Source organism: Streptomyces sp. NPDC045846, from assembly GCF_056431605.1.
The window spans coordinates 282705-394424 of the sequence record NZ_JBWKKJ010000001.1; the positions used below are offsets into that span (position 1 = coordinate 282705).

Sequence of the window (111720 nt, forward strand, 5' to 3'; positions counted from 1 at the left end):
CGGTGGCGAGCCCCACCTCCGCGAACTCGCTGACCCCGCGCGGGAAGTCGGTCGCCGTGTCGTTGATCTCCGCGTGGAGTGGCTCGGGCGCGAAGTTGACCACGAACTGCCCGGTCGCCTCGACGTTGCGGAGCGAGTCCTTGCGCCCCACCGAGGTGAACTGGACGACGGGCGGCGACACAGAGGAGATCGTGAAGAAGGAGTGCGGCGCGAGATTGGGCGTCCCGTCCGCGGTCACCGTCGACACCCAGGCGATGGGCCGCGGCACCACGGTCGCGGTGAGCAGTCGGTAGAAGTCGGTGCGGGACACGGCGGCGGGGTCGAAGTCGATGCGCATCCCGCCAGTATCCATCGGCCCCTTCGCGCCCTCGGACGGCTCTTCCGCCCCCGATGCCGGTCGCGACCGTCCCGCATGCGCGAACGTGGTCCGCGCACAAACGGCGGCGTGGAGCGGAAGCCGCACGCCCTCCCTCAACTCTGTTGATCTCCAACGTAGTTGGGGGAAACGCACACCCTCGGCCGAGTCGCACAGGAGGGCCGCCCCGGGCCGGACCTGCGCCCGGTCCGCGCGGCGGCCCGACGCGGGCAACGGGCGTCACAGGTATGGACCTCTGGTGGCCGCCCGGTGCCTGGCCCGGGCCGGGGGCGGCGGGTACCGTGGGGCGCCATGAAGATCCTCATCAGTGCGGACATGGAAGGCGCCACCGGAGTCACCTGGCCGGCCGACGTGCTGCCGGGTACGCCGCAGTGGGAGCGCTGCCGGGCGATGTTCACGTCCGACGTGAACGCGGCCGTGCTCGGTTTCCTCGACGGGGGCGCCGACGAGGTGCTCATCAACGAGGCGCACTGGTCCATGCGCAATCTGCTGCTCGAACGGCTCGACGAGCGGGCCCAGATGCTCACCGGCAAGCACAAGTCGCTCTCCATGGTCGAGGGGATCCAGCACGGCGACGTGGACGGCATCGCCTTCGTCGGCTACCACACGGGCGCCGGCACGGCGGGCGTGCTCGCCCACACCTACCTCGCCAACTCCATCACCGGGGTGTGGCTCAACGGCGTCCGCGCGAGCGAGGGGCTGCTCAACGCGCACGTCGTCGCCGAGTACGGGGTGCCCGTGGTCCTGGTGACCGGCGACGACCTCACCTGTGCCGACGCCGAGGGGTACGCGCCGGACGCCCGCAAGGTGGCCGTCAAGGACCACGTCTCGCGGTACGCGGCGGTGTGCCGCACCCCGGCGCGTACCGCCGGTGACATCCGGGCGGCGGCGAAGGAGGCGGCCGCCCTCGCGCGCCGGACCGAGCCCGTGGACGGCGGGCCGTTCACCGTGGAGATCGAGTTCGACGCGGAGCACCTGGCCGACGCGGCCACGGTGGTGCCCGGCGTGGCGCGTACGGGTGAACGGCGCGTCTCTTACACCAGTTTGACGATGTATGAGGGCATTCGCTCCTTCAAGGCGGTCACGACGATCGTCTCGTCCGCGGTGGAGGAGCAGTATGGCTGAGGTGGAGACGGCCGATCAGGTGGCGCTCGACGAGGTGGTGGCCTTCACCTCCGAGCTGATCCGGATCGACACCAGCAACCGGGGCGGCGGCGACTGCCGGGAGCGACCGGCCGCCGAGTACGTGGCCGAGCGGCTCGCCGCCGCGGGCCTCGAACCCCACCTCCTCGAGCGCACCGAGGGACGCACCAACGTGGTCGCCCGGATCGCGGGCACCGACCCGGCGGCGGATGCCCTCCTGGTGCACGGGCACCTGGACGTGGTGCCCGCCGAGGCCGCCGACTGGAGCGTGCACCCCTTCTCCGGCGAAGTCGCCGACGGAGTGGTGTGGGGCCGGGGCGCGGTCGACATGAAGAACATGGACGCGATGGTCCTGGCGGTCGTACGGGCCTGGGCCCGGCACGGGGTGCGCCCCCGGCGGGACATCGTCCTCGCGTACACCGCCGACGAGGAGGCCAGCGCGATCGACGGCTCCGGCTTCCTCGCCGACCACCATCCCGAGCTGTTCGAGGGGTGCACCGAGGGGATCAGCGAGTCGGGCGGGGTCACCTTCCACGCCGGACCGGGCATGGAGATCTACCCGATCGGCGCGGGGGAGCGCGGCACCGCCTGGCTCCGGCTCACCGCGCACGGCCGCGCGGGCCACGGCTCCAAGGTGAACCGCGCCAACGCGGTCAGCCGGCTCGCCGCCGCCATCGTCCGCATCGGCGAGCACGAGTGGCCGGTCAGGATCACCCCCACCGTCCGCGCCTGCCTGAGGGAACTCGCGGCCCTGCACGGCATCGACGCCGACCCCGACGCCGAGGGGTTCGACGCCGACGAACTGCTCGGCAAGCTCGGCCCCGCCGCGGCACTGGTCGAGCCGGTGATCCGCAACAGCGCCAACCCGACGATGCTGGAGGCCGGTTACAAGGTCAACGTCATCCCGGGCCACGCGACCGCGTACGTGGACGGGCGGATCGTGCCCGGCGGCGAGGCCGAGTTCCGCACCACGATGGACCAGTTGACCGGGCCCGACGTCGACTGGGACTTCCACCACGGCGAGGTCGCGCTCCAGGCGCCGGTCGACTCACCCACGTACCTGCGGCTGAAGGCCGCCATCGAGCGGTTCGCGCCGGAGGGGCACGTGGTGCCGTACTGCATGTCGGGCGGCACCGACGCCAAGCAGTTCTCGCGGCTCGGCATCACCGGCTACGGCTTCGCGCCGCTGCGGATGCCGGCCGGTCTCGACTACCAGGCGCTGTTCCACGGCGTCGACGAACGGGTGCCCGTGGACGCGCTGCACTTCGGCGTCAGGGTCCTCGACCACTATCTGCGGTCCGCATAGGGAGAGTTGGAAGATGGTGCCCACGGGGCCTTACGGAAGCTGGCCGTCACCGATCGACGCGGCCCTGGCCGCCTCCCACGACGGCTACGCCGACCACGTCGCCGCCGTCGGCGACGACCTGTGGTGGACGGAGGCGCGCCCCACCGAGGGCGGCAGGCGGGTCCTGGTGTGCCGCCGGCCCGAGGGCGAGGCGCAGCCGGTCCTGCCCGAGCCGTGGAACGTGCGCAGCCGGGTGATGGAGTACGGCGGGCGCCCCTGGGACGGCGCCGACCGGGGCGCCGAGGGCCCCCTCGTCGTCTTCGTCCACTTCCCCGACCAGCGGCTCTACGCCTACGAGCCGAACGCGACCGCGGCGCCGCGGCCGCTCACCCCGCTGTCCGCCGTCGGCGGGGGACTGCGCTGGGTCGACCCCCGCATCGACCTGGAGCGGGGCGAAGTGTGGTGCGTCCTGGAGGAGTTCACCGGCGAGGGCCCCACCGACGTGCGCCGCGTCGTCGCGGCCGTGCCGCTGGACGGATCGGCCGCCGAAGACCGGGGCGCCGTCCGGGAGTTGAGCGACGGCCGGCACCGCTTCGTCACCGGCCCGCGGCTCTCGCCCGACGGCGGCCGAGCCGCCTGGATCGGCTGGGACCACCCGAGGATGCCGTGGGACGGCACCGAGCTGATCGTCGCCGACGTCGGCGAGGACGGCGACCTCAGCCGGGCCCGGACGGTGGCGGGCGGACCCGAGGAGTCCATCGCGCAGGCCGACTGGTCCGCCGACGGACAGCTCCTGTTCGCCTCCGACCGCAGCGGCTGGTGGAACCTGTACCGCGCGGACCCCGCCGGGGGCGAGGCCGTCGCGCTGTGCCCGCGCGAGGAGGAGTTCGCCGGGCCCCTCTGGCTGGTCGGGCGGCGGTGGTTCCAGCCGCTGGAGAGCGGCCTGGTCGCCGTCGTGCACGGCAAGGGCGCCACCACGCTCGGCATACTCGACCCCGAGAGCGGCGAACTCGTCGACACCGCCGGGCCCTGGACGCAGTGGAGCGCGACCCTCGCCGCGCACGGCAGCCGCGTCGTGGGCGTGGCCGCGAGCCCGCGCACCGCCTACGAACTCGTCGAGCTGGACACCGCCACCGGCCGCGCCCGCGTGATCGGCTGCGGACACGCCGACGCGGTGGACCCGGCGTACTACCCCGAGCCGCTGATCCGCACCTACACCGGCCCCGGCGGCCGGGACATCCACGCCCACGTCTACCCGCCGCACAACCCCGACCGGATCGCCCCCGCCGACGAGCTGCCGCCCTATGTGATCTGGGTGCACGGCGGCCCGACCAGTAACGTCTCCCTCGTACTCGACCTGGAGACCGCCTACTTCACCTCACGCGGCATCGGCGTCGTCAAGGTCGACTACGGCGGCTCCACCGGCTACGGCCGCGCCTACCGCAACCGGCTGCGCGAGCAGTGGGGCGTCGTCGACGTGGAGGACTGCGCGGCCGTCGCCCGCGCCCTGGCCGACGAGGGCACCGCCGATGCGCGCCGCCTCGCGATCCGCGGCGGCAGCGCCGGAGGCTGGACCACCGCCGCCTCCCTCGCCACCACCGACGTGTACGCCTGCGGCACCATCAGCTACCCCGTCCTCGACCTCACGAGCTGGCTCGACACCACCCACGACTTCGAGTCGCACTATCTGGAGAGCCTCGTCGGGCCGCACGCAGAATTGCCCGGCCGCTACCTCGAACGCTCCCCGGGCCGGCACGCCGACCGCATCACCGCGCCGTTCCTGCTGCTCCAGGGGCTCGACGACGCGATCTGCCCGCCCGCGCAGTGCGAGGACTTCCTGGAGAAGATGGCCGGGCGCGGCATCCCGCACGCCTACCTCACCTTCGAGGGCGAAGGGCACGGCTTCCGCCGCGCCGACACGATGGTCCGCGCGCTGGAGGCCGAACTCTCCCTGTACGCACAGGTGTTCGCGATCGACCGGACCGACATCCCGCTCCTGGAGCTCGGCAGGTGAGCGCCGTCGAACTGACCCGGCCGCCCCGGTTGCGGCCCGGCGCCAGGATCGCCGTGGTCGCCCCCAGCGGCCCCGTCGTGGAAGAGCGGCTCCAGGCCGGGCTCGACATCCTGCGTGGCTGGGACCTCGACGCGGTGGCCGCGCCACAAGTCACCGCCAGGCATGGGGAGTTCAGGTATCTGGCGGGCGAGGACGAGGCGCGGGCGCGCGCCTTCCAGCAGGCCTGGTGCGATCCCGTTGTGGACGCCGTGATGTGCGCCCGCGGCGGCTACGGTGTCCAGCGCATGGTCGACCTCCTCGACTGGAACGCGCTGCGTACGGCCGGACCCAAGGTGCTCGTCGGCTACAGCGATGTGACCGCCCTGCACGAGGCGTTCGCCGTCCGCTTGGGCCTCGTCACCCTGCACGGCCCGATGACCTCCGCGCTCGCCTTCCTCAAGGACACCACCACCCAGGAGTCCCTGCGCACCACGCTCTTCGAGCCCGAGGCCGCGATGACCCTCGGCCTGCCCGGTGCCCGCGCCATGGTGCCCGGCCGCGCCCGGGGCGTCACTCTCGGGGGCTGCCTGTCCCTGCTCGCGGCCGATCTCGCCACCCCGCACGCCCGGCCGGGCGCCGCGGGCGGGCTGCTCCTGCTCGAGGACCGGGGCGAGGAGGACTACCGCATCGACCGCGTTCTGACCCAACTCCTGCGCGCGGGCTGGCTGGAGGGTGTCACCGGCGTCGCCCTCGGCTCCTGGCAGGAGTGCGGCCCGTACGAGGAACGGGTGCGTCCCGTGCTGTACGAACGCCTGGGCCGGCTCGGCGTGCCCGTCGTGGAGAACCTCGGCTTCGGCCACTGCGACGCCGCGCTCACCATGCCGCTGGGGGTCCCCGCGGTCCTGGACGCCGAGCGCGGCACGCTCACCCTGGAGAAGCCCGCACTGGCGTGAAATCCCCTGCGGTGGAACGCACCTGACGGGGTGTGAAAAGAGGCAGACCCTCACGGGCGGCCCGCCATTCACACCTCGCGAGCCCGCCGAAAGCGCCGAACCATCCGTGTCACAGGCGTTGACGCGGAAGTTTCACGTGTCACAGCATGAGGTCGCACCCGGGCCTACCGACAGGTAGGCCCGCCTCGCCGTGGAGGACGCCGTGACCCGTCGCCGTACCGTGTCCAGGATCCGCAAGCCGCTGGCCGGCGCACTCGGCGCGGCGCTCGCCGTACCGCTGCTCGCGGCCGCACCGGCCGCCGCGTCACCGGGCCAGAGCGCGCCCGGCGGTCAAGTCGCCGTCACCGCACTGAAGTTCACGGTCAGAGCCGGCGGACGGACCTGCGCCATCGACGCCGATCTCTACCGCCCCGCCGGAGTCGACAAGGCCCACCCGGCGCCCGCGGTGCTCACCACCAACGGCTTCGGCGGCAGCAAGTCGGACGGCTCGACCAACGCCACCGCGAAGGCGTTCGCCACCCGGGGCTATGTCGCCCTCGCCTACTCGGGGCTCGGCTTCGGCAAGTCGGGCTGCCTCATCTCCCTCGACGACCCGGCGATCGACGCCCACGCGGCGTCCCGGCTCGTCGACTTCCTGGCCGGGACCCGGGCCGCGGACGACGGCACCCGCATCGACTACGTCACCCAGGACCGCCCGGGCGACCCCCGCGTCGGCATGATCGGCGGCTCCTACAGAGGCGCCATCCAGATGGCCACCGCCGCCGTCGACCACCGCGTCGACGCCCTCGTCCCGATGATCACCTGGAACGACCTGTCGTACGCGCTCGACCCGAACAACGCGGCCGACCGCAAGGTGCCCGGCGCCTTCAAGTGGCAGTGGACCAACGGGTTCTACCTCATAGGCGAGAGCCAGCCCATCACGCTGCCGAACCTGGACCCGTCCCGCTGGGGCACGCTCGGCTGCGCGCACTTCGTGCCGGACGCGTGCCGGACCATCGGGCTGCTCAACTCAGGCAGCTACCCGGCCGCCCCCACCGCCGCGATGCTGCGCTACGCCCGCGGCGTCTCCCCGGTCAGCTACCTGGACCGGGTCGAGGCGCCCACCCTGCTCATCCAGGGCCAGACCGACAGCCTCTTCAACCTCAACGAGGCGACGGCGACGTACCACGCGCTGAAGGAGAACGGCACCACCACCAGGATGATCTGGCAGTCCTGGGGCCACAGCGGAGGACAGGCGCCCGGTGAACTCAACCTGGCCCAGGGCAACCTGGAGACCAGCTACACCGGCAAGCGCATCCTGGCCTGGTTCGACCGCTACCTGCGCCAGCACAAGCACACCGACACCGGCCCGGCCTTCGCCTACTACCGCGACTGGCGGAGCGGCTACGGCGAGGCGTCCAAGGTCCCGCCGCTCTCGCGCCAGCTGTACCTCTCCGGCGACGGCAAGCTCGTCGACAACCGGGCGAAGGTGGCACGCGGCAGCCGCACGTACACCAACTGGGCGGTCCCGACGAGCCATTCGGAGAGCTCGCTCGCGGGCATGATCGGCCTGCCCGACCCGGCACCCTACGACACCCCGGGGACCTACCTCGGCTGGGACACCGACGCCCTGAAGGCGCCCGTCGACGTGGTCGGCTCGGCGAGGGCCACCCTCAAGGTGTCCTCGCCCGCCGCGCGCCGCACGCAGAACTCCGGCGACGCCGCCGACAAGCTGGTCCTCTTCGCCAAGCTGTACGACGTGGCGCCCGACGGCACCAAGACGCTGGTGCGCCGCCTGGTCGCGCCGGTGCGGGTGCCGGACGTGACCAAGCCGTTCACCGTCGCCCTGCCCGGCATCGCGCACCGCTACGAGGCCGGGCACCGCATCGAGTTCGCCATCGCCGCGAGCGACGACGCCTACCTCGGCAACAAGGGCGTCAAACCGGTGACGGTGGTCAGCGCCCCCGGTGAGACGGGGACGCTCCAACTCCCGGTCGTCAGCGGGACGTTGAACTGATCGCCGCGTAACCGGGGCGCACGATCTCGTCGATGATGCGACGGCGCTCCGGCAACGAGAGGAACGCCGCCTCGACCGCGGCGACGGTGAACTCCTCGAAGACCTCCGGGCCGTAGCCGAAGGCGTCCGCCATGTGCTGGAACTCCTCGCTCATCGTCGTACCGGACACCAGGCGGTTGTCGGTGTTGAGCGTGACGGTGAAGCCGAGCCTGCGCAGCTCGTCGATCGGGTGCTTCTCGTAGGAGAGGGCGGCGCCGGTCTGGAGGTTGGAGGTCGGGCAGACCTCCAGGGCGATCCGGTTGTCCCGGACGTACGCGGCCAGGTGGCCCAGGGTGCCGTCGGCGGCGATGTCGTCGGTGATCCGCACGCCGTGCCCGATCCGCTCGGCCCCGCACACCTGGACCGCCTCGTGCACCGACTCGGCGCCCACGGCCTCGCCCGCGTGGATGGTGAAGTGGCAGTTGGCGCGCTTGAGGTGCTGGAAGGCAGGCAGGTGCGCGGCCGGCGGGTTGCCGATCTCGCCGCCCGCGATGTCGAAGCCCGCCACCCCGCGGTCGCGGTGGGCGACGGTGAGCTCGGCTATCTCCAGCGAACGCCGGGTGTGCCGCATGCCGGTCAGCAGGGCGCGGACGGTGATCGCCCCGCCGGTGCGGCGCTCGCCCTCGCGCAGCCCCTCGTTGACGGCGTCCACGACCTCGTCGAGGGTCAGACCGCCCTCCAGGTGCTGCTCGGGGGCGTAGCGCACCTCCGCGTAGACGACCCCGTCGGCCGCCAGGTCCTCGGCGCACTCGGCCGCGACGCGGTGCAGCGCCTCGCGGGTCTGCATCACCGCGCAGGTGTGGGCGAAGGTCTCCAGGTAGCGCTCCAGGGAGCCGGAGTCCGCGGCGTCGCGGAACCAGAGCGCGAGCTCGGCCGGGTCCTCGGTCGGCAGCGCGGCGTATCCGCAGGCGCGGGCCAGCTCGACGATGGTGGCGGGGCGCAGGCCGCCGTCGAGGTGGTCGTGGAGGACGGCCTTGGGGGCGCGGCGGATCCACTCGGCGGGGCTGACCGAAGCGGCGGCGGAAGGGTTGTCTGACAAGTGCATGAGGCGGGAGTGTACAGCGTGCCGCATCCCGCTCCCTCCGGGCGCCGTCAGGACTGGAGGACCAACAGCGCCGGGGCTCCCGTCGGCAGCATGTGCTTGGCGGCCATCACCGGAGTGCCCCCGACCCGGACGACCTGGGTGATCAGCACCGCCGGGGTGTCCGCCGGGCGCTCCAGCTGCTCGCCCCTGCGCCGGCCGAGCAGGGTCGCGCTCACCGCGCTGTGCGCGCTCAGCGCGACGCCCCGCGAGGACTGGGCGAGGACGGTGAGCATCGAGACGGCGGGCTCGGCGGACAGGGCCGCGCCGAATGCGGGGTGCAGCCGGTCCAGGACGTCCTCGGGGGCCGCCCACTCGTGGCTGAGGGCGACCGCGAGCGCCTCCCCGACCAGGACGGACTCCCAGAACCGCAGCTCGGACCCGGCGGGCGCGAGCAGGTGCTGGGCGGTGAAGTCGGTGGGCTCCTCCCGGCTGCGCAGCAGGGCCCGCACCCGGACCGGGCCCAGCAGGTCGTCGAGGGGCTGGAGCTGTTCGAAGCCGCGCCGGGGCGGGCGGTCGTTGACGGTCCTGCCCACCCCGCGCCGGACCGAGAGCAGCCCGTCCTCCTGGAGCAGGAGCAGCGCCTCGCGCAGGGCGGGACGGCTCACCCCGAGCTCGCCCGCGAGCTTCGGCTCGGAGGGCAGCGTGGAGCCCGGGGGATAGGTGCCGTCGTGGATCGCGTCCGCGATCCGCTCGTACAGCGCGACGACCGGCCTGCGCTGCTGCCCGCTCACTGCCATGAACCTGCCCCTCCACGTACCGGAAGGCCAGCATGCCCCGCCCCCACTTGTCTGACAAGGAGGCGCCCGGGGCTGCCCGCTCACCCGTACGGCCCGCTCAGGTGCCCCGGGCCGGGCCGGATCGGTCACGCTGGGCGCAAGGGAGCGGCGGCACCACGAGCGGAAGGGCCGGGTCATGAGCCCCAGGGACGAGTCGAGCAGTACGGGCAGGGCGGGCGGCGGCTTCACCCCGGCCAGGATCGGGATCCTCGTCCTCGCCGTCCTGGCGCTCGTCTTCATCTTCGAGAACACCCGACAGGTCAAGATCCGGCTGCTGATCCCCGAGGTCTCCATGCCCCTCTACCTCGCGCTGCTCGCGGTGTTCGTGGTGGGGCTCTGCTGCGGCGGCTACTTCATGAAGAGGCGGAGCAGGTGACGCGCGTGCGGGCCCGCGCCGCGACGGCGACGGCCGCTCTGGCCCTGGTGACCGCTGCCTCGACGGGCATCGCCCTCGCGGAGGAGGCCGTGGCGCCCCCGTCCATGCCCGCGTTCGTGGGCAAGGGCCTGATCCAGGTCTTCCACCAGCTCGACGCCCGGACGAAGCTCGACGTGGAGGACGTCGGAGGCGAGCACCGCACCGTGCTGTGGCCGTTCAACTGGAAGGTGTGCACGCAGCGTCCGGCCGCGGGCGCCGCCCTCGCCGGGCACACCCGCGTCAGCATCGACGTGGTGAAGAAGACCGAGCGGTGCCCGGCGGACTGAACCGTCGAAGATCAGTAGCCTGTGGCGATGCGAACTGAGGCCACCTTCCTTGCCGAGGGCCCCCGCGTGGGCATACGGAACTTCACCCACCAGGACGCCGAGGAGTTCACCGCGCTCGCCGCGGCGAGCCGCCCGCTGCACGCGCCCTGGCTCTTCCCGCCCGCCGACCCCGAGGCGTACGCGACCTACGCGGACCGCCTCATCACCGACCCCACCCGGCACGGCTTCCTGGTGTGCGAGCGGGGCGACGGCCGCATCGCCGGGTTCATCAACATCAACAACGTGGTGGAGGGCGCCTTCCAGAGCGGGGCGATCGGCTACGGCGCCTTCGCCCCGGCCGCCGGGCGCGGTCTGATGAGCGAGGGACTCGGCCTCGTTTTGCGATACGCCTTCACCACGCTCGGCCTGCACCGCCTGGAGGCCAACATCCAGCCCGCCAACGAGGCCTCCATCAGACTGGTCCGCCGCGCGGGCTTCCGCCTGGAGGGCTACTCGCCGGACTTCCTCCACATCGACGGCGCGTGGCGCGACCACGAACGGTGGGCGATCACCCGGGAGATGACGGAGCGGGGCGCCACCGCCTAGCGCCGGCCACCCTTGTAGTTGATCTTCATGGTGTCGAGGTCCGTCACCGTCGAGCGCAGATCGCGGAAGCCGTGCCCCAGCGCCGAGAGCGCGATCTGCGCCCTGTCCTCGGCGATCGCCGCGGCCATCTCCTCGCCGTCGGCGGCGTCCGAGACGACGGTGAAGCGCCACGAGAAGTGCTTCAGCGCCCGGTCGTAGGTGAGCGAGCCCTCCTCGGTGAACGTCATCGCGGTCAGGCCGTGGTCCTCGACCTCGGCGAGCAGCCGTGTGCGCGACCGCTCGCTCAGCCCGTCCCACACACCGCGCACGATGACCCGGTAGGTGTGCCGCTCGCTCATGTCCCGCTGTCCTTCCGTACCGCACGTCCCTTGCGGGTCGATCGTCGCCCACGGATCGGGAGGTGTCGATCGATATACCGCGGACCGGCCGCGACAGCCCGCCTCGTCCTGGCACCGTGCGCCGCCTCGGCGCGCACGACGGCGGGTGCCCCGTGCCGCCCCGCCACGGCCGGGAGTGCGGCCGGACGGCCACGGGGCCTTCAACGCGCGGGCCATCGCCCCGTACCCGCGCGGGCTCGCCGACCTCGTCGCCGCCGCCTTTGCGCAATCCTGACCCGGGGGGCCCCTGGCCGTTGTCAGTGCCTCGGTGTTCCATGGTCATCGGGGGATCGGCCGAAAGGGCTGCCGGGGCCCCGTACGAGGGAGTGAGGTTGCCTTGGCCACGACCGTGCGACGTGCCGTACTGACCCTGCCCGGCGCCCCGTTGGGCGAACCGAACCCCCTGCCCGCGCTGCGCCCGCGCGACGAACTGCACCGGCTCGACGACCGGGCGCGCGAAGGCCTCCCGCGCGACATGGCCCGCCAGATCGGCTACGAGCCGCTGGAGACCCTGCTGCCGGTGCGGATCCTCGACGGCTACGGGCGCCGGCGCGGCCCGGTCGACCTCGACACGATCGTCATCGAGAACGACCGGCTGCGCGCCACCGTCCTGCCGGGCCTCGGCGGCCGCGTCCACTCCCTGTTCCACAAGCCCACCGGCCGCGAACTGCTCTACACCAACCCGGTGTTCCAGCCCGCCGACTTCGCCCTCAACGGCGCCTGGTTCTCCGGCGGCATCGAGTGGAACATAGGCGCCACCGGCCACACCACCCTGTCCTGCGCGCCCGTCCACGCGGCTCGCGTCCCGGCGCCCGACGGCGGCGAGATGGTCCGCCTGTGGGAGTGGGAGCGGCTGCGCGACCTGCCGTTCCAGGTGGACCTCTGGCTTCCCGACGGCTCCGAATTCCTGTATGTGGGCGTGCGCATCCGCAATCCGCACGAGAGGACGGCGCCCGTCTACTGGTGGTCCAACATCGCCGTCGAGGAGGGCCCGCGCACCCGCGTCCTCGCCCCGGCCGACGAGGCCTGGCACTTCGGATACGAACGCACCCTGCGCCGGGTCCCGGTGCCCGAGTGGGACGGCGTCGACCGCACCTACCCGCCGCGCAGCGAGTACCCCGCCGACTACTTCTACGAGGTGCCCGACGGCGAGCGCCGCTGGATCGCCTCCCTCGACGAGAGCGGCCAGGGGCTCGTCCAGACCTCCACGGACACGCTGCGCGGCCGCAAGCTGTTCCTGTGGGGCTCGGGGCGCGGCGGCCGTCGCTGGCAGGAGTGGCTGACCGAACCGGGCACCGCCCGGTACGCCGAGATCCAGGCGGGCCTGGCCCGCACCCAGCTGGAACACGTGCCGCTCGACGCGGGCGGCGAGTTCGCGTGGCTGGAGGCGTACGGGCCGCTGGCCGCCGACCACGCCCTCGTGCACGGCGCCGACTGGGCGGCGGCCCGCGCGGAGACCGCCGGCCGCCTGGAGCGGGCCCTGCCGCGCGCGACGGTGGACGAGGCGTACGCGGCCTGGCGCCCGTTCGCCGACGCCGAGCCGGGCGAGAGCCTCGCCACCGGCTCGGGCTGGGGCGCCCTCGAAGTCCTGCGTACGGGAGCCAAGCTGCCCGGCACCCCCTTCCCCGAGCTGACGCTCGGTCAGGAGCAGCGGCCCTGGCTGGAGTTGCTGCACACCGGCGTCTTTCCGGAGCCGCGCAAGGTGGCCCCGCCGGGCCCGACCCTGGTCGCCCCGCACTGGCGCGACATGCTGGAGACGGCGCCCGCCGACCCGCTCACCGAGTACCACCTCGGCGTCGCCCAGTGGCACGCGGGCGACCGGGCCCAGGCCGTCCGCAGCTGGGAGCGGGGCCTGCCGCTCGCCCCGTCCCGCTGGCCGCTGCTGCGCTGCCTCGCCGTCGCCGACCAGCTCTCCGGCCACCCCAGCCGCGCCGCCGACCGCTATCTGGAGGCGTACGACGACTTCTGCGAGGAGCGCAGGGACGGCGAGCAGTGGACCGCCGCCGACGCCGCGCTCGGCCGCGAGGCCATCGAGGCGCTGCTCGCCGCCGAGCGCCCGGCGGACGCCCGCGGGGTGTGGGAGCGCCTGCGCCCGGCGGTGCGTGAGCGCGGCCGCTTCCGGCTGGTCGAGGCCCAGCTCCTCCTCGCCGAGGGCGACCGGGAGGCGGCCCGCGCCCTCTTCGACACGGGCTTCGAGGTCGCCGACCTGCGCGAGGGCGCGGAGACGTTGAACGAGGTGTGGTCCCGCCTCACGGACGCCCCGCTCCCGGACGCCTACGACTACCGCATGCGCCCGGGGGACTAGCGGGGCGGTCCTTCGGCAGCAGGCGCGGCCGTCCGCCTTCCGCCCGCCAGGCCCTTGGGCCCCCGCACAAGGGCCCTCGGACCGCCGCGAGGACCGGACCGGCGGGGCTTCAATGACAGGGGGGCAACGAGGCCGGGCGTACGGAGGTCCTGTCATGGCGGTCGTCGAGAAGCACGGCTACTGCACGCTGTGCAAGTCCCGCTGCGGCGCGGTCTTCACCGTCGAGGACGGCCGACTGACCGACGTCCGGCCGGACCCGGCCCATCCGACCGGCGCGGCCATGTGCCCCAAGGGGCGGTCCGCGCCGGAGATCGCGCACAGCACCCGCCGCCTGACCACCCCGCTGCGGCGCACCAACCCCAAGACCGATCCCGACCCCGGCTGGGTGGAGATCTCCTGGGACGAGGCCCTGGCCGAGATCGCCGAGAAGCTCGCCGCCATCGCCGCCGAGAGCGGCCCGGAGGCGGTCGCGTTCGCCGTCGCCACACCGAGCGGCACCGCCGTGTCGGACGCGACCGAGTGGATCGAGCGTTTCATACGCCACTTCGGGAGCCCCAACACCGTCTACAGCGCCGAGATCTGCAACTGGCACAAGGACTTCGCCCACGCGTTCACGTTCGGCGCACCGATCCCGCCGCCGGACTACGCCCACGCCGACCTGGCCCTGCTGTGGGGCTTCAACCCGGCCAGGACATGGCTCGCCCAGTCCGCCGCCGTCTCCGCCGCACAGGCCCGCGGGATGAAGCTGGCGGTCGTCGACCCGCGCCGCTCCACCAGCGCGCTGCGCGCCGACCACTGGCTGCGGGTGCGCCCCGGCACGGATGCCGCGCTCGCCCTGGGCCTGGCCCACCTGCTGATCCAACAGGGCACGTACGACGAGGAGTTCGTCCGCTCCTGGACCAACGGGCCGCTCCTCGTACGCCGCGACACCGGCCGGTTCCTGCGCGCGGGGGAGCTGGCCGGGGCGGCCGACGCCGAGGGGTTCGCGGTGCACGACCTGGACACCGGGCGGGCCGAGCCGTACGACACCCGCGCGGCGGCCGTCCGCCCGGAGCGCTTCGCGCTGTTCGGCGAGTTCCCGGTGCGGATGGCGGACGGGCGCATGGTGACCTGCGTCCCGGCGTTCCAGGAGTACGCGGACGCCTGCGCGCGGTGGCCGGTGGAGAAGGTGGCCCGCACCACCTGGATCCCGGAGCGCGAGATCCGCGAACTGGCCGCCGGGATCGGCGCCGCGCGGTCGGTGACGTACTACGGCTGGACGGGCGTCGGGCAGAGCGCGAACGCCTCCCAGACCGAGCGGGCCATCGCCACGCTGTACGCGCTGACCGGATCCTTCGACGCGGAGGGCGGCAACCACGTCGTGCCCCCGCCGCCGTACAACGCCGCCACGCACCCCGGCCAGTGCGCGCCCGGGCAGCGGGCCAAGGCGCTCGGCCTGGACCGGCATCCGCTGGGCCCGCCCGCCTCCGGCTACATCAACGCCGGTGACCTGTGCCGTGCCATCGAGGACCAACAGCCGTACGCGGTGCGGGCATTGGTCGGGTTCGGCTCCAACCTCGTGGTCGCCCAGCCGGACTCCGACCGCGTCGCCCACGCCCTGCGGCAGCTCGAATTCCAGGTGCACCTCGACCTGTTCGCCAACCCGACCAGCGCCACCGCCGACATCGTCCTGCCGGTCAACAGCGCCTACGAACGCGAGGCCCTGCGCTTCGGCTTCGAGACCGGCCACCGGGCCCAGGAGCACGTGCAGCTGCGGCCCAGGATGATCGAGCCGCAGGGCGAGTCCCGGTCGGACACCGAGGTCGTCTGCGAACTGGCCCGCCGGCTCGGCATGGGCGATCTGTTCTTCGACGGGGACATCGAGGCCGCCTGGAACTGGCAGCTGGAACCGCTCGGCCTGACCGTCGACGAACTCCGCGCCCGGCCCGGCGGCGTACGGGTGCCGCGCCCCCTCGCCCACCGCAAGTACGCCGCCGGGGACGGAGCGGGCGTCGCGGGCTTCACCACCCCCACCCGGCGCGTCGAGCTCTACTCCCAGCGCCTGCGCGACCACGGCTACCCGCCGGTGCCCGAACACCGCGACCCCGCACCCACCACCTCGGCCTTCCCGCTCGTGCTGACCTGCGCCAAGCACGGCTCCTTCGTGCACAGCCAGCACCGCTCCCTCACCTCCCTGCGCCGCCGCGCCACCGATCCGGCGGTGGATCTGCACCCCGCGACGGCGTCCGCGTACGGCATCGCCGAGGGCCAGTGGGCCGAGGTGTCCACCCGGCTCGGCTCGATCCGGCTGCGGGCCCGCTTCGACGACTCGCTGCATCCCTCGGTGGTGGTCGGCGAGTACGGCTGGTGGCAGGGCGCACCGGACCTCGGGCTGCCCGGCGCCGACCCGCTGCACGAGCACGGCCACAACTTCAACCGCCTGATCGACCACACGGACACCGACCCCCTCAGCGGTTCGGTCCCGCTGCGCTCCGCCGCCTGCCGCATCGCCCCGGCAGCCGACGACGCCCACTGGACGGGCACCCGGCCCTTCGTGGTGACCGCGCTCGCCTCCGAGGGGCCGGGTGTGCGCACGGTGCTCCTGGAGGCGGCGGACGGCGGCCCGCTGCCCGACTTCCGCCCCGGTCAGCACGTGACGGTACGCGCCGAGACCACGGAGACCATGAGCGGCGCCATCAACCCCCTTGCGCAGGGCCGGAGTTACTCGCTCACCGGACCGGCCCTCGCCCCCGTCCGCACCGCCTACGAGCTCGCCGTGCGCCACCTCCCCGACGGCGCCTTCTCCGGGTACGTCCACCGGACGCTGCGCGTCGGCGACCGGCTGCACCTCACCCGGCCGGGCGGCACGTTCGTGATCCCCACGCACACCGACGCCCCCGTGGTCCTGATCGCGGGCGGCATCGGCATCACGCCCTTCCTCGGCTACCTGGAGACCCTCGCCGCGACCGGCGGCACCGTCCCCGAGGTCGTCCTGCACTACGGCAACGCCAATTCCGCGGACCACCCCTTCCGCAGCAGAATCCGCCAACTGGCTTCCCAGCTGCCCCAGTTGAGCGTCATCGACCACTACACCGCTCCCGGGCCGGACGACGTCCTCGGCCGTGACCACGACCGGGAGGGCATCATCACCGCCCGCTCCGTGAGCAGGGACCTGATCGAGAGGCGGGCCCGGTTCTACCTGTGCGGCCCCGCCCTGATGCTCGACTCCCTGACGGCCGGGCTCGGTGCCCGCGGCGTCCCCGCCTTCGAGATCTTCAGCGAACGCTTCCGCGCCACGCCGAGCGAGGTCGCCGTGCCGGACGACGCGGCCTTCACCGTCACCTTCGCCCGCTCCGGCCGCACGGTGCGCTGGACCAAACCGGCCGGCACCCTGCTCACCACCGCCGAAGCCGCGGGACTCGCCCTGCCCAGCGGCTGCCGCGTAGGACAGTGCGAGAGCTGCGCCTGTTCCGTGCTGTCCGGCACGGCGGCCCACCTGGTGACGCCCGACGCGTCCCTGCCGGACACCTCGGTGCTGACCTGCCAGTCCATACCGACGTCCGACCTCGTGCTCGACGCGTAGCGGCAGGCCCCATCGTCACCCGGCACGGGTGCGGCCGGGCCGGTCGCGCGGGTTACAGTGCGCCTTTGGGAGCGGCTCCTGGGGAGGGGCCGCAGGGGAGGGACACGGATTCGTGGGAGATCAACTCAAGGCTGCCGCGGGGCAGTTGACGGCACAGTCGTGCCCGCGGTGCGGAGCGGACATTCCGCACGACGAGCGCTTCGTCCTGTGGTGCGCCGCATGTGACTGGAACGTCGACCCGGGCGGCGCGGAACCGGCCCGCGGCCGCTTCGAGACGGTGCAGCGCCGCCTGGCGCACCGCTACGGCGAGCAACTGCACGCCGAACTGCGTTCCGATCCCGGCACGGTGGCGGGGGCGGACCGCTCCGGGGTGATCGCCCGGGCCGTCGCGCTGGCGGTCCACGCGGTCACGGCCGCTCTGCTGGTCGGCGCCATCCTGCTCGTCGTGCTCGGCTGGAACACCGTCGTCCAGCCCGTGGTCGGGGTGATCCTGCTGGTGGCCGCCGTCGCGCTGCGGCCGAGGTTCGGCAGGCTGCGCCCCGACGGACCGGTACTGAGCAGGGCCGACGCGCCCCGGCTCTACGCGCTGGTCGACGAGGTCGCCGCCGTGGTCGGCACCGAAGGCGTCGACACGATCGTCGTCGACGCGCGCTTCAACGCCGCCGTCGCCACCGTCGGCGTCCGGGGACAGCGGGTGCTGCGCATCGGCCTCGCGCTGTGGGAGGTCCTGGACCCGCAGGAGCGCGTCGCCCTCCTCGGCCACGAACTCGGCCACTACGCCAACGGCGACCCCCGCCGCGGCCGCCTCGTCGGCACCGCACTGACCTCGCTGTACACCTGGCTGTACTTCCTGACCCCGGTCCGCACCCCGCACCGGCGCCGGACCGTGCCGGAAATGCTGACCGACCTGGTGATGGACGTGCCGCGCTGGGCCGTGCACGGGGTCACCCTGCTCCTGGAACGGCTCACCCTGCGGGCCAAGCAGCGCGCCGAATACCTCGCCGACCGGGCCGCGGTCCGCGTCGGATCCGCCCCGGCGGCGACCGCCCTGATGGACCGGATGCTGATCGGCGACGCGATCGAGTCCGCGCTGCGCACCGAGTCCGTCCGCGCGCAGACCCGCATCGGCGGCGCCGAACCGCGGGCGGCGGCCGACGGCCTGTGGGAGCGGATCGCGCGGCGTGCCGCCACGGTGCCCGAGCGCGAGTACGAGCGGCTGCGCCGCGTCGCCGCGCTGCGGGGCCACAGCGTCGACTCCACGCATCCGCCGACCCATCTGCGCCGGGACCTCGTCGCGGCGGGGGAACCCGCGGCGGCGGCCGTCGTCATCGAGCCCTGCACGGACGCGGCGATCGCCGCCGAACTGGCCCCGGCCCGCGCGACCGTCGCCCGCACGGTCATCCGGGACCTGGCGGGCTGAACGCGGCCCTTCAGCGAGCCGGTTCAGTACGCCGGTTTGCGGTCGACGTACTCGAAGACCGAGCCGTCCGGGTGCACCGCGATCAGGTTGCGGCCCGCCGGTGTCGCGACGGGGCCTGCGATGACGCGGGCCCCGGCCTCGGTGAGCGTGGTGTGCGCGTCGTCGACGTCGTCGACCGCCACCGTCGCCGTCACCTTGCGCAGCACGTCGAGCTCCGCCTCGGGCCCGCTCATCAGCAGGAAGGCGCCGACGGCGGCGACGGACACACCGCCGCGGTCGAACCGGAGCGCACGACCACCGGTCACGCGCTCGTAGAAGACGATCGCGCTCTCCAGGTCGTCGACGCAGATGCGCAGCGTGGTGCCTAGAATCTCCATGGCCCGAAGCCTAGTTGGGGGAGATCGTCCACGGCAGCGGATCCGGGCGCCCGCCGGCCCCGGCCCCGCAGGAGGTGGGCGAGGGCGGCCGCCGGTCAGACGCGGCAGAGGATCTCGCCGTGCGGCACCATGAACCAGGCGTCGTCCCGCGCGCCCCACGTCCGCCACGCTTCACAGACGGCGGCCAGTTCGTCCGCCGTGGCGTGGCCGCCGTCGACCGCCAGGCCCGCGTACGAGGAGGCGACCGTACGGTCCGCCCACAGACCGCTCCACCAGGCGCGCTCGTCCTCGGTGGCGAAGCACCAGGTGCTCGCCGAGGCCCTGATGTCGTGGTAACCGGCTTGCAGGGCCCAGGACTTGAGGCGCCGACCGGCGTCCGGCTCGCCCCCGTTGGCGCGGGCCACGCGGTGGTACAGCTCCAGCCAGCCGTCCAGCGCGGGCACCTCGGGGAACCAGGTGAAGGCCCCGTAGTCGCTGTCGCGCACCGCGACGATCCCGCCGGGCCTGGTGACCCGGCGCATCTCACGCAGCGCCCGCACCGGGTCGCCGACGTGCTGGAGCACCTGGTGGGCGTGCACGACGCAGAACGTGTCGTCCGGGAAGTCCAGCGCGTGGACGTCCGCGACCGCGAAGGACATGTTGTCCAGACCGCGCTCCGCCGCGTGGGCGCGGGCCTGCTCGACGATGCCCGGCGCGCGGTCGACCGCCGTCACCTGCCCGTCCGGTACCAGCGCGGCGAGATCGGCGGAGATGGTGCCCGGCCCGCAGCCGATGTCCAGCACCCTCATGTGCGGCTTCAGCTCGCCGATGAGGTACGCGGCCGAGTTGGCGGCGGTCCGCCAGGTGTGCGAGCGCAGCACGGACTCGTGGTGGCCGTGCGTGTAGACGGCGGTCTCGCCCGGTGCGACCCGGGGCGTCTCCTGCGACATGAGCGGACTCCCTTTCCGAGAACTGACGGCTACCGCGCACCACGCGGTCGACCGGCCCGAGGCGCGGTGGCCGAGGCGCGGCGCGTCCGACAGAACGGTGAACTGCCCTGCTGGTGAGCCCACTTTAAAGCGGTCTCCCAGAGTATGAGATGGCCGTCTTGCGATATGGACAAGCGATGTCGGCTCCCGATGACTGCGGACGGACGGTCCGGGTACTCGGCCCGCATGGAAACGAACCTGCCGAACCTGCCGGAGCAGCTCTCCCAGGTCGTCCGGGACGCCATCAAGGACGAGCTGCGCGAACAGACCAGGAAACAGCGCCGAGCCGCGCGGATGTACGCGGGAGCCGGAGCGGCCGGGCTCTACGGAGGCGCCGCGCTCACCGCGTTCCTGCTGCTCGTCCTCGCGATGGCGCTGCCCTACTGGGCGGCCGCGCTGATCGTCGGCCTCCTGCTGGTGGGAGCCGCCGTCCTGCTGAGCCGCAGCGCCCGCGACAGCGGTGGCGGCGTGTCCGCGCACCCCGGATCCGAACCCCTGGAACCCGGCGTGCCGCCCGGCGCCCCCGTCATCCCGCCGATGGTGCCGCCGGGCGCCCCCGAACCGCCGCGCGGCCCGCTGGGCGCACCCCACGACCGCACGCGCTGACCCCGGGAAGTGAGTGACCGCGGCACCCGGGCAGCGGGGCCCGGGCGCCGACCGCGCCCGTCGAACGCCCCGCCCCCGCATCACCCCGCGCCCGCCGGACGGCACCGGAACGACCGTGCGGCCCGGCGGGCGCTGCCGTGCCCCGCGCCTGGCCGCATGTGACGCACTGTGCGCCCCCGCGGGTTTGATCCGCCGCGGGGCGGCTACCCGAAAGACCTACCACGCGAGGTGACATGGCCAGCAAACCGGAGAACCCACCCAAGACATCACCTGGGACGGTGGCGAAGAAGTCCGCCTCGGCATCCCGTGACGACGACGGCCTCCCGAGCGCGGTGGACGTCCTGCGGGGCGCCCGCGCCCAGCTGTCCGAACTCATCGGCATGCCCGCCGAGTCCGTCTCGTCCTTCGAACGCACCGACCAGGGATGGCAGTTGAAGATCGAGGTCCTCGAACTCTCCCGAGTCCCGGACACGATGAGTCTGCTCGCCTCCTACGAGGTCGAACTCGCCCCGGGCGGTGAACTCACCGGCTACCGGCGCCTGCGCAGGTACGAGCGCGGCCGGGCGGACCGCAACACCTGAGCCCGCCCGTCGGACCGGCGTGGCGCACCCACCCGACACAGCACCACAGCGAAACACCGACCAACCCATCAGAGGTCACGTGTCAGCCGACAGGTGCCAACCGTCCGCTGGCCGACGACCCAGGACCACAGACAAGGAGGGCCGGACGACATGACGGTTGTCCCGGCACAGCAAGGCGGCAGCGGCGGCACCAGCGGTTTGTACGACGTCCTGGAACTCGTTCTCGACCGCGGACTCGTGATCGACGCGTTCGTGCGTGTCTCCCTCGTCGGCATCGAGATCCTGAAGATCGACATACGCGTCGTGGTCGCCAGCGTCGACACCTATCTGCGCTTCGCCGAGGCGTGCAACCGCCTCGACCTGGAAGCGGGCCCGCACCGCAGCCCCGGACTGCCCGACCTGGTCGGCGAGATCACCGAGTCCGGCGCCCGCGGCAAGTCCAAGGGAGCGCTCTCAGGCGCCGCACAGACCATCTCCGACGCGTTCAAGGAAGCCCGTGAGGAGAGCGAACCGGAGCCGAGGCCGCGAGCCCGGCGCACCGCGTCGCGCCGGAAGGAGGAGCAGGAATGACCACGTACGTCTACGGCATCGCCCGCCGCACCCACGGACGGCTGCCGGAGCGGATGGGCGGGATCGGCGACCCGCCGTGCCCGGTCCGCACGGTCGCCCAGGGAGACCTGGTGGCGCTCGTCAGCGACGCCCCCGAGGAGCTCAGGCCCAAGCGCCGCGACCTGCTCGCGCACCAGAACGTACTCGCCGAGGCCGGGGCCGGCGGGCCGGTCCTGCCGATGCGGTTCGGCGGCGTCTCGCCCGACGACGACGCCGTACGGGCCGTGCTCGCCGAACACGAGAAGCGCTACCTGGAGCGCCTCGAAGCCCTCGACGGCAAGGTCGAGTACAACGTGAAGGCCACCCACGACGAGGAGGCCGTCCTCCACCAAGTCCTCGCCGAGAACGCCGAGTTGCGGGCCATGAGCGAGGCCAACCGCAAGGCCGGCGGCGGCACGTACGAACAGAAGCTGCGGCTCGGCGAGCGCATCGCGGCCGCCGTGCAGCAGCGCGAGGCGACCGACGCCGTCCTGGTGGAGCGCGCCCTGGAGGGCGCGGCCGAGGAACGGAGCCCCGGCCCCCAGTCCACCGGCTGGCTGGCCAACATCTCCTTCCTCGTCCCGCGCGATTCCACGGCCGAGTTCGTCGCCGCCGTGGACACCCTGCGCGAGCGCGCCCCCCACCTCGTCATCCAGGTCCACGGACCGCTGCCGCCCTACAGCTTCACGGAGTGAGACGTGGGTCTCCTCAAGGAGTTGCTGCTGCTTCCCGCGGCCCCCGTCCGTGGCACCTTCTGGGTGCTCGGGCAGGTGGCCGCGGAGGCGGAGCGGCAGTACTACGACCCCGCGACCGTGCGACGCGAACTCGCCCAGCTGGAACAGCGGTTGACCGACGGCGAGATCGACGAGGCCGAGTTCGACCGCCGAGAGGACGAACTCCTCGACCGCCTGGAACACCCGACCCGCGCCGCATCCGAACCACGGAGGAACTGATGGCGACCCCGGCACGATTCCCCGACGCCTACCCGCCCGACGGCAGTGGCGCCAACCTCGCCGACATTCTCGAACGTGTCCTCGACAAGGGAATCGTCATCGCCGGGGACATCCGCATCAACCTCCTCGACATCGAACTCCTCACCATCAAACTGCGGCTCATCGTCGCCTCCATCGACAAGGCGAAGGAAATGGGCATCGACTGGTGGGAGGACGACCCCGCCCTTTCCACCGGCGCCCGCCGCCGCGAAATGGCAAGGGAGAACGAGGAGTTGAAGGCCCGCATAGCCGCCCTCGAATCGGCGCGCGACGCCGGGACGCCAGGGACACAGAGCACCGAAAGGGAGCAAGGGGCGGTCCCCGATGCATGACATGAACGACGACGAGCTGCTGTACGTCTACGCCGTGACGCGCCCCTTCACGGGAGCGCTTCCCGACGGACCGCTCGGGCTCGACGGGCGGCCGCCCGGCCTCATCGAGCACCGCGGTCTGTGCGCCGCGGTGAGCCGCGTCCCCGCCGACGACTTCGGCGCCGTCCCGCTCAAGGCCCACCTGGAGGACCTGGACTGGCTCGGCCGCACCGCCCGCGGCCACCAGGCCGTGATCGCCGCGCTCGCCGAGATCACCTGCCCGCTGCCGCTCAGGCTCGCCACGGTGTGCCACGACGAGAACGGCGTGCGGCGCCTGCTCGACAACGGACGCGACCGCTTTATACCGGCCATCGAACGCCTCGACGGCCGCGTCGAATGGGGCGTCAAGGTCTACGCCCAGCCCGAACGCCAGGCGCCGGCACCGGAGGTGAAGGCGGCCACCGGGCGCGACTACCTGCGCCGGCGTCTGGGCCAGCGGCAGTCCCGCGACGAGACCTGGCGACGGGCCGGATCGCTGGCCCGCGCCCTGCACGCCGAGCTGTGCGACCGCGCCGAGGCCGCACGGCTCCACCGGCCCCAGAACGCCCAGCTGTCCGGCGAGCCCGGCGAGAACGTTCTCAACGCCGCCTACCTGGTCCCGCGCGAGCGGAGCGAGGAGTTCGTCGCGGCCGTGCGGGACTTCGCACCGCACATCACGGGCGTCCGCGTGGACCTCACCGGGCCGTGGGCGCCGTACTCCTTCGCCGGGGAAGCCGACGACGCCCAGGACCAGGAAGGCGCGAAGGCTCAGGAGGCCCAGGAAAGGGGGGAGAGGCTGTGAGCGGCGGCGCCGAAGCCCTCGCGCAGCGGGAGGTCGCCCTCGTCGACCTGCTCGACCGGCTGCTCGCCGGCGGCGTGGTCATCACGGGCGACCTGACGCTGCGCATCGCGGACGTGGATCTCGTACGCATCGACCTGAACGCGCTCGTGAGCTCGGTCAGCGCCCAAGTCCCCTCACCCTTCGCCGAGTTCGACGCGGACGAGAACACCGCGAACGGCGCCACCACGCACGAGTCCGACACGGACGATCGGGAGGAGCCGTCGCGATGAGCCAGCACACCACCCGGCACCACCAGGTGAACGGCACGCCCCCGCAGGCGGAGGAGCGCCCAAGCGAGGCGAAGGGAAGCGGAGCGCCGCGGCGGCGGGTGGAACTCGACCCCGACACGGTGGAGCGCGACCTCGCCCGGCTCGTCCTGACCGTCGTCGAGCTGCTGCGCCAGCTCATGGAGCGCCAGGCGCTGCGCCGCGTCGAGACCGGCGAACTCACCGAGGACCAGGAGGAGCGGATCGGGCTCACGCTGATGCTTCTGGAAAGCAGGATGAGCGAGCTGAGGTCGAAGTTCGGGCTGCGCCCGGAAGATCTCAACATCGACCTCGGCCCGCTCGGCCCCCTGCTTCCGAGGGAAGGTTCCTAGAATCCAGCAGCCCCCGGGTGTCCCAGAGAGGGGAACGCCGGTGGGGGCAACCAGTGGATCTCTAGCGGCCGACTACCACCGGTACCAGCGCGACCGGCCGGACGTCGTCGTGCTGCGCATCAGGAATCCGAGCAGCCACACGACGAGCACGACGATCGCGATCCACCACAGAACCTTGACCGCGAAGCCGAGACCGAACAGAAGAAGTGCGAGGAGCAGGACCAGCAGAATCGGGACCATGATGTGTACCTCCTGGCGTTCGAGTTCCCCTGAATTCCCGCCCTAAAGCCGGAAGTTGAAACGGGCCCGGCCGCCTCCGCCACCGGACCCGCCTCCCCGCGCAGGGGGCTCACGCGGCCCAGGGACGCACCGGCGGCCGGTAGACCGTCAGGGCCTCCGGAAGCTTGTCCAGGACCAACTCCTCGGGCGCCGCGGCCACTTCACCGTCGTACGCCAGCGACGTGCCCGGCGCGAGACCCGCCACCTTGAGGCGGGACATCCTGCGCGAGGCGTGGACGGGGGACCGGTTCAGGGGCCCGGCCAGAGCGGCCGCGAGGAGGCGGACGCCGGGCAGTCGGCCACCGCGCACCGCGCGCACGTCGAGCAGCCCGTCCGCGAGATCGAAGCGGCGCGCGGGAGCCGGTCCCAGACGCTGGTAGACGCAGTTCCCCGCGAACAGCAGCCACAGCTCGGGCCGGCTGCCGGCCGGATCCTTGGGCAACGGCCGCTCCCCGCGCAGCACCTCGTACGAGCCGAGAATGCCCGCCGCCCAGCTGCCGATCCGCGGCGACCAGCGTTCGCGCACCCGCACCAGCTCCGGATACACGCCGAGGCTGAACGTGTTGAGGAAGTACCCCGCCTTCGCACCCCCCGGGCCCGGCCGGAAGCGGCCGAGGTCCACCCGCACCGCGTCACCCGAGGCCAGCGCCCGGCAGGTGTCCTGGACCTCCTCGATGCCGAGGTCCAGGGCGAAGTGGTTCAGGGTGCCGCCGGGGAACACGGCGAGCGGCACACCGACGCGGGCCGCGACCGCCGCCGCCAGGTTCACGGTGCCGTCGCCGCCGCACACCCCGAGGACCCGGCCGCGGCCCGCCGCCTTCTCAAGGGCCTCCGGCAGGTCGTCCGGGTCGCACTCGACGACCTCGGCGAGCGGGAGCGCGGTGCGTATCAGCGCCGCCTTCGCGAGCGCGGTGCCGGAGCCGCGGTTGGCCACGACCACCAGGTCCTGGCCCGCGGGCAGCGCCGGAGCCTCGGCGTGCGGACGGCCGGGCGGCGGGAGCTGGGTGCGGGTCGGCACCAGCCCGCGGATCGCGAACGCGGCGCCCACCCCGAGCGCCGCGCCCGCCACCACGTCACCCGGATAGTGCACCCCGGTGTACACGCGCGACGCCGCCACCGAGAAGCCCACCGGCGCCAGGGCCGCGCCCCAGGCCCGCGACTCCAGGGCCACTCCGGCAACGAAGGCCGCGGCGGAGGCGGCGTGGCCCGAGGGGAACGACGTGGTGATCGGACTGCGCTTCAACTGCCGCACCAGCGGCACCGCGTCGAGCAGCGGGCGGGTCCGGCGCACCGTGCGCTTGGCCACGGTGTTCACGGTCAGCGAGGCCAGCGCCAGCGAGGCGACACCGCGCAGTGCCGCCCGGCGGGCCCGGGGCGAGCGGGTCGCGCCCATCGCGGTGGCCGTCGCGAACCACAGCGCACCGTGGTTGGCGGCCCGGCTCAGCCGGGGCAGCACGGCCTGAGCGGCCGGCCAGTGCTGGGTGGCGGCGAAGTGGAACAGCGCCTTGTCGCGGGCGCCGAGTCGCTTGTGCCAAGTCGAGTGCTTCATGGCGCGCGGGTACCCGGGCGCCCCGCGCCCAACCGGCCCCACCTGCGGCGCGGCTCGTCGCGATGCGCCCCTCCCGTCCCCCTTGTCGCGGAAAACGTGGGCGCCGGGACGCGGGCCGTAGTAATCCTGAGGAGTCCCACAGCCCTGCCCGCTGTCCTGTCCTTTCCTTCCTCTTCCCTGGAGTCGTCGATGGCCGTACGTCGTGTGGTGCCCAACATCCAGTCGGAGTCCGTGCGGGAGAACCGGGAGTTCTACGGACTGCTGGGGTTCGAGGAGGTCATGAACCACGGATGGATCATGACGCTCGCCTCACCGTCCAGCCCGGGAGCCCAGGTGAGCTTCATGGCCGCCGACAAGACCGCCCCGCTCACGCCCGACCTGAGCGTCGAGGTGGACGACGTGGACGCGGCCCACGCCCTCATGCGCGAGCGCGGGGCGGAGATCGTCCACCCGCTCCAGGACGAGGAGTGGGGAGTACGGCGCTTCTTCGTCCGCGACCCCAACGGCCGCGTGATCAACGTCCTCGGTCACCGCTGACGTTCCCGTCCTTAGGCGGCAGCCCCGTCCGCTTGAGGACCGCGCCGGGTACGGGGAGGGTGGGGGCATGGATGACAAGCGATCAGTACTGCGCCAGCATGCCGCCGCCCTCGACCTCTTCGGATCCCGTGTGCACGCCGTGCGGGAGGGGCAGTGGGACGCCCCGACCCCCTGCACGGACTGGAACGTACGGGAACTCGTCAACCACCTCGTCGCGGAACAGCTGTGGGTGGCGCCCCTGGTGGCCGAAGGCCGCACGATCGCCCAGGTCGGGTCGGCCTACGACGGCGACGTCCTCGGGGACGACCCCGTCGCGGCGTGGGACCGGGCCGCGAAGACGGCGCGCGAGGCCTTCGCCGCGGACGGAGCCCTGGACCGCACGGTGGACCTGTCCTACGGCCCGACCTCGGCGTCCGCGTACTGCTCGCAGATGATCACGGACGCGGTCGTGCACGCCTGGGACCTCTCGCGCGCGATCGGCGCGGACGAGCAACTCCCGGACCAGCTGGCCGAGTTCGCGACCCGCGAGGTCGCCCCGCACGCCGCCGCACTCTCCAGGAGCGGACTCTTCGCCGAGCCCGTGACGCCGCCACCCGGCGCCGACGTCCAGACCAAGCTGCTGGCCCTGCTGGGACGGCAGGCCTAGAGCGTCCCTCCAGGGACGGCGCGGCCCGGCGGGGCGCTCCCGTCCGGCCGGACCGCGCGACGCGGCCCCGCCCCTCAGACCGGGTGCCCCTCGGCACGGCGGGCCACATCACCGAGGCTCACCATGCCCAACGGGCGCCCCTGCGCCACCACCGGCAGCCGGCGCACCGCGTGCCGGCGCATCAGCGACACCGCCTCGGCCACCTCGTCGTCCGGGCCCACGCACACCGGCGCCCGGGTGCACACCGCCTGCGCGCTGACCGCCAGCGGATCGACGCCCTCGGCGACCGCCCGCAGCGCGATGTCCCGGTCCGTCAGCACCCCGATGACCCGCCCGGCCCGGGTCACCAGCACGTTCCCGATGCCCTGAGCCCGCATCAGCCGCGCCGCCTCCACCAGTGAGGCGTCGCCCTGCACCGCGCAGACGCCCACCGTCATCACATCCCGCACGAAACGTGCCATGACTTCACGCCCCGTCCTCCTCGATCCCGCCGTGGCGCGGCCCCGTCGGGCCCCACGCGCGGGACCGGGTACCGGGGTCCCGCCGGGGGAAACACGCCCCCGGCGCCTTTCGCACAACAGCACGTTTGGTCCTGCGGACTCAGGGCAGGCGAACCTCGTGCTTCGGACCGGAGGCACGTCCGTGGGAGCGGCTGTCCGCTCCGGGCGTGCCGCCACGCTGCCCGGCCGCAGGCTCCCCGGTGACAACCATCCGCCGCACCGTTTCAGGGAGCTGGATCGCATATGCGTACCAACACCACGGCGAAGCACAGGCATCCGCACGACGACGCACCGAGGACCGCCGCCGCCTTCGAACGGCTCGCGGCACTGCCCGAAGGCCCCGAACGGGACGCGCTGCGCCAGGAACTCGTCCGCGCCTGGCTGCCCATGTCCGAGCGGCTCGCCGGACGCTTCCGCAACCGCGGCGAGGCCCTTGAGGACCTCCGCCAGGTCGCGGCCCTCGGCCTGGTCAAGGCCGTCGACCGCTACGACCCCAGCCGCGGCGCCGCGTTCGAGAGCTACGCCGTGCCCACCATCACCGGCGAGATCAAACGGCACTTCCGCGACCACATGTGGACGCTCCATGTGCCGCGCCGCGTACAGGACTTGAGGGGACGGGTGCGCGCGGCGACGCAGGAGCTCGCCGCGAGCGCGGACGGACAGCGGCCGAGCGTGGCGGACCTCGTCGCGCACACCGGGATGACCGAAGAGGAGATCAGGGCCGGACTCGAGGCCATCGACAGCTTCAGCGCCCTGTCCCTCGACGCCGAACTCCCCGGCGGCGAGGACGGTTACAGCCTGAGCGACTCGCTCGGAAGCGCCGACCCGGCCCTCGACACCGTCGTCGACCGCGAGTCCGTCAAGCGCGGGCTGCGCTGCCTGCCCGAGCGCGAACGCAAGATCCTCTACATGCGGTTCTTCCGCGACATGACCCAGAGCCGGATAGCCGAGGACCTCGGCATCTCACAGATGCACGTGTCCCGGCTCCTCACGCGCTGCTGCACCCGTCTGCGGGACCAGGCCCTGCGGGACCCGCACGACGATCAGCGGCGGCCGGTCCGCCCGTCTCATCGCTCCGCGCGGGACGGGGCCGAGGCGGGCGAGCGTCCGGAGGGGAAGGCGAAGGCGAAGCTGAGGGCCGCGGCGCCCCCGGCGAAGGGGGCGTCACGGCCGCGCAGGACTCCTCGGGCGGATCAACTGACGTGCACGGACCGGAATTTGCCGTCCCGTCAGGAATATCGGGAGCCGGACGCCGCATAGCGAGTGCGATATGACGGGCCATCACGTCCATCGCCCGCCCCTCCGCCATGGAGAAGGGGCGGGACGACCCCGTGCGGAACAGGGTGAGCACCCCCGTCACCGGCCCCGGCGCCCCCAGCGGCACACACATCAGGGACGACACCTCCGCACGGGCGAGCACCGGGGTCCCCGAGGGATCGTGCCCGAAGCCGTCGGCGTCCTCGGGCTGGACCTGGAGAGCCCCGTTCCCGGCCCGCGCCGCCTCCACGACCAACGGACAGCTTGCCGGGTCCTGCCCGGCCACCGCGTGCAGCAGCGGAGCTGCCGCCGGACCCGAAGGGCCAAGCACCACCGCACGGCGCAGCCCGCCCTCGATCAGATCGCACACGATCCAGTCCGCGAACCGGCCGCACAGCACGCGCGCGGCCCCGCCAAGCACCAACCCCCGTTCTCCAGGCGCAAGTTGCAACAGTGTGGAGGCCATGAGGTCGATCACGTCCACGAGTTCGGCGTGCCGGGTCGACTCGGCCAGATCAGGGAGCTCCAGCGGCGGGGGAGCGGCCGCCGAGCCGCGCGCACTGCCCGCCTGGAACACCACGAGCACCGCCGACTGCGGCTCGTCCGGCGGCCGCAACGCCGTCAACGTCGCCAACAGGGGCTCCTCGGGCCGCTGTTGCAGCCGCACGGTGAGACCCCGGTCGCCCTCGCCGCGGGCCACCGCCGCGGCCTGCGAGCGGAACGCCGCCCGGTCGCCCGGGGTGAGCAGCGCGGCGAGCGGCCGCCCCGTGGCATACCCCGCACGGACGCCGGTCAGGCCGGTCGCCGCGAAGTTCAGACGGCGTACCACCGTCTCCCGGTCCACCAGCGCCACCGGCAACGGCAACCGCTGGAACAGAGCCTTCAACAGCTGCCGCTCCTGCCGCTCCACCGCTGAAGGGGTCCCGGCTGCGGCCATGATCCGCTCGTAGCGCGGCCACAACTGCTCGGCCACATGCTGGAGTTCGAAGAGCGCCGCGTCCAGCACCGTCGACCGTTCCCCGGCCGGGCGAGCGCGCGCGGTGCGCAGCTCGCCCACCCGTCTGACGAAATCCGCCAGTTCCTCGCCGAAGTCGTCCTCCGTCTGCGTCATGGGAGAAAGCTAACCCCCCGCGCCGGTGCCCGGGGCCCACCGTTTCGGGCCCCGCGGGCCGGGAAACCGCAGCATGAGGAGGTCTTCGCGATGCTGACCGAGCCGGAACACCAGGAACCCGAGACCATCAGCACCGCCCGACGGCTCTCCCTGCTCGCCGAACAGTCCATGCGCTGCGCGCCAGCCTGCTGCGGGGCCGTCGCCACCCTCTCTGACAGCGGGCCCGAACCCCGGGTCACCGCCACCCACCCCGACCTCGCGCCGCTCGCCTCCGTCCAGCTCGCCTGCGGCGACGGGCCGATACCGAGCGCGCTCAGCGCGGGCGAACCCGTGGACAGCGAGGACCTGTTGACGGAGGACCGCTGGCCCGGCTACCGCGCCCTGGCCCTCGAATCGGGCGTACGCTCCTGCGTCACCCTCCCCTTCTGCCGGTCCGGCATCGAGGTCACGGTCAGCCTGTACAGCTTCCGCCCCGGCTCACTGGCCCCCCTCGTCCGCGGCCCGGTGGGCGCCCTGGCCCAGGAGACCACCACCGCCCTGATCCGCGACCGCCGCTACCGCGCGGCCCTCGCCGAAGTCGAACAACTGGAGACGGCGCTGCGCTCGCGCCCGGTCATCGACCAGGCCAGCGGCATCGTCATGCACGTCCTGGCCTGCGAGGCCGACCAGGCCTTCGCCATCCTGCGCACCGTCTCCCAGCGCACCAACCGCAAACTCGCCGATGTCGCCGAAGCCGTCGTCCGCACCAAGGGCCGCGGCCTGGAAGCAGAACTCTCGGCGCTGGCGGCACCGGCCGACTGACCCCCGCCGGACGCCCGCCACCCGCACAAGCGGCGCCCCGCGCCAAACCTCCGTATAAAGGCATGAAAGGCATGGCTCGCGAAAGGCATGGCTCGCGCCGGACGGGGCCAAGGAGGGAACGGCATGCAGGGGACGGCCGCCGAAGGGCGCGGGCCGGTGCGCTACGGCCCACCCGCCCCGGGCCCGGGGCTGCCCGTACTCCCGGAACTCGCCGCCGCGCTCGCCGCCGGAGCCGAGCGCACCGAACCCGAGCCGCCCGGCGGCGGTCCCGAACTGCGCCGGGCGGCCCGCGACCACTGGCGCCGACGCGGACTGCCCACCACCCCGGACCGGATCGTCGCCGCCCCCGGCGCCCAGCCCCTCCTGACCGCCCTGCTCGGCGCGTACGGCGGTGACGTCCTCATGCCCCGACCGTGCCCGGCGTGGTGGACCCCGCAGGCCAGGCTGCTCGGCCGGGCCGCCTACCACGTGCCCACCCCGGCCGAGTGCGGCGGCGTACCCGATCCGTACGCCCTGCTCGAAACGGTTCGCCGGGTACGGGCCGAGGGCGGCGAACCCCGACTCCTGCTGCTCTGTGTCGCCGACGACCCGACCGCCACCGTGGCGCCGCCCGAGACGGTACGGGAGGCCTGCGAGGCGGCCGTGGACGAGGGGCTGCACATCATCAGCGACGAAACCTGGCGCGACACCGTCCACCGCCCGCACGACACGGTGCCGCTCAGCCCCGCCGAGATGTGCCCCGAGGACGTGACCGTCCTGTGCGACCTCGGCGGCGCGTTCACCCCGCCCGGCTGGCCCGCGGCCATCGCCCGCTTCCCCGACACCGAGGCCGCCGCCCCGCGCCGGGCCCGCACCCTTGACCTCCTCGCCGCGCTCGGCGCGGTCGTGGCCGCGCCCATCGCCACGGCCGCCACCCTCGCCCTCACCGAACCGGTCCCCGTCGTCGACCGCATGCGCCGGGCCGCGGCCCTGCACGCCCGCGTCGCGGCCGCGGCCCACCACGCCGTACTCGACGCGGGCGCCCTGGCCAGGCCTCCCGAGGCCGGACGCCATCTCTACGTCGACCTCGGCCCGTTCCGCACCGCTCTCGCCGCACGCGGCGTCACCGACTCGATGGAACTGGAGGACTACCTGACGGCCCGCCTCGCCGCCCCCGCCCCCGGCGGCCACCGCTTCGACGACGACCTCGGCGCCCTGCGTGCCCGCCTGTCCACCGCCCCCCTGCTCGGCTCGACCGAAGACCAGCGCAGAGAATCCCTGGCGGCCCCCGACCCCCTGCAACTCCCGCACGTACGCGAGGCGTTGAGCCGATTCGGGGAGGTGCTTGGGGGGTTGGGGTGAGGGGGGTGCTGGGCGCGGGGGCCCACTGGGCGGGAGGGCGCGTGAGAGAGCGCTCTCGCGCGTCGGGACTGGGGTTCGGGTGTGGCGTCGGCGGAGGTCGAGAGCGCTCTCCGGGCCGTGGTCCGGGAGTGGGGTTCTCGGGGCGGGGGAGGCCGAGGACGTGTGAGAGCGCTCTCGCACGCTGGCTCGGATCGCAGCCCCCGGAGCCCCCGAACGCCGAGAGCGCTCTCAGTCGCCCCGGAGCCCTCAGCCCACCCGCCCTCCGCGAGCCAACAGCGTCACCCGCCCCCGGCCCCGTCACCCGCGCCCGCGGCGGCCACCCGTCCGCGCCGTGCCCGTCGCATCCTTCGCCAGCCCGCGGGGGCGCCGCTGATCAGGAGGGTCAGGACGACGGCCGCCACCACGCCCTTCCACGGCTCGTCGAAGAGCGAGCCGCCGAGGATGCCGATCAGGCCGTACGCGCCCGCCCACGCGAGGCAGGCGGGGATGTCGCCGCGGACGAAGGTCCGCAGCGGCATCTCGCCGAGCAGGCAGGCCAGCATCACCGGGATCCGCCCGGCCGGCACCAGGCGGGACAGGACCAGGACGACCACCCCGTGGTCGTTCAGCTTGCGGCGGGCCTGGTCCAGGTGGTCCGGCGCGGCCCGGCCCCGCAGCGCCGCCAGCCAGCGGGAGCCGTTCCTGGAGCGCACCCCGCGCTGCCCGAGCCAGTACAGCGCGACGTCGCCGAGGAACGCGGCCAGCGCGCCCACCCCGAACACCAGCAGCAGCGAGAACCAGGCGGTCTGGTGGAAGGCCACCACCGCGGCCGTCGACACCAGCGCCCCCGTGGGCACCACCGGAACCAGCGCCCCGAGCACGACCAGAACGAACAGCGTCGGGTAGCCGACCGCCTGCTGGGTCGACTCCGGGGTCACCGTGGCGGCCAGGGCGAGCATCCCTCCCGCGCTCATGGCGTGGCCTCCAGACGTACGCTCTCGCCGTGGCCGAGCCGGTGCACCGTCGCCTTCGGCGCGAGCCTCGCCGCCTGGCGTACGAACTCGTCGCCGGGCGCGTGGAACTCGTGCGGCCGCACCGCGTCCATGCCGACCGGCCAGTACGTGCCGTAGTGCACGGGCACCGCCGAGAGCGCTCCCAAGGAGGCCAGCGCCTCGGCCGCGCGTCCCGCGTCGAGATGGCCCTGCCCCAGGCGGGGGCCCCAGCCGCCCACCGGGAGCAGCGCCACGTCCACCGGTCCGACGGCCTCCGCCATGCCCGCGAACAAGCCGGTGTCCCCGGCGAAGTAGGTGCGCGCCCCGCCCTCGACGACGTAGCCGAGCGCGGGGGAGCGGTGCGGTCCCACCGGCAGCCTGCGTCCGTCGTGCCGGGCGGGCACGGCCCGTACCCGCAGCGTGCCGATGCCGACGGAGTCGCCGGGCCGCACCTCGGTCACCGGCAGGCCGAGCCGAGCGAGCCCCGGCACCGAACGCGTCGCCCCGGCCGGAACGATCAGCCGAGTGCCGGGCGCGAGCCGCGCCAGCGAGGGCAGGTGCAGATGGTCGGCGTGCAGATGGGAGACGAGCGCCGCGTCGGCCACGGCGGCCTCCGGCGGCGGCACGTCGCCCTGGCGCCGCCGCAGATGCGCGAGGCGCCGCGCGAAGAGCGGATCGGTCACCAGACGCGTCCCGGACTCCTCGATCGTGCAGGTGGCATGACCCCACCAGGTGACCTCCACCGGCACGAAATCCTCTCCTCCGCTCGACGACGGTTGATGACGAGCCTAAATCTCCGCGCGCGCAAAGCACTGCAGTAGGGGTAGTCACCCCGGCACCAGAGGGGAGGCGTGCCGTGACCATGCACCGCGAGCAGTGTCCGCGCTGCGGAGGGGTCCTGGCGGTGAGCCAGGACGGCTGGAAGATCTGCCACTCCTGCGGCTGCTCCTCGCCGCCGTGATGGGGGAGTAGGGTCGGCCCCGACAGCTCACCCAGGGGGACGGCGATGGACGACGGCGTACGTGTGGCGGCGATCGCCAGTCTGACCCCGCTGGAAGAACTCGATCTCGATCCCTTTCTGGTGGACACCCGCAGCCAGCACGAGATGTGTGCGAAGTGGGCGGCGGGCCGGGGCTACGTAGTCACCAGGCAGTTGCTTTTCTACGGTCTGCGTCCGGACCACGTCGGCCTCTGGGCGGACGTCGACGCGGGCCTCGTCGACGTGTTCGTCGCCCCCAACGAGCGTGTGCTGGCACGGGCGTTGACGTCGGTGCCGGAGTTCTCCGCCGAGTGCGAACGGCGCGGGGTGCGCCTGGAGACGGCCGGGCTCGACGAGCCCGCCTACGACGCCACCAAGAAGGCCCACATCCACCGCCGCCTCTCGATGCCCACCGCCGGATACGACGGCTGCTGACCCCCGCCGCGTCGGAGCCCGCGAGCTCCCGCCGAACGGCACGCCGCGGCCGCTTTCCCCCCTTATGGCAGGGTGGGAAGGAACGGGCGAGGTGAGAGGCGGGCGGCGTGGGGCGATGGCGGACGACGGGCAGCGCCCTGCTGCGGGTGATCGTCGTGTGGGTCGTCTCGACGCTCACCATGATGGTGCTCGCCGGGATCCTGCCCGACTTCAAGCTCACCTCCGACAACGGCGACAGCATCACCCGGGTCGCGCTGACCGCGGCCTGGGGCGCGGGCGCGTTCGGCCTGCTCAGCGCGCTGGTCTGGCCGCTCGTGGTGCGGGCTTTCCTGCTGGTGCCCGCCCTCGTGCTCGGCCTGCTCGTGTTCTTCCTCAACGGCTCGCTGCTCCTGATCGCGCTCCGGCTGATCCCCACCGGCCGGGGCGCCGCCGAGCCCGAGACCGCGGTGATCGTCGCCGCCGTGATGTCGGCGGTGGCGTCGGCGACCTCGGCCGCGCTCGCGGTACGCGACGACGACGCCTACCGGCGCCGGCTGTCCCGCCTCGCCGACCGCCGCAGACGCAGACACGGCGACGGCCCGGTGCCGCGACCGCCCGGCATCGTCTTCATCCAGCTCGACGGCGTCGGCGAACAGGTCCTGCGCCGCGCCGTCGACGCGGGCCTCATGCCGACCGTCGCGACCTGGCTCAAGGGCACCCACCGGCTCACACCCTGGCGCACCGACTGGTCGAGCCAGACCGGCGCGAGCCAGCTCGGCATCCTGCACGGCTCCACCTTCGACGTGCCCGCCTTCCGCTGGTACGAGAAGGAACGCGGCGAGGTGATGGTCTCCAACCGGCCCGCCTCCGCCGTCGAACTCCAGCGCCGGGCCGTCGAGCGCACCGGCGACGGCGGACTGCTCACCGTCGACGGAGCCAGCCGGGGCAACCTGTTCTCCGGCGGCGCCGACCAGGTCGCGCTGGTCCTGACGGCGGCCGCCCGGCGCGGCCGCCGCAACCGCTCTCGCGCCGGATACTTCGCCTACTTCTCCGACCCCGCCAACGCCGTGCGCACCGCGGGCTCGTTCGTCGCCGAGGTCGCCCGGGAGATCGCCCAGTCGAGCAGGGCCAGATTCGCCGGCGCCTCGCCGCGCATCAAACGCGGCGGCCTCTACCCGCTCATCCGCGCCTTCGCGACGGTCGTCGAACGGGACGTGGTCGTCGCCGCCGTCATGGGCGACATGCTCGCCGGACGCACCGCCGTCTACGCCGACCTGGTCGCCTACGACGAGGTCGCCCACCACTCAGGGCCATGCGGCCGGGACACCGACCAGGTCCTCAGGCGCCTGGACCGCTCCCTCGCCCTGATCGCCGGCGCCGCCTCGCACGCCCCCCGCCCCTACCGCATCGTGCTCCTCTCCGACCACGGACAGAGCCCCGGCGAGACCTTTGAGAGCGCTTTCGGACTCACCCTCAAGGACCTCGTGCGGGCCGGCTGCGGATTGCCCGTGCCGCGCCGGGCCCGCCGCACCCGCAGCGGAGCGGAAGCCAGGTACGCGGTACGGGTCGCGCTGCACCGGCCGGTCGAGGAGGGGGAGGAACGCGCGCCCGTGCCGCAGTCGGACCCGGTCGTGCTGGCCTCGGGCAACCTCGGCCTGATCTCCTTCCCCGACACCGAGGGCCGCCTGACCCGCGAGCACATCGACCGCCGCCACCCGGCGCTGCTCGCCACCCTCGCCAACCATCCCGGCATCGGTTTCCTCCTCGTACGCAGCCAGGAGCACGGAGCGGTGGTCCTCGGCCGGGGCGGCAGCGAGGTCCCGCTGCACCAACTCGCCGACGGGCAGGGGCCGTTGGAAGGGTTCGGGCGCGGCGCGGCCGACTCCGTGCGGCGCACGGACAGCTTCCCGCACACCGCCGACATCATGGTCAACTCGATGTACGACCCCGCCACCGGGCAGGTGCACGCCTTCGAGGAGCAGATCGGCTCGCACGGCGGGCTCGGCGGCGAGCAGTCCCACCCCTTCCTGCTCTCCCCGCTCGACCTGAGCGAACCGGTGCCGGACGGCGGCGAACTGGTCGGCGCGGAGCAGGTGCACCACGTCCTGCGACGCTGGCTGCGCGAAGCCCGGGGACCGCAGGTCACAGTGGGTGCCGGGGCATCGGCCGGGGTGGAGAATTCGCCGTCAACACACCGACCGGAAGGACCTTTTCCGGTTGTCGGCCTCGCCTCGCAGGACAAAACCAACTGATTTGGTGCGGTGCCTCACGTACCCGACCATGGTCAGGTTTGTCCCGTACGAGAGGCGCCCCCACCCACCATGACCACGCACGAAACCCAGAGCAAGCACGCCCGGCAATTCGGCCTGCCGATCGCGACCGCTCTGGTCATGGGCAACATCATCGGCGGCGGGATCTTCCTGCTGCCCGCCTCCGTCGCGCCCTTCGGCACGATCAGCCTGGTCGCGTTCGCCGTCCTCACGGCCGGTGCGATCACGCTCGCCCTGGTCTTCGGCCGACTCGCCGAGAGGCACCCGCAGACCGGCGGCCCATACGTCTATGCCCGCGAGGCCTTCGGCGACTTCGCCGGGTTCCTCGCTGCCTGGTCCTACTGGATCACCACCTGGGTCTCGAACGCCGCCCTCGCGGTCGCCGCAGTCGGCTACCTCGACGTGCTCATACCCGTCCACCAGTCCAAGGCGGCGACGATCACGGCCGCCCTGCTGCTCCAGTGGCTCCCGGCGCTCGCCAACCTCGCGGGCACCCGGTACGTCGGAGCGGTCCAACTCCTCGCCACGGTCCTGAAGTTCGCCCCGCTGCTCCTGGTCGCCGTGGGCGGCCTCTTCTTCTTCGACCCCGCCAACCTCGGCCCCTTCCAGAGCGGCGGGCAGTCCGGGCTCGGCGCGATATCCGCCTCCGCGGCGATCCTGCTCTTCAGCTACCTCGGCGTCGAGTCCGCCGCCGTCAGCGCGGGCGAGGTCCGCGACCCGCGCCGCAATGTCGGCCGCGCCACCATCCTCGGCACCCTGGGCGCCGCCGTCATCTACCTCCTGGGCACGCTCTCCGTCTTCGGAACGGTCCCGCACGACAAGCTCGTCGGCTCCACCGCGCCCTTCACCGACGCCGTGAACTCCATGTTCGGCGGCTCCTGGGGCGGCACCGCGGTGGCCCTCGCCGCCCTCGTCTCCATGGTCGGCGCCCTCAACGGCTGGACCCTGCTGAGCGCCCAGACCCCGTACGCCGCCGCCAAGGACGGCCTCTTCCCGCAGGTGTTCGGGAAGAGGAAGCGCGGCGTCCCGACCGTGGGCGTGCTGGTCACCGCCGTCCTCGCCTCGCTCCTGACGGTCTACAACTACACGGCGGGCTCCAAGGGCGTCTTCGAGATCCTGGTCCTGGTGACCACCTTCACGGCCACCGTGCCCTACCTTTTGTCGACCGCCGCCCAGATCTACTTCCTCGCCTCCGGCCAGGGAGAGCGCGTTCACCGCTCGCGACTGGTCCGCGACAGCGTCCTGGCCGTGCTCGCCTTCGGCTTCTCGATGTGGCTGGTGGCGGGCTCCGGGTACGAAGCCGTCTACCAGGGCGTGCTGTTCCTGTTCGCGGGCGTCCTCGTGTACGCGTGGATGGCGGCCCGCAAGCAGCACGCCCAGGAGCGGACCGCCGCCTGACGTGTTGTTCGCCACGCCCGCGTGCCGTGCGAGCGGTGCGCGGGCGTCACGGGCCGGGCCATTTCGGACGTACCGCCAGGAGCGGGTTGCGTACGAGTGGATCATGTGTGGTGGGATGAGCCGATGCGAACCCCCACACGCATGCACCCCCGTTACCGCAACCCCTATGACGAACTCGCCGCTCTGGCCGACCCCGAGCCCGACCCCCACCCGGGCGACGAACCCTGGACCGGGCCCGCGCACGCCCCGGGGGCGATACCGGAAGGGACCGCGCCACACGATGCGGCGGACACCCTGACCGGCCCGCTCATCCCGCTCCGCGCCGTGGGCACCGAGCCCGAGGACGACTTCTTCTCGGCCCCGCCCGACCACCGCCGACCGGGCAACGGCCGCCGCGGCCGCAGGCGCCGCCGAAGCCCGTTCGCCGCCCTGCCCCGCGTGGCGAAGCTGCTGTCCGCCCTCGCGTTGTGCGCCGGATTCCTCGTCCTCGCGGACCGCTGCGCGGCCATGTACGCGGAGAAGAAGGCGCAGAAAGCGCTCCAGAACGACCTCCACCTCGCCGCCGCGCCCCAGGTCGACATCCACGGCTTCCCCTTCCTCACCCAGGTCCTGGACAAGCGCCTGGAGCGCGTGGACGTCACCGTGCCGCACGTGCCCGCCGACCGGGTGTCGCTCGCGCAGGTACGGGCCAGTGCCCGCGACATCCGGATGACGGGCGATCTGCCGAGCGACATCCGCGGCGCGGTCATCGGCGACCTCGACGGCGAGATCACGCTCTCCTTCGACGACATGAACCGCGAACTCGCCGCGTCCCAGGTCAAGTTCAGCCGTCGCGGCGACAACACGGTGGGCGCCGACGGCAAGTTGACCATCGCGGGTCAGGAACTGCGCGTCAGCGCGGAGGCCCAGCTGCGGCTCGTCGGCGACCAGGGCCTGTCCACCGACATCGACGGCATGAGCCTCGACATGCCCGGCATCGCCACCTACCGCCCGGGCCGGGACAGGGGCCTGACGCTGCACCGCGAGACCGCCGAACTCATCAGCCGGGACACGGCGCGGGTCAAGGCCCTCCTCGCGGTACCGGCCGTCGTGGAGCGGCTCGGCGTGCCGCAACAGGACGTCGACCTGGCGCTGCGCAACGAGGCGAAACTCCACGCGCTGGTGGGGACGCCCCAGTTCCTCGACCAGCTGATGCACGTCAACCTCGTCGACGTGGTGGTGGACCACCCCTGGCTTCTGTCGAAGGTCGGCATCGATCCGAAACTGATCACCGACCTGCTCGCGATGCGCCCCCCTGAGCTGTCCGACCGCCTCTCGTTCTCGTTCACCCTGCCCAAGGAGGCACAGGACCTGCGCCTGCGCGGCGTACGCGTCGAGAAGGACGGCATCGTGGCGACCGTCTCCGGCATGAAGCTCGCGGTGGGCAAGGACCACTAGCCCGACCGGGCCGCACGGGGACGAATGCCCCCGGGGCCCGGCCCTGAGCCGCTGGGAGGCGGGCCGGACCGGGCCCGGTCGCGTCTGGGGGTGCGAACCTCCGCGAATGCGCGGATGCTGGGTGTGCCAGCATCCGCAAGGAGGCAGATATGTCGATGCTCGACAAGCTCAAGGGCATGCTCAAGGGTCACGAGGACACCGCACGGCAGGGAGTCGAGAAGGCCGGCGACGCGTTCGACGCGAAGACCGGGAACAAGTACCAGAGCCAGGTCGACATGGCTCAGCAGCGGCTCAACGAGCAGCTGGGCTCCGACAAGCCGCAGGGCCCCCCGCCGCAGAGCTAGACCCCGCACGGGCGTGACCACGACTCCGCCCTCGCCGGTCCCAGCGACCGCCGTCGAGGGCGGGTCCGTGGTGTACGGGACGGACTCCGGGCCTCACACCACGACCCCGGATCCGACGGCGACTGAACCGTTGAGGCTCCGAGGGCCTGCGTCGTCGGGGCCAGTACCTCAGGCACCGGGGTTGGTGCCTCAGGGGTGGGACACAGCGTGAGCCCATCTTCCGCGCGGCGGAACCGTTGAGGCTCCGAGCGCCTGCGTTCCCCGGGGCTGGTACCTCGGGCACCGGGGCCAGTACCTCGGCATGCGGCACGGCGTGAGGCCATCCGCCGAGGGCCCGCCGCCGTCGTAGCCGGAATCGCGAGGCTCGACGCGTGGTGTGAGCCGATCAGCCAAAGAGACCGGCGAGTCGGGACGCACTGGGACTGCCAAGGCGCAGGGGGACTGCCAGGACGCACTGGGACTGCAATGACGCACCGGCACTGCCAAGAGGAGTCACCCGGTCGAGCGGATCTGCCGGAGATCGCGGCACGTCACGGGGCCGGAGGGGCAGAGCTGTCGTCGTGCCGTCCGCCTCCCTCGCCGCCCTGCGCCGCACCCTCATGGTGCTGCTGGTGCTCGGTGTGCTGTTCGGGGCGGCGCCCGAGACGCAGGCCTGCGAGGGGCGGACGGTGGACACGGCCGCGATGTCGGTCATGCCGGAGCCGTCGAGCGAGAGCCCGCCGGACGCGGCCGAAGCGGTGCTCCCCGTACAGTCGGACCGCTGCGCACGACCCCTGCGCCCGTCAATCTCCGGCGAGCCACGACCGGCATCGGCGCCCTCTCCTTCCGCTCCGTACGACCACGCCCGCCGGCCCACCCGGGCGACGGGGGTGCGCTGCGTGGTGCTGCGCTGCTGACCGTTCCGCGAGGAACCAGGTCGGTCAGCCAACTCCCTTACGCAGCAAGGTGGTTCAGTCATGCCCATCGATCCCTTCGCGGCGCTCAACGCGATGATCCGAGCCGACGCCGCCCGCGTCCGGCCCACCGGAACCGGCACTCCCGAACAAGCGACGAACCCGAGCGAGAGCAGCGAGGGCGAGGACGGGCGCCCGCCGCAGGAGCGTCGGCACCAAGACCGCAGGCGGGATCGCCGCTAGTCCCGGGGGCCGAGCGGGGCCGGCGCGTGAGAGCGCTCTCGCGAGGCTGAGGAATCGGTCTTGAGAGTGGCCCCATGGGCCGGTGAGGACGGGACCGGAGGGGGCGCTCGCGGAGCTGGTGCGAACGCACCCCAGGAGGGCGCGCAAGGAGGAAGCGGGATGGGTGCCTGAGAGCGCTCTCAGGCACCCATCCCGCCATGCGCCCACCTCGGGCACCCCCCCGGCCCTGCGGGGCGCCTCAACCCCGGCGGACCCGGGCAGCCACCTCAACTCCAACCCCATCCGTCCGACGGACCGTCTCACCCCGTACCCCGCGGCCGCCTCAACCCCACCCCGCGAGCCCCGCCTCACCCCGTCGCGGCGGCCTCACTCCGAACTCGCACCTGCTTCCCGCCGCACCTCATGCGCTCGCCCCGCGGGCGAGTTCGAGTGCGTACTCGGGCCACCAGCGTCCCGCTCCCGGACCGCCGCGGCAGGCGCCGTCCGACTCTCCAGGTCGCTTGATCCACAGGTAGGCGTCGATCAGCGGGTCCCCGGTGGTCGCCGTGGGCGGGATGCCGAGGGCCCGGCCGGGCGGGTTGCACCAGGAGTCGGTGCCGGAGTAGGGCCCGTTGCCGTTGCGGCTGGTGTCGACGACGAAGTGCTTGCCGCCGAGCGCGGCCGAGAGCCGGTGTCCGTACTCGGCGCTGGCCGCGTTCGTCTGGAACGCGGAGACGTTGAGCGAGAACCCGTCGGCCTGGTCCACCCGCGCCTCCCGCAGTGGGCCCGTCAGGGTCGACTGGTCGCTGATCCAGCCGGAGTGGCCGGCGTCGAGGTACACCTTCGTCGCGGGCCCGCGCTTCAACTGGCCCACGGCGTAGGCGAGAAGTGAGAGCCGCTCTTCTGTCGGAGCGCTCTCACACCCGCTCACCAGCTGGGCGACCGCGTCCGGCTCGACGATCACGACGGCCGGGTGCTCGCCGATGCCGCGTGCGAAGGCGTCGACCCACACGCGGTAGGCGTCCGCGTCCTCGGCGCCCCCCTGCGATTCGCCGTCGCAGTCGCGGTGGGGAATGTTGTACGCCACGAGGACCGGGACCCGCCCGGCGAGCGCGGCGGCGCCGGTCAGGCTCCGCACCGACTGCTCGACCCCCTCGGCCCGCGGCCACTCCGCCTGCGGCCGCAGCGAGATCCGCTCGATCAGCGCGGCGTCCGCGGTCCGGCCGGTGCGGCGCCACTCGGCGGCCTGCGTGGCGGCCGATGACACCGGGTTCACCCAGTAGGGGCCGGGATACGGATCGTCGGGCGTTGCCCGCGGGGCGGCGAATCCGAGCGAGAGCGTGGCGACGAGCGCCGCCAGGCCGCGGAGGACAAGGGAGCGTGACCTGCGGGACATGGGACTCCAGGGATGCCGAACCCACCACATGCGGAGATCTTGGCATCCCGACCCCGCTCCGCCCCTAGATCCTGGGCCGTACGGAGGAACGGCCGGGCACGTCGGCCGCCGCCTCCCGGAGCGGGTTGGCACCGCCCCACCCCGCGCGCCTGGACGTGACGTCGGCGGGCCCCGCCCGCTGGGCCACGCTCGGCCTGCCCGCTCTGCCCGCTCTGCCCGCTCTGCGTGTGGAAGCGGCGCCGGTGCGGGGCTCGCCCGCTGGGTCGGGCTCAGCCCGCCGCGCGTACATGGAGGTGGCCGTCCCTCGGGTAGGGCGGTTGGGCGGGAAGGATCCGGTCGAAGCGGTAGCCGGTCTTCTCCGCGACGCGGCATGAGGCGAGGTTGTCCACCTGGTGGATCAGTTCCAGGCGGCTCAGCCCGTCGGTCGCGAAGGCGTCGAAGGCCCACGCTGAGAGCGCTTCCAGGGCGCGGGGGGCCACGCCCCGGCCCCGGGCGCGGGGCATCGTCCAGTAGCCGACCTCGGCGACCTCCCGCCCGCCTCCGGCGTTCCGCTTCAACACGACGTTCCCCATCAGCTTTCCCTCCGCGAGGCCGGGTTGTTCCTCGCAGACCGCGAAGCCGATCCGCGTGCCGTTCTCCCGGCCCTGCCGTTCCACGTCGAGCCACCGTCGTGCCTCCTGCGGGCTGTCGATCGGCCTGCTCGTCCAGCGGGCTATCGCCGGGTCGGCGTACGCCTCGACGACCCACTCAACGTCGTCCGCCCGCCAGGGACGCAACACCAGCCCGCCGGACTCCGCCGTCGCCGCCACCCGCAGATTCACCGTCATCAATGCCCCCTCAACACACCTGGTCCCGCCGTTGCCTTGGCGCCGATCAAGAGTACGGAAGTGATGGTGAAGGTTCCCCGGCCGGTGCGGCGTCGCCCAAGGGAGGAGCAGCGATCGGTAGTTGGAAGACGTTCAGCCGCCCGCCAGCAGCTCCGTGATGGCCCGCTCGGTCCAGCGGTCTGTCGCGCCCGGACAGGCCGCCAGGTAGGCCGCCACCTCACGCAGGCCCCAATGGCGCGTCTCCAGCAGGCCCTTGGCCAGGTGGCCGAGGTAGGCGGCCGAGGGTGCCAGACCCGTGACCTCGTGGAGGCGCCAGGGTGCGGTGAAGGTGAGGACGGGCCGTCCCTCGCGCCGCCCCGCACAGACGAGGGTTTCGTACCGGCCTTCGCCCAGGACGGCCCTCCCCGTGCTCAGCACCTCGCCGAGGTCGAGGTCGGTGCCGGGCTCCCGGTACATCTCCTGCGCCGCGATGTCGGCGAACTGGCCCGCCGAGACCAGGTGCGCCCGGGCGAACACGCGCCCGTCCGCTCCGGGATCGTAGAAGGCCCGGCCGCCTCCCCACACCGAGGAGCGGGTCGCGAAGTAGAGCGCCCCGCGCAGTTCGACGGGCACGGACACGGCAGGCGGGCGCCGGTCCCGGCACCCCGGGTACGACCTCGCCGCGCCGGGCGGCCGCCCGCCTTCGATGTAGTGGGCGAGCCGGTCGAGATGCATGTTGGAGCCGTACGAGGCATACCAGATCATCCCGTCCCCGCCCTCGTCGCCGGGCCCCGCTGCCCCCACGCTCTCACCTCTCGCCTTCGCCCCCGCCCGCCCATTACCTCCGCGGTAATCGCCCCCTGCGCCCCCTCCCGGCAGAGTGGAGGACATCGGGACCCGGGCGGCGCACTCCGGTCGGGACCCGGGTTTCTGACCAGGCAGGACGTACTTCACGGAGGCTGATTCCCATGTCCGACAACCGCTACGAGACCGCCGTCGCCCGCTACTTCGCCGCCTGGAACGCCGACTCGGCCGAGGATATCGCCAAGGCCGTGGCGGCGGCCTGGACCGAGGGCGGGTCCTACACCGACCCGCTCGCCCAGGTCGCCGGACACGAAGGAGTGGCCGCCGTGATAGCCGGGGCGCACGCCCAGTTCCCGGGGTTCGAGTTCCGCCCGCTCGGCCCCGTCGACGGCAACCACGACATCGCCCGCTTCGGCTGGGAGCTGGTGTCGGTCGCCGACGGGTCCGCCCCCGTCGCCGGGTTCGATGTGATCACCCTCGCCGAGGACGGCCGGATCCGCTCCGTCGCCGGGTTCCTGGACCGCGTCCCGCCTACGGCATGAGCGACTGAAGGTACTTCGCCGTCTCCGGGTCGGCCGGCAGGAAGGTCTCGATGGCCAGCTCGGAGACGGTGACGTCCATCGGGGTGTTGAACGTGGCGATGGTCGATATGAAGGACAGGACCGTCCCCGCGTGCTCGATGCGCAGCGGCAGCGCGAAGGGGAAGGCCCGGTGGACTTTCGCGTCGCCCGGATCCTCCCGGCCGGACGGCACGGGGTGGGCGGCGACCTCGTCGTACAGCTCGCGCAGGGTGTCGCTGCGCAGCAGGGCGATCTGCCGTTCCATCTGTTCGAGGAGGTGACCGCGCCACTGGGGGAGGTTGCGGATGCGCGGGGCGAGGCCCTCGGGGTGGAGGGTGAGCCGCATCGCGTTGACCGGCGGCGTGAGCAGATGCCCCGCCACGCCTTCGAGCAGCATCTCGATCCCGCGGTTCGCGGCGAGCACCGTGTACGTCGCGTCCACCATCAGCGCCGGATAGGGGTCGTAGGCCTGGAGCAGCCGCTCCATGCCCTCGCGCAGCGAGCTCATCGACGGGTCGTCGAGCGGGGTCTGCGCGTAGTGCGGGGCGTAACCGGCCGCCAGCAGCAGGGCGTTGCGTTCGCGCACCGGCACGTCCAGGTGCTCGGCGAGGCGCAGGATCATCTCCTCGCTCGGCCGGGACCTGCCGGTCTCGATGAAGCTGATGTGCCGGGCCGACGAGTCGGCGCGCAGCGCGAGCTCCAGCTGGCTGATCCGGCGCTGCTCGCGCCAGCCGCGCAGCATCGGCCCTACTCCCGTGTCGAGTGCGGCAGTTGTCATAGCTCAGACATTAACCCGCTCCACTGACAACGCCTGCGGCTGTCCCGCCCCGCGCCCCGCCCGGCGCCGGAGCAGCGCGCCCGCGAGGACCGCGCCCGCCGCGACCGCGTACGCCGTCGTCGGTACGGGGAAGTCGGGCGCCGCCGGGGCCGTCACATAGGAGGCGGCGCCCGCGGCGGCCACGGTGAGCCATTCCCACCGCCCGTCCAGCGCCACCAGGGCGACCAGGAGCAGGGCGTACCAGGAGTAGCCGGGGGTGAGCAGCAGGAAGGACGTGCCGAGCAGCAACAGGGGGCCGGACCAGGGCCGTTCGGCCCTGCCGCGCCACAGGACGTGTCCGGTGACGGCGAGCAGGACGGCGGCGGTCACCGGCAGGGACCAGCTGTCGGGCAGCACCAGCCGAAGCAGCGCGAACCGGCCCCGCGTGGACGGGTCGTCGTACCCCTCCTCCTGGGTGTAGCCGCTGAGGTAGCCGAAGACCGAGGAGTGGGAGGTGAGGGCGTACGGCAGATAGGAGAGCGCGATCACCCCGGTCGTGGAGAGCAGGACGGTGACCGGGCGCCGTCGCAGTGCGGCGGGCAGGACGACGGCGGGCAGCAGTTTCACCGCGATGCCCGCGCCGATCAGCGCCCCGCCCGCCGCGGCGCGCAGCCGCCCGATCGCGTGACGGCCCGGGCCGTGCCCGAGGGTCAGCGCGCCGAGCCCCGCGACCGTCAACAGCACGGCCAGGACGTCGACATGGGCGTTGTTGACCGCCTCCAGGGGAACGGCCGGGCACCACGCCCAGTACGCGGCGCCCGACACGGAGCCCGGCGCCCCGTCCGGGCCGCGCCGCCGCAGCATCCGCAGCAGTGCGAGCGTGGTGCCCACCGCACAGAGCGCGCCCCCGATCTGCAGCGGCTCGAGTCGCGCGGAGCCGGGTGAGATCTCGTGCACCAGCAGGTAGGAGGCCTCGGCGACCGGCGGGTAGATGGTGTGCACGGTCGGCCGGTTGATGCGGGTGCAGCCGCCGTCGACGGGGGCGTGGTCGGGCAGCGCGCACTGGGCCGGGTCCGTCGGGAACAGCCAGCGGTCGCGCAGCCCCGCCAGCTCGCGGTCGGCCGGCGCATGGTCGTAGGGGGAGATCCCGGCCGCCTGCACCCGGCCGTCCCAGGCGTAGCGGTAGGCGTCCGTGCTGGTGCGCGGGGGAGCGAGGAGGCCGGTCGCGGCGACGGCGACCGAGCCCGCGACGATCAGGGCGGCCCGGTGGCGGGCCGGTACCGTGCGCAGCGACCAGGCGGCCGCCGCGAACAGCAGCCAGGCCGCCGCGTACCACCAGGAGAGCGCGCCCGGGGCGCCGGCGTAGTCGTCGCGGCGCACGGTCAGGGCGAGGACGGCGGTGAGCGCGGTGAGCAGAGCGGCGGTGCGTACGACAGGTCCATGGGTCACCCCGCGAGCCTCGCAGCCGCGGGCCGCTCCGGACGGCAGGACGCCCCCGCCGTCCGCGAACCGTAAGGTTCGGCCGGGCGTGCGGGGGCGCACCGGGCGCGGGGCTACCGCGTCACCGGATTACTGCCAGCCGCCGTAGGGTGGGTCAGCAGTTCCAGCCAGTGACCTGACGGATCGGGGAAATACACCCCACGGCCGCCGTCGTTGTGATTGATCTCGTTGGGCTGTTTCCGGTGCGGATCCGCGAAGTACGGAAGCTCCAGTTCCGTGATCTTCTGGAAAGCCGCGTCGAACTCTTCCTCGGACACCAGGAACGCGTAATGCTGCGGTGCGATATCGGTGCCCTCGGGGACCGTGGCGAAGTCGAGAGTGACTCCGTTGCTGGTCACCACAGGTACGAACGGTCCCCATTCCTTGCCGACCTCAAGGCCGAGCACATGACCCAGGAATTCGGCGGAGACCCGGTTGTCACGGGATCCAATGATCGTGTGATTCAACTGCACTGACACGGTGGAATGCCTCCAAAAGGCATCTCACAGCACCTCCATGTCTCACCCGGCCGGTGACCGACACGCGATGCTGCCCGAAGATCGTAACCATAGGCCCGCGTCCCTGTCACGGTATTGATTGCGTCATCGCATTCCCGCTCCGGGCCGGGGCGTTCGCGAACCGTAAGGTGTCGGACCGCCCGGAAACGGGTCCGGCCGGTGTGGGATGGAGCCATGAAGCCACGACTTCCCGCAGTGCGCCCGCCTGCCTTCCGGGGCAGGCTGCACGACGCGCGTACGGCGACCTCGATCGGCCGCTGGCTGGGTGTCGCGATCGCGGTCTGCTTCGGCACCGGACTGATCAGCCACTACCTCCAGCACCAGCCAGGATGGCTGGTGGACGTCTTGCCCAGCAGGCCCGTCTGGGGGTATCGGCTCACCCAAGGCCTGCACGTGGCCACCGGCATCGCCGCGATCCCGCTGCTGCTCGCCAAGTTGTGGGCGGTGTACCCGAAACTGTTCGCCTGGCCGCCGCTGCGTTCCGTACGCCACGCCCTGGAGAGGATCTCCGTCGCGGTCCTCGTCGCGGGCGCGATGTTCGAACTGCTCACCGGGCTCCTGAACACCGTGCAGTGGTATCCATGGCCGTTCTCCTTCGTGCCGGTCCACTTCGCGGTCGCCTGGCTGCTCGCAGGTGCCCTGCTGTTGCATCTGGCCGTCAAATACCCGGAGATCAAGGCCCATTGGGGCCGCCGATCGCCCGGCACGCTCGTGCTTCCCGCAGCCGACGGGCCCGACCGGCGCTCCCTGCTGACCGGCGTGACCGCCGCCGTCGGCGCGGTCACCCTGACCACCGTCGGCCAGGCCTTCACCCCCTTGAAGGCCTTCGACGTCCTCGCGCCCCGCCACCCCGACCACGGCCCGCAGGGACTCCCGGTCAACCGCACCGCCGCGACCGCGGGAGTCGGCCAAGTCGACTCCTCCGCCTACCGGTTGACGGTCGCGGGCCCCCGCCCCTACACGCTCACCCTCGACGAACTGGCCGCGCTCACCCAGCACGAGTCCGTGCTGCCCATCGCCTGCGTCGAAGGCTGGAGCAAGTCCGCGCACTGGACGGGGGTGCGCATGAGCGACCTGCTGCGCCGGGCCGGCGCCCCGCCGGACGCGCGGGTGCGGGTGATCTCCCTGGAGAAGTACGGCTCGTACCGCGTGATGGAGATGGGCCGCGCGTACGCCCACGACCCGCTGACCCTGCTCGCCCTCCGGCTCAACGGGCAGATCCTGACCCCCGACCACGGCTACCCCGCCCGCGTCATCGCGCCGAACCGCCCCGGCGTGCTCCAGACGAAGTGGGTCACCCGCCTGGAGGTGCTGTGATGCGCACCCTGCTCGGCGCCTCGGGGCTCGCCCTGATGGCCCTCGGCGCGCTGCTCGTCTGGGACCAGACCACCCACTGGGACGTCCTGATCTGGCTGGCCGGAGCCATCGTCCTGCACGACGCGGTGATCGCCCCGCTGGTCCTCGCCACCGGCCTGCTCCTCGGCGGCCTGAAGATGCGCGGCCTGCTCCGCGCCACCCTGATGACCATGGGCTGCCTGACCCTGATCGCGCTCCCGGTGCTCCTGCGCCCCCTCCCGACCGCCAACCCGTCCGTGCTGCCGCTGGACTACGTACGGGGCCTGCTCGTCTCCCTCGCGGTGGTGGCCGCGCTCTCGGGCCTGATCGGCGTGGGGCGATGGGCCCGGGGAAGGAGGCGCGGACCGGACGCCCCGGAGAGCTGACGGCTGAAGACGCGAGCGCGGAGGATTCCGCGTCCTGCGCCAGGCCGTTCTGGGCGCCGCGCGAGGGCGGGGTCAGTCCGTGCTCTCGGCCGCCCGCATCGGTTCCGCCATCTCCCACACGCTCTGGAACGCCAGCCGCAGGCAGGCCGCGAGCGCCGGGTGCTCGATGTACAGGGCGGTCGTCGAGCCGGTTCCGGCCACCGGATCCGGCATGTCGCACAGCACCAACGAGGCGTCCGCGATGACTAGTTTGAGCGGCAGCCGGTGCGTGAAGCGCGCCTCCTCGCCCGCCTCGGTGAAGCGCCGCACGTTCTCCAGGACCTCTGCGTCGGCCAGCGCGTCATGCGTGTACACCGCCCGCACCGTGCCCTTGGCCCGCCGCAGCCGCCGGGTCGCCTTGATCCCGCTCGTGTTGGCTGCCGGGGCCACGAACGGGGGCATGCAGAACGAGAGCAGCTCGGTGTCGGCCTGCTCCTGGATGTCCGCGAAGCGCTCGGCGATCTGCCGCTGGTCGCGCAGCACCTCGATGTAGTCGAGCGGATCGGTGTGCGCCCGCCCGTCCGTCCAGAGCGGCAGCAGCAGCGACGTCAGTCCCGTCGACACCTTCTCCAGCCGTTCGAGGGACTCTCTCTGACGGTTCATCAGCCGCGTGACGGCGAGTTCGGGGGCGACCGCCGTGAACGTGGCGACACGCCCCCGGTGGGCCACCGCGAGCTGCGCGCGGACCAGCCCGTCGAGGACGTCGTAGATGCGCTGCCGCGGTACCTCGGCCTCCCGCGCCACCTGCGCCGCCGTGTAGGAGTCGCGCCGGACGAGAGCGAGGTAGACCCGTGCCTCGTAGCGGGAGAGGCCGAGCTCGACGAGGTCGTTGACCGACCCCTCATCCGGCTCCATGCGTGTCCCCGTCCCGCTCCATGTGCGTCCTCCTCGGCTCTGCTGCACGCCACCGTATACACGTACACCCGGCTCTGAGCAGCCCTGTGATCCTTTGGGAATTCCGCAGGCGCCGCGATCGGAGATCCATCCCATTTCGAGGGCAAGGCTTTGCCTGGGGCTTGCCAAAGGCTGTTGTCGACCCCGGTGGCCGTCGCTACCTTCAACCGTGCCACCACCTGAGCGGGTGGCAGTTTTCGCGAGGTGTCACTGTCATGCACTGATCAGAAATAGCCGCACGCGCTGATCACCTGCATCCCCATACCGACAACACGGCGCACCCGAACCGCCGGGCGCCCAGCACCCGCACCGCCGATCACATCGCACACGGCACGCGTACCGCTGACCGCCCAGCACCCGTACCGCCGTTCGCACCGCATACGTACCGCTGAACGTGCCGCACCCGTACCGCCGCTCACCCCGCACGGGTACCGCCGATCGTCACACGTCATGCCGCACGCGCCGGATCCGCCCCGCCGCACACCCTGAACGCCCCCGACACCTCCGCTCGCCCCGGTCCGGCGAACCAACCCCCCATGGAGGGCAGTTCCTTGTACTCGAAGAGACCCTTCGGCCTCCCCAGGCCGACCGGCCGCGTCGCCACCGCCGTGCTGTCCGCGGCCGCCCTGGTCACCGGTGGACTCATCGCCGTCGCCCCGTCCGTCGCCGCCGCCACACAGGGCTCCAGTGCCCAGCCCGCCAACACCCAGCGGCTGTGCGCGCAGCCGACCAAGGCCGGCATGATGTCCTGCCTGGCGCTGGCCCGCACCGATGTGCGGCACCACCTCGGCATATCCCCGGCCGCCGCGCCCTCCGGGTACGGCCCGAGCGACCTGCAGAGCGCGTACGCCCTGCCGTCCGGCGCGGGCTCCGGTGCCACGGTGGCGATCGTGGACGCGCAGGACGACCCGAACGCCGAGTCCGACCTCGCGACCTACCGCTCGCAGTACGGACTGCCCGCCTGCACCACCGCCAACGGCTGCTTCAAGAAGGTCGACCAGAACGGCGGCACCAACTACCCGACCGCAGACTCGGGTTGGGCCGGTGAGATCTCGCTCGACGTCGACATGGTCAGCGCCGTCTGCCCCCAGTGCCACATCCTGCTCGTCGAGGCCAACACCGCCAGCATGGCCGACCTGGGCACCGCGGTGAACCGCGCGGTCACCATGGGCGCCAAGTACGTCTCCAACAGCTACGGCGGCAACGAGGACTCCACCGACCCCTCCTCCGACGCCTCCTACTTCAACCACCCGGGCGTCGCCATCACCGTCTCCTCCGGTGACAGCGGCTACGGCGTCGAGTACCCCGCCGCCTCCCAGTACGTGACCGCCGTCGGCGGCACCTCGCTCAGCCGCGCGAGCAACTCCCGCGGCTGGTCCGAATCGGTCTGGGGCACCAGCTCCGGCGGCCAGGGCGCGGGCTCGGGCTGCTCCGCCTACGACCCGAAGCCGTCCTGGCAGAAGGACACCGGCTGCTCCATGCGGACCGTCGCCGACGTCTCCGCGGTCGCCGACCCCGCCACCGGCCTCGCGGTGTACGACAGTTACCAGGCCACCGGCTGGAACGTGTACGGCGGCACCAGCGCCTCCTCGCCCATCATCGCCGGTGTGTACGCCCTCGCCGGCACCCCGACCGCGAACAGCTACCCGGCGTCCTACCCGTACGCCCACACCGGTTCGCTGAACGACGTCACCTCCGGCGCCAACGGCAGCTGCAGCCCCTCCTACCTGTGCACCGCGGGCTCCGGCTACGACGGCCCGACCGGCCTCGGCACCCCGAACGGCACCGCGGCCTTCTCCGGCGGCACCAGCACCGGCAACACGGTCTCGGTGACCAACCCCGGCAACCAGTCGTCCCAGGTCAACACCGCGGTCTCGCTCCAGATCCACGCCACCGACTCCGACAGCGGCCAGACGCTGACCTACAGCGCCACGGGCCTCCCGGCCGGGCTGTCCATCAACTCCTCGACCGGCCTGATCTCCGGCACCCCGACCGCCGCGGGCTCGTCCAACGTCACCGTCACCGCCAAGGACTCCACCAACGCGACCGGTTCGACGTCCTTCACCTGGACCGTCAGCACCTCCGGCGGCACCTGCACCCCGACCCAGCTGCTCGGCAACCCCGGCTTCGAGACCGGCAGCGCCGCACCCTGGTCGGCGACCGCGGGCGTCATCGACAACTCCAGCGGCGAGGCCGCGCACTCCGGCTCGTGGAAGGCCTGGCTCGACGGCTACGGCACCACCCACACCGACTCGCTCTCGCAGACCGTGTCGATCCCGGCCGGCTGCCACGCCACCCTCACCTACTACCTGCACATCGACACCCAGGAGACGACCACCTCCACCGCGTACGACAAGCTGACGGTGACCGCCGGTTCGACCACCCTGGCGACCTACTCCAACCTCAACAAGAACACCGGCTACTCGCAGAAGTCCTTCGACCTCTCCTCGTTCGCGGGGCAGACCGTGACCCTCAAGTTCAACGGCACGGAGGACAGCAGCCTGGCCACGTCGTTCGTCATCGACGACACGGCGCTCAACGTGAGCTGACCTGAACGTGTGCGGTACGTGAGGCGCGGAGGCACGCGACGCACGTACCGCACGTACCGCACGTACCGCACGTGAGGCAGTCGGAACACGCGAAGGGCGGGACGGGGTTCATCCCCCACCCCGCCCTTTGTGCCGCCCCGGGGGAGCGACCGCCCCGCCTGCGCTTGCGCCTGCGCCTGTGCCTGTCCGTTCGGCCGGCGTCCGGCGCTCCGGCGGGCCGCCGCCGCGCGGTTCGCGGCTCCTTGCCCACGGGCGCCGCGTGTTCCTTTCAGGGTGAGGCGGAGGCTGGTACGCCGCCGGGTGAGAGCGCTCTCGCTAGCGGCGTCGGAGGGTTACGGAGGGGCGGACTGCCGGGGTGCAGCGGTCCGCCGGATTACGGGAGCCGGTTTGCGAGAGCCGGTTTGCGGCCGGGTGAGAGCGCTCTCTCCCGTGGCGTCGAAGGGGTACGGAGGGGCGGCCTGCCGCGGTCCAGCGGTCCGCCGGATCGCGGATGCTGGTGCGCCGGCGGGTGAGCGCTCTTTAGCCGCGTCGAAGGGCCACGAAGGGGCGGCCCGCCGCAGTCCAGCGCCCCGCCGGACGCCAGCCGAGCGGGCGGGCGCAGGACAGCAGGGCGCTGGTGCCGAGCCGGGCCCAGGGGAAGTCGCCACCCGCCGCGCCGCTCGCATCGGCGACCCGCACCCGCATCCGCTCGTCGATCTCGTACGGCGCGGCCTCCGCGATCAACAGGCCTCCCGGAACGACGAGTTGGGCCACCCGCCCGAGCAGCACCGCCGGGTCACCTCCGATGCCCACGTTCCCGTCGACGAGCAGTGCGGTGTCCCAGCGTCCCTCGCCCGGAAGCCGGTCGAACACCGAGCGGCACAAGGCGCTGCCACCCCAGTCCCGCGTGCGGCGCACCGCCTCGGGGCTCAGGTCGACCCCGAGCGCGGCGACCCCCTCGGCGGCGAGCGCGGCCACCAGGCGGCCGGGCCCGCAGCCGATGTCCAAGACCGTGCCCCGGCAGCGGCGCAGCACCGTGCGGTCCGCCAAGTCCGGTTCCGCACACCAGCGTTCCACCTCAAGGGGCAGCAGCCAGCCGTCGGGTCTGCGCAGGAACAACGGCCCCCGCCCGGAGCGCAGCGCGTCCGTGTACGGGTCGGCGTGCCAGGCGGCCGGGGCGGCGGCCGAGAGCGCTCTCACCATGAGCCCGGCCCGGCTGTCGGGGACGCGGTGGGGGCGGGACTGGTGGCTGAGGAACGAGAGGCCGGTGGTTGGACGGCCGGGATGTCGGCATCAGCGTCCCGGGAGGTTGCGGGCTGAGAGGCTGGGGGCTGAGAGGTTGGGGGTTCGGAGGTCGGGGGCCGCCCCGCCGTCAGGGAGCGGGCGAAGCGGCCGTGGGGAGCCTCGGCCGCGACCAGCGCGGCGTCCCGAGCGGTGTCCACGTCGCGCAGCCGGGGAAGCTCACGCACCCTCAGCCCGGCGTCGTACAAGCGCTGCCGCTGGACGCGTCCGGTCTCCGGCACCGACATCGGCACCCCGAGCAGGAGCGCCGGGTCCGGCTCCGTCAGCCCGAGGGCCCAGAACCCGCCGTCCTCGGCCGGGCCGAACCACGCCTCGTCCGGCCCCTTTGAGCCCGCCAGCGCGGGTGCGAGCAGGGCCGGGTTCACCTGCGGGGTGTCCATGCCGATCAGCAGCGTGGGCCCGGTGCACGCCGCGAACGCCGCCGCGATCCGCTCGTCCAGGCCCCCCGCACACTGCGCCAGGACCTCGATCCCCGGCGGCAGCCACGGCCCGGGCTCGCCGTCGAGCACCAGAACCCTTCTGCGCGCGGGGGTCGCGAGCACCGCGTCGAGAGTGTCGGCGAGCGACGCCTCGGCGATGCGGGCCGCCTCCTCGGGCGTGTAGGGCGGGGTGAGCCGCGTCTTGACCCGGCCGGGCACGGGCGCCTTCGCGAGGACGATCAGCGTCGTACCGGCCGCTGACCCGCCTGCGGCCCCGGTCATCGGGCGGCCACCGACGTGTGCGCCACCACCGGCGGCTCCGCGAGCACCTTGCGCATGTCGTGCACGGCCTGCCAGGTGCCCCGCCACGTTCCGGTGACCTTCGACTTCCCCGTGCGCGGCCGGTACGGCACGTCGTGCTCGGCCACCCGCCACCCCGCGTCCGCCGCCCGCACCACCATCTGGAGCGGGTAGCCGCTGCGCCGGTCGGTGAGCCTCAGATCGAGCAGCGCCTCCCGTCGCGCGGCGCGCAGCGGTCCCAGATCGTGCAGGCGCAGCCCGGTGCGACGGCGCAGCATCCGCGCCAGCGCGAGGTTCCCGGCTCGCGCGTGCAGAGGCCAGGCGCCGGACCCCTGCGGGCGCCGTCGGCCCAGCACCAGGTCGGCGGCGCCGGACGCCACCTCCCGTACGTAGGGGACCAGCTCGGCCGGGTCGAGGGAGGCGTCGCAGTCGCAGAAGCACACGTACTCGGCCTCGGCGGCGAGCAACCCGGCATGGCAGGCCGCGCCGAACCCCCGGCGGGGCTCATGCACGACCGTCGCGCCGAGAGCGCTTGCAACATCGGGTGAACCGTCCGACGACCCGTTGTCGACCACGACGGCCCGCCAGCCGTCCGGGATCCGGGCCAGCACCCAGGGCAGCGCCTCGGCCTCATCGAGACAGGGCAGGACCACGTCCACCGTCACCCCGGCCGGGCCGGGAGCGGGGGCTGGGGCGGGGGCGGACGAGGGGTGGGACGAGGCCTCGGGCGACGGCCGGGACGCGGAAGGTGGACAAGGCGGACCGGACTGGGACGCGGGAAGTGATGCGGAGGGGGATTCAGTCACGCCCTCACCGTACGAATCCGAACCGGACAAAACGGATTTCGGGTTCTTACGAAACGCGGACATCGCCCGCCCGGGGCCCACCCGGCGCAGACGGACGCCCCCGAGCGGTGCGACGCTGGATGCCATGCACAGCACCGAGACCCGCATCCTGGTCGTGGACGACGATCCGACCGTCGCGGAGGTCGTCACCGGCTACCTGGAACGCGCGGGGCATGCCGTAGACCTCGCCGCGGACGGCCCCGCCGCCCTGCGCGCCGCCGCACGCCGCCGCCCCGACCTGGTGGTTCTTGACCTGATGCTGCCCGGCATGGACGGCCTGGAGGTGTGCCGCCGACTGCGCGCCACGGCCCCCATACCCGTGATCATGCTGACCGCGCGGGGTGACGAGGACGACCGCATCCTCGGCCTGGAGATAGGGGCCGACGACTACGTGACGAAGCCGTTCAGCCCGCGCGAACTCGTCCTGCGGGTCGAATCCGTACTTCGCCGCGCCCGTACGGCCACGCCCCGCCCGGGGCCCCGCGTGTCCCGCTCGGGCATCACGCTCGACCCGGCCGCCCGCACCGCCTCCAGGGATGGCCGCGAGCTGGCCCTGACACTGCGGGAGTTCGACCTGCTGGCCTACCTCCTGGCCCGCCCAGGCGAGGCCATCTCCCGCGAACGGCTGATGCACGAGGTGTGGGGCTGGGAGTTCGGCGACCTGTCCACGGTCACCGTCCACGTCCGCCGCCTCCGCGGCAAGATCGAAACCGACCCGGCGAAACCCGCCCTGATCCGAACGGTGTGGGGCGTCGGCTACCGCTTCGAGGCGGACATGGACGTGGACGGGGGTGGGGATGGGGATGGGGCTTATGAAGGCGGACCACATGGGGTCAGGCCACATGGTGCTGGGCCCTATGGGGGTGAGCCCAGCGGTGCCGGACCCGATGAGGGCGGAGCGGATGGCGCTGAGCCCTATGGGGGCGGGCTACCTGGCGCTGGACCATATGGAGGTGGGCCGGGTGGCGTTGGGCCCGAGGGGGCTGGGCTGGACGGTGCTGGTCCTCGTAGCTCTGGACCACATGGCACTGCGGCCCATGGCGCTGTGCCGCAAGGGGCTGCGCCACACAGCGCCGCACCACATGGCGTGGACGCCCACGGGGTCGAGACGAGCGGCGCCGCGATGAACGAGGCCGTGCCGCGTGGAGGCGACCATGGGTGACATCCTGCTCATCGCGCTGTACGCCTTTCTGGGCGCTGCGGCCGCAGGGCTGGGCGGGGCGCTGGCCCTGCGACTCCTAAGGCACCGCTCGCTGACCGCGTCCGTCGCCGTCGTCGCGGCCGTAGCGGTTCTCGCGATGCTGGCCGGCACCCTCGCCGTCGCATGGGCGATGCTCCTGAACTCCCACGACCTGACTGTGGTGACCGTGGTCGTCGCCATGGCTGCCGTCGCCTCGCTGGCCACCGCGCTTCTGCTCGGCCGCCGGGTCGTCGCCAGCAGCCGCCGACTCGCCCTGGCCACCCGCTCATTCGGTGACGGCGGCAGTTTCGACGCCCCCACAGGCCCCGCGACTGCCGAACTGGCCGCCCTGAGCCGGGAGTTGGCGTCGACGAGCGCGAAGCTGACCGAGTCGCGCGAACGTGAGCGCGCTCTGGAGACCTCGCGGCGCGAACTCGTCGCCTGGATCTCTCACGACCTGCGCACCCCGCTCGCCGGTCTGCGCGCGATGGCCGAGGCTCTCGAAGACGGCATGGCCAAGGACCCGGACCGCTACTTCCGCCAGATCAGGACCGAGGTCGAGCGCCTCAACTCCATGGTGGGTGACCTCTTCGAGCTTTCCCGGATCCACGCGGGAGCGCTCTCACTCAACCCCGCCCGCATGTCCGTCCACGACCTGATCGGTGACGCCCTGGCGGGCGCGGACCCGCTCGCCCGCGAACACGGGGTCCGCCTCGTCGGAGGGCGCGTCGACGCGGTGCCAGTCGAGGTGGACGGCAAGGAGATGACCCGGGTCCTCGCCAACCTTCTGGTCAACGCCATCCGGCACACCCCGGCCGACGGTACTGTCGCGGTCGCCGCCGAGGACCGTCACGGGGCGGTCACGCTCTCCGTCACCGACGGCTGCGGCGGCATCCCCGACGACGACCTGCCCCGCGTCTTCGACACCGGGTGGCGCGGCACCGAGGCGCGCACCCCGCCCGGCGGCGCGGGCCTTGGCCTGGCGATCGTCCGGGGCATCGTGGAGGCCCACTCCGGGCGCGCGGAGGTACGCAACGTCGCGGGCGGCTGCCGCTTCGAACTGATCCTGCCGACAGCACCCGCGTAGCCGGGAGGGGGCCCGCCCCAGCGCGCGACGCCCCTTGCCGCCTCCCGCCCCGGCTACCCCTCCGCCGAGGCGAACTCCGCCATCCCCTCGTCGAAACCGACAGCCGGTTTCCAGCCCAGCTCGCCGCGCAGACGTGCCGAGTCCGCCGTGATGTGCCGTACGTCGCCGAGCCGGTACTCGCCCGTCACCACCGGATTGGGGCCGCCGTGCGCCGACGCGAGCGCGCGGGCCATCTCACCCACGGTGTGAGGGGTCCCGCTGCCCGTGTTGAACGCGGTGAGCGCGCCCGGTTGGCGATGTGAGAGCGCTTCCAGCGCCACGACGTTCGCCGCCGCCACGTCCCGTACGTGCACGAAGTCCCGACGCTGGCGGCCGTCCTCGAAGACCCGTGGCGCCTCGCCGCGCGCCAGGGACGAGCGGAAGAACGAGGCCACCCCCGCATAGGGCGTGTCGCGTGGCATCCCCGGCCCGTACACGTTGTGGTAGCGCAGCGACACCGCCCGTCCTCCGGTCGCCCGGGCCCAGGCGGCGGCCAGGTGCTCCTGCGCCAGTTTGGTGGTGGCATAGACGTTGCGCGGGTCGACCGGCGCATCCTCCGCGACCAGGCCGGGACTCAACTCGGCCTGGCAGTTGGGGCATTGAGGCTCGAAGCGGCCCGCATCGAGCCACTCGACCGGCCGTGGCCCGGGGCGTACGGCCCCGTGCTCGGCACACTCGTAGCGGCCCTCCCCGTAGACCACCATGGATCCCGCCAGCACCAGCTCGCGCACCCCCGCGTCGGCCATCGCGGTCAGGAGGACCGCGGTGCCGAGGTCGTTGCAGCTCACATACGCGGGCGCGTCGGCGAAACCGGTGCCGAGCCCCACCATCGCCGCCTGGTGGCACACCGCGTCCACGCCGTGCAGCGCCGCTGCCACGACGTCCGGATCGCGGACGTCGTCCCCCGGCCGGACCGCCCGGTCCAGGACGAGCGGCTCATGGCCGTGTGCGGCAAGGGCTGTGACAATGTGCGAGCCGATGAAGCCCGCGCCTCCCGTGACAAGTACACGCATAGAGGAGACGCTACGGATGTGGAAGCTCCGCGTCACCGTTCCACCCCGCCATGTCACCACCCCGTAAGGAGTATTCCGACATGCCTGTTGAGCCGCTGTCGCAGAAGGACATCGAGGACCGGCTGCGTGAGCTGCCGGGATGGTCGCTGTCGCAGGACCGCGACCGGATCTCCCGCGACTACCGCCTCGCCAACCACTTCGCCGCGACCGCCATGGTCGTCCACGTCGCCCAGATCCAGGAGGAGCTCAATCACCACTCCGACCTCACCCTCGGCTACAACACGATCGCCCTGTCCGTGAGCACCCATGACGCGGGCGGCGCACTGACCGACCTGGACTTCCAACTCGCCCACCGGGTCGAGGAGATCGCCCCGACCCACGGCGCCGCATGACCTGACGCCCGCCCGTGCGGCGGACGTGCCGAGAGCGCTCACAGGCTGAGAGCGCTCTCGCCGGGTCCGCCTACTGCGCCGCCCGCGTCATCTCCATGATCCAGTTGAGCACCCAGGTGTCGCCGCCGTCCGCGGAGAACGACTGCTCCCAGCGGGCGGTCGTGGCGCTGATCCCCGACCAGCGGAAACGGACCTTCACGTCCTTGCCGTCGTACGTGTCGTCGCCGAAGAACTCGCCGGTCCCGTCGGGGCCGAAGCGGCCCCGCACCGGCGGATCGAGTCGGCCGGTGCGGCTGCTGGCCCAGTTCAGGGACCATTCACCGGCGTCACGGTCGTAGAGCCGCAGGGTCAGACCCGAGACCCCCTTGCCCGGGAACGCGATCTCGTCGAAGTGGGCACCGCCCGCGAAGTGCACGGAGCCCCGCGTGCGTCCCGGGAACTCCTCCCAGCCGCTGTCGGGATCGAGGTGGTCGAGCAGCCGGCGGTTGTGGACGTCCCAGCTGCCTACGAGAAAGTCGAAATCGTTCATGGGCAGGACCGTAGGAGCGCTCCACTGACATCCACTGTCAGTGGATTCGGGCAGACTGGCGCCATGCGCGCCAGCCGACTGGTCTCCCTCTTGCTCCTCCTCCAGAACCGGGGGCGGCTGACCGCCGCCCAGCTCGCCGCCGAGCTGGAGGTGTCCGTCCGCACCGTCTACCGCGACACCGAGGCGCTGGCGGCCGCCGGCGTGCCCCTGTACGGCGACGCGGGACACGCGGGCGGGTACCAACTGGTCGACGGCTACCGGACCCGCCTCACCGGCCTCACCAGCGACGAGGCCGAGGCACTGTTCCTGTCCGGACTGCCTGGTCCGGCAGCCGCCCTGGGGCTCGGCCCGGTCCTCGCCGCCGCCCAGCTGAAGGTGCGCGCCGCGCTCCCGGCCGAACTGCGCACCCACGCCGACCGCATCCGGTCGCGCTTCCACCTCGATGCCCCCGGCTGGTACGCGGACGCCGACCCGGTGCCGTTCCTGGAGCAGGTCGCCGACGCCGTGTGGCGCGGCGCCGTCCTTCAGGTCCGCTATCGCCGCTGGAAGGAGCCGACCGAGGTCGACCGCCGTCTGGAGCCGTACGGCCTGGTCCTGAAGGCGGGCCGCTGGTACGTCGTGGCCGGGCCCGGACCGCGCACGTACCGGGTCGATCAGATCCTCCAACTCGCGTTCAGCGGCGAGGAGTTCGCAATACGCGAAGGATTCGACCTGGCCTCCCACTGGCAGCGGGCGCAGGACGACTTCCACGCTCGGCTGTACCAGGACGAGGCGCTGGTGCGCCTCTCACCGCGCGGCGCCGAACAGCTCACCGGGGTCGCCGCCCGCGCCCTCGCCGAGACCGGTACCGAGGAACCCGACGGCTGGATCCGCGCCGTCCTGCCCGTCGAGTCCCTGGACCACGCCCACCGCGCCTTCCTGGAACTCGGAGCGGAGATCGAGGTGCTTGCACCAGCCGAGCTGCGTGCCCAACTCAGCGGTACCGTACGTAAGTTGGCACTGTTGTACGCCGAGTGACGCCGAGTGACGCCGCTGGGTGTGAGGGGCATTTCGCCTAGGTCTGCCCAGGGGTCCCTGCCGCTGGGGCAGACTCAGAGAGGTAGTCATTGGGTCCGCACCAGCGACCTCTTCCCATCCGATCGACCTCGGCGCCTGCCAGCGGCGAGAGCGCTCTCATCGGGGCGGCTACCCGCCGGACCAGGGGCCCGAGGCGACGGTCGAGACGGGGCCGGGGCAGGTGGGCCGACCCCCGTCCGCCCCGCTCGCCCCGACCCCGTGCTGCGTCCCCCGCCGTGCCTGCTCAGACCTGCCAGTCACCCGCCGCTGCCGCGCTCCTCGCGAAATCCGCGAAGTCTCGGGGCTCACGGCCCAGCACACGCTTCACACCGTCCGTCGTCGACGCGTTGTGGCCGTCGAGGAGCGTGGTGAACAACCCGGCGAGCCACCCCGCCTCGGGCGCGGGCATCCCGTACTGCGTGAGCATCTCCGCGTACTCGGAGCCCGAGACCGGCGCGTAGTGGATCTCGCGACCCGTCGCGCGGGAGAGCTCGGCCGCGACCTCCGCGAACGTGAGCAGCCGAGGGCCCGTCAGTTCGTAGGTCTGCCCCAGGTGGCCTTCCTCGGTGAGGGCGGCGACCACGACGTCGGCCAAGTCCTCGGCGTCCACCCAGGGTTCGGCGGTTTCACCGGCCGGGAAGGCCACCGTTCCCGCCAGGACGCCGTCGACCATCGGGCCCTCGCTGAAGTTCTGCGCGAAGAACGCGGCACGGACCACCGTGAGATCCGCGTACGCCTCGCGGAGAGCGCTCTCGGCGAGGGCCGCTTCCGGCTCGCCCCGGCCCGAGAGCAGCACGACCCGGTGCACCCCGTTCGCCACCGCGAGCCGGCCGAAGAGGCGCATCGCGTCCACCGCGCCCGGTGCGGCGAGGTCGGGGTAGTAGGCGACGTACGCGGCAGAGGTGCCTCGCAGGGCGGCGGCCCAGGTCGAGTCGTCCGCCCAGTCGAAGCGGACCTCCCCGCTCCGTGACCCCGACCGGACCGGCACCCCGCGAGCGGCCAGCCGCTCGACCACTCGGTGGCCCGTCTTTCCCGTACCGGTCGTCACCAGCACCGTGCGTTCGTCCACGCCGTCCGCCCTCTTCAAGTCGTCTGTCAGCTGAGGGATTTGCCTCTTGTTCGTCATGGGTCCAGCGTCGTCGAGCGGCTGTGGGCTCTCCATGCGCCAAGGGCCAATCCTCATACGCGTTCGTCCAGGACCCGGACCGCTCCGCACGCTCTACGCTGGCCCCATGGACGCACTCGCCGGACTGCTCGACGGACCGCGCGCCCGAGGGGCTTTCCTGTTGCGCATGGTGATGGAACCCCCGTGGTCCGTGCGGGTCGAGGACCGGGCGCCCATCTCCCTCATGTCGATGACTGCGGGGGAGGCCTGGATTGTGCCCGATCGCGGCGACGCGGTGCACATCGTTCCCGGGGACATCGTCATCGTGCGCGGCCCCGACCCGTACACGGTCACCCATGCACCGGATCTCGCTCCCTTCGCGCGGATCGGCCCCGGCGCGACCTGCACCACCCTGCGCGGGGAAGCGCTCTCGGCCTCCATGGACCTGGGCGTACGCACGTGGGGCAACGCCCTGGACGGCTCGGCCACCATGCTTGTCGGCACCTACCTGATGGAGGGCGAAATCAGCGGGCGGCTGCTCGACGCCCTGCCGCCGGTGCTGCTGCTGACCGCCCAGGAGTGGAACTGCTCGCTCATGCCGCTGCTCGACGAGGAGATCTCCCGCGACCAGCCGGGCCAGAGCGTCGTCCTGGACCGGTTGCTCGATCTGTTGCTCATCGCGGTGCTGCGCTCATGGTTCTCGCGGCCGGGTGCGGACGCGCCCGCCTGGTACCGAGCGATGGGCGATCCGGTGGTCGGGCTCGCTTTGCGGCTGGTGCAGGACGCTCCCGCGCACCCCTGGACGGTTGCCTCGCTGGCCGCGCGGTGCGGGGTGTCGCGGGCGGGATTCGCCCGGCGCTTCACCGAGTTGGTGGGGGAGCCACCCATGGCCTACCTCACCGGCTGGCGCCTGGCCCTGGCCGCCGACCGGCTGTGCGAGACGGATGCCACCGTGGAGGCCATCGCCCGGCAGGTCGGATACAGCGGAGCGTTCGCGCTGAGCGCCGCCTTCAAACGGGTTCGCGGTATCAGCCCACAGGAGCACCGGGCTCTGGGCACGCGGGGCACCTGAGCGTGCCGCCCGCCCGCGCTTCGCCCACGGTGACTCGCGAGGAACCTGACGGGGCCCTGAGAGCGCTCCGGGGTGCCGACTGCTGGATGCCCGCCTGAGTGCTGCGCTGCGACCGAGCCCGGGAAAGAGACGTGAGAGCGCTTTCAGGCGCGGATGTGCTGCGAAAGATCGTCGTTGCCGACCACCCGGAACACCCCGCCGCCGAGCGGCGGGCCGACCAGGCCCGCGAGGCGGTCCATCCGGCGCTGTTCACTTGCCGCTATGCGATCCATCCAAACAGGGATGTCGGTCGGCTCGGCATCTATCAGTGCGCACGTCAGGATTTCCTGAGGGTCTTCGAGGTTGAGAGCGCTCAGCACCCGGCGCGGGTCGCCGGGGAAGATCTCGTCGGGCAGCCAGGCCTGGCGGAACGCGGCGTAGTCGACGCCGTCATTGAGGCGGCGCAGTGAAGTGCCGATCAGCATGGTGAACCTCCGGAAGCGGATTCCTAGGCCTGCGATGCCTGGCGGCATCGTGGGCGCCGCTCGATTCTTACGTTGTAAGTTTCGCGGGCAGGGATAGAGTGCCCTTACGACGTAAGAATCGTCAAGAGGGGCTGGAGGAGACCTGATGGCGGACGGGCGGGCGCGACCCAAGGCCGGGCTCAGTCGCGACAAGGTGCTGGACGCGGCGCTGGATGTCGTTGACCGCGAAGGCATCGCCGCGCTCACCATGCGCAAGCTCGGCACCGAACTCGGGGTCGAGGCCATGACGCTTTATCACCACGTGGGTCGCAAAGGGCAGTTGCTCGACGCGCTCGTCGGCCGCGTAGTACGGCGGGCTGCCGCCGGGGTGCTCCATGGCGCCCCGATCGCATCGTCGCCTGGAGCTGGAGCTGGAGCTGGAGCTGGAGCTGGAGCCGGTGGTGGTGGAGTGGCCGCTGCCTTCGGGTCGGCTGCCGGGGACTCGGCCTTGGTCGCGGATCCTGACTCGCGTCCGGCCGCCGCCGGCGCAGCATCCCCGGCTGACTGGACCGAGTGGGCCCGGGCCTTTGCAGTCGGCTTGCGAACTGAACTCCTCTGCCACCCCGGCGTGTTGCCGCTCATCGCGACCCGCTCGCTGAGCTCCGCCGAGGATCTGGATCTGCTGGAGGAGTGGCTGGCAGCGCTGACTGGTGCGGGTCTCGCGCTGGGCCCGGCGATGGACGTCATCAACTCCCTCGCCACGTTCGTCATCGGTCACACCCTCGCCGAAGCCGGGCGCACCCCGGGCGAAGGATCGGACGCGCCCGACCTGGACGACGTTGCACCGGACCCGGAGCGCTTTCCCCTGCTCGCCGAGGTGACGACGACCCGTGCCGGTCTCGACTTCGCCGCACGCTTCGACCGCACCGTGGACTTCATCCTGGCCGGCTACCGAGAGCTGCCACAGGACTGATCCACAGTCGCCCCGGGGTCCGCCCCGTCGGAGTCGCCCCGCCGATGCGATCCTGCCGCACTGCCCTCTCCTGGCAGCGCCGCCTCAACCCTCTTACGAACACCCCCTGTTCCTTCACGTACGGCTCGAATTTCTCCGCTCACCACCCCTGCTCGCTCTCAACTGCCCCCAACTCCCCTACGTATCAAGCGAGTTCTCTGCTTGTCCGAAGGCCGTGAGGGTACGGATACTCGACGCGGCGAGGTGGCACGGGCGGTGGCGCATGCCGGAGACCCCGGTCGCTGCGTGACCCGGCCATCGCGCCCAACGGGCCCGGCGAAACACCCGTTGCCGGGCTCAACCCCCCACAGGAGGTCTTGAGTTGAAGCAGCGATGGATGTCAGGCCGACGTGCGGCCACCGCCGCCGCGGGAGCCCTGGCGCTCGGCGCGACCCTGACGATGCAGAGCGCCGACGCCGCCCCCGCACCGACCGCCGCCACGCAGTCCGCCGCATCGGCCGGACAGCTGGCGCACCGGATCGAAACCGCTCTCACGGGCCGCACGGCGGGCTCGTACTATGACGCGCAGAGCAAGAAGCTCGTGGTGAACGTGGTCGACGCCGCAACCGCCGACAGCGTCCGCAAGGCGGGCGCCGAAGCCCGTACCGTCAAGCACTCGATGGCCCAACTGAACTCATCGAGGCAGGAGTTGAAGAGTAAGGCGTCGATACCGGGCACCTCCTGGTCGATGGACCCCGTCAGCAACAAGGTGGTCGTCAAGGCCGACCGCACCGTCACCGGCAATCGGCTCGCCCAGCTCGACAAGGTGGTGCGCAGTCTCGGCGACACGGTCACCCTGAAGAGAACGGCCGGACGTTTCCAGCCGCTCATCGCGGGCGGCGACGCGATCTGGGGCAGCAGCGCCCGCTGCTCGCTCGGCTTCAACGTGACGGTGGGCGGGCAGCCGTACTTCCTGACCGCCGGACACTGCGGCAACGCGGTCTCCAGCTGGTCGGACCAGCAGGGCGGTTCGGAGATCGCCGTCACCGAGGCTTCCACGTTCCCGGGCCATGACTATGCCCTGGTGCGCTACACGAGCAACATCGACCACCCGAGCGCGGTGGATCTGTACGACGGCTCCTCCCAGCCGATCAGCGGCGCAGGCGACGCCACCGTCGGCGAGCAGGTCCAGCGCAGCGGCTCCACCACCGGCGTCCAAGGCGGCCAGGTCACCGGCCTCAACGCCACCGTGACGTACGAGGAGGGCCAGGTCGACGGCCTGATCGACACCACCGTCTGCGCCGAACCCGGCGACAGCGGCGGCTCGCTCTTCGACGGCGGTACGGCCCTGGGCCTGACCTCGGGCGGCAGCGGCGACTGCAGCTCGGGCGGAGAGACGTTCTTCCAGCCCGTACCGGACGCGCTCCAGGCCTACGGAGCACAGATCGGCTGAGCTGACCTGCGAGAACCCCTGCGATCACCCACCCCTTGCCGTCCGCGCGCGAACGGCAAGGGGTGTAGCGCGTTCACGACCCGGGGATCAGGGGGCCGGGAACCCGAGGGCCGGCGCTGGGAGCGCTCTCTAGGCGTCGCCGGACAGCAGATGCTGCGGCACCGACCGGAAGGACCAAGCGCCGGCCCGGCGCGTGAACACCCACACGAGGTCGAAACGGTCGGGCCACTTCGCGGGGACCCCGGCCACATGCGCGGCGCCCAGGGCCTCGACGATCGGGGGGATCCTGGAGTGCTCCCAGCAGATGAGAACGGGTGCCGTCGCAGCCAGCGCCGCGGCCGCCACCTCCTTTTCCCCGCCCTCGGGGAAGTCGGTGTCCACCCGCAGGTGGAGGGCGTCGGCGAGCGGTGTCACCGTCTGTCGCATCCGGTGCGCACCGGCATGTGGACCCTGGTCTGCCACAGCGTAGATGGTTGCGGGGCGAGGAAGGGCTGCTCCTGAACCGGTCGGCGAACCGCTGCTGGTGGTGGACGCGGTGAACAGGTGAGGCAACGCGTGAGCGCGCTCCCAGCCCCGTCGGGTCAGGGACTTCTTGTCCTGCTTACCAGCCTCGTCGAAGCCCGGATCGCCGGAGGAGGGCTTCTCGCCATGCCTGATGATCATGATCGTGGTGTCGTGCCCGGTGTCGGACGGCACGGCAGCGGCCGACAGGGAACTGTTCGCCCCCGACTTCTTGTCGTTGCTTCCGCCGCAGCCCGCCGCCACGACTGGCGCGGCCAGCGCCAGGCCGAGCAGCATGGTCCGCCGGTTCGGCCCGTTCCCGTGAGTCACTCTCGTACCTCTTCTTGCGGCGTTCGCCCGCGTTGCACACGGAGCCATGTCATCGGAGTTGACGGTCGATTCGTGGCCGGGGTTCCTTGAGGGCCTCGTCGCACATGCATGCGCGGCCGCTTCCGGGTGAGGCGGGGACTGTGAAGCCGGAGGGAGCTGAGAGCGCTCTCGCGACGCGTCCGTCCAGCTCACCGAGCTGCATGCTCACTCGTCCACGGGTTCCAGTTCCCACCACTGGCCGGGAGAGTCGGTGTCCTCCCCCTGCTGCACGTTCGCGCCTTCCTCGGCCGAGCCGTTGGCGACCTCCAGAAGCAGGCCGCTGATGTAACTGACCAGGGTCACCCGACCCGGGACGTCCAAGTGCCGCTCCACGAGCCACTCCTGGGCGCCGAAGTTGTTCGCCTTCCACTGCTGGACGTTGGCACCGTTCTCGGTGGAGGCGTTGGCGACGTCGAGCCGCTTCCCGCTGTTCACGTTCACCAGGTGGTAGAGCCCGCCGCCGCTGTGCACGGGGGAGATGTGCCACTGCTGCGCGGTGGAACCGCCCTCCTTGCCCTGCTGCACATTGGCCCCGCTGCCCTTGGAGCCCCCGTGCACCTCGAGCAGCAGCCCGCTGCCGACATTGCGTACGAGATAGCGTCCTTCGGGCAGGGTGGGGTTCGGGGTGTCGTTCATGATCCCGAAGGATACGGTCGCGACGGTGCCGCCGCCCCGTGAATCCGGGCGGCGGCACCGTCAGGCCGTGGTGCGGTGCCGTCAGTGGTGACGGCTCTCGCGGGCCAGCGCCTTCACGAAGTGGTCCGCGTCGATGGTGCCGATGCCGGTCGCCATGTCGTAGCCGTTCACCGCCGTGTAGCCGGTGACGCCCTGGTAGCTGTTGTTCGTGCCGTCATTGACGTCCACGAGGCCGGAGGCCGGCTTGTACCCCTCGTGCTTGTAGAGCGAGTACAGCGCCTCGTTGATGTTGCCGAGGCGGTGGCCGGCGGCCTGGTCGGCGAGGGCGACGATGCCGGAGAAGAGCGGGCTCGCCTCGCTCGTACCGCCGGACACGTCCCAGCCGACGGCGGTCGGGTCGTAGCTGGAGTACACCCAGGCGCCGCCGTTGACCGCGGCCGCCATGGAGATGTCCGGGGTGCCGCGCCGGTTGCCGACGATGCCGCGCACGCCGTTCTGGAACGAGGGGCGCTGGAAGACGTGCGACTGCCCGCCGCCGCCCGATCCGTTGTCGTTGTACACGCTCTCAGGGCTGAGGCGGTTGCCCTTGTCGTCGAGGTGCAGCTGGGTGCCGCCGATCGACGTGACCAGCGGGTCGGACGAGGGCCAGGAGTTCACGCGCTCCTTGTAGTAGCCGCTGCCGTCCGCGGTGTTGTCGGTGGCGCCGCCGTCACCGGAGGAGGCGAGCACGGTCACACCGTGGGCTGCCGCGTCCTTGAACGCGTACCGCAGGTTCTTGATGCTGGAGAAGTCACCCTTGTCGAAACCGGGGAACGTGTTCTCCGTGGCGCCGAAGCTCTGGGTGATGACGTCGCCGATGCCACGGTCGATGAGGTGCTTCTCGGCATCCATCATCTCGGGCAGGCCGGTGACGCCCTCGGTCTCCGCGACCGCGGTCTCGACCAGAATGATCTTCGCGTCGGGGGCCACGGCGTGGGCCATCTCGACGTCGAGGGTGGACTCACCGGCCCAGCCGGTCATGTCCTTGTTCTTGGGGTCCCACGTGGGGACGTTGCCCCACTTGACCACGTCGACCTTGCTGCTGGGAATGCCGTACTGCTTGCTGTACACGTCCAGGTCGTGCTGGATCGTCGGCGAGCCGAAGGAGTCCACGATCACGATCGTGCGGCCCTTGCCGGTGATGCCCGCCTTGTAGAGCGGGTTCAGGTTGTACGCCTGGCGGTACTGCAGCGGGCCGTAGCAGGCGATCTTCCACTTGGCCTGGCACTGCTCGGTGCTGAGCGGGCCACTCGTCGAGTGGGCGAGCATGTGTCCGGCGACGGCCGGAACGGGCTTTACCTGCGGGACGGCAGGTGCAGCGGTAGCGGACCCGGACAGCGGGGTGGCTATCACCGCGGCGGCGGCAAGGGCGGTGGCCCCAACTGTCGCTGCTGCGGTACGAGTCCGGGGGCGGGCTATGCGCATGAATGCTCCCTGAGTGGGGTGAAGCCGCGCGAGGCGGTCTTCGCGATCCCATCGGGAAGGTCATGCGCAGGACAAGAGGATTTATCGCTTGATGTCGAACGCTTTGCCTGGGTGGCGCACTTGAATGAACATTCTTGGTTGGTACCTGACCAACCTGTGCCCGGAAACGACAAAAGGGGCGCCGTCCGACGCGATCGGGCGGCGCCCCTTCTTCACACGGTGATCAGCGTGTGTGTGCGCTCCGTACGTTGGCGTAGACGTGTAGGTCGTCGCCACATGTGACACCGCAGGACACCTAAGGCAACACCTATGGCACCAGCACCGAGGTGTGGCCTCGCCTCGCCCCAGGCCGTTCCCATACGCCTGGCCAACGTGTGGCGTCGCCCCATGTGCGCTGCCCACATATGGCGCGTAGCCGCACGCGATGTCAGCCGTGTACGTGCCCGTGTCCGACCGGGTGTGTGATCAGGCGCCGAGGTTGAACTCTGCCGGGTTCGGGCCGAGGCGCTTGCCCTCGTCCAGCGCGGCGAGAGCGGCCAGGTCGTCCGCGTCGAGCTCGAAGCCGAAGACGTCGATGTTCTCCTTGATCCGCGAAGGCGTCACGGACTTGGGGATCACGACGTTGCCGATCTGGATGTGCCAGCGCAGCACCACCTGCGCGGCGGTACGGCCGTGCTTCTGGGCGATCGCGACCACGGTCGGGACCTCGAGCAGGCCCCGGCCCTGACCGAGCGGCGACCAGGCCTCGGTCGCGATGGAGTGCTTGGCGTGCAGCGCACGCGACTCCGCCTGCGCGAGCTGAGGGTGCAGCTCGATCTGGTTGACGGCCGGCACCACCGAGGTCTCGCCGAGCAGCCGCTCCAGGTGAACCGGCTGGAAGTTGGACACGCCGATCGCCTTCGCGCGGCCGTCGGCGTAGATCTTCTCGAACGCCTTGTACGTGTCGACGTACGCGTCCTTGGCCGGCACCGGCCAGTGGATCAGGTACAGGTCGACGTAGTCGAGGCCGAGCTTGTCGAGCGAGGCGTCGAAGGCCCGCAGGGTCGAGTCGTAGCCCTGCTCGGAGTTCCAGAGCTTCGTCGTGACGAAGAGGTCTTCGCGGGCGACCCCGGAGGCGGCGACGGCCTTGCCGGTGCCCCGCTCGTTCTCGTAGATCGCGGCGGTGTCGATGCTCCGGTACCCGGACTCGATAGCCGTCGCGACCGCCTTCGCGGCCTCGTCGTCCGGCACCTGCCAGACCCCGAAGCCGAGCTGCGGCATTTCGACGCCGTTGTTGAGGGTGATGGAGGGGACCTTGCTCACGAGCGGTCGATCCTTACGTCGTCGGTTGGTACTCCCATCGTCAACGAACGAGCGGAGCGACGCATTCCCAACGGGCACACCCGATCGCGGCCCGATCGCACCTGACCAGCAGTTCAGTAGTTCTCCTGGCTCGCCGCTCAGGAACTCGTGACCAGTGCCGCCGGATTGATGGCCGATACAGATCCGACCTTCTCGGTCTGAACCATTGACCGTGCCTCGCCAAGGCGCGACGCTATGGCACGTGACTGAACGCTGGACACTCATATGAACGGCATGGGTCGCCTGTCCAGCTAACTGCACTTGTGCACGCCGTCAGCGTTCACTCCTGAACCCACCTCTCAGGAAGGTTGGTGCAACCAGTGAAGGACATGCAGGAAACATCGGATGAGACAGTCGCGCCTGTCGCGGGCGGTCGGCCCCCGCGTGCACGGGCTTCGAGACCGCTCTCAAAGTCACCCGCTACTTCCGCACCGATCGTTAGGCGCGGCACCATGCTGCTGCGGGTGCTCGGCATCGCGGCGGGTGGCGGGGCACCGCAGCGGAACTTTGCGTGGCCCGGCTGTGTGAGGGCGCGCACTCACCCTGGCTGCCGGGCCAGACCTGGAGGGTCACGTACTCAGTGTTCATCCCGAGCTCGCTGAAGGAGACCGCCACCTTCACCCGCATCATGCAGATGCAGCAGGCCGGCAACGGAACCTCGCCCATCGTCGTGCAGCCGCTTTCGGGTGAGCGCGCGCAGACCATTGAGCTCCAACTCCCCAGCAGCAGAACCCCGTTGGCCGCGACAGCCTTGAACCGCGGCACGACAGGTGGGCCGACGGCGACGTCCAGATCACAGTCGGCGACAAGACGGTGGAATCGGTGTGCTGGGTTCCGCGGAGCGCCGGCACGATCGTCACTGACGGGGCGGTGACTCGGGCCGACATCTTCCTCGCCGACCGTTGTCCGGTCGAGGTGGGGTATTTACCGGTACCTCGGCGACACCTCAGGGCGTTGCCAGAACATCTACCTGCTGCTGACCCGCCTACGGGGTTGTCAACTTGTCTGACGGCCCGCCCAGGGAGGTACGTACATGCGCCCGTGCGCGAAGAGGTGGCTCAGCCTCGCCGGGCTGTTCCTTGCCGGGTTACTGCCTCTGGCACACCCCGCCGCCGCGCTCGCCCTCGTCCAGCCAGCCATGCCCCACGTCCTGGTGCGCCCGGCCACTGAGTTCCCGCCGATCCAAACCGCGATACACGCAGCGCCCCCTCTGGAGGCTCACCCGCCCGGTCGCCAACCAGCCGTGAGTGCGGCCGTGTTCAACGTCAAGGACTACGGGGCCACGGGGTACGGATCGGCCGATGACAGCCGGGGTGTCGACAAGGCGGTGCCCGCGGCGAACGGCCTCGGCGGCGGGACCGTACGGCGCTGGGCGGCCGAGACCCCGGACATCCCGCTCACCACAGGCGCCACCACCCGGTCGACCGCCCCCACCGCCAAGGGTGCGCCCGGCCTCGATGACTTGGACGGACCCGCATGAGAGCGCTCTCAGAAAGGCTCGGCCGCTTGGTCGCACGGCTCCTGCTGGTGGTGGCGCTGATACTCGGCGCCCTCTCGCTCCGGGCCCCGGCCCGTGCCGATCTGCAGAACCCACGTCAGGATTTCCTGCGCGCCGCCACCTCCGGGCTGTTTCTGCACTGGGGCGAACGCACCGCCCCCGCCCACACCAGCTGCTCGGCCTGGGAAACCGATGTCACGGCCGGCGGCTGGACCCCCGACTACTGGGTCGACGAGGCGGGGAAACTTCATGCCCAGTACCTCGTACTCGCCACGTTCCACAGCCGCCTCGGCTACGCGCGGCCATGGCCCTCCAAGATCCCCGGCAGCTGTTCCACGAAGCGTGACTTCCTCGGAGAGCTGATCGCGGCAGCGAAGGCCAAGGGCCTCAAGACCATCCTGTACATGACGGACGATCCCCAATGGCACGCCGATGGAGGCCATGAGTGGCTCGACTCGGCGGGCTACTCGGCATACAAGGGCAGTCAGGTCGACCTGACCACCCGCGACGGCTTCGGGCAGTTCAGCTACGACAACTTCTTCGAGGTCATGGGCCGTTACCCGGACCTCGGCGGCTTCTGGATCGACAACGACAACGACTACTGGCTGAGCCACCACCTGTACCAGCAGGTCTACCAGAAGCGCCCCGCCTACACGCTCAGCAACAACAACGAAGATACGCCGATCATGGACATGATCAGCAATGAGCAGAAGACGGGCATGGCGCCGTCGTATGACTACCCGCAGGCGCTCTATACCGCGCAGCCGCGCCTGACCGAGGCCGACTTCAAGCTGCCGTCCACGGGCGCCTGGTGGTTCGACGGCACCAACCCGGCTGTGGACAAGAAACTCACGCTGGGAAGGCTGATCACCAACGCCGGCTCGTCGGTGAAGGCCCTCATGGCGGAAACGGCCCAGGTGAACGGGAAGTTCCCATCCAACCAGGCGGCCTTCAACGACTTCGCGAATGGCTATCTGGAGCCGATGTGGACGTCCCTGCACGGGGTCGAGGGCGGCGGATACATGTACGGCGGCCTCAAGCCCGGCGTCTGGAACGACGGTGCCCAGGGGGTCACCACCATCAGCAAGACCGATCCCAGCCTCCAATACATCCACGTCATCACCCCGCCGGGCACGTCCACCCTCAAGCTGCGGGACAACGGTTACCAGGTGACTGCGGTCACCAACCTCCGTACGGGCGCGGCGATTCGATACAACCAGTCCGGCGGCACGCTGAGCCTTACGGGGCTGTCCGACTGGGACCCGTACGACACCGTGTTCAAGGTGACGGCGAGGGGGCGAGTCGGGGTCATCGCCCCGTCCGCGTATGCGATGAGCGCCTCGGCGTCCGCGAGTGGCCATGGTGCGGCGGCCGCCGCCGATGCCGACTACCTCACCTACTGGGACAACAACAAGACCCTCCCTGTCCGGCTCGACTTCAACCTGGATGCGGCGCAGACCGTCCGCTATCTGGGCATCAACCAGCGCGAGGATTCGGTGAGTTACTCCCGCTCGGACACCGAGCAGTCGGCGCGGATCAAGGGATACAGGGTGTACGTCAGTGCCGACGGCAAGAGCTGGGGGAGCCCGGTGAAGTCCGGCACCCTGCCGAGCGCGCGCGGGGTTGCCTTCATCGACATTCCGGCCGTCTCCACCAGTCATGTCCGCCTGGAGGTGACGAGCACGTACGCGACCGCGACGGACGCGGCACGCTACCAGCGCCTGCGAATCGACGAAGCGTGGCTCGGGAGCGCTTACGCGTCGTCGGGTTCGGCGGTAGCCGCCGGTCCTTGAGAGCGCTTCCGCGGCGTCCGGCTCGTCGGCGACTACGGACTCCAACGGGCTTGAGAGCGCTCTCGCTTCGGCGATCCTGACCTCCGATGCCAGCCGCGCCCGAGTTCCGAACTCGGGTTTCCCGGAAGGGGGCTGAGCAGAAACTTCGATAGGGCCGCCGGGGCAGGGGTGGCGGTCCAGCCGCCACCCCGGTCCAGCCTGTCCCGTCTTTCGTAACTGCTGTACAGCAAAAGGGATTTGGGCCCACGCGGGGCATTGACAACAGGCGTTCCAGGCGCTGCGATGCAGTGGTGGTTAGGAAGCCTTCCTAACACCCCTGGACCGCACGCCTTCGCACCGCCCTGAGCTAGTCCCAATCAGCGCCGATCAGACGAAGCCCGCCGTACCTCCCAAGCGCCCCCATGCACCACCAAGCCCGCAGCAGGCCCCACCGTGTACCGCCAACCCCTGACCGAACTCCCACCCGGCCCGCCGCGCCCCGGCGATCAGACCAATAACCCGTCCTGAGAAGCGACTCCGCGCAAGTACCTGCGGCCTCAGAACCTCTCGGCCTCGGAAACCCCAGACCCTGCCAAGCCCCCGACCTCCGCTCCTGAGCCCCACTGACTCCCGCCGAACCCCCCACGGAAGGACCCCTCCATGCGCACTGCCGTACCCCCACGCCGTCTCGTCGCGGGCCTCGCAGGCCTCGGCTGTCTGATCCTGCCCCTGGTCGGCGCGATCCCGAAGGCCAGCGCCGCCGGCACCTCGGGGGAAGGCGTCACCTTCGCCGGGTCGGTCGCCACCGCGTCCGCGTCAGCTTCCGCCGCATCCGGCGCGATGGCGGCTGCTCCGTACGAGTACCTCGGCTGGGGCAACCCGCAAAAGCCCACCGACGTGATGGCGGCCACCGGCGTCAAGTGGTTCACGCTGGCGTTCGTCCTCTCCGACGGCGGATGCAACCCGAAGTGGGACGGTTCGCGCGCCCTGACCGGAGGCCCCGATGAGAGCGCGATCAAATCCATCCGTGGCGCGGGCGGCGATGTGATCGTCTCCGTCGGCGGCTGGAGCGGCAACAAGCTTGGCGAGAAGTGCTCCAGTGCCTCGGCGCTCGCGGGGGCGTACCAGAAGGTGATCAACGCATACCAACTGAAGGCGCTTGACATCGATATCGAAGCCACCGAATTCTCGAACGCCACCGTGCGGCAGCGCGTGGTGGGCGCTCTCAAGATCGTCAAGACCAGCAACCCCGGCATCGTCACCTACGTGACGATGGGGACGACCCCGAGCGGGCCCGACGCCAACGGCAAGGACCTCATCAAAAAGGGAGCGGCGGCCGGGCTCGCCAACGACGGCTGGACGATCATGCCGTTCGACTTCGGAAGCCACAGCGGGTCCATGGGCTCGGCCACGGTGAGCGCTCTCGAGGGGCTCAAGGCAGCTGTGAAGAGCGCCTACGGGTACAGCGACGACGCCGCCTACCGGCACATCGGCGTCTCCTCCATGAACGGCAAGACCGATGAGTCCGACGAGACCGTGACCACCGGCGACTTCCAGAGCATCCTCGGCTACGCCCGGCAGCATCACATAGCGCGCTTCACCTTCTGGGCGGTCAACCGGGACAGGCAGTGCTCCTCGGGCGGCGCAGGCGACTCATGCAGCGGGGTCAGCCAGTCTCCGTACGCCTTCACCAAAATCGTCTCCCAGTACGCGGGTTGAGGAGCGGAAAGCCGACGAGTCGCTCCAGGTCGAGCTGGTTCGTGCAGAAGGTCAGGGCGCCGTCCTGATCGGTGCCGTGGATGGTCACGTACGTGACGTTGGCCGGCATGGTGGTGTGCCATCGGAAGGCAAGGCACACCGGGTTGGTCGGGCGATGTGCTCACCGCACTGAGCCGCGCCGGGGCGAGGACGTGACAGGCCACAGGACACTCGTGCCGACACCGTGGCCGGCGAGGCGAGGTGCCGTGCTCTGCTCCGATCGGAGCTGCTGCCCGCGTGGCGGACGGTGGGGCGTGGCGCGAGGTGGTGGCCTGGGTGATTGGGGGTTCGCACCACGAACAGGAGTTTCATGAGTACCGCATTGCTACGACGTGGAGCCAGGGCCGCGGCCGTCACCGCGCTCGCTCTCACCGGAGTGATCGGCGGCGTGGCGCATGCCAACGCCACGCGGCCGCATCACGGCCCGGAGCCGGTCAACGTCAGCATCGACGCGGCAGGGATCAAGGCGCCCGACCACGCCCTGGGCGGCCTGACCACCTTCCGCGTCCACACGGACGACGAGAGCGGCCGCCAGCTGCAACTCCTGCGTCCGCATGACGGGGTGTCGCTGGGGACCCTCTTCGACGATCTCGCCAAGGCCGTCAGCCACACCCCGGCTGTGTCGGCGCAGGGCATCTCGGCGCTCCGTGGCGACGCGGACGCGCCCGGCGGCGCTCTCGTCACGCCGGAGGTGCCGGAGACCTTCACCACCAGGATCGAGCCCGGCCGGGTGCTCCTGCTCGACTTCACGGCCTTCCTCAAGGACCCCGCCCATCCTGTCTTCCGCGTCCTGTGGCTCGACGGCGGGCGGCACGGCGACCTGCGTGACTTCGACGGCGCCGTGGTGACCACGCGCGAGACGTCGGCCGGACCCCGCTTCGATGTACGCGCTCTCCACAAGGCGGGGGAGCCGATCCTGGTGCACAACGCGGCCGACGAGCTGCACGAGATGCAGCTCCAGCCGGTCGCCCCCGGAACCACCGACGCCGAGATCCAGGCGTACTTCGACCGTGTCGCGGCGGGGAACCCGGGCCCGGCACCGTTCACCGGGCCCGCTCTCGGCATCGGCGCCGTCTCGCCCGGTCACAGCGTGCTGCTGCGAGCCCACCGCCTCCCGCCGGGACGGTACGCGCTGCTCTGCTTCATCACGGACGACAAGAGCGGCGTGCCGCACGTGTTCCTCGGTATGCACAAGGTGCTCGAGTTGAGCTGAACCGAGCCGAGACCCGGCAGGTGCGGCAAACGCTCTCACGCCGTCCGCGGCCCCTTCCCCGAAGTCCAGGGACGGGGCCCCGGGCCCGGCAGAGAGCGCTCTCACCTCAGTGGTACAGCGCGTCCACCTCGGCCCCGTACGCGTCCTCGATCGCCCGGCGCTTCAGCTTGAGCGAGGGTGTGAGGAGGCCGTGTTCCTCGGTGAACTGGTGGGCCAGGATCCGGAACGTGCGGATCGACTCCGCCTGGGAGACAAGGGTGTTGGCGGCGACCACCGCGCGCCGCACCTCGGTCTCCAGGTCCGGGTCGCGCACCAGCTCGGACGGGGTGAGCGGGGACTTGCCGCGCATGGCGAGCCAGTGGTCCACGCCCTCCTGGTCGAGGGTGACCAGGGCGGCGATGTACGGGCGGTCGTTGCCGACCACGATGCACTGGGCAACCAGGGGATGGGCCCGTACCCGTTCCTCCAAGGCGACCGGCGAGACGCTCTTGCCGCCGGAGGTCACCAGGATCTCCTTCTTCCGCCCGGTGATGGTGAGGTAGCCGTCCTCGTCCAGTGCCCCGATGTCCCCGGTGGCCAGCCAGCCCTCCCTGAGCACGGACTCGGTGGCCTTCGGCTCGTTCAGGTAGCCGGAGAAGACCTGGCCTCCGTGGATCCACACCTCGCCATCGTCGGCGATGTGGACCGTGGTACCGGGGATGGGCTGTCCGACCGTTCCGTACCGCGTGCGCTCGGGGGGATTGGCGGTGGCGGCGGCGGTCGACTCGGTCAGGCCGTATCCCTCGTAGACCGTGACGCCCGCGCCCTCGAAGAACAGGCCGAGCCGGCGCCCCATACTGGAGCCGCCCGACATGGCGTGCCGCACCCGGCCGCCCATCGCCTCACGGACCTTGCCGTACACCGTCTTCTCGAAGAACTGGTGCTGCATCCGCAGCGTCGCCGACGGACCGGGCCCCAGACCGAACGCCTTCTGCTCCACGGCCTCCGCGTACTTGACAGCGATGTCCACCGACTTGTCGAAGGGCCCTGTCTTGCCCTCGGCCTCGGCCCTGCGGCGGGCCGCGTTGAACACCTTCTCGAAGATGTACGGGACGGCGAGGATGAAGGTCGGCCGGAACGACTGGAGGTCGGGCAACAGCGCGGAGGCGGACAGGGCGGGCTGGTGCCCCAGTTTCACCCGGCCCCGGATCGCGGCGATCTCCACCATCCGCCCGAACACGTGGGCCAGCGGCAGGAACAGCAGGGTGGACGCCTCGTCGCCGGGGCGGGAGTGGAACACCGGCTCCCAGCGGGAGATCAGCATGTCGGTCTCGAACATGAAGTTGGCGTGGGTGATCACACACCCTTTGGGGCGTCCTGTGGTGCCCGAGGTGTAGATGACGGTGGCCACCGACTCCGGCGTCACGGCCCGGCGGTGCCGGTGGACCACCTCGTCGTCGATGGACTCGCCCACTTTGAGGAGTTCGTCGAGTGCTCCGGTGTCGAGCTGCCACAGGCGTTTGAGCCGGGGTAGGCGGTCGACGACCGAGCCGATCGTCATCACGTGGTCCTCGTGCTCCACCACACACGCGGTGACCTCGGAGTCGTGGAGCATCCAGAAGACCTGCTCGGCCGAGGACGTCGGGTAGACCGGCACCGGCTGGGCACCGATGGTCCACAGCGCGAAGTCGAAGAGCGTCCACTCGTAGCGGGTGCGCGCCATGATGGCGACCCGGTCCCCGAACCGCACCCCGTCCGCGATCAATCCCTTGGCCAGCGCGAAGACTTGGTCCCTGAACTCAGCGGCCGTCACGTCCTGCCAGTGGCCGGAGGCGTCCTTGCGGCAGACGGCGACGCGGTACGGGTCGTCGAGGGCATGGTCGAAGACCGCGTCCGCCAGCCCGCCGACCTGAGGCGCCGTCGCCATGGGTGGGACCGTGAATTCGCGCAATGACCTGCCTCCCTCCGGGGTGGCCACTCCCGGTGGCGCTCCGCACAGCGCGGTGACCGTACCTCACGGGCAGTTTCGGTGACAGGGGTCTTCTGCAAGTCGAGACGTACGACGTCTTCACAGGTCAGCGACCGAAACAGGCCCACATGGGGACCCCTCGGGCGCATTGCTGACTCAAAGGTAAGTTCTGCGGAAGGCAATCTCCACGGAATCTGTACGCTCCGGTCACCCTCAGCCCACGGCTGCGCCCGATCTGGTCCGGACCACACTCCGCCGCACATGGGCCGTGCCCACACGGGTTCGGCCTCCTTCATGTGTGGACGCCCTGGGCCCTCGGTGTTTCGACGCGTGCCGGGCGCCGTCGCTCAGCCGGTGCTGCGCCCGCGTCCCGGGTGCAGGCGGTCTCCGCCCGCCAGGATCGCCGAGGCCAGCGCGCCGGCCGCTTCCTGGGCGGCCGAGCCCCGCCGGTTGTGCAGCAAAACGAAGTCCACCCCGCCGAGCTCCGGCAGGCCCGCGCGTGCCGGGAGCGGGTCGAGACCCGGCGGAATCAGGCCACGGGTGTGGGCCATCACCCCGAGGCCCGCGCGGGCCGCCGCGATCAGCCCGCTCAGACTGCCGCTCGTACAGGCGATGCGCCAGGAACGCCCGTGTTCCTCCAGGACTTCGAGCGCCCGCGCCCGGGTGATCCCGGGCGGCGGGAACAAGATCAGCGGGACCGGCCGCTCCTGGTCGAGCCGCAGTCCCGGCGCCCCGATCCAGCACAGCTCGTCCGTCCACACCAGCTCGCCGTGGCTGTCGCCGGGGCGCCGTTTGGCAAGCACGAGATCCAGACGGCCCGCTTCGAGCCTCCGGTGCAGGGTCCCGGACAGCTCGACCGTCAGCTCCAGGTCCACCTCGGGATGGTCGCGCCGGAACGCCTGCAGGATCTCCGGCAACCGGGTCAGCACGAAGTCCTCCGAGGCGCCGAACCGCAGCCGGCCGCGCAGCCGCGTCCCGGTGAAGTAGTGGGCGGCCCGCTCGTGTGCGGCCAGGATGGTCCGCGCGAAGCCGAGCATCGCCTCGCCGTCCTCGGTCAGCCGCACACTGTGCGTGTCCCGGCTGAACAGCGGCCGCCCAGCCGCGTCCTCCAGGCGCCGCACGTGCTGGCTCACCGTCGACTGCCGCAGCCCGAGCCGCCGGGCGGCCTGCGTGAAGTTCAGCGTCTGCGCGACGGCGAGGAACGTCCGCAGCTGGTTCGCGTCGTACATGCCCTCACGGTAGCCCCGGTCATCGCAAAGCGTGATGACAGTGAGAGTGGTGTACGGGATTCCCGATGAGCCGCCGAGGAAGGAGTATCGAGAGAGCGCGATCCGGGTCGGCACCGCTGGCTGGAATCCGCCCCGCGTGGAACCCGGGCCCAGCCAGATCGAGCCCAGACGAGCACTCGCTCCGGCGCCGGAAAGCGCGGGGGCCGACGACGCACCGTAGATCGAACGCCGAGCATGTAAGTGGAGCCCATGAGCCGCCGCACCCCGAAACTGCCGTCCTGGCTGCCGGTCGACCCGTACATACTGGCGCTGCTCGGCACGGTAGGACTCGCCGCGCTGCTCCCGGCGTCCGGATCGGCGGCCGGTGTCGCGAGCGGCGCCTCCACGGGGGCCGTGGCGCTCCTCTTCTTCCTGTACGGGGCCCGGCTCTCGACCCGTGAGGCGATGGACGGGCTGCGCCACTGGCGCCTCCATGTCACCGTGCTGGCCTGCACGTTCGTCGCCTTTCCGCTGCTTGGCCTGGCGGCGAAGGGCCTCGTCCCGTTCGTCCTGACACCGGACCTCTACAACGGACTGCTCTTCCTGTGCCTGGTGCCGTCGACGATTCAGTCATCGATCGCTTTCACCTCGATCGCCCGCGGCAACGTGCCCGCCGCGATCTGCGCGGGCTCCTTCTCCAGCATCGCCGGGATCGTCATCACCCCGCTGCTCGCGGCAGGACTGCTCGGCGACAGCGGGGGCGGCTTCTCCGCGGACTCGCTCCTCAAGATCGTGCTGCAACTCCTGGTGCCGTTCCTGGCGGGGCAGTTCCTGCGGCGCTGGGTCGGCGGCTTCCTGGTCCGCAACAAGAAGGTCCTGGGGTACGTGGACCGTGGCTCGATCCTGCTGGTCGTCTACAGCGCGTTCAGCGAAGGCATGGTCCGCGGCATCTGGCACCAGGTGAGCGTGTACAGGCTCGGCGCCCTGCTCGCCGTCGAGGCCGTACTGCTGGCCGCGATGCTCACACTGACCTGGTACGGGACGAAGCGACTGGGCTTCGACCGGGGTGACCGGGTCGCCATCCAGTTCGCCGGGTCGAAGAAGAGCCTCGCCGCCGGACTCCCCATGGCCAGCGTCCTGTTCGGGGCCCAGACCTCCCTCGCGGTGCTGCCGCTGATGCTGTTCCACCAGATGCAGCTGATGGTGTGTGCGGTGATCGCCAAGCGCCGCGCCCGCGACCCGCTGGCCGAAGAGGAGCCGGGGGCAGGCGCAGTCCCGACCTCACACGGGCGAGGCGTGCGGCTCGGGAGGTAGCGCGGGCTTGGGTCCGGGGGAGCGGAGCGATGCGCGCGTAGGCAGGTGTGTGCTGGAGAGCGCCGCTCGTTGAGAGCGCTTCCAGTTCCAGGAAAGGCGCCGGTCAGCCGCCCTCCGGGAGGGTCTCGGTTGCTTCGACAGCCCTCGCAGCTTGGGCCTGGCGGCGCGTCAGCTGCCATATCTGGTCGACGCCGCTCTCGGCCGGGGCGAGCGGTTCGTCGGGACGGCGCAGATGCTCGACGAATCCGAGCCGGGCCGGGACGGCGGCGCTGGATCGGTTGGCCACATCGTGGACGACCTCGACCACGTCGACGCCGGGCAGCCGGAAAGCCTGATCGACCAGGGCGCGGGCGGCCTGGGTGGCGACGCCGCGGCCGGTGGCGGCCGGGTGCAACCAGTAGCCGATCTCGCGCACACCCTCTCGGGTGCTGTCGCGCCGGAACAGGCCGCAGGCGCCGACGATGGCGCCGTCCAGCACGATCGCGTACGTGTACTCGTCACCGCTCGCCCAGCGTCCCGCGCGGCGGGCCAGGAAGTCGGTGGTCCTGGCCAGGCCGTGCTCGGCGACCCAGGGCATCCAGGGACGCAGGTGCTCCAGCGACTCCTCGATGACCCGGAAGTACTCCGGAAGGTCCGCCTCGGCGTCGAAGGCGCGCAGCGTGAGGCAGTCGTCCAGAACGATGACCTGCTGGGGAAGCTCCATGCAGGGAGGATCGTCCGAACGCGCTCTCCGGGCAACGGAATTTGCGATGTCGTTGGGGCCGCCGGGTGCTGAGAGCGCTCTCCGGGGCCGTCGGGATGGGGGTGAAGATCAGAGCGCGGTCGGCACCTTGAGTAGCGCCGGTAACGGCGAGACCGGTCGCGGGTAACCCGGAGTGGAGACGCCCGCCTCCGAGGGCGCTCTCAGCCCTCCAGGTCCTTTCGAGCCCCAGCTCCGTTCTCCTGCTGCGCGGCGAACGCCATCAGGTCCTCCTGCGACCACGGCAGTCGCCCTTCGCGCAGGTCGTCCGTGACTCCGCGCAGCCACTTCACCTCGGCGGCCGTGATCGCCCGCAGGTACTCGCTCTCCAGTGAGGCCACCCGTGGCAGGCCAGAAGCGGACTCCGAGGCGAGGCCCGCGTCGAGTGCCTTCAGCGTCGCGTCGACCCTGGTCAACCGGCGCTCCAGCGCGTCGAGGAGTTCGTGCGGCGCGAGCATCAGCGCGTGCGACAGCGCGGCCGGGAACTGCGGGAACTCCGCCTTCGGCACCGCCAGCATCTCGTCGAGCCAGGTCCGGGTGACCGCGCGTCCCGACTCGGTCACCTCGTACACGGTTCGTTCCGGGTACTGCTGGTCGCGTCCCGTCTCGCGGACCGCGATCAGCTCCGCCGCCAGCAGGCGCTCGATGGTCCGGTAGAGACTCGCGCGCTGGCCGACGTTCACCACCTGCTCCTTTCCCCAGTCCTTGATCAGCCGCTGGATGCCGTACGGGTGCAGCGGCTTGTAGTGGAGCAGGGCCAGGACGGTCAGGGCGAGCGGGGAGCTGCGGGGGAGCGTCGTCATGACCCGGATGATACTCACGAAATAACTAGTTGACCTGATACTAGTTTCAGTGCAACTATCGGGTTGCAACGGGGGCAAGGTCGAACCGGGACGACGGCGGCGGGCCCTGCCCCGCCCCGCGAATCCGGCTCGGAGCCCCGCCCGCCTCCCACCCCGAAGCGCGTCAGCCTCGCGGCCGAATGACGTCGTGACCCCTTGGTCCCGACCCACCACCCCCTCAACACGTCACCTCTGAACCCCGACAGCCCTGAATCTGAGAGCCCTGAAGCAGCTCCGAACCCATCAGCCTGGAACTCACCGGAAGAAGGCCACGGCCATGAGCACGTCCTCGATCACCCCTCCACTCGCCGACCACATGTCGCCTGTCCACCACATCCACGCCGACTACATGGCTGTGAAGCACATAGGGGACTGGACCTCCTCGGGCCGCTTCGAGATCCGCGCGCGGTCCGGCCTCGTCGTCCTGGACCTGCGCTCCGAGGCGCTCCCCGAAGAGATCGAGATCTGCCTCGACGTGCGCCGCACCACGATCAAGCTGCTTGTCGACGACGCTGCCGTCATCGACCACTGGGACCTGAAATGGGCTGGCCGGGGCAAGGTCAAGGACGCTCAGGGCCCCTCGCCTTCGCAGGGTGGAGGCGCCAACCGCCGTATCACGCTGGTGGGTTGGGTCGACTCCGGTGAGATCAGGATCAATCGCGGCGGCATCGCGATCCTGGTCGCGCTGACCGACCGCGCCCACCGCCAGGCGATGCGGCGCACCCACGAGATCGCGGAGGGGAAGAACGGACGGAAGGGGCGGCAGGCATGAGTGCCGGAACGCGCGTCCGCAGCGCCCTGGTCATCGGCGGCGGCATCGCCGGACCCGTCGCCGCGATGGCTCTGCGCCGGGCCGGTGTCGACGCCGACGTGTACGAGGCGTACGACAGCAGGTCGGACGGCGTCGGCGCGGGCATGAGCATCGCTCCCAACGGGATCGCCGCCCTCGACGCGATCGGCGCCGGAGACGTCGTCCGCTCCGTCGGCGCCCCGGTTCACGCGATCGTCGTGCACAGCTGGAACGGTCGGCAGCTCGCGGAGTTCGCCACCCCCGTCGGCGCGCAGCCCAGCCAGTTCGTGTGGCGTCCTGAGCTGTACGCCTCGCTGTACGACGAGGCCGCTCGGCGTGGCGTGCGCATTCACCACGGCAAGCGACTCGTGGGTGCCGAGGAGTCCGACGACTCGATCACCGCCCGCTTCGCCGACGGGACGAGCGCCACAGCCGACATCCTGGTCGGCGCCGACGGTATACGCTCCACCACCCGCACCCTGATCGACCCGGCCGCGCCCGGCCCGACGTACGCGGGCCTGATCGGCATCGGGGCCGGAGTCAAGGACACCGGGTTGCCGTCCAGCAGCGGGAAGATGCACATGACGTACGGCCGCCGGGTGTTCTTCGGCTACCAGATCCTCGACGATTCCTCGGGCGGCTGGTTCGTCAATCTGCCGAGCCCGGAGCCGCTCTCCGCGGCCCGCGCGGCCGAGGTCGGCGCCGAGAAATGGCTGAGCGAGTTGAGCGCTCTCATGGCGGACGACCGCACGCCCGCCAAGGAGTTGCTGTCCCGCACCGACCCGTCGGAACTCGCTCTCACCGGCCCGGTCGAGGCCATGCTGAAGGTGCCGCACTGGAGCCGGGGCCGCATGGTCCTGATCGGGGACGCCGCGCACGCGGCCTCCCCCAGCTCCGGCCAGGGCGCTTCACTCGCCGTCGAAAGCGCGGTCCAACTCGCCCGCTGTGTAAGGGACTTGCCGTACGGGCATGCTTTCGCCGCGTACGAGGAGCTGCGCCGACCCCGCGTCGAGCGGATCATCGCCGAAACGGCCCGCATCAACAACGACAAGGCGGCCGGGCCGGTCGGCCGGGTCGTGCGGGACCTGCTGATGCCGCCGACGATGAAAGTGCTCAAGCCGGAGAAGCGGATGGCTTGGCAGTACTCGTACCGCATCGACTGGGACGAGCCGGTCGCCGAGCCCGCGTTCCGGTGAGGCTCGATGCGGGCCGAGGCCGGGGCTGAGCACGGATTGGCGAGGCAGGAGCCGAGCCCCGGCCGCGCTCCGGCTTCGGCGGCCGCCGGGTGCGTCGGCGGTGAGGGGCGGCCCGGGCCCGGCGGCCATTCCGTACAACCAGGCCCCCGCCGTACCTCAGCGACACCTTCTCAGGACCGCCCCGTCAGCAGTACCACCTTGCCGAGGTTGCGTCGGGACTCGATCAGCTCGTGAGCCTGGGCCGCTTCCTCGAGCGGCAGCTCTGCTGCGACGGCGGTGCGCAGTTTGCCGGAGGCGTGCAGCTCCCAGTTTTCATCGAGCCAGCGGGCGTAGAGCTCCGGCTTGTTGCGGGCGATCAGCGCGATCTGGAACCCGATGGCGGACTTCCCGCCCACGAGCAGGTCGTACGCCTCGATGCTGCCGCCACCCGAACTGAAGGCGACGAGGCGGCCGCCGGGAGAGAGCGCTTTCACGGCGCGGGTCAGCAGCTCGCCGCCTACCGCGTCGATGACCACGTCGACCGGCTCGCCCCAGGACTCGTCGTCGTAGAGGACAACTTCGTCCGCCCCCAACCCTCGTACGAAGTCGGCCTTGTCGGCGGAGCTGACGGCGGCTACGACGCGCCGTGCACCGCCTGCCCTGGCCAGCTGCAGGACGATCGTGCCGATCGCGCTCGCGGCGGCCGTGACGAGGACTGATTCGCCGGGTTCGACGCGCCCGGCCTCGTAGGCGCCGCGCGCCACCACGCCGCTGCGGACCAGGGCGATGGCATCCACGGAGGTGGCGTGGGCGGGGATGCGCGAGGTCATCGCCGTAGGGAGGACGGCCTGTTCTGCGTAGCCGTGACCGAAGCAGAGCCCCGTCACCTGGTCGCCGACCGCGAACCCGGTGACGTCCTCGCCGAGCGCGACCACCGTGCCGGCCACCTCGCCGCCCAGCGGTATCGGCTCGCTGCCCTCGCGCAGCTTGCGCACGACGGGCAGGGTCACCCCGATCGCCTCGACGTCGATCAGAAGCTCACCGGCGTCCGGCGTGGGCGGAGTGACGTCCTCGAGGAACATGACCTCGGGGCCGCCGTTGACCTCACACCGAACGCGACGCATGGCACCCTCCAGGGCGGAAATTCGTTGGGAGGCCCAACGGTATAGCGAAAACGAATCGTTGGGAAGCCCAATGGTTTCGGGTTAGGGTGTGGGGGCGCGACCGGCGAAGCCCTTAGGTCGCAGGCCCGTACGACTCGGAGGACCCGCATGAGCGAGAGCGCTCTCAGCAACCCGGCCTCGACAGCCGACCCGGCCGACCGGTCTGGCCGGGCCGACCGGTCTGGCCGGGCCGCCAAGGGTGGCCAACCTGACTCCGCGCGAACCGGGTCCGAGGTCGCGCTCTCAGCGCGCACCGACGAGGTTCCCGGCGAGCCCGATCAGCCCGGCAAGTCCGATCAGCCCGGCGAGTCCGGCCAGTCCGGCGAGTCCGATGAGCGCGAGGGGGTCAGTGGGACCCACGGGGCGAATGGGGCTGGTGGGGCCATCCCTCCGCTCCAGCACATCCAGTCACTCCCGAGCTGGCTCATCGGCCGGGTGGCGGCGCGCGGGCGGGGTCTGGTGGCCGAGGCGCTGGCGGAGCACGGCGTCAAGATGCTGCATCATGCGGTGCTCGCCGCGGTGTCCGAACTCGGCCCGATCGCGCAGGCAGACCTCGGGCGCAGGCTCTCCATCGACCCCAAGGACCTCGTCGGCATCCTCAACGACCTCCAGGCCGACGGCCTCACCGTCCGCGAGCCCGATCCCAGGGACCGCCGCAAGAACGCGGTCACGGTCACTCCGGCCGGTCAGAGCCTCCTCGCGCGCTGCGCGGCCGGGGCGGAAGAGGCCAATGCCCGTCTTCTCGCGCCGCTCGCTCCCGCCGAAGCGCGTCGGCTCATGGCGCTCCTGGCGCGCCTGCACGAGGGGTGACCTCTGTCCTGTCCCGGTGTCGGAGCCGGTCCGGCCCGGGTTCCCTGAGTCGGGCCGTGGCCTGAAGCGGTCCCCGGCGTACGGTCTAGATCATCGGGGCCGGTACGGTGCCGCCATGACCGCATTCGAAGGCGAGCCCGCCCTTCTCGACCCCGCGCGCACCGCGCTCGTCCTCGTCGATCTGATGGACCGCATCACGGCGCTGCCACTCGCGCCGCGTTCCGGTGAGCAAGTAGTCGATGTGGCACGGCAGTTGGCGGATGCCTTCCGTGCGGCGGGCGCGACCGTCGTGCTCGTTCGGGTGGAGCGTCCCGGGGTGGCCGCCCAGCCGCCTGGAAGCGCTCTCGTCGCCGGTCTCGAGGCCGAAGGCGACCTGGTCGTGGTGAAGCGCACCATCGGCGGTTTCCACAGCACGGGGCTCCACGGACTGCTCGCGGAACGCGGTATCAGCACCCTCGTGTTCGGCGGCATCGCCACCAATCTCGGCGTCGAGTCGACGGCCCGGGCCGCCGCCGACCACGGCTACGAGCTGCTCTTCGCGGAGGACGCCATGGCCGCGCTGACCGAGGACGAACACCGGGCGGCGGTGGCCCTGAACTTCCCCCGCCTCGGAACGGTCATCACCTCCTCTGCCATCGGATTCGGCTGATCGGATGCCCAAGTTCACGATATCTGCGGCCGGTTCGCGCCCCTGCACCCTGGTCGTCTGTCGCGGATGCTGCTGTGGGGACGCCCGTAAGAACCCCGGTACTGATCACGCCCGCCAGCTCGCCCGTCTGCGTACGGCAGCCGCCGAATCCGGCGGTCGGCTCGCGGTGCGCACCACCGATTGCCTCGGGCCCTGCGGCCAGGCCAACGTGATCGTGGTCCAGCCTTCGGGCCGGGCCCGTCAGCGAGGGGCCCGGGCGGCCTGGATCGGCTGGGTCCTCGACGACGACGCCACCGACGACATCCTGGCCTGGGCCCGGGAAGGCGGCCCCGGCGAGGCGGACCCACCGGCCACGCTCGCCCTCCAAATGATCCCGGCCCCGTCCGAGGCCCGCAGACGCGCGCGCTGAGCCGCGCCCTCCTGGGCGAGAGGGTGAGCGAGCGCTCTTCGCGGTGATCGGCGCCGTCGTCCTGGTGGCAGGGATTCCACTTTGTGACCAACACCGGGGCCGCCGCCGAACGGGACTTTCGCCTCTACGCCCGGCGGCCCCTGTGTCGGCAGCGCAACTCGGGGGGAATCCTCGTGCCGTTGGTGCTGCGCGGGTGCCGGTCGCGGCAGTTCTGCTCGGTGCGGGCATCCTCAGGTGATGCCCGCAGGCGGGCTGAGCGAGAGCGCTCTCAGGTGGTCGCCGGGCCGGTGCGCCCGGCGTGGCCGCCGGTTGAGACGGCCAGCTCGGCCTTCTCCGCCGCCCCGAAGAAGTCGCCCCCCTTGCGCCGGGAGTCGTCCGTACCCCAGGCGCGTGCGGCGCGTTGCTGTGGCGGAACCTTCTGCAGATGGGGGATGTGTTTGGCGCAGTGGATGTAGGCCTCTTCCACCGTGACCTCCACCCACACGCGGGCGCGGCGGCCCGGGGCCGGGTCGAGCGGGATGTCGGGGTGGCGGGCCCGGACGTCCTCGTCCAGGAGGATGCGGGCCCGGCCGTTGACGTGCAAGCCGATGCGATCCCGGGTGAAGTCGACCATCAGAACGCCCACGTGAGGGTTCTCCGCGATGTTGCCCATCGAGGCCATGACGCCGTTGCCGCGGTACTCGGGGTAGATGAGGGTGTGCTCGTCCAGTACCCGCAGGAAGCCCGGCGGGCCGGCCCGGAAGGTGGAGTCGCACGCGCCGTTCCGGTCCGAGGTGGCCAGGAAGAACATCTCCTGGCGGCCCATGAACTCCCGCATACGCGCGTTGAGTTGGTCCAGGACCTGCTCCTCGTAGAAGCGGTCCGCGCGCTCGGTGGTGCCGAGGTGACGCTGCATCAGGTGCTCGCCCTCGCTGCCGGACCGTACGCGTTCCGGCTCGGCCGCCCTGCCGTGCTCGATCTCTGTCGCCAAGTCCTCAGTCTCCTGCCGTGACCAGCTCTTCGATGAAGTCGTGCCGTATGCGCTCGGACGGCATGCCGGATCCCACCAGGGCGTCCACGCCGCTGCGGACCATGCCGGCCGGCCCGGACAGATACGCGTCGTACGCCCGCCAGGGCCCGTACTGCCGTACCGCGTCCGGCAGTTGCCCGCTGATGCTGTTGACCTCGCCACCGACCGGGCCGCTCGCGACGACGGGGCGCACGGACAGCCAGGGGTGCTGCCGGGCCAGGGACAGCAGGGGGTCGATGTCGTACAGGTCGCTTCCCGTGCGGGCGCCGTAGAAGACGTCCACGAGCCGACGGCGGCCGTGCTCGGCGACGTCCTCGACCAGGGCCCTGATGGGGGCGATGCCGGTGCCGCCGCCCAGGCACAGCAGGCCGTTGTCAGTGGTGTGGTCTACGGTCATGGAACCTGCTGGGGGACCGAGACGGATGACGTCGCCGGGGCGCGCGCGGTGGACGAGGGCGCCGGATACCCAGCCGGCCGGAACGGCCTTGACGTGGAAGGAGAGCAGCCCGTCGGAGCGGGGCGCCGACGCGAAGGAGTAGTGCCGCCACACACGCGGCCACCAGGGGGTTTCCAGGCTGGTGTACTGACCGGCGAGGAAGGGGTAGGGCTGGTCGGGGCGTACGGTCACGACCGCGATGTCGGGGGTCCGCAGCTCGTGGGAGACGACCTCGGCGTGCCACCAGGCGGGCGCGACGGCCTCGTCCGCCGAGGCCGCGTCGATCATGATCTGCGAGACGGCGGTGTAGGCGTGGACCCATGCCGCCTCGGTCTCGGGGCCCCAGGTGTCGGGGGCGTAGCGGGCCAGCGCGCCGAGCAGGCACTCCCCGACGGCCGGGTAGTGCTCGGGTCTGGTGCCGTACTTGCGGTGGCCGCGGCCGAGGTGGGACAGGTAGTCGGCGAGTGTGTCGGCGTCGTCGACGTGTTCCGCCGCCGTCAGCAGGGCCTTGAAGAGGCGGTCGCGCTGCGCGTCCATGGCAGCGGGGAAGAGGGCGCGCAGATCGGGATGCCGGACGAAGAGCAGCGCGTAGAAGTAGGAGGTCACCTTGTCGGCGATGGGCTCGATCTCCGCCATGGTGCGCCGGATGAGCACGGCGGTGGGGGAGGCCTTGGAGGCGGCGCCGCCGGGGGATCCGGGACCGGGTCCCGGTTCTGGTGTGTCCGCGGCGGTGGCGGACGGCGTGCGGTGCACGGCGGTGGCAGGCCAGGTCTCGGAAGAAGGTGGTGCACTCGCGCCGACGGGTTCGGCATGCTCGGTCTCAACTGCCCTGTGAGCGTTGCGGGCTTCGGCGGGCTTGGTTGTGTCGTCCAGCCCTGTGTCCGGATCGCCGGGCCAGACGGCTTCACCTGGCTTGGCCGCTGCATAGGGCGTGGAGGCTTGAGCGGCGGGACTGGAACCCTCACCGGGCCGGGCAGCCTCATGGTTCCGGGGCGCTTCACCACGCCCGGCTGTCTCGGCGGGACCGGCAGGAGTGGTGGCCGTGTCCGTGCCGTCGGGTTTTTTCGCGTCTCGCGTTGGGTGCCGTTGCGACTCGTGCCCGTGGCCGGGGGCGGCGTGTGCGGGTGTGGGCTCGGGCGGGGACCCGGCGCGGTCTCCACCATCAGGGTGGGAGAGGGGGGTCAGCCAGGGAGGCGGCGCGGGCTGGGCCGCCGCCGTGCGCGCCCGCTCGGCCGTGTTGCCTACGGGTCGTATCGAACTCGGTACGCTGCTGGGGCTGTGGGCCTGGGCGTCCTGTCTGCCGCGGCGATCGGCGCTGCCTTCATCGCCGTCGTGCTGATCCCGTCGCGGTCCGCGGGGAGCGGCAGAGGACGCTTTTGACGGAGTGAACCAGCCCCGCTCGCCGTTGCCGCCGCCGGAAGAGCCGTTCTCGCCCGTCGTGGTGGGAGCGTTCATGATCTGCCTCGCCTCGAACGTCTTTCGGTCGTCTTCGCATTCCGTCATACGGAAAGGGTCGTCAATCGCTTTGCGATGCCTTGGAATTCAGGACCGGCGCCATCTCCCGAAGGGGGCGAACCTCATGTTCGCGGGTGTGGCGCCGAGTTGTGGCCTCAGGCCTGACGACATCGCTCACCGGCCCGGCGAATAGCCGGAAAAGCGGCTTCGCGGCATCGTGCCGGATGGCTCGCGGCACCCCCACCTTTCTTTCCGTACTCTGGAGTTGGTCATTCCTCTAAGTCGGACTCGACCATACCGGCAGCGTTCGAAACCGCAACCCCTGGTCTTCGGACAGTCCCGTCAGTCCTGCCGAAATCGCGCCGGATCGCACATGTCTCCTATCCGGCCCGATGACGGGAAGGGGAAACAAAACCCGCACGGCCAAATCGCTGGGACCCGGACGTTTCACCCCTGCCGCCAGGGCTTTCCCCACACTTTTTGAGGGCGGTGGACGGCTTGAGAGCGGTGGGCAGCGGATACACCGCCGCCCACCTGTTCCCGCGAACCGCGCCTTCCGGGCACGGACGGTGGGCCTGGCCTTTCGCTCAGCGCCGAGCGTCGCTGAGAGGCCGTTCCAGGGTGAAGGTGTCGACCGGCGTGAGGTCCCCGTACGGGCCGTCGAAGGTGTAGTACGTGACCCGCATGAAGGTGTGACCGGTGCGGGGATCGCCCGGGTCGACGTCGAAGGCGGCGAAGCCGTGGGTGTGGACGCGGTCCTGGACGGCGCGCCAGGGTGCGTCCTCGGTGACGAAGACCGCCTTGCGGTGGCGGCCCTCGGTGTCCTTGCTCAGGTCGACCACGACCCGCCCCTTGGGCTCCTCGAACAGGTCGTCCTGGGTGGTCGCGAAATTGCCACCACCTCCGATGATCATGTGGACGGTTCCCTTCGCGGTGTCGGCGACATCGGTCCGGGTGGACACCGGGACCGGGGTGCGGGCCTCGTTCGGCAGGGTGCCGCGGACCGGCAGGGAGCGCTCGTAGTAGTGCTCGTGGCCGCTGAGCACCAGATCGACGCCGTAGGCGTCGAAGAGCGGGCCCCACGCCGCGCGGATTCCGAGGTCGCTCCCGCTTCCGCCGCGGCTGCTGGAGATCATGGGGTGGTGCATGAAGACGACGATCCAGTCGATCCCGTCACTTGCTCGCGCTGCCCTCAACTCCCTCTCCAGCCAACGGCGTTGGGCGTCACCGGAGTATCCGCGTACGTAGGTGTCGCCGGAGTCCTGGATGGCCACGTCGTCGTTGGCCAGGCTGATGAAGCGGACCGCGCCGACCGTGAAGGCGTACCACAGGCCCCGCGTCTCCGGGTCGGTGTCCGCCGCCGAGCCGGGGAGCGTGAAGTACGTCTGGTAACCGGCCACGCCCAGCGGGCCGTTGCCCTTCTCGTTCTCGCCGTTGCCGACGCACGGCATCCACGGCCGCAGCCGCGTCGAGCGACTGTTGCCGATGAACCAGTCCGCCCACGTCGCTACGCGGTCCTGGCCGACGACGCCGGCCGCGGAGGCGTAGCACAGGTCGCCGTTGACCAGGTTGAAGAGGGGCCCGACCCGTTCCACCGCGGCCACGATGTCGGCGGAGGCCGCGGTGCCCGCCTGGCTGCTGGTGTAGAGGGGGAAGCGACCGGACGGTGAAGGGGCCCCGCCCGAGGGCCATGTGACGGACCGTCGAAGGTTGGGCGCGCCCTGGTCGCCGAAGCTCGTGAAAGTGAACGCGGCACGGCCGCGCGGCGCCGTGGTGAACGAGCCCGTCTCCGGTGCGGCGCCGTCGTGTCCGGCCGAGTACAGGTACGTGGTCCCCGGCCGAAGCCGTGTGAGTCTGGCGTGGTGCACATACACCTCTGCCTGGGAGAGCCCGTCGCGGTACGTGCGGGTCTCGGCGTCCACGACCCCGCCGGGGCCTCCGTCCGGGGAGCCGAGGCGCACGTGCGGGCGGCGTACGGACTGGGGGCTGATCCAGGAGATGGTCATCTCGGTGGCGGGGTCCGCGCCGAACTGGAGGTGAAGGCCCGCCACGCCGGGAGCGCCGATGCGGCTCGGTGTGCGCTGGAGCAAAGGAAGCGGAGCGGGCTGGGACCGGTCGGCGGCCTCGGCATTCCCTGCGGCTGTCAGGGCCGCGGCCGCGGCCGCCGTCGAACCGGCCAGTACTGATCTGCGCGCGATCGGCATACAACACCCGTTTCACAGAAGAGAGTTGGTCGTCTGCACCCTAGGTGAACGTGGGGTGGTACCGATCGGGTGCGGAGTGAGGCGGCGAGGTCGTTCGCCGGGCGGGCCAGGAGTCGATGGCCGGGCGGGCCAGGAGTCGATGGCCGGGCGGGCCGGGAGTCGATGCCGTAGTCGCGTCGCAGGTCCCGGCCGTGACTGGACGGGGGCGGGGCTTGTGTCGTAGGCCGAGACCTGAGCTCTCCGCGACCGGGAGATGCGGGGTGCGGCGCGGGGTCCGGGCGCCCGCGGTCAGGCCTTGACCGCGTCCGACAGCCGCACGAACGTGTAGCCCTTGTCGAGGAGGTGAGGCACGGCGATGCGCATTCCGCCTGCCGTGCCGCCCTTCGGATGGTTCATGTGGCTGATGACTACCGAGCCTGGGCGCACGCTCTGCATCGCCTGATGCACCTGTGCGGGTGTGAAGGTCGCCCCGCCGTCGCCGTTGACGTCGAAGCTCGCGAAGCGCTCTCCGAGGTCGGTGACGATCTTCGCCGCCACGTCGTCGCAATAGGCGGTTCCGGAGCGGAAGAAGCGCGGCGGCCGACCGAGGAGACCGGTGAGCTTGGCACGGTTGCCGGACACCTCGTCATAGACCTCGCCCGCGTTCCGCGTGCCGGGTATTCGGTAGGCGGAGCGTCCGGAGACGGACAGGGGAAGGTGCCGGGTGCCGTGGTTGGCGATCTCGAAGAGCGGGTCGGCGGCGAGCTCTTTGAAGACCGACGGATTCTCTTCGATCCAGCGGGAGTTGATGAACAGCGTCGCCGGAACCGAGCGCTGGCGGAGGAACTCGATGAGCGCATGGTCGTAGTCGCCGCCGCCCCGGCCGCCGCAGGCATCGAAGGTCAGCGCGGCCGTCTTTCCGCTGACCGGCAGGCGTGAGAGCGCTCCCGGCACGGTCAGGCCCCAGCTGGTGGGGGTCTGCTTGCCGTACCTGGCCACGATCTCGGCCTTCGACGGAGTGGCGGCCGGGGGCGCGGAGGGCGGAGGCGAACCCGTGGCCGCCGCCGAGGAGGGCGAGGCAGCGGGAGTGAGGGAGGCGGGGGCCGCGGTCGGGTCGGCCGACCGGGAACACCCGGTGAGCAAGCCCCCGGCCGCAACCGCCAGCACCGTACGCCGACTCACCTGCATCGCGCCGCTTCCTCCGCATCAGGGCAGCGCCACTCGCCGCACCGGGTCAGCGTAAGCGGGTGCCGTATGGCGGGTGGCACGGGCCCCGACCAGGCCCTGATCCGCTCCTCACCGGGCTTCCGGGTCGAGCCCCCGCCCCTGGCAGGAGGGCGCTGAAAGCGCTCTCGACGAGGCCGGTGACCGGATCGTGGCGGGTGAAAGGCCCGGTCGGTACAGCGGTGCCCCTCGTCGGCCGGGCCGCTCGGACCGGGTGGGTCAGATGCCCGAGCGCAGGGCGATGCGCTCGTCCCCCGCGTATACGTTCATGGACGTGCCGCGCAGGAACCCCACCAGGGTCAGGCCCGACTCGGCGGCCAGGTCCACGGCGAGCGAGGACGGCGCGGAGACCGCCGCGAGGACCGGTATCCCGGCCATGACCGCCTTCTGCGCCAGCTCGAAGGAGGCCCGCCCCGACACCAGCAGGATGCACCGCGACAGCGGCAGCCGGTCGTCCTGGAGAGCGCGACCAACCAGCTTGTCGACCGCGTTGTGGCGGCCCACGTCCTCGCGTATGTCGAGCAGTTCGCCCTCCGGCGAGAACAGCGCGGCCGCGTGCAGACCCCCGGTCCGGTCGAAGACCTGCTGCGAGGCGCGCAGCCGGTCCGGGAGGCTCGCGAGCAGTTCGGGCTCCACCCGGACCGGGGGAGTGTCGGCGATCGGGAAGCGGGCCTGCGTACGGACCGCGTCCAGGCTGGCCTTGCCGCACAGGCCGCACGAGGACGTCGTGTACACGTTGCGTTCGAGGGTGATGTCCGGCACCGCGACGCCCGGCGCCAGCTTCACGTCGACCACGTTGTACGTGTTGTGCCCGTCGGCCGTCGCGCCCGCGCAGTACACGATCGACTGGAGCTCGGACGCGGAGCCGAGCACCCCCTCGCTGACCAGGAACCCGGCCGCGAGGGCGAAGTCGTCGCCCGGCGTCCGCATCGTGATCGCGAGGGGCTTCCCGTTGAGCCGGATCTCCAGGGGCTCCTCCGCGACCAGCGTGTCCGGGCGGGTCGACACCGCTCCGTCCCGGATGCGGATGACGCGGCGGCGCTCGGTGACCCGTCCCATGTCCTCAGTCCCTACAGTCGCTCTGGTCAGTCTCGTGTTTGTACGTGTTCGTGCTTGTACGTGCTGGAAGCCGGAGCGTCCCTCGATGCACAGGTTGCCGTGGGCCACCGGGCTGTCGCGCGGTGAGGTGACCTTGACGATCTCATTGTCCTGCACATGGAGGGTGACGATGCAGCCGGCGCCGCGGTAGGAGCACACGGTGGTGGTCGCCGTCTGGGCCGCCTCGGCTAGCCGAGGGCCGCTGTCGGCGCCGCTGCCTCGGTAACCGAGGACCGCTGTCAGCGACAGAACATTGTCTACAGTATTCCAAACGGACGGACGCGGTATCCGACACCCGCCGCTCGGACGAAACGCTGACACAAGGCTCCAAAGGTGCGGCAGTGAATCCTGTTGGGTCCCGTGCCCCTGTACCGATCAGTAGCGACGAAGACTGGATGGCTCCGGATGTCAGCAGTCCATGTTCGTCCCGAGGAGATCCGTCATGACCGGCATGCGAGGCTCGCGCGTTGTCGCAGTCGGGCACTACCAGCCCGCCAAGGTGCTCACCAATGACGACCTCGCCGCGCTGGTCGACACCAGTGACGAATGGATCAGCAGCCGGGTCGGCATCCGTACCCGTCATGTCGCGGGCCCGGACGAGCCGGTGGACGAACTGGCCGCGCACGCCGGAGCGAAGGCGCTGGCCGCCGCCGGGTTGAGCCCGGCCGATGTCGACCTCGTCCTGGTCGCGACCTCCACCGCCGTCGATCGCTCGCCGAACACGGCCGCCCGGGTCGCCGCACGGCTCGGGATGGGCTCGCCCGCGGTGATGGACCTCAACGTCGTCTGCGCCGGGTTCACACATGCGCTGGCCACCGCCGACAGCCTGGTGCGCACCGGCGCCGCGCGGCGGGCGCTGGTCATCGGCGCGGACAACATGACGGCGGTGACCGACTGGACCGACCGCACCACCTGCGTCCTGGTCGGTGACGGTGCCGGCGCCGTGGTGGTCGAGGCGAGCGAAGAGGCCCTGATCGGACCGGTGTTGTGGGGTTCGGTGCCCGAGATGGGGCACGCGGTACGCATTGAGGGCACCCCGCCGGTGTTCGCGCAGGAGGGCCAGTCCGTCTACCGCTGGGCCACCACTCAGTTGCCGCCCATCGCCCGCCAGGTCTGCGAACGGGCCGGGCTCACCCCCGAGGACCTGGCCGCGGTCGTGCTGCACCAGGCGAACCTGCGGATCATCGAACCCGTCGCTCGCAAGATCGGCGCCGTGAACGCCGTCATCGCCCGCGATGTGATCGAATCCGGCAACACGTCGGCGGCCAGTATTCCGATGGCCCTGTCCAAACTGGTGGAACGCGGCGAGATCCGCACCGGCGACCCGGTCCTGCTCTTCGGCTTCGGCGGGAACCTGTCGTACGCGGGTCAGGTCGTACGCTGCCCCTGACGGGACCGGTGGGGCGCCCCATGGAGGCAGGGCACGCGCGACGATGCCCCGTCCCGGAACGCCCGCCCGTCCCGGCGCCGTCAACTCCCGTCAGCCGACGAGGCGTTTGCGCCAGTCCAGCGGTGTGACGGTGATGGCCGTGCCGGGGTCGCCGTCCCACTCCACCGGGAGCCCGCACCGTTTCAGCGCGGCGACGGCCTCCCGGCCCACGGACGCCGTGGTGTCCGGCGACGCGTCGAACCCGCCATAGAGCAGAGTGAGTCCGTGTCCGGACACGGCCGCTTCGGTGGCCTGGGAGTGGAAGTAGACAAAGCCACGGGCGTCGGGTGCGGCCGCCCCGCCGATCTCCGCCTGGCCGCACGAGCGGCAACAGGTGAAGTTCTCCCGGGCGGTGAGACCGGCTTCCTCCAGAGCCGCGAAGGCGCGGCCGAGCCGCTCCGGGTCCGTCTCCTCATCCGCCCAGGCTGCCTGTTCCGCCACCCGCTCCAGCCACAGGCCGTCCACCAACTGGCGTGCCTGCTGGGGCGATACGGGCCGGGAACCATCGGAGACGAGATAGTCCTCGGCGAGTTCCGCCAGCTCGTCCCGCGTCGCGTAGCCGCCCTTGATCACCTCGCGTATCCGCGTCTCCAGCAGTCCGCGCTCCTCCTCGCCGAGCTCCAGCGGTGGAACGGGGGCGGGGCATTCGAAGTCCAGCCGCTCCCACTCCAGTCCGGCGCCCCAATCGTCTGTGGCACGCGCCCAGTCGGTCATGGCCGCGATCACTGCTTCCGGTCCGTCGAGCGTCGTACCGAAGTGTCGATCTGGTGCGCCGTCGCGGTGTTCCAGCGTGTAGCCGTCGCTCGCCGCGTCGTGCCACACCTGGAGAAATACGTCGGGCAGATCGGGTATGCGCTGGACGACCAGGAACCGGTCGCCCTCGTCACCGATCCGGCGCACCAGAGCAGCCAGTTGCTCGGCGGTGGCCCGACTGCGGCGCTGCCCGTTCTCCGTCTCGACCGTGATCGCAAGCATGCCTTCACTGTGGCACGGGGCACTGACAATGCCGGGAGCCGCCCGTTCCCTCCCGTCCCGACATGGCTGCCGCCGGGCGTCAGAGCCACCGCTTTGCCGCGTCGACGCTGTCGCCACCGCTCGTGTTGAAGGCGATCGCGGCCCCCGGGGCGTGCCGGCGGACCAGGTTCACGACCAGTTCGAAGAAGGTGAGCAGCGGCTCGGGTTTGCGGATTCCGCCACCGATCACGACGACGTCCCACGCTCGCTCGCCCAGTGCGCCGACCACCACGGATTCGGCTGTCTCATCCAGCGTGATGAGGGCCATGGAAGCATCGATGCCGTGCTCGCCGAAGCGGGTCAGCTCCTTGTCGAGGACTGCCCGCACCGCGTCCCCGTCCATGCCGGGGACGGTGTGCGGGTCGATACCGAGAACCAGTGCGGAAGACATGCCCTCTAGGACGATCAGCGGGCCGCCCGAGTTCCGACCCGTCGCAGCCTGGTTCCAACTACCCTGCTGTTCAGGCGAGTTCGCCGCGTTGGCTGCCCACTCGTCCACGCGGGCGAGCCTCTCGCGCGGCGGCGCCCCTCCTGCGAGGGGAGTCTCGCACGAGCGGCGATCTCCCTGCGGGTAAAGGAGTCGTAAAGCCCGCTGCTACTGTGGTGCGGCCCCGCACAGCACCGCCGAAGGACTTCGCATGACAGCGCCCACCGATCCCCCTGAGCAGCAGCCGCAGCCACGGCGGCAACCCCAGGAGCCGCAGTCATCGCAGCAATCCCAGTCGGCACACCCGGAATCCCGGTCAGCGCAGCCGGAATCGCAAGCCGCGCCCTCATCGGAGCCAGAGCCGCCGTCGCAGCCGGATGCGCAGCCGGAGCCTGAGCCGCTCTCGCAACCGGATCCGCAGCCGCAGCGCTCGAAGGAACCGTCGCCGCATCAGGAGCCGGACCCGCACCCGTCCCAGCCGCACTGGGGCCCGCCGTCCGGCCCTCCGGCCTCGCTCCCGCCCGGCTACCCGGGAACGACGACCGCGGGCTACCCGGGCTTGCCCTGGGCGCAGGAGCTGCCACCGCAGCCCCGCAACGGTCTCGGCACGGCCGCCCTGGTCATCGGGGCCATCAGCACCTTCGTCGCGTTCCTCCCGTTCCTCTTCTGGATCGCTTGGATCCTCGGCATCCTCGGCCTGGTCTTCGGTCTGGTGGGCCTGAACAACGTACGCAAGGGCCACGCCACCAACAGGAGTTCGGCCCTTGGGGGCACGGTCCTCGGCGGGGTGTCGATCCTGCTCGCCGTGGTCGGTCTGATCATCACCGCCACCATGGTCCGGTCGGCGGTGGACGAGGTGCACCAGTCCGGCAGGTCCTCGGCCCCCGGTCTCCCCGCCGCCCCCGAGGAGGACCCGGATGACGAGCTCCTGGACAGCGACCTGGCCGACCCAGCGCCCGTGAAGTTCGGGGCGAGCCATGAATACGTGGGCGGTGCGAAGGTCACCGTTGCCCCGCCCACCGAGTTCGAACTCAGCGGGCGCCGTCTGCCCGGCATGCACGACGGCGACCGGACGTTCCACATCGACCTCACGATCGTCAACGCCTCCGCCGAGCCGCTCAACCTCGACTTCGCGCAGCCTCACGTGAAGGACGCGACCGGCAAGGACCTCGGCATGCTGTACAGCACCAGGGCCGGGTTCAAGCCGTTCCGTGGTTCGCTGGCGCCCGGTGCCACGGCCACCGCTCAGTACTCGTACCCGGTGTCGGCCGACGCGGCCAAGGAGCTCCGGGTGGAGGTCCACCCCGGCCTGCTGTACGACGAGGCGGTGTGGTCCGGCCCGGTCGGATGACCCTCGGCGTGGGGCGAGCCGTTCGCCGATCGGGTGGAGGGCGTGGGCCCGGGCCGCGATGCAGGCGGTGTCTCCCGGGCCGCCGTGCGTGAACGGACGTACAAATGACGACATGTGTCATTACTGCGGATGTCGCGAGATCCCTCTCATCAAGGAATTCATCGCCGAGCACGAACGTGTCACCGATGCGGCCGGGGACGCCCGGCGGGCGCTGGCGGCAGGCGACACGGCGCGGGCCCGGGAACTCGTCGCCTTCATGACGAGGGAGCTGGCCTCGCACTGGCGCGGCGAGGAGAACGGTCTCTTCGCCGTGATGCGCGAGGATCCCGAATACGCGGACTACATCGGCGTCCTGGTGGACGAGCACCGGGACCACAGCATCCGGTTGCCCGCGCTGGACCTGGAGACGGCCGAGGGCCGGGCCGAGTTCGACGCCATGGTCAAGGAGCTCCACGACCACATCGGCCGCGAGGAGGACGGGCTGTTCCCGGCGTCCCTGACGGCCTTGTCGGGCGAGGAGTGGAACCGTTCCATGGCGGCCTGGCGCGAGGCCCACCCCACGGAGTGACCGGCCCCGTTTGTGCCGCCGGCTGCCGGGGCGGGCTGCTCGGGCGACGGCAGGACATCGCCCGGGACGAAGGACGGGGCGGCGCGTCGAAGCCGGGCCCAACACCCGCGAGAGCGGTTGCGGTGATACGTCAGTGACCGTCCGAGCAGCGCCGTCACGGCAGCTCCAAGGTCAAATCCCCGCCCTGGCCACCGGATGCGGACGAAGCGTGTACGGGGGATCGCGCTCGGTAGACTGTCGACGACAGCCAATCTCCGGGATCGGCCCGATGCCGTGGCGCAGGAGGGGGAGCCGATGGTGTCCGCGGGACTGCCGCAGGGAACCGTGCCCAAGCTGGAGCGGCCCGGGCCGCTGCGGGAGCGCGTGTACGAGGCCCTCCTGGAGCTGATCACCGCCCGGGCGCTGCGCCCCGGTCAGCATCTGGTGGAGAGCGAACTCGCCGGGCAGCTCGGGGTCTCACGGCAGCCGGTGCGCGAGGCGTTGCAGCGGCTCAACACCGAGGGCTGGGTCGATCTGCGGCCCGCGCAGGGCGCGTTCGTACACGAGCCCACCGAGGGTGAGGCCGACCAACTCCTTTCGGTACGAACGCTGTTGGAGGCCGAGGCGGCCCGTCTCGCCGCCGCCAACTCCGGCTCGGCCGGGATCGCGGCCCTGGAGAAGCTGTGCGCCAAGGGTGAGCAGGCGGTCGCGGACGACGACGTGGACCTGGCGGCGGCGACGAACGCGGACTTCCACGCCAAGGTCATGGAACTCGCCGGGAACCCGGTGCTCGCCGAACTCGCGGCCCAGGTCGACCGGCGGGTTCGCTGGTACTACACGCCGGTCGCCCGTCGGCGCGGCAAGGAGTCCTGGATCGAGCACCGGGCCCTGATCGCGGCGATCTCGGCCCGTGACGAGCAGCGGGCGACGGAGCTCATGCGCGCCCACACCGAGCACACGCGCACGGCCTACCGCGAACGGGCCGAGCGGGACTGATCCCGCCGGACGCCCGGCCCCCCGCCACCGCAAGTCCCGTTCGTGGGGCTGGTGTTGCGTCGCAGCGAACGGGGGAGGCCGACCGGGGGTGCGCCCCGCCCCCTGCCGTCCGGGACAGTGAGCCATCTCCTCCCGGGGGCGTGCCGGTCAACTGACAGGAGATGACAGGGGACCGGCTCTAACCTGCGGCCATGAACGCCATAGTCGAACTCCGGCAGTACACCCTGCACCCGGGCACCCGGGACACCCTGGTCGAGCTCTTCGAGCGGGAATTCGTCACCGGGCAGGAGGCCGCCGGGATCACGGTGGGCGGCCGGTTCCGCGACCTGGACGATGCCGACCGGTTCGTCTGGATGCGCGGCTTCCCGGACATGGAGGCACGGGCCCGGGCGCTGCACGCCTTCTATTACGGGCCCGTTTGGCAGGCCCACCGGGATGCGGCCAATGCGACCATGCTGGACTCGGACGACGTACTGCTGCTGCGAGGCCCAGGGTTCGCCGCCCCCGACACCACGGATCCGGTTGTGGTGACCATCTGCCACCCGCTGGACTCCCGCTTCACCGACCACTTCGAGCGGCACCTGCGTCCCGCGCTGGCCGAGGCCGGGACCCCGGCCCTCGCGGTGCACCGGAGCGAGCACGCGGAGAACACCTTTCCCGCCCTGCCGGTCCGGACCGGAGAGGATGTCGTGCTCTGGTTCTCGACGGGTGGGTCCCCCGCGCAACTCCCCGATCTCTCCGCCTACTTGAAGCAGGCCCCGCAGCGGCTCCGGCTGGAGCCCGTCGGCGAATCGCGGGCCTGACGCCCGCCCGGACGGGCGACCGTGAGCCGGACCGGGCTCGGCGCGATGACCTCATCGGCCTTGGTTCCGTGGGGAGTTGGGGATACGACGACGCCGGGGCGGCCTCGCGGCACCCCGGCGTGACATCGAAGGCGAGGAAAGCGAAGGGACTAGTTTCAAGGAGGTGTGAGAAGGAAGTCCGTTCATGGCCTCGCCCGGCCAACGTTAGCAGTCAGGCGGGGATCAAGTCGCGCAGGTTTTCCGGGGTGACGACACGTGAGTCCGGGTGCAGCCCCTCGGGGCGTTCCAGGCCGATGTAGGTGACCGGACCGGCCGGGATCGTCGTGCCGTCCCAGAGCGTGATGGACCCGGCCCCGTCGGCCATCAGCTCCGTGAGGTGGCGGACCGTGAGGTGGTCGCGCTCCACGATGCCGCGCAGCAGGGTCGCGACCGAAACCCGGTTGCCCTCCACGCGGTTGGCGTTCGGATGCCCCTTGAGATAAACGTGAAGCCACTTGGCGTGCCAGCGGCCGTCGTCTCCGCGCACGAACGCCAGGGGCAGTGCGACCCGGCCTGGGCCGCGCAGCTCCGACTTCATGCGCACCGTACGTGCCTCGAAGGGGCGGCCCTGCTGCTCGGCGTCGCGCAGCATGAAGCCGAAGAACGACTCCTCGACCTCCTCGAAGCCCTCTCCCGAATAGATGTTGACCTGCGGCACGATGTACGTGCCGCGCACCGCCCCCAGGCGCAGGTTGATGAACTCCGAGGCGCCGTCCGGTGCGTCGGTGATGTCGCCGGAGTGCTCGCCCTCGATCTCCGTGAGCGCGGTGTACGACAGCCACGACACGGTCTCGTAGGCGGCGTTCAGCATCAGCGCCGACAGGTCGAAGTCGGTGGTACGGCTCGTCTGCTTCCAGTACACGAAGAAGCGGAGCAGTTCGCCGTCGACCGGCGAGAGCGAACCGCGCGGCAGCACGCCGCGGCCCGCCGCCGACGCCTTGCCGCTGAGCGGAAGCGCGACGTCGAGGACGTCGGGGTCGATCAGCAGATGGCCGGTGGCGGGCAGCCGCCGGCGCATCTCGGCGTCCAGGGCGGCGGTCAGGCGGCCGCGCTCGGCCGCGGGCACCGGCGGGCGGGTGTCGGCGGTGACCCAGGCCCGGCCGAGGCGGTTGACGAAGACACGCTGCCCCGCGCCACTGGCCGCGCGGTTGTGGAGGTGCTCCCGCACCGACAGCACGACCCGGCCCGCGACCTGCGGGGCGACCCGCTCGACCGCGGCGACCACGGCGTCCCGCTCGTCCTGGGTGACGCACCCACGCAGCAGGCGGTCCAGCGAACGGAACAGCTTGCCCGGAGCGGACTCCAGCAGCCGTACCGCGCCGAGAACGTCGTTCGCGCCGAGCAGTTCCTCCACGCGGCTGTCGAAGGAGCGGGCCTGCTTCTCGCCCCGGGCCAGGGCGAACACGTCCGCCGCGTGCGGCCAGCGCGCCCCGTACTCGTGCGCGTGCAGCCGCTCACCCAGGCGCTTCCACGCCTCGCGGTGCGCGGCCACGTCGGCGAGCTTGGCCGGGGCCGCCGCGACCACGGAGTCGAGACCCGCCAGCAGGGCGCGCCGGACCCGGCGGGAGGGCGAACGGAACCGGGTCGGCTCCAGCAGGCTCACGTCGCCGTCCGCGAGGGCGCAGGCGAGCCGGAGCACGTCGGTGACGGTGTCCAGGAGGAGGTCGGCACCCGCGTCGAGGCGGGCCCGGTTGACGAGGGCGCGGTTCTCCCGCACCGGGATCGCCCCGGGCTGCGGGCCATCGACGCAGTGCCCCGCGAGCGCGGCGAGGTCGCGCAGGCCCTCCTCGCCCAGCGGCGTACTGCTCCCGGCCAGGGCCAGGTAGAGAGCCGTCACCTCGTCGTCCGGAGCGCCGCCCAGGTGCAGGATCGTCAGGCGGTCGCCCGCGGCGGCGATGAGCTCCTCGTGGGCGGCGAGCAGCTCGGCGTACGTGTGCTGGTAGGTGCCGTACGTGGGGAGGGTCAGCAGGTCGACCACGCCCGGGCTGAGCTGCTCGGGCATCACACCGTCGGCGAGCGCGTCGACGACGCACCGGGTCCAGAAGGCGAATGTCTCCGGCACGTTGGCCGGGAAGTCGACGAAGTAGGCGTTGTGCTGGACGTGGTCACCGGCCATGGCGCGGACGGTGTCGAGCGTCCGCACGGCGGTGTCGACGACCGTCCCCTCGGACAGCGCCGACAGATGCGCCAGAAGATCCGCCGACAGCTTGTAGCCCACGGACATCAACGCGGCATCGAACTGCCGCGCGGCGACGCCGCCTTGCCCGGCGGGACCGCAGGGAGTGGGAAGGCGGTGGGTGTGCCGGACGACCAGGGGTTCGAGAGGGTGGACCATCCGGGCATGTTCGCAGAGGGGGAAGGGCCGTCGCACATGGGTTTTGGGCCCGGCGCGCGGGTCATCGGTCGCCTTCGTGAATGCCGGTGAGCCACCACCGCGGGTTGCCGCGTCCCACCCGGGACGATGCCTCCCCAGCGGTGCTCGGCCGCCCACCTGCGACGATGGTCGGGTGAACACTGATCCCGCGGCACCGGCGCGCATCGTCCTGGGCGTCGACGACCTCCGGCGACTTCCCGGAGCCACGCGCATCGCCCGCACCAGTCGCGAAGGTGTGCGGCTCCTGGAGGAACACCGGGACGTCCTCATCGACGAGCTCTGGCTCGATCACGACCTCGGCGGCGACGACAGCATCATGCCCGTGGTGACCCTCCTGGAAGAGGCCGCCTTCCACGGACGGCCTTTCCAGATCGGCATGGTCTTCGTCCACAGTGCCAACCCCAGCGGCGCCGCGACCGTCGTCCGGTCGCTCAACCGCTGGAACTACCCGGTCCGCCGGGCGACCGCCGACTGAGCACGGCCCGGGCACGCGTGCCCCGGTCGGCGGTGGGCGCCGTCACGGGATGTCCTCGATCCGCTCGCCGTTGAGGAGGTACGTGGGCAGATACGGCTGCTGGGTCGCGATCGGGAAGCCGCGGTCGTGAGCGAGGCTCGCCATCGCGAGCGGTCCCAGGGCGACCCGGGCCCGCGGCGCGGCGGATTCGCCCCAGTGGGCGCCGTGGTCCCGGAGGGCCTCGGCCAGCGTCTCGGCGAAGGCAGTGTGGTCGGCCGCCACATACCGGTGGAGCAGGGCCGCCGGCTGGTAGTCGATCGGGTTCACGAAGTCCATCGGCACGTGTGTCACGGCGTCCGGCATGGATGCCTTGATGGTGGCGAGGAGCTTGTGGACCACATCGTCCATGGAGCCCTCGGTGAAGAAGGTCCGCAGGGTGTCGATCCAGTGCAGGACGTACTCGTCGACCGAGTCGTCCTCGCGCAGCCGCTCCAGCGGCACCTGGCACAGCCTGCTGACGCGGTCCCTCTGGCGGCACACCACCGCGAGGTAGAGGGCGTCCAGCCAGGCCCGGGCGTCGGCGGGCGGTTCGGCGCGTGTCGCGGGGAGGGAGGCGACCAGGTTTTCGCCCAGGCGGCATTCCTGCGGCTCGGCGCTGGTGAACAGGGCCGACCCGAGCTGGACGGCGGTGGCCCAGGCGTCCCACGTGTCGAGGTTCGCGGCCCCGGGATCGGCGGCGCAGTGGGCGTGGGCCAGGGCGACGGCCGAGCCGAACGCCTCGCCAAGGCGGGCCGGGTCCTGGGCGACGCCTGAGATCAACTGGGCGGTGGCGCGCGCGAGTTCGCCGACCTCGGGGGCCTCGGCGGCGGCCCGGGTGGCCAGGCGTCCGCCACCGTCTAGGCGTACCAGACCCTTCATCAGGCCGAGCAGGCGCGGCGGCAGGTCGAAGGAGAAGACGCGCGTCTCGTGGTCGATGGCCGTGAGCGAGGTCAGGCGGCCGCGGTGCCACCAGTAGACCCGCGGCGACAACGCGGCCTTTCCGCTGTCCTCGTACGCGCTCAGCGCGTACGAGGCGAGGCTGTTGAGACCGGCCGTCACCGTGCCGTCGACGACGGGGTGGTAGACGAGGTTGTGCCGGCTCGGAACGACCACGAGTGCGCCCTCGTCGGGGAGCGGCTCGCCGGTGATCTGCCGGACCGCTTCGGACAGGTACAGCGCCTTGCTCGCCACGAAGTGGGAATCACCGTAGACGGTGTGCAGCCGCGCACCTTGCTCGGTCACCTCGTCGTGTTCGGCGGGCGCCAGCATGAGGTTCGCGTACGCCGCACCGCCCAGCGCTTCGAGGCCCACCCGTTCCACGTCCGTGTCCGTGAGGATACGCACGCTGGTGGGCCGGTCGAGGGCGTACGCGAAGACGAGGCCGTCGGCCACCACGCGCGCGTAGGTCATGGCCTGCGCGATCCGCGGGGTCAGCGAATCGACGGCCAGCAGCCGGATGTGCGCGCCGCGCAGTATCTCCTCGACGCTTTCCTCGCCCTCGGGGGAGTGGAGGCCGGGATCGGGTGCGTGCTGTGATGTCATCCCAGCAACCCTACGAGGTGCCGGATGAGCGGACGGAGGCCGCACAGCTGCCCGGGCCCCGCCCTTCGGTGGACGGGCTCACTCGCGCGCGGCCCCGTGCGAGCAGGGCGCCCAGCGCGCCTCGGCCAGCAGCATCCCGACCAACACCAGTACCAACGCGAAGAGTTCGGCGAGCGAGGAGGCGTGCGTGCCGAGCGGGATCGTGGCGAGGGCGGCCGCCGCGCCCGCAGCGCGGAAGCGGAACGGGGGGATGTGCAGCGCCGCGCGGAAGGCTACGTTGCCCGCGAGGAAGAGGGCCACGCCACCCGCCAGCGCGACGGCGGGTGCCGTGGGCAGGTGCTCGGGCAGGTGGCCGATGGACTTCTTCACCCCGGCCGCGAGCACCGCGACGCCGAGCAGCATCGGCACGAAGCTGTAGTAGTACGCGAGCATCGTCACCCGGAACCGGGCGAGCCCGGACACCGCCCGCAGTGCCCGCTCGGCGGCCTCCTCGTCGCGGATGAAGTACGTCCACCACAGCGCGGTCGCCAGCGCGAGAGCCAGCGCCGCGCCGCCGAACAGGCCCCAGTCCAGCTTGAGATCGCCGGAACCGACGCCGATGGCGATGACGGACTCGCCGAACGCGACGATGAGGAGGAGCCCGTGCCGCTCCACGAAGTGCGCCGGGTCGAGGGCGCCGACCCGGCCCGTGACCGGGACGCGCTCTCCGCCGACTTCGGTGGTGATGCGGCTGGAGAGGACGGGGGTGATGGCCTGGACGATCAGGGCGGCCAGCCAGAGTGCTTCGGTGGCCCGGCCGCTCACCGTGCCCGCCGCAGTGACGCACAGCGCGGAGAGGCCGTTGGTGAGCGCGAAACTGAGCACGTGCCGCCCGTGCAGAAGGGCGTACAGGGCGCCGTGGACGACGGTGACCAGGAGATAGCCGAGACCGAAGGCGACGCCGTTCGTGGTGAACACGCCGGGGATGGCCAGGGCGCAGGTGAGGAAGCCGCACATGCCGAGGATCAGCGGGATGCGGCGGGCGTTGGTCTCCGGCGGCACCTGGTTGGTGAGGTAGGCGTAGGCGCCGTACATCCAGAACAGGACGGCGAAGATCAGCAGGACCCGCCCTGCCTGGGCGAAGGACAGGTCGTGGGTGAGCAGCACGGTCAGCTGCGTGATCGTGAAGACGAAGACGAGGTCGAAGAAGAGCTCCAGGGTGGAGACCCGACGCCCCGGGGCGCCCTCGCTCACCTCTGCTGTGCCGTCGACGGCAGACATACGTTCCCCCAGCAGGCATGTCGTTCCCATGTGCGGCCGACACACTAGCCGAGCGGAACGAAGCCGCCCCGGGCTGTCTCAACTCTGCGGCGGAGGTGCGCATATGGGGGCCGAGCAGGTGGCTTCTCAGTACATGGGGGCCGGGGACATGGCTTCTCGGGGCAGGGAGGCCGGGAACGTGGCCTCATCCCCGAGCTCTTCGACTACGGCAAGCAGCACGGCACCGCCTACCCGCGCTTCGTCGTCCAGCGAAGGCTGTTCGACGAGTTCCTGGTGGCCAATCTGCCCCCCATACGCTCCGTACGCTTCGGACACCCGATGGCCGTCGAGCACCCCGAAGACGCGTTGCCCGCCCTGGACCTCGGCCCGCTGAGCACGGCGGCCAAGGCGAAGGAGCTCGGGGATCAAGTGGTCGAGGCCATGGAGCTCGGGGCGCGGTCCCGCTGCACCGTGCCCGGTTGACCGACGGCCGCTTCCTGCCCCGCCAGGACGCCGACGCCTACCTGCCGCCGGTCACTTTCCTGAACCCGCCGCCGTCCTCACCCCCTGATCTTTGCGGAACCATTCGGTCCGGCCCGCCTGGTCGCTGCGAGCCGGCACGGCAAGGTCACCTGATGCCCTGCCGGTCCGGCTTCAGCGCGAACGTACGCTCGGCGGCCTCCGGCGCCGCGAGCGCGACGGCCTGCGCGAGGAGCTCCCGGTGGCGGAGCAGCGGCTCGCGGCGGGATGCGGGGGTGAGCTGGAGCAGGTCGTCGAGTCCGGCCATGATCCGGCGGGTGACCTGCGGGTTCCCGACCGAGCAGAGGCGGATCTCGGCGAGGCCGAGGTCCACGAGGTCGGCCCAGTCCGGCCCACCCTGGACGAGCCGGACCTCCCCTTGGCCGTCCGGATGCCCGACGGCGCCGAGCGGCCGGACCGCGAGCGCCGAGAGCAACTGGACGATCCGGTCGAGGCACTGGACGGCGGTGGTCGGATCGTTGACGGCGGGGGAGAGGGCACGCAGCGCGATGTCGGAGAGCTGCCGGAGCCCGAACCCGAGATCCTGGTGGAACGTACGCTCCGCCCCGACCGACACGGTGTAGCGCAGCGCGCCCCGCGAGGGAGGCTTGGCATCGAGGGGACCGTGCACCGAGAGCAGCGGGGTGCCCGGCACGACGAAGTCCCCGATGCGGGGGATGAGCCGGAGCACGACACCGTGGCGCCGCGCGGCCCGCACCAGCCGGGCGATGTTCACGTCCCGCAGCACCCCGGCGCGCCCGCTGTGCGCGACCCGGGCGATCTCCGGGTCCAGGGCGAGGCCGTCGAGATCTCCGCGCGGCATCTTGTCGACGACCCTCAGGGCCTCGCCGGTGATCCGCTCGACGACGTACCCGACCCGCATGAGGCGCAGCGTGGAGTTCACGTACGCGATGAAGAGGAAGAGGCTCAGGGCGACCATGAGCAGGGTCAGGACGCTCTGGAGGAACGGGACGCCGGTCACGAGCCTGGGGTCGGTGTCGCTCTCGAACGAGGTGAGCACGAGTAGCGACAGCGTGAACGTGGCGAGGAAGACCGCGAGGGTCAGCTTGGTGATCCGCGACCGTACGAAGATCCGCACGACCCGGGGCGTGAACTGCCCGCTGGCCATCTGCACGGCCACCAGCGAGATGCTGAACACGACACCGATGAAGGTCATCATCGCCGAGCTGACCGTGTTGACCACGGGTTTGACGTCGTTGACGATCCGGATCAGGTCGTCGACCTCGTCGAAGCTCCCGTGGTCCTGGAGCAGCCGCACGAGGGCCGTGTCGAGTTCGTACGCGCCGGTCCACAGCAGGAAGACCAGCACCATGGCAGCGGTCGGCGCGAACCAGAAGGTGTCCCGCAGATGCTCCCGCAAGGGCGAGAGCGCCCGCGGCCGCCGATATCCGTTCCCGTTCCCGTTCCTGTTGCCGCGCTCGTTGCCCTTGTCTTCGCCCTTGCTCACGCGGCGAGGCTAGGCGTGCGCCGCAGTGCTGATCCTGCTACGCCGCCGAGTGGTCCCTCAGTCGTACACACATTGGTCCTCACGGAGTACGAATGCGTACATCTGGGCGCGAAGAATGGAAGAGAGACGAAGCGCCGTGAAGCGCGACGGGTGCCCCCGACCGGCGGGGGCACCCGCCCCGCGCGCAGGGCGCCCGGCCCGAACCGGATCGATCTCACTGACCACTGATCACCGACCACTGATCACCGACCACTGATCACCGAGGAGCGAGAGCCATGCCGGCCAGCCGCACCAGGACCCGGACCATCGTCCTCACCGTCGCCTCGGTGGCGGTGGCCCTCGGCTTCGCCGGGTTCGTGGCCGTCCCGGCCGCGCAGGACTGGTACACGAACCGTCACGACGAGGCCGCGTCCTACAGCTCGGGCAAGGAGGCGAAGGGCGACCGCGCCTCGGTACCGCGCTGGCTGCCCGACGAGGCGAAGCGGATCGAGTACGCGATGAAGACGACCGGAGGCGACCGCCTCCTCAAGGCCACCCTTCCCACGGGATCCCTCCCGCCCACGTGCAAGCCCGACCAGCCCGCGGCCTCCCCGAAGCCTCCCGCGATGAAGGCGACCTGGTTCCCGAAGCACGCGGAGCAGCGGGCCGCGGCCCGCTGCGACCTGTACTACGCGTACATGGAGGGCAACACTCTGTACGCCTGGCAGGCCAACGAGGACTGGGCGTCGGCGAACAAGAGCTGACGCTCGCCTGACCACGCAATATGCGGGTGAACACCACCTCAAACCCCTGGTAGAGTTCTCTATGTCGCCGCGGGGAACACACCGCGAAGACAACACCTAGTCCGGGTGGCGGAATGGCAGACGCGCTAGCTTGAGGTGCTAGTGCCCTTTATCGGGCGTGGGGGTTCAAGTCCCCCCTCGGACACCAGCTGAGACCCCACTTCACGTGGGGTTTTCTGCTTTTCTGGGGTGTGGCGTGACCAACCACGTGACCAACAGCCCAGAGAGTTGCTTGGTCAGACCAGGGATGACAGGCCGAGTCAGCCCGCTCTGGAGGCGGCGAGCTTCCGCGCCCCGCCCTTACGTGAGTGCCCGTAGCGGGCCATCGTGTAGCCCGGCGAGTGGTGCCGGACGTTCGCGGAGACCTCTACGGGGTTCTCCCCGGCCTCCAGATCGTTCGTGACCTTGCTGTGCCGCCAGTCGTGGATACGGAAGTCCTCGGGCAGCTTCAGCCGTGTTCGAAGCGTCCTGCACCGCGCTGAGACCTTCTCAGGGTCCTGGGGTCCTCCCGCTTCGCCCCGGTAGAGCTTGAAGCCGTCACGGGCGCCAGGTCATGGGGCTTCGACATGTCTGGAGCCAGTGGCTGAGCCTCCATCGCTGCCCTTGAAGCTCAGTGCTCACCCTGCGCCAGATCTTAGGGAGGGTCCGCCAAACGGAGCCCAGCGGGTGCAGGCGGGGGAGGTATGCGCGAGGAATGAGTGGAGGGGGTCCGAACCCGGAAAAGGAGCACCATGCGTATCCGTACCAGCCTGGCTACCGTCGCCCTGGCAACGGCCAGCTTTGTGGCGGCTGTCGCCGCCCCTACGCCTGCGATGGCCGCCTCGGTGAGCGAGCCGTGCGATCCCCTCGCCGTCCTGGTGATCGCTGACTCCCCCGCAGAAGTGGCAGATGACCTATCTGCTCAGCTGCAGTGTGACTAGGTACCTTCGGGGTTCGACGGCTTCCGGGACAACGGCCTGTCTATGTTGCCGCAACGTTCACACAAAGCGCGTGCGCCTGGTGCATTAGGCGCACGCGTGCATTCAAGGCAGGTCGAAGTCGTGCACGCGACATAGCGCGCTCAGCCTCTCGAATTGCTCTCCACGGCCTATGGGGGGCGAGCCTGCCCATGTCTCAGGCCCGCCACTACCCACTCGGACAGCGATTCGTCCGTGAAGTCGGTGACGGAAGACCATCGGACTAGGTGTCTTTCCACGATTCGGTGACACCGAGAGCAAGGGTTTTTACCTTGGCGCCGGACCTGAGGCTCAAATGGGGGGGGGGTGGCTTACATTCTTTACCTTTCAGGTAGCGATCTCGCCCGCCAATGCACATTCGCCCTAAAATCTCGATAATTTGATACCCGTACACGGTGAAAGGAAGGCACCCCTGGGGGGTCATATTCGAATCATCTAAGGCGTTACCCCATCTATGTATTCATGAGAGTAATGATTCAGTTATCTGTACGTTACTGTTTCGTGATTCGAGAGCGGCAGGGTTGATCTTGCGCCACAGCGACATGAGCGGATGGCCGTCAGAGCAACGCTCCGGCTGCGCAACGACTTAACTCCGACCGACC

104 protein-coding genes, 1 tRNA gene and 4 pseudogenes (1 of these 109 cut by a window edge) are annotated in these 111720 nt (G+C 71.5%); 62 read left to right on the plus strand and 47 right to left on the minus strand.

What is annotated here, in order from left to right; genetic code table 11:
• Positions 1–337, minus strand: the 5' portion of a protein-coding gene (locus AC07F3_RS01275; protein ID WP_479109272.1) for a flavin reductase family protein. Its footprint begins 269 nt before the window's first position; the window shows 337 of its 606 coding nt (coding positions 1–337); its start codon is at positions 335–337; its stop codon lies off the left edge, out of view.
• Between the two features lie 330 nt (positions 338–667).
• Here AC07F3_RS01275 and AC07F3_RS01280 point away from each other — a divergent pair, with 330 nt between their 5' ends.
• The 5 genes from AC07F3_RS01280 to AC07F3_RS01300 all read left to right on the plus strand — a co-directional run bounded on the left by AC07F3_RS01280 (position 668) and on the right by AC07F3_RS01300 (position 7746).
• Positions 668–1501: a M55 family metallopeptidase gene (locus AC07F3_RS01280; RefSeq protein ID WP_479109274.1), complete on the plus strand. Its 834-nt coding sequence runs from the start codon at positions 668–670 to the stop codon at positions 1499–1501.
• Positions 1494–2825 carry a M20/M25/M40 family metallo-hydrolase gene (locus AC07F3_RS01285; RefSeq protein ID WP_479109276.1) on the plus strand — a complete coding sequence of 444 codons (1332 nt, stop codon included), beginning with the start codon at positions 1494–1496 and terminating at the stop codon, positions 2823–2825. Before AC07F3_RS01280 ends, AC07F3_RS01285 begins: the two co-directional genes overlap by 8 nt.
• A gap of 13 nt (positions 2826–2838) precedes the next feature.
• Positions 2839–4818, plus strand: coding sequence for a dipeptidyl-peptidase 5 (locus AC07F3_RS01290; RefSeq protein WP_479109277.1), 1980 nt, complete (start codon positions 2839–2841; stop codon positions 4816–4818).
• On the plus strand, positions 4815–5750 hold the full coding sequence (locus AC07F3_RS01295; RefSeq protein WP_479109279.1) for a S66 peptidase family protein: 936 nt from the start codon (positions 4815–4817) through the stop codon (positions 5748–5750). The genes AC07F3_RS01290 and AC07F3_RS01295 overlap by 4 nt, the downstream gene beginning before the upstream one ends.
• A 202-nt stretch (positions 5751–5952) precedes the next feature.
• On the plus strand, positions 5953–7746 hold the full coding sequence (locus AC07F3_RS01300; RefSeq protein WP_479109281.1) for a CocE/NonD family hydrolase: 1794 nt from the start codon (positions 5953–5955) through the stop codon (positions 7744–7746).
• Here the strand turns inward: AC07F3_RS01300 and AC07F3_RS01305 are convergent.
• Positions 7727–8830 (minus strand): adenosine deaminase, encoded by a 1104-nt coding sequence (locus AC07F3_RS01305; protein WP_479109283.1) that lies wholly within the window; start codon positions 8828–8830, stop codon positions 7727–7729. The genes AC07F3_RS01300 and AC07F3_RS01305 overlap by 20 nt on opposite strands.
• Before the next feature lie 47 nt (positions 8831–8877).
• The gene (locus AC07F3_RS01310; protein ID WP_479109284.1) at positions 8878–9606 is read right to left on the minus strand and encodes a GntR family transcriptional regulator; all 729 of its coding nucleotides are present in this window, start codon (positions 9604–9606) and stop codon (positions 8878–8880) included.
• 175 nt (positions 9607–9781) lie between these two features.
• On the opposite strand from AC07F3_RS01310, the gene AC07F3_RS01315 reads away from it, so the two are divergent.
• From AC07F3_RS01315 to AC07F3_RS01325, 3 genes are read left to right on the plus strand one after another with little or no spacing between them, the layout of a single operon-like run.
• Complete coding sequence (locus AC07F3_RS01315; protein WP_469834841.1) at positions 9782–10021, plus strand: LapA family protein; 240 nt, start codon at positions 9782–9784, stop codon at positions 10019–10021.
• Complete coding sequence (locus AC07F3_RS01320; protein WP_479109287.1) at positions 10018–10347, plus strand: hypothetical protein; 330 nt, start codon at positions 10018–10020, stop codon at positions 10345–10347. Before AC07F3_RS01315 ends, AC07F3_RS01320 begins: the two co-directional genes overlap by 4 nt.
• Before the next feature lie 27 nt (positions 10348–10374).
• The gene (locus tag AC07F3_RS01325; RefSeq protein WP_479109288.1) at positions 10375–10932 is read left to right on the plus strand and encodes a GNAT family N-acetyltransferase; all 558 of its coding nucleotides are present in this window, start codon (positions 10375–10377) and stop codon (positions 10930–10932) included.
• Here AC07F3_RS01325 and AC07F3_RS01330 read toward each other — a convergent pair.
• Entirely contained in the window at positions 10929–11270 is a 342-nt protein-coding gene (locus AC07F3_RS01330; RefSeq protein ID WP_479109290.1) for a DUF6204 family protein, read from the minus strand. The two genes, AC07F3_RS01325 and AC07F3_RS01330, sit on opposite strands and share 4 nt — an antisense overlap.
• Before the next feature lie 376 nt (positions 11271–11646).
• Between AC07F3_RS01330 and AC07F3_RS01335 the strand changes: the two genes are divergently transcribed.
• The 3 genes from AC07F3_RS01335 (at position 11647) to AC07F3_RS01345 (ending at position 18596) form a co-directional block, all read left to right on the plus strand.
• Positions 11647–13614 (plus strand): DUF5107 domain-containing protein, encoded by a 1968-nt coding sequence (locus AC07F3_RS01335; RefSeq protein WP_479109292.1) that lies wholly within the window; start codon positions 11647–11649, stop codon positions 13612–13614.
• A gap of 154 nt (positions 13615–13768) precedes the next feature.
• Positions 13769–17176, plus strand: a complete 3408-nt coding sequence (locus AC07F3_RS01340; protein ID WP_479109294.1) for a molybdopterin-dependent oxidoreductase — start codon at positions 13769–13771, stop codon at positions 17174–17176.
• Positions 17177–17288: 112 nt separating this feature from the next.
• Positions 17289–18596 carry a M48 family metalloprotease gene (locus AC07F3_RS01345; protein WP_479109296.1) on the plus strand — a complete coding sequence of 436 codons (1308 nt, stop codon included), beginning with the start codon at positions 17289–17291 and terminating at the stop codon, positions 18594–18596.
• A 23-nt stretch (positions 18597–18619) separates the two neighbouring features.
• Here AC07F3_RS01345 and AC07F3_RS01350 read toward each other — a convergent pair whose 3' ends face one another.
• Complete coding sequence (locus AC07F3_RS01350; protein WP_479109298.1) at positions 18620–18973, minus strand: VOC family protein; 354 nt, start codon at positions 18971–18973, stop codon at positions 18620–18622.
• 95 nt (positions 18974–19068) lie between these two features.
• Complete coding sequence (locus AC07F3_RS01355) at positions 19069–19902, minus strand: class I SAM-dependent methyltransferase (protein ID WP_479109300.1); 834 nt, start codon at positions 19900–19902, stop codon at positions 19069–19071.
• Between the two features lie 225 nt (positions 19903–20127).
• On the opposite strand from AC07F3_RS01355, the gene AC07F3_RS01360 reads away from it, so the two are divergent.
• The 9 genes and pseudogenes from AC07F3_RS01360 (at position 20128) to AC07F3_RS01400 (ending at position 24497) form a co-directional block, all read left to right on the plus strand.
• Complete coding sequence (locus tag AC07F3_RS01360; RefSeq protein ID WP_479109302.1) at positions 20128–20547, plus strand: phage holin family protein; 420 nt, start codon at positions 20128–20130, stop codon at positions 20545–20547.
• 233 nt (positions 20548–20780) lie between these two features.
• Positions 20781–21128 carry a gas vesicle protein GvpO gene (locus AC07F3_RS01365; RefSeq protein ID WP_479109304.1) on the plus strand — a complete coding sequence of 116 codons (348 nt, stop codon included), beginning with the start codon at positions 20781–20783 and terminating at the stop codon, positions 21126–21128.
• Positions 21129–21278: 150 nt separating this feature from the next.
• Positions 21279–21698: a gas vesicle structural protein GvpA gene (locus AC07F3_RS01370; protein ID WP_189963243.1), complete on the plus strand. Its 420-nt coding sequence runs from the start codon at positions 21279–21281 to the stop codon at positions 21696–21698.
• Complete coding sequence (locus AC07F3_RS01375; protein WP_479109306.1) at positions 21695–22411, plus strand: GvpL/GvpF family gas vesicle protein; 717 nt, start codon at positions 21695–21697, stop codon at positions 22409–22411. Before AC07F3_RS01370 ends, AC07F3_RS01375 begins: the two co-directional genes overlap by 4 nt.
• 3 nt (positions 22412–22414) lie before the next feature.
• Positions 22415–22669: a gas vesicle protein GvpG gene (locus AC07F3_RS01380; RefSeq protein WP_479109308.1), complete on the plus strand. Its 255-nt coding sequence runs from the start codon at positions 22415–22417 to the stop codon at positions 22667–22669.
• Complete coding sequence (locus AC07F3_RS01385; protein ID WP_479109310.1) at positions 22669–23040, plus strand: gas vesicle protein; 372 nt, start codon at positions 22669–22671, stop codon at positions 23038–23040. The genes AC07F3_RS01380 and AC07F3_RS01385 overlap by 1 nt, the downstream gene beginning before the upstream one ends.
• Positions 23033–23860, plus strand: coding sequence for a GvpL/GvpF family gas vesicle protein (locus tag AC07F3_RS01390; protein ID WP_479109312.1), 828 nt, complete (start codon positions 23033–23035; stop codon positions 23858–23860). Before AC07F3_RS01385 ends, AC07F3_RS01390 begins: the two co-directional genes overlap by 8 nt.
• Positions 23857–24048, plus strand: a pseudogene (locus AC07F3_RS01395) (gas vesicle protein); the annotation flags it as partial. The gene AC07F3_RS01390 and the pseudogene AC07F3_RS01395, both read left to right, overlap by 4 nt.
• Positions 24049–24227: 179 nt before the next feature.
• The gene (locus AC07F3_RS01400) at positions 24228–24497 is read left to right on the plus strand and encodes a gas vesicle protein K (RefSeq protein ID WP_114036530.1); all 270 of its coding nucleotides are present in this window, start codon (positions 24228–24230) and stop codon (positions 24495–24497) included.
• Between the two features lie 72 nt (positions 24498–24569).
• Here AC07F3_RS01400 and AC07F3_RS01405 read toward each other — a convergent pair whose 3' ends face one another.
• A complete protein-coding gene (locus AC07F3_RS01405; RefSeq protein WP_114036279.1) occupies positions 24570–24737 on the minus strand; it encodes a hydrophobic protein in 168 nt (55 codons plus the stop codon).
• 109 nt (positions 24738–24846) lie between these two features.
• Positions 24847–26325 carry a phosphatase PAP2 family protein gene (locus AC07F3_RS01410; protein WP_479109315.1) on the minus strand — a complete coding sequence of 493 codons (1479 nt, stop codon included), beginning with the start codon at positions 26323–26325 and terminating at the stop codon, positions 24847–24849.
• A gap of 189 nt (positions 26326–26514) precedes the next feature.
• Here AC07F3_RS01410 and AC07F3_RS01415 point away from each other — a divergent pair, with 189 nt between their 5' ends.
• Both AC07F3_RS01415 and AC07F3_RS01420 read left to right on the plus strand, forming a co-directional pair.
• On the plus strand, positions 26515–26862 hold the full coding sequence (locus AC07F3_RS01415) for a VOC family protein (protein WP_479109317.1): 348 nt from the start codon (positions 26515–26517) through the stop codon (positions 26860–26862).
• A 67-nt stretch (positions 26863–26929) separates the two neighbouring features.
• Positions 26930–27508, plus strand: coding sequence for a TIGR03086 family metal-binding protein (locus tag AC07F3_RS01420; RefSeq protein WP_479109319.1), 579 nt, complete (start codon positions 26930–26932; stop codon positions 27506–27508).
• 74 nt (positions 27509–27582) lie between these two features.
• Here AC07F3_RS01420 and AC07F3_RS01425 read toward each other — a convergent pair whose 3' ends face one another.
• A complete protein-coding gene (locus AC07F3_RS01425; protein ID WP_479109321.1) occupies positions 27583–27969 on the minus strand; it encodes a CBS domain-containing protein in 387 nt (128 codons plus the stop codon).
• Between the two features lie 282 nt (positions 27970–28251).
• Here AC07F3_RS01425 and AC07F3_RS01430 point away from each other — a divergent pair.
• Positions 28252–29040: pseudogene (locus AC07F3_RS01430) on the plus strand (RNA polymerase sigma factor SigF); the annotation flags it as partial.
• Here AC07F3_RS01430 and AC07F3_RS01435 read toward each other — a convergent pair.
• Positions 28997–30376, minus strand: coding sequence for a PAS domain-containing protein (locus AC07F3_RS01435; protein WP_479109323.1), 1380 nt, complete (start codon positions 30374–30376; stop codon positions 28997–28999). The pseudogene AC07F3_RS01430 and the gene AC07F3_RS01435 overlap by 44 nt on opposite strands.
• A gap of 90 nt (positions 30377–30466) precedes the next feature.
• On the opposite strand from AC07F3_RS01435, the gene AC07F3_RS01440 reads away from it, so the two are divergent.
• Positions 30467–31177, plus strand: a complete 711-nt coding sequence (locus tag AC07F3_RS01440) for an ANTAR domain-containing response regulator (RefSeq protein ID WP_479109325.1) — start codon at positions 30467–30469, stop codon at positions 31175–31177.
• A gap of 123 nt (positions 31178–31300) precedes the next feature.
• Positions 31301–32518, plus strand: coding sequence for an aminotransferase class I/II-fold pyridoxal phosphate-dependent enzyme (locus AC07F3_RS01445; protein WP_479109327.1), 1218 nt, complete (start codon positions 31301–31303; stop codon positions 32516–32518).
• A 278-nt stretch (positions 32519–32796) separates the two neighbouring features.
• Here AC07F3_RS01445 and AC07F3_RS01450 read toward each other — a convergent pair whose 3' ends face one another.
• Together AC07F3_RS01450 and AC07F3_RS01455 are read right to left on the minus strand one after the other, a co-directional pair.
• Positions 32797–33471 (minus strand): DedA family protein, encoded by a 675-nt coding sequence (locus tag AC07F3_RS01450; RefSeq protein WP_479109329.1) that lies wholly within the window; start codon positions 33469–33471, stop codon positions 32797–32799.
• Entirely contained in the window at positions 33468–34238 is a 771-nt protein-coding gene (locus AC07F3_RS01455; RefSeq protein ID WP_479109331.1) for an MBL fold metallo-hydrolase, read from the minus strand. The genes AC07F3_RS01450 and AC07F3_RS01455 overlap by 4 nt, the downstream gene beginning before the upstream one ends.
• 257 nt (positions 34239–34495) lie before the next feature.
• Here AC07F3_RS01455 and AC07F3_RS01460 point away from each other — a divergent pair, with 257 nt between their 5' ends.
• The 7 genes from AC07F3_RS01460 (at position 34496) to AC07F3_RS01490 (ending at position 41467) form a co-directional block, all read left to right on the plus strand.
• A complete protein-coding gene (locus AC07F3_RS01460) occupies positions 34496–34903 on the plus strand; it encodes a hypothetical protein (protein ID WP_479109333.1) in 408 nt (135 codons plus the stop codon).
• 107 nt (positions 34904–35010) lie between these two features.
• Positions 35011–37134 (plus strand): phage holin family protein, encoded by a 2124-nt coding sequence (locus AC07F3_RS01465; RefSeq protein ID WP_479109335.1) that lies wholly within the window; start codon positions 35011–35013, stop codon positions 37132–37134.
• A gap of 69 nt (positions 37135–37203) precedes the next feature.
• The gene (locus tag AC07F3_RS01470) at positions 37204–38550 is read left to right on the plus strand and encodes an amino acid permease (protein ID WP_479109337.1); all 1347 of its coding nucleotides are present in this window, start codon (positions 37204–37206) and stop codon (positions 38548–38550) included.
• A 123-nt stretch (positions 38551–38673) separates the two neighbouring features.
• Entirely contained in the window at positions 38674–39987 is a 1314-nt protein-coding gene (locus tag AC07F3_RS01475) for an LmeA family phospholipid-binding protein (protein ID WP_479109339.1), read from the plus strand.
• 149 nt (positions 39988–40136) lie between these two features.
• A complete protein-coding gene (locus AC07F3_RS01480; RefSeq protein WP_479109341.1) occupies positions 40137–40331 on the plus strand; it encodes an antitoxin in 195 nt (64 codons plus the stop codon).
• A 560-nt stretch (positions 40332–40891) separates the two neighbouring features.
• Positions 40892–41227, plus strand: coding sequence for a hypothetical protein (locus AC07F3_RS01485; protein ID WP_479109342.1), 336 nt, complete (start codon positions 40892–40894; stop codon positions 41225–41227).
• A 60-nt stretch (positions 41228–41287) separates the two neighbouring features.
• Positions 41288–41467, plus strand: a complete 180-nt coding sequence (locus tag AC07F3_RS01490; protein WP_479109344.1) for a hypothetical protein — start codon at positions 41288–41290, stop codon at positions 41465–41467.
• Between the two features lie 400 nt (positions 41468–41867).
• Here AC07F3_RS01490 and AC07F3_RS01495 read toward each other — a convergent pair whose 3' ends face one another.
• The 3 genes from AC07F3_RS01495 to AC07F3_RS01505 form a co-directional block, all read right to left on the minus strand.
• On the minus strand, positions 41868–42842 hold the full coding sequence (locus AC07F3_RS01495; protein ID WP_479109346.1) for a glycoside hydrolase family 6 protein: 975 nt from the start codon (positions 42840–42842) through the stop codon (positions 41868–41870).
• A 269-nt stretch (positions 42843–43111) separates the two neighbouring features.
• The gene (locus AC07F3_RS01500) at positions 43112–43669 is read right to left on the minus strand and encodes a GNAT family N-acetyltransferase (protein WP_479109348.1); all 558 of its coding nucleotides are present in this window, start codon (positions 43667–43669) and stop codon (positions 43112–43114) included.
• 132 nt (positions 43670–43801) lie between these two features.
• Entirely contained in the window at positions 43802–44413 is a 612-nt protein-coding gene (locus AC07F3_RS01505; protein WP_479110562.1) for a histone deacetylase, read from the minus strand.
• Between the two features lie 203 nt (positions 44414–44616).
• On the opposite strand from AC07F3_RS01505, the gene AC07F3_RS01510 reads away from it, so the two are divergent.
• On the plus strand, positions 44617–44994 hold the full coding sequence (locus AC07F3_RS01510; protein WP_479109350.1) for a nuclear transport factor 2 family protein: 378 nt from the start codon (positions 44617–44619) through the stop codon (positions 44992–44994).
• On the opposite strand, the gene AC07F3_RS01515 is transcribed toward AC07F3_RS01510, so the two are convergent.
• From AC07F3_RS01515 to AC07F3_RS01525, 3 genes are all read right to left on the minus strand, one after another.
• Positions 44984–45790: a helix-turn-helix domain-containing protein gene (locus tag AC07F3_RS01515; RefSeq protein WP_479109352.1), complete on the minus strand. Its 807-nt coding sequence runs from the start codon at positions 45788–45790 to the stop codon at positions 44984–44986. The two genes, AC07F3_RS01510 and AC07F3_RS01515, sit on opposite strands and share 11 nt — an antisense overlap.
• 3 nt (positions 45791–45793) lie before the next feature.
• Positions 45794–47218, minus strand: coding sequence for a glycosyltransferase 87 family protein (locus AC07F3_RS01520; protein ID WP_479109354.1), 1425 nt, complete (start codon positions 47216–47218; stop codon positions 45794–45796).
• Positions 47219–47322: 104 nt separating this feature from the next.
• Positions 47323–47727, minus strand: coding sequence for a VOC family protein (locus AC07F3_RS01525; protein WP_479109356.1), 405 nt, complete (start codon positions 47725–47727; stop codon positions 47323–47325).
• 213 nt (positions 47728–47940) lie between these two features.
• Here AC07F3_RS01525 and AC07F3_RS01530 point away from each other — a divergent pair, with 213 nt between their 5' ends.
• Together AC07F3_RS01530 and AC07F3_RS01535 are read left to right on the plus strand one after the other, a co-directional pair.
• On the plus strand, positions 47941–49083 hold the full coding sequence (locus AC07F3_RS01530; RefSeq protein ID WP_479109358.1) for a molybdopterin-dependent oxidoreductase: 1143 nt from the start codon (positions 47941–47943) through the stop codon (positions 49081–49083).
• Complete coding sequence (locus AC07F3_RS01535; protein WP_479109360.1) at positions 49083–49487, plus strand: hypothetical protein; 405 nt, start codon at positions 49083–49085, stop codon at positions 49485–49487. Before AC07F3_RS01530 ends, AC07F3_RS01535 begins: the two co-directional genes overlap by 1 nt.
• 72 nt (positions 49488–49559) lie before the next feature.
• On the opposite strand, the gene AC07F3_RS01540 is transcribed toward AC07F3_RS01535, so the two are convergent.
• Positions 49560–50381, minus strand: a complete 822-nt coding sequence (locus AC07F3_RS01540) for a TrmB family transcriptional regulator (RefSeq protein ID WP_479109362.1) — start codon at positions 50379–50381, stop codon at positions 49560–49562.
• Between the two features lie 590 nt (positions 50382–50971).
• Here AC07F3_RS01540 and AC07F3_RS01545 point away from each other — a divergent pair.
• The gene (locus AC07F3_RS01545) at positions 50972–52969 is read left to right on the plus strand and encodes a putative Ig domain-containing protein (RefSeq protein WP_479109363.1); all 1998 of its coding nucleotides are present in this window, start codon (positions 50972–50974) and stop codon (positions 52967–52969) included.
• 519 nt (positions 52970–53488) lie between these two features.
• On the opposite strand, the gene AC07F3_RS01550 is transcribed toward AC07F3_RS01545, so the two are convergent.
• Genes AC07F3_RS01550 through AC07F3_RS01560 form a run of 3 tightly spaced genes read right to left on the minus strand, consistent with a single transcriptional unit; the run spans position 53489 to position 55628 of the window.
• Positions 53489–54151, minus strand: coding sequence for a methyltransferase domain-containing protein (locus tag AC07F3_RS01550; protein ID WP_479109365.1), 663 nt, complete (start codon positions 54149–54151; stop codon positions 53489–53491).
• Positions 54145–54951, minus strand: a complete 807-nt coding sequence (locus tag AC07F3_RS01555) for a TIGR04282 family arsenosugar biosynthesis glycosyltransferase (protein WP_479109367.1) — start codon at positions 54949–54951, stop codon at positions 54145–54147. The genes AC07F3_RS01550 and AC07F3_RS01555 overlap by 7 nt, the downstream gene beginning before the upstream one ends.
• Positions 54948–55628, minus strand: a complete 681-nt coding sequence (locus AC07F3_RS01560; RefSeq protein WP_479109369.1) for a glycosyltransferase family 2 protein — start codon at positions 55626–55628, stop codon at positions 54948–54950. The genes AC07F3_RS01555 and AC07F3_RS01560 overlap by 4 nt, the downstream gene beginning before the upstream one ends.
• Positions 55629–55920: 292 nt before the next feature.
• On the opposite strand from AC07F3_RS01560, the pseudogene AC07F3_RS01565 reads away from it, so the two are divergent.
• Positions 55921–56640 (plus strand): annotated as a pseudogene (locus tag AC07F3_RS01565) (response regulator transcription factor); the annotation flags it as partial.
• A gap of 328 nt (positions 56641–56968) precedes the next feature.
• A complete protein-coding gene (locus tag AC07F3_RS01570; protein WP_479109370.1) occupies positions 56969–58081 on the plus strand; it encodes a sensor histidine kinase in 1113 nt (370 codons plus the stop codon).
• A gap of 53 nt (positions 58082–58134) precedes the next feature.
• Here AC07F3_RS01570 and AC07F3_RS01575 read toward each other — a convergent pair whose 3' ends face one another.
• Positions 58135–59133 (minus strand): NAD-dependent epimerase/dehydratase family protein, encoded by a 999-nt coding sequence (locus tag AC07F3_RS01575; protein ID WP_479109371.1) that lies wholly within the window; start codon positions 59131–59133, stop codon positions 58135–58137.
• Positions 59134–59213: 80 nt separating this feature from the next.
• On the opposite strand from AC07F3_RS01575, the gene AC07F3_RS01580 reads away from it, so the two are divergent.
• Entirely contained in the window at positions 59214–59525 is a 312-nt protein-coding gene (locus AC07F3_RS01580; RefSeq protein ID WP_479109372.1) for a 4a-hydroxytetrahydrobiopterin dehydratase, read from the plus strand.
• A 70-nt stretch (positions 59526–59595) separates the two neighbouring features.
• On the opposite strand, the gene AC07F3_RS01585 is transcribed toward AC07F3_RS01580, so the two are convergent.
• On the minus strand, positions 59596–60054 hold the full coding sequence (locus tag AC07F3_RS01585; RefSeq protein ID WP_479109373.1) for a hypothetical protein: 459 nt from the start codon (positions 60052–60054) through the stop codon (positions 59596–59598).
• Between the two features lie 63 nt (positions 60055–60117).
• On the opposite strand from AC07F3_RS01585, the gene AC07F3_RS01590 reads away from it, so the two are divergent.
• Positions 60118–61071 carry a helix-turn-helix transcriptional regulator gene (locus tag AC07F3_RS01590; protein ID WP_479109374.1) on the plus strand — a complete coding sequence of 318 codons (954 nt, stop codon included), beginning with the start codon at positions 60118–60120 and terminating at the stop codon, positions 61069–61071.
• Between the two features lie 283 nt (positions 61072–61354).
• On the opposite strand, the gene AC07F3_RS01595 is transcribed toward AC07F3_RS01590, so the two are convergent.
• A complete protein-coding gene (locus tag AC07F3_RS01595; protein ID WP_479109375.1) occupies positions 61355–62179 on the minus strand; it encodes an NmrA family NAD(P)-binding protein in 825 nt (274 codons plus the stop codon).
• 163 nt (positions 62180–62342) lie between these two features.
• On the opposite strand from AC07F3_RS01595, the gene AC07F3_RS01600 reads away from it, so the two are divergent.
• The gene (locus tag AC07F3_RS01600; RefSeq protein ID WP_479109376.1) at positions 62343–63287 is read left to right on the plus strand and encodes an AraC family transcriptional regulator; all 945 of its coding nucleotides are present in this window, start codon (positions 62343–62345) and stop codon (positions 63285–63287) included.
• 143 nt (positions 63288–63430) lie between these two features.
• Here the strand turns inward: AC07F3_RS01600 and AC07F3_RS01605 are convergent, their stop codons facing one another.
• Complete coding sequence (locus AC07F3_RS01605; protein WP_479109377.1) at positions 63431–63751, minus strand: hypothetical protein; 321 nt, start codon at positions 63749–63751, stop codon at positions 63431–63433.
• A 247-nt stretch (positions 63752–63998) separates the two neighbouring features.
• Between AC07F3_RS01605 and AC07F3_RS01610 the strand changes: the two genes are divergently transcribed.
• Positions 63999–64703: a TetR/AcrR family transcriptional regulator C-terminal domain-containing protein gene (locus tag AC07F3_RS01610; protein WP_479110564.1), complete on the plus strand. Its 705-nt coding sequence runs from the start codon at positions 63999–64001 to the stop codon at positions 64701–64703.
• Positions 64704–65064: 361 nt separating this feature from the next.
• Positions 65065–66135 (plus strand): S1 family peptidase, encoded by a 1071-nt coding sequence (locus AC07F3_RS01615; protein ID WP_479109378.1) that lies wholly within the window; start codon positions 65065–65067, stop codon positions 66133–66135.
• A gap of 129 nt (positions 66136–66264) precedes the next feature.
• On the opposite strand, the gene AC07F3_RS01620 is transcribed toward AC07F3_RS01615, so the two are convergent.
• The 4 genes from AC07F3_RS01620 to AC07F3_RS01635 form a co-directional block, all read right to left on the minus strand.
• Entirely contained in the window at positions 66265–66933 is a 669-nt protein-coding gene (locus AC07F3_RS01620; protein WP_479109380.1) for a hypothetical protein, read from the minus strand.
• A 237-nt stretch (positions 66934–67170) separates the two neighbouring features.
• Positions 67171–67641, minus strand: coding sequence for an RICIN domain-containing protein (locus AC07F3_RS01625; protein ID WP_479109382.1), 471 nt, complete (start codon positions 67639–67641; stop codon positions 67171–67173).
• Positions 67642–67722: 81 nt separating this feature from the next.
• The gene (locus AC07F3_RS01630) at positions 67723–69105 is read right to left on the minus strand and encodes a S53 family peptidase (protein ID WP_479109383.1); all 1383 of its coding nucleotides are present in this window, start codon (positions 69103–69105) and stop codon (positions 67723–67725) included.
• 465 nt (positions 69106–69570) lie between these two features.
• Positions 69571–70407 (minus strand): aldo/keto reductase, encoded by an 837-nt coding sequence (locus tag AC07F3_RS01635; protein ID WP_479109385.1) that lies wholly within the window; start codon positions 70405–70407, stop codon positions 69571–69573.
• A 1282-nt stretch (positions 70408–71689) separates the two neighbouring features.
• On the opposite strand from AC07F3_RS01635, the gene AC07F3_RS01640 reads away from it, so the two are divergent.
• From AC07F3_RS01640 to AC07F3_RS01655, 4 genes are all read left to right on the plus strand, one after another.
• Positions 71690–71926 carry a hypothetical protein gene (locus AC07F3_RS01640; protein ID WP_479109386.1) on the plus strand — a complete coding sequence of 79 codons (237 nt, stop codon included), beginning with the start codon at positions 71690–71692 and terminating at the stop codon, positions 71924–71926.
• Positions 71927–71952: 26 nt separating this feature from the next.
• Positions 71953–73737 (plus strand): discoidin domain-containing protein, encoded by a 1785-nt coding sequence (locus AC07F3_RS01645; protein ID WP_479109388.1) that lies wholly within the window; start codon positions 71953–71955, stop codon positions 73735–73737.
• 639 nt (positions 73738–74376) lie between these two features.
• Positions 74377–75435, plus strand: a complete 1059-nt coding sequence (locus tag AC07F3_RS01650; RefSeq protein WP_479109390.1) for a chitinase — start codon at positions 74377–74379, stop codon at positions 75433–75435.
• 349 nt (positions 75436–75784) lie between these two features.
• Positions 75785–76687 carry a hypothetical protein gene (locus AC07F3_RS01655; RefSeq protein ID WP_479109392.1) on the plus strand — a complete coding sequence of 301 codons (903 nt, stop codon included), beginning with the start codon at positions 75785–75787 and terminating at the stop codon, positions 76685–76687.
• A gap of 106 nt (positions 76688–76793) precedes the next feature.
• Here AC07F3_RS01655 and AC07F3_RS01660 read toward each other — a convergent pair whose 3' ends face one another.
• A complete protein-coding gene (locus AC07F3_RS01660) occupies positions 76794–78593 on the minus strand; it encodes an AMP-dependent synthetase/ligase (RefSeq protein WP_479109394.1) in 1800 nt (599 codons plus the stop codon).
• Positions 78594–78982: 389 nt separating this feature from the next.
• A complete protein-coding gene (locus AC07F3_RS01665) occupies positions 78983–79864 on the minus strand; it encodes a LysR substrate-binding domain-containing protein (protein WP_479109396.1) in 882 nt (293 codons plus the stop codon).
• A 249-nt stretch (positions 79865–80113) separates the two neighbouring features.
• On the opposite strand from AC07F3_RS01665, the gene AC07F3_RS01670 reads away from it, so the two are divergent.
• A complete protein-coding gene (locus AC07F3_RS01670; protein ID WP_479109398.1) occupies positions 80114–81157 on the plus strand; it encodes a bile acid:sodium symporter family protein in 1044 nt (347 codons plus the stop codon).
• 103 nt (positions 81158–81260) lie between these two features.
• Here AC07F3_RS01670 and AC07F3_RS01675 read toward each other — a convergent pair whose 3' ends face one another.
• Together AC07F3_RS01675 and AC07F3_RS01680 are read right to left on the minus strand one after the other, a co-directional pair.
• Positions 81261–81860 (minus strand): GNAT family N-acetyltransferase, encoded by a 600-nt coding sequence (locus tag AC07F3_RS01675; RefSeq protein ID WP_479109400.1) that lies wholly within the window; start codon positions 81858–81860, stop codon positions 81261–81263.
• 200 nt (positions 81861–82060) lie between these two features.
• A complete protein-coding gene (locus AC07F3_RS01680; protein WP_479109402.1) occupies positions 82061–82699 on the minus strand; it encodes a PadR family transcriptional regulator in 639 nt (212 codons plus the stop codon).
• Between the two features lie 316 nt (positions 82700–83015).
• Here AC07F3_RS01680 and AC07F3_RS01685 point away from each other — a divergent pair, with 316 nt between their 5' ends.
• Both AC07F3_RS01685 and AC07F3_RS01690 read left to right on the plus strand, forming a co-directional pair.
• Positions 83016–83510 carry a hypothetical protein gene (locus tag AC07F3_RS01685; protein WP_479109404.1) on the plus strand — a complete coding sequence of 165 codons (495 nt, stop codon included), beginning with the start codon at positions 83016–83018 and terminating at the stop codon, positions 83508–83510.
• Positions 83507–84724 carry an FAD-dependent oxidoreductase gene (locus tag AC07F3_RS01690; RefSeq protein WP_479109406.1) on the plus strand — a complete coding sequence of 406 codons (1218 nt, stop codon included), beginning with the start codon at positions 83507–83509 and terminating at the stop codon, positions 84722–84724. The genes AC07F3_RS01685 and AC07F3_RS01690 overlap by 4 nt, the downstream gene beginning before the upstream one ends.
• 170 nt (positions 84725–84894) lie before the next feature.
• Here the strand turns inward: AC07F3_RS01690 and AC07F3_RS01695 are convergent, their stop codons facing one another.
• Entirely contained in the window at positions 84895–85827 is a 933-nt protein-coding gene (locus AC07F3_RS01695; RefSeq protein WP_479109408.1) for a quinone oxidoreductase family protein, read from the minus strand.
• A 474-nt stretch (positions 85828–86301) separates the two neighbouring features.
• On the opposite strand from AC07F3_RS01695, the gene AC07F3_RS01700 reads away from it, so the two are divergent.
• The 3 genes from AC07F3_RS01700 to AC07F3_RS01710 all read left to right on the plus strand — a co-directional run bounded on the left by AC07F3_RS01700 (position 86302) and on the right by AC07F3_RS01710 (position 87734).
• Positions 86302–86676, plus strand: coding sequence for a MarR family winged helix-turn-helix transcriptional regulator (locus AC07F3_RS01700; RefSeq protein WP_479109410.1), 375 nt, complete (start codon positions 86302–86304; stop codon positions 86674–86676).
• Between the two features lie 115 nt (positions 86677–86791).
• A complete protein-coding gene (locus AC07F3_RS01705; RefSeq protein ID WP_479109412.1) occupies positions 86792–87325 on the plus strand; it encodes an isochorismatase family protein in 534 nt (177 codons plus the stop codon).
• 4 nt (positions 87326–87329) lie between these two features.
• Positions 87330–87734, plus strand: coding sequence for a (2Fe-2S) ferredoxin domain-containing protein (locus tag AC07F3_RS01710; RefSeq protein ID WP_469487979.1), 405 nt, complete (start codon positions 87330–87332; stop codon positions 87732–87734).
• A gap of 268 nt (positions 87735–88002) precedes the next feature.
• Here the strand turns inward: AC07F3_RS01710 and AC07F3_RS01715 are convergent, their stop codons facing one another.
• The 6 genes and pseudogenes from AC07F3_RS01715 to AC07F3_RS01740 all read right to left on the minus strand — a co-directional run.
• Positions 88003–88704, minus strand: coding sequence for a pyridoxamine 5'-phosphate oxidase family protein (locus tag AC07F3_RS01715; protein WP_479109414.1), 702 nt, complete (start codon positions 88702–88704; stop codon positions 88003–88005).
• Between the two features lie 4 nt (positions 88705–88708).
• Positions 88709–90364, minus strand: a complete 1656-nt coding sequence (locus tag AC07F3_RS01720) for a globin domain-containing protein (protein WP_479110566.1) — start codon at positions 90362–90364, stop codon at positions 88709–88711.
• An 857-nt stretch (positions 90365–91221) separates the two neighbouring features.
• The gene (locus tag AC07F3_RS01725; protein ID WP_479109416.1) at positions 91222–92838 is read right to left on the minus strand and encodes a purple acid phosphatase family protein; all 1617 of its coding nucleotides are present in this window, start codon (positions 92836–92838) and stop codon (positions 91222–91224) included.
• 288 nt (positions 92839–93126) lie between these two features.
• Positions 93127–94005 carry a polysaccharide deacetylase family protein gene (locus tag AC07F3_RS01730; protein WP_479109418.1) on the minus strand — a complete coding sequence of 293 codons (879 nt, stop codon included), beginning with the start codon at positions 94003–94005 and terminating at the stop codon, positions 93127–93129.
• A gap of 255 nt (positions 94006–94260) precedes the next feature.
• Positions 94261–95100 (minus strand): formate dehydrogenase accessory sulfurtransferase FdhD, encoded by an 840-nt coding sequence (gene fdhD, locus AC07F3_RS01735; RefSeq protein ID WP_479110568.1) that lies wholly within the window; start codon positions 95098–95100, stop codon positions 94261–94263.
• Between the two features lie 66 nt (positions 95101–95166).
• Positions 95167–95460: pseudogene (locus AC07F3_RS01740) on the minus strand (hypothetical protein); the annotation flags it as partial.
• Positions 95461–95590: 130 nt separating this feature from the next.
• On the opposite strand from AC07F3_RS01740, the gene AC07F3_RS01745 reads away from it, so the two are divergent.
• Positions 95591–96529, plus strand: coding sequence for a beta-ketoacyl-ACP synthase III (locus AC07F3_RS01745; protein WP_479110570.1), 939 nt, complete (start codon positions 95591–95593; stop codon positions 96527–96529).
• A 90-nt stretch (positions 96530–96619) separates the two neighbouring features.
• Here AC07F3_RS01745 and AC07F3_RS01750 read toward each other — a convergent pair whose 3' ends face one another.
• Both AC07F3_RS01750 and AC07F3_RS01755 read right to left on the minus strand, forming a co-directional pair.
• Positions 96620–97543 carry a DUF6891 domain-containing protein gene (locus AC07F3_RS01750; protein ID WP_479109420.1) on the minus strand — a complete coding sequence of 308 codons (924 nt, stop codon included), beginning with the start codon at positions 97541–97543 and terminating at the stop codon, positions 96620–96622.
• 79 nt (positions 97544–97622) lie between these two features.
• A complete protein-coding gene (locus AC07F3_RS01755) occupies positions 97623–97973 on the minus strand; it encodes a hypothetical protein (protein WP_479110571.1) in 351 nt (116 codons plus the stop codon).
• 595 nt (positions 97974–98568) lie between these two features.
• Here AC07F3_RS01755 and AC07F3_RS01760 point away from each other — a divergent pair.
• The 4 genes from AC07F3_RS01760 to AC07F3_RS01775 all read left to right on the plus strand — a co-directional run bounded on the left by AC07F3_RS01760 (position 98569) and on the right by AC07F3_RS01775 (position 101706).
• Complete coding sequence (locus AC07F3_RS01760) at positions 98569–99360, plus strand: DUF4190 domain-containing protein (protein WP_479109422.1); 792 nt, start codon at positions 98569–98571, stop codon at positions 99358–99360.
• 112 nt (positions 99361–99472) lie between these two features.
• Complete coding sequence (locus AC07F3_RS01765) at positions 99473–99928, plus strand: hemerythrin domain-containing protein (RefSeq protein ID WP_479109424.1); 456 nt, start codon at positions 99473–99475, stop codon at positions 99926–99928.
• A 294-nt stretch (positions 99929–100222) separates the two neighbouring features.
• A complete protein-coding gene (locus AC07F3_RS01770) occupies positions 100223–100903 on the plus strand; it encodes a GntR family transcriptional regulator (RefSeq protein WP_479109426.1) in 681 nt (226 codons plus the stop codon).
• A 191-nt stretch (positions 100904–101094) separates the two neighbouring features.
• Positions 101095–101706 (plus strand): NIPSNAP family protein, encoded by a 612-nt coding sequence (locus AC07F3_RS01775; RefSeq protein WP_479109428.1) that lies wholly within the window; start codon positions 101095–101097, stop codon positions 101704–101706.
• 211 nt (positions 101707–101917) lie between these two features.
• Here AC07F3_RS01775 and AC07F3_RS01780 read toward each other — a convergent pair whose 3' ends face one another.
• Positions 101918–104080 carry a TerD family protein gene (locus AC07F3_RS01780; RefSeq protein ID WP_479109430.1) on the minus strand — a complete coding sequence of 721 codons (2163 nt, stop codon included), beginning with the start codon at positions 104078–104080 and terminating at the stop codon, positions 101918–101920.
• Between the two features lie 172 nt (positions 104081–104252).
• Between AC07F3_RS01780 and AC07F3_RS01785 the strand changes: the two genes are divergently transcribed.
• Positions 104253–104594 (plus strand): cyclic-phosphate processing receiver domain-containing protein, encoded by a 342-nt coding sequence (locus AC07F3_RS01785; protein ID WP_479109432.1) that lies wholly within the window; start codon positions 104253–104255, stop codon positions 104592–104594.
• A gap of 42 nt (positions 104595–104636) precedes the next feature.
• Here AC07F3_RS01785 and AC07F3_RS01790 read toward each other — a convergent pair whose 3' ends face one another.
• Both AC07F3_RS01790 and AC07F3_RS01795 read right to left on the minus strand, forming a co-directional pair.
• Positions 104637–106154: an immunity 49 family protein gene (locus AC07F3_RS01790; protein ID WP_479109434.1), complete on the minus strand. Its 1518-nt coding sequence runs from the start codon at positions 106152–106154 to the stop codon at positions 104637–104639.
• A 78-nt stretch (positions 106155–106232) separates the two neighbouring features.
• Complete coding sequence (locus AC07F3_RS01795) at positions 106233–107414, minus strand: low temperature requirement protein A (RefSeq protein WP_479109436.1); 1182 nt, start codon at positions 107412–107414, stop codon at positions 106233–106235.
• A gap of 186 nt (positions 107415–107600) precedes the next feature.
• On the opposite strand from AC07F3_RS01795, the gene AC07F3_RS01800 reads away from it, so the two are divergent.
• Positions 107601–107876, plus strand: a complete 276-nt coding sequence (locus AC07F3_RS01800; protein ID WP_479110573.1) for an aldehyde dehydrogenase family protein — start codon at positions 107601–107603, stop codon at positions 107874–107876.
• A gap of 145 nt (positions 107877–108021) precedes the next feature.
• Here AC07F3_RS01800 and AC07F3_RS01805 read toward each other — a convergent pair whose 3' ends face one another.
• A complete protein-coding gene (locus tag AC07F3_RS01805) occupies positions 108022–109293 on the minus strand; it encodes a DUF2254 domain-containing protein (protein ID WP_479110575.1) in 1272 nt (423 codons plus the stop codon).
• Between the two features lie 362 nt (positions 109294–109655).
• Between AC07F3_RS01805 and AC07F3_RS01810 the strand changes: the two genes are divergently transcribed.
• Entirely contained in the window at positions 109656–110123 is a 468-nt protein-coding gene (locus tag AC07F3_RS01810) for a hypothetical protein (protein ID WP_479109438.1), read from the plus strand.
• Between the two features lie 99 nt (positions 110124–110222).
• Positions 110223–110310: transfer RNA gene (locus AC07F3_RS01815), tRNA-Leu, on the plus strand.
• Positions 110311–111720: the final 1410 nt, after the last annotated feature.

Excerpts from the sequence above, each read along its gene's own strand:
- AC07F3_RS01535 (WP_479109360.1), top strand. The coding sequence starts at position 49,083 with ATGCGCACCCTGCTCGGCGCCTCGGGGCTCGCCCTGATGGCCCTCGGC.
- AC07F3_RS01450 (WP_479109329.1), bottom strand. The coding sequence starts at position 33,471 with ATGAGCGCGGGAGGGATGCTCGCCCTGGCCGCCACGGTGACCCCGGAG.
- AC07F3_RS01770 (WP_479109426.1), top strand. The coding sequence starts at position 100,223 with ATGGTGTCCGCGGGACTGCCGCAGGGAACCGTGCCCAAGCTGGAGCGG.
- AC07F3_RS01435 (WP_479109323.1), bottom strand. The coding sequence starts at position 30,376 with ATGACGCAGACGGAGGACGACTTCGGCGAGGAACTGGCGGATTTCGTC.
- AC07F3_RS01370 (WP_189963243.1), top strand. The coding sequence starts at position 21,279 with ATGACGGTTGTCCCGGCACAGCAAGGCGGCAGCGGCGGCACCAGCGGT.
- AC07F3_RS01360 (WP_479109302.1), top strand. The coding sequence starts at position 20,128 with ATGGAAACGAACCTGCCGAACCTGCCGGAGCAGCTCTCCCAGGTCGTC.
- AC07F3_RS01375 (WP_479109306.1), top strand. The coding sequence starts at position 21,695 with ATGACCACGTACGTCTACGGCATCGCCCGCCGCACCCACGGACGGCTG.
- AC07F3_RS01585 (WP_479109373.1), bottom strand. The coding sequence starts at position 60,054 with ATGAACGATTTCGACTTTCTCGTAGGCAGCTGGGACGTCCACAACCGC.
- AC07F3_RS01675 (WP_479109400.1), bottom strand. The coding sequence starts at position 81,860 with ATGGAGCTTCCCCAGCAGGTCATCGTTCTGGACGACTGCCTCACGCTG.
- AC07F3_RS01620 (WP_479109380.1), bottom strand. The coding sequence starts at position 66,933 with ATGCTGCTCGGCCTGGCGCTGGCCGCGCCAGTCGTGGCGGCGGGCTGC.
- AC07F3_RS01690 (WP_479109406.1), top strand. The coding sequence starts at position 83,507 with ATGAGTGCCGGAACGCGCGTCCGCAGCGCCCTGGTCATCGGCGGCGGC.
- AC07F3_RS01750 (WP_479109420.1), bottom strand. The coding sequence starts at position 97,543 with ATGCTTGCGATCACGGTCGAGACGGAGAACGGGCAGCGCCGCAGTCGG.
- AC07F3_RS01795 (WP_479109436.1), bottom strand. The coding sequence starts at position 107,414 with ATGTCTGCCGTCGACGGCACAGCAGAGGTGAGCGAGGGCGCCCCGGGG.
- AC07F3_RS01590 (WP_479109374.1), top strand. The coding sequence starts at position 60,118 with ATGCGCGCCAGCCGACTGGTCTCCCTCTTGCTCCTCCTCCAGAACCGG.
- AC07F3_RS01555 (WP_479109367.1), bottom strand. The coding sequence starts at position 54,951 with ATGACCGGGGCCGCAGGCGGGTCAGCGGCCGGTACGACGCTGATCGTC.
- AC07F3_RS01610 (WP_479110564.1), top strand. The coding sequence starts at position 63,999 with ATGCGCAAGCTCGGCACCGAACTCGGGGTCGAGGCCATGACGCTTTAT.
- AC07F3_RS01655 (WP_479109392.1), top strand. The coding sequence starts at position 75,785 with ATGAGTACCGCATTGCTACGACGTGGAGCCAGGGCCGCGGCCGTCACC.
- AC07F3_RS01575 (WP_479109371.1), bottom strand. The coding sequence starts at position 59,133 with ATGCGTGTACTTGTCACGGGAGGCGCGGGCTTCATCGGCTCGCACATT.
- AC07F3_RS01350 (WP_479109298.1), bottom strand. The coding sequence starts at position 18,973 with ATGGAGATTCTAGGCACCACGCTGCGCATCTGCGTCGACGACCTGGAG.
- AC07F3_RS01290 (WP_479109277.1), top strand. The coding sequence starts at position 2,839 with ATGGTGCCCACGGGGCCTTACGGAAGCTGGCCGTCACCGATCGACGCG.
- AC07F3_RS01665 (WP_479109396.1), bottom strand. The coding sequence starts at position 79,864 with ATGTACGACGCGAACCAGCTGCGGACGTTCCTCGCCGTCGCGCAGACG.
- AC07F3_RS01405 (WP_114036279.1), bottom strand. The coding sequence starts at position 24,737 with ATGGTCCCGATTCTGCTGGTCCTGCTCCTCGCACTTCTTCTGTTCGGT.
- AC07F3_RS01710 (WP_469487979.1), top strand. The coding sequence starts at position 87,330 with ATGCCCAAGTTCACGATATCTGCGGCCGGTTCGCGCCCCTGCACCCTG.
- AC07F3_RS01385 (WP_479109310.1), top strand. The coding sequence starts at position 22,669 with ATGGCGACCCCGGCACGATTCCCCGACGCCTACCCGCCCGACGGCAGT.
- AC07F3_RS01495 (WP_479109346.1), bottom strand. The coding sequence starts at position 42,842 with ATGTCCCGCAGGTCACGCTCCCTTGTCCTCCGCGGCCTGGCGGCGCTC.
- AC07F3_RS01440 (WP_479109325.1), top strand. The coding sequence starts at position 30,467 with ATGCTGACCGAGCCGGAACACCAGGAACCCGAGACCATCAGCACCGCC.
- AC07F3_RS01765 (WP_479109424.1), top strand. The coding sequence starts at position 99,473 with ATGTGTCATTACTGCGGATGTCGCGAGATCCCTCTCATCAAGGAATTC.
- AC07F3_RS01280 (WP_479109274.1), top strand. The coding sequence starts at position 668 with ATGAAGATCCTCATCAGTGCGGACATGGAAGGCGCCACCGGAGTCACC.
- AC07F3_RS01310 (WP_479109284.1), bottom strand. The coding sequence starts at position 9,606 with ATGGCAGTGAGCGGGCAGCAGCGCAGGCCGGTCGTCGCGCTGTACGAG.
- AC07F3_RS01725 (WP_479109416.1), bottom strand. The coding sequence starts at position 92,838 with ATGCCGATCGCGCGCAGATCAGTACTGGCCGGTTCGACGGCGGCCGCG.
- AC07F3_RS01325 (WP_479109288.1), top strand. The coding sequence starts at position 10,375 with ATGCGAACTGAGGCCACCTTCCTTGCCGAGGGCCCCCGCGTGGGCATA.
- AC07F3_RS01580 (WP_479109372.1), top strand. The coding sequence starts at position 59,214 with ATGCCTGTTGAGCCGCTGTCGCAGAAGGACATCGAGGACCGGCTGCGT.
- AC07F3_RS01500 (WP_479109348.1), bottom strand. The coding sequence starts at position 43,669 with ATGACGGTGAATCTGCGGGTGGCGGCGACGGCGGAGTCCGGCGGGCTG.
- AC07F3_RS01340 (WP_479109294.1), top strand. The coding sequence starts at position 13,769 with ATGGCGGTCGTCGAGAAGCACGGCTACTGCACGCTGTGCAAGTCCCGC.
- AC07F3_RS01790 (WP_479109434.1), bottom strand. The coding sequence starts at position 106,154 with ATGACATCACAGCACGCACCCGATCCCGGCCTCCACTCCCCCGAGGGC.
- AC07F3_RS01390 (WP_479109312.1), top strand. The coding sequence starts at position 23,033 with ATGCATGACATGAACGACGACGAGCTGCTGTACGTCTACGCCGTGACG.
- AC07F3_RS01305 (WP_479109283.1), bottom strand. The coding sequence starts at position 8,830 with ATGCACTTGTCAGACAACCCTTCCGCCGCCGCTTCGGTCAGCCCCGCC.
- AC07F3_RS01330 (WP_479109290.1), bottom strand. The coding sequence starts at position 11,270 with ATGAGCGAGCGGCACACCTACCGGGTCATCGTGCGCGGTGTGTGGGAC.
- AC07F3_RS01810 (WP_479109438.1), top strand. The coding sequence starts at position 109,656 with ATGCCGGCCAGCCGCACCAGGACCCGGACCATCGTCCTCACCGTCGCC.
- AC07F3_RS01660 (WP_479109394.1), bottom strand. The coding sequence starts at position 78,593 with ATGGCGACGGCGCCTCAGGTCGGCGGGCTGGCGGACGCGGTCTTCGAC.
- AC07F3_RS01425 (WP_479109321.1), bottom strand. The coding sequence starts at position 27,969 with ATGGCACGTTTCGTGCGGGATGTGATGACGGTGGGCGTCTGCGCGGTG.
- AC07F3_RS01415 (WP_479109317.1), top strand. The coding sequence starts at position 26,515 with ATGGCCGTACGTCGTGTGGTGCCCAACATCCAGTCGGAGTCCGTGCGG.
- AC07F3_RS01445 (WP_479109327.1), top strand. The coding sequence starts at position 31,301 with ATGCAGGGGACGGCCGCCGAAGGGCGCGGGCCGGTGCGCTACGGCCCA.
- AC07F3_RS01410 (WP_479109315.1), bottom strand. The coding sequence starts at position 26,325 with ATGAAGCACTCGACTTGGCACAAGCGACTCGGCGCCCGCGACAAGGCG.
- AC07F3_RS01460 (WP_479109333.1), top strand. The coding sequence starts at position 34,496 with ATGGACGACGGCGTACGTGTGGCGGCGATCGCCAGTCTGACCCCGCTG.
- AC07F3_RS01510 (WP_479109350.1), top strand. The coding sequence starts at position 44,617 with ATGTCCGACAACCGCTACGAGACCGCCGTCGCCCGCTACTTCGCCGCC.
- AC07F3_RS01680 (WP_479109402.1), bottom strand. The coding sequence starts at position 82,699 with ATGACGACGCTCCCCCGCAGCTCCCCGCTCGCCCTGACCGTCCTGGCC.
- AC07F3_RS01515 (WP_479109352.1), bottom strand. The coding sequence starts at position 45,790 with ATGACAACTGCCGCACTCGACACGGGAGTAGGGCCGATGCTGCGCGGC.
- AC07F3_RS01730 (WP_479109418.1), bottom strand. The coding sequence starts at position 94,005 with ATGCAGGTGAGTCGGCGTACGGTGCTGGCGGTTGCGGCCGGGGGCTTG.
- AC07F3_RS01505 (WP_479110562.1), bottom strand. The coding sequence starts at position 44,413 with ATGATCTGGTATGCCTCGTACGGCTCCAACATGCATCTCGACCGGCTC.
- AC07F3_RS01630 (WP_479109383.1), bottom strand. The coding sequence starts at position 69,105 with ATGCGCATAGCCCGCCCCCGGACTCGTACCGCAGCAGCGACAGTTGGG.
- AC07F3_RS01570 (WP_479109370.1), top strand. The coding sequence starts at position 56,969 with ATGGGTGACATCCTGCTCATCGCGCTGTACGCCTTTCTGGGCGCTGCG.
- AC07F3_RS01285 (WP_479109276.1), top strand. The coding sequence starts at position 1,494 with ATGGCTGAGGTGGAGACGGCCGATCAGGTGGCGCTCGACGAGGTGGTG.
- AC07F3_RS01685 (WP_479109404.1), top strand. The coding sequence starts at position 83,016 with ATGAGCACGTCCTCGATCACCCCTCCACTCGCCGACCACATGTCGCCT.
- AC07F3_RS01705 (WP_479109412.1), top strand. The coding sequence starts at position 86,792 with ATGACCGCATTCGAAGGCGAGCCCGCCCTTCTCGACCCCGCGCGCACC.
- AC07F3_RS01540 (WP_479109362.1), bottom strand. The coding sequence starts at position 50,381 with ATGGAGCCGGATGAGGGGTCGGTCAACGACCTCGTCGAGCTCGGCCTC.
- AC07F3_RS01480 (WP_479109341.1), top strand. The coding sequence starts at position 40,137 with ATGTCGATGCTCGACAAGCTCAAGGGCATGCTCAAGGGTCACGAGGAC.
- AC07F3_RS01315 (WP_469834841.1), top strand. The coding sequence starts at position 9,782 with ATGAGCCCCAGGGACGAGTCGAGCAGTACGGGCAGGGCGGGCGGCGGC.
- AC07F3_RS01365 (WP_479109304.1), top strand. The coding sequence starts at position 20,781 with ATGGCCAGCAAACCGGAGAACCCACCCAAGACATCACCTGGGACGGTG.
- AC07F3_RS01670 (WP_479109398.1), top strand. The coding sequence starts at position 80,114 with ATGAGCCGCCGCACCCCGAAACTGCCGTCCTGGCTGCCGGTCGACCCG.
- AC07F3_RS01420 (WP_479109319.1), top strand. The coding sequence starts at position 26,930 with ATGGATGACAAGCGATCAGTACTGCGCCAGCATGCCGCCGCCCTCGAC.
- AC07F3_RS01530 (WP_479109358.1), top strand. The coding sequence starts at position 47,941 with ATGAAGCCACGACTTCCCGCAGTGCGCCCGCCTGCCTTCCGGGGCAGG.
- AC07F3_RS01475 (WP_479109339.1), top strand. The coding sequence starts at position 38,674 with ATGCGAACCCCCACACGCATGCACCCCCGTTACCGCAACCCCTATGAC.
- AC07F3_RS01605 (WP_479109377.1), bottom strand. The coding sequence starts at position 63,751 with ATGCTGATCGGCACTTCACTGCGCCGCCTCAATGACGGCGTCGACTAC.
- AC07F3_RS01650 (WP_479109390.1), top strand. The coding sequence starts at position 74,377 with ATGCGCACTGCCGTACCCCCACGCCGTCTCGTCGCGGGCCTCGCAGGC.
- AC07F3_RS01775 (WP_479109428.1), top strand. The coding sequence starts at position 101,095 with ATGAACGCCATAGTCGAACTCCGGCAGTACACCCTGCACCCGGGCACC.
- AC07F3_RS01600 (WP_479109376.1), top strand. The coding sequence starts at position 62,343 with ATGGACGCACTCGCCGGACTGCTCGACGGACCGCGCGCCCGAGGGGCT.
- AC07F3_RS01625 (WP_479109382.1), bottom strand. The coding sequence starts at position 67,641 with ATGAACGACACCCCGAACCCCACCCTGCCCGAAGGACGCTATCTCGTA.
- AC07F3_RS01355 (WP_479109300.1), bottom strand. The coding sequence starts at position 19,902 with ATGTCGCAGGAGACGCCCCGGGTCGCACCGGGCGAGACCGCCGTCTAC.
- fdhD (WP_479110568.1), bottom strand. The coding sequence starts at position 95,100 with ATGGGACGGGTCACCGAGCGCCGCCGCGTCATCCGCATCCGGGACGGA.
- AC07F3_RS01695 (WP_479109408.1), bottom strand. The coding sequence starts at position 85,827 with ATGCGTCGCGTTCGGTGTGAGGTCAACGGCGGCCCCGAGGTCATGTTC.
- AC07F3_RS01745 (WP_479110570.1), top strand. The coding sequence starts at position 95,591 with ATGCGAGGCTCGCGCGTTGTCGCAGTCGGGCACTACCAGCCCGCCAAG.
- AC07F3_RS01470 (WP_479109337.1), top strand. The coding sequence starts at position 37,204 with ATGACCACGCACGAAACCCAGAGCAAGCACGCCCGGCAATTCGGCCTG.
- AC07F3_RS01550 (WP_479109365.1), bottom strand. The coding sequence starts at position 54,151 with ATGGTGAGAGCGCTCTCGGCCGCCGCCCCGGCCGCCTGGCACGCCGAC.
- AC07F3_RS01755 (WP_479110571.1), bottom strand. The coding sequence starts at position 97,973 with ATGTCTTCCGCACTGGTTCTCGGTATCGACCCGCACACCGTCCCCGGC.
- AC07F3_RS01780 (WP_479109430.1), bottom strand. The coding sequence starts at position 104,080 with ATGGTCCACCCTCTCGAACCCCTGGTCGTCCGGCACACCCACCGCCTT.
- AC07F3_RS01490 (WP_479109344.1), top strand. The coding sequence starts at position 41,288 with ATGCCCATCGATCCCTTCGCGGCGCTCAACGCGATGATCCGAGCCGAC.